General features: G+C 67.3%; 93 protein-coding genes, 2 tRNA genes, 3 rRNA genes and 2 pseudogenes (2 of these 100 cut by a window edge). 43 read left to right on the top strand and 57 right to left on the bottom strand.

Features of this window, described 5'->3' with window-relative positions; all coding sequences use genetic code 11:
- Nucleotides 1–768, top strand: partial view of an acyl-CoA synthetase gene (locus ABNX08_RS33105; RefSeq protein ID WP_022537408.1) — the end only. 777 nt of this gene lie to the left of the window's left edge; only the last 768 of its 1,545 coding nucleotides appear in the window; the start codon falls outside the window, past its left edge; it ends in the stop codon at nt 766–768.
- Between the two features lie 41 nt (nt 769–809).
- Here the strand turns inward: ABNX08_RS33105 and ABNX08_RS33100 are convergent, their stop codons facing one another.
- Entirely contained in the window at nt 810–1,526 is a 717-nt protein-coding gene (locus tag ABNX08_RS33100) for a glycine zipper 2TM domain-containing protein (protein WP_022537407.1), read from the bottom strand.
- A 134-nt stretch (nt 1,527–1,660) separates the two neighbouring features.
- The gene (locus tag ABNX08_RS33095; RefSeq protein ID WP_022537406.1) at nt 1,661–2,119 is read right to left on the bottom strand and encodes a MarR family winged helix-turn-helix transcriptional regulator; all 459 of its coding nucleotides are present in this window, start codon (nt 2,117–2,119) and stop codon (nt 1,661–1,663) included.
- Nucleotides 2,120–2,373: 254 nt separating this feature from the next.
- On the opposite strand from ABNX08_RS33095, the gene ABNX08_RS33090 reads away from it, so the two are divergent.
- The gene (locus tag ABNX08_RS33090) at nt 2,374–2,937 is read left to right on the top strand and encodes a YggT family protein (RefSeq protein ID WP_022537405.1); all 564 of its coding nucleotides are present in this window, start codon (nt 2,374–2,376) and stop codon (nt 2,935–2,937) included.
- 147 nt (nt 2,938–3,084) lie between these two features.
- The gene (locus ABNX08_RS33085) at nt 3,085–3,366 is read left to right on the top strand and encodes a hypothetical protein (RefSeq protein WP_022537404.1); all 282 of its coding nucleotides are present in this window, start codon (nt 3,085–3,087) and stop codon (nt 3,364–3,366) included.
- 68 nt (nt 3,367–3,434) lie between these two features.
- Here the strand turns inward: ABNX08_RS33085 and ABNX08_RS33080 are convergent, their stop codons facing one another.
- A complete protein-coding gene (locus ABNX08_RS33080) occupies nt 3,435–4,415 on the bottom strand; it encodes a LysR family transcriptional regulator (RefSeq protein ID WP_041681660.1) in 981 nt (326 codons plus the stop codon).
- Nucleotides 4,416–4,475: 60 nt separating this feature from the next.
- Between ABNX08_RS33080 and ABNX08_RS33075 the strand changes: the two genes are divergently transcribed.
- Complete coding sequence (locus tag ABNX08_RS33075) at nt 4,476–6,056, top strand: MFS transporter (RefSeq protein WP_022537402.1); 1,581 nt, start codon at nt 4,476–4,478, stop codon at nt 6,054–6,056.
- Nucleotides 6,057–6,183: 127 nt separating this feature from the next.
- Nucleotides 6,184–7,014, top strand: coding sequence for an IclR family transcriptional regulator (locus ABNX08_RS33070; protein ID WP_022537401.1), 831 nt, complete (start codon nt 6,184–6,186; stop codon nt 7,012–7,014).
- Nucleotides 7,015–7,028: 14 nt separating this feature from the next.
- On the opposite strand, the gene ABNX08_RS33065 is transcribed toward ABNX08_RS33070, so the two are convergent.
- Nucleotides 7,029–7,856 carry a phytanoyl-CoA dioxygenase family protein gene (locus tag ABNX08_RS33065; RefSeq protein ID WP_022537400.1) on the bottom strand — a complete coding sequence of 276 codons (828 nt, stop codon included), beginning with the start codon at nt 7,854–7,856 and terminating at the stop codon, nt 7,029–7,031.
- 280 nt (nt 7,857–8,136) lie between these two features.
- On the opposite strand from ABNX08_RS33065, the gene ABNX08_RS33060 reads away from it, so the two are divergent.
- From ABNX08_RS33060 to ABNX08_RS33040, 5 genes are all read left to right on the top strand, one after another.
- Entirely contained in the window at nt 8,137–9,063 is a 927-nt protein-coding gene (locus ABNX08_RS33060) for a MoxR family ATPase (RefSeq protein ID WP_022537399.1), read from the top strand.
- Nucleotides 9,064–9,068: 5 nt separating this feature from the next.
- On the top strand, nt 9,069–10,148 hold the full coding sequence (locus ABNX08_RS33055; protein ID WP_022537398.1) for a DUF58 domain-containing protein: 1,080 nt from the start codon (nt 9,069–9,071) through the stop codon (nt 10,146–10,148).
- Nucleotides 10,145–12,124 (top strand): DUF3488 and DUF4129 domain-containing transglutaminase family protein, encoded by a 1,980-nt coding sequence (locus tag ABNX08_RS33050; protein WP_041681900.1) that lies wholly within the window; start codon nt 10,145–10,147, stop codon nt 12,122–12,124. The genes ABNX08_RS33055 and ABNX08_RS33050 overlap by 4 nt, the downstream gene beginning before the upstream one ends.
- A gap of 135 nt (nt 12,125–12,259) precedes the next feature.
- Nucleotides 12,260–12,748, top strand: a complete 489-nt coding sequence (locus ABNX08_RS33045; protein ID WP_022537396.1) for a MarR family winged helix-turn-helix transcriptional regulator — start codon at nt 12,260–12,262, stop codon at nt 12,746–12,748.
- On the top strand, nt 12,745–14,334 hold the full coding sequence (locus ABNX08_RS33040; protein ID WP_022537395.1) for an MFS transporter: 1,590 nt from the start codon (nt 12,745–12,747) through the stop codon (nt 14,332–14,334). Before ABNX08_RS33045 ends, ABNX08_RS33040 begins: the two co-directional genes overlap by 4 nt.
- Before the next feature lie 187 nt (nt 14,335–14,521).
- On the opposite strand, the gene ABNX08_RS33035 is transcribed toward ABNX08_RS33040, so the two are convergent.
- Together ABNX08_RS33035 and ABNX08_RS33030 are read right to left on the bottom strand one after the other, a co-directional pair.
- Nucleotides 14,522–14,845, bottom strand: a complete 324-nt coding sequence (locus ABNX08_RS33035; protein WP_022537394.1) for a hypothetical protein — start codon at nt 14,843–14,845, stop codon at nt 14,522–14,524.
- Nucleotides 14,846–15,082: 237 nt separating this feature from the next.
- The gene (locus tag ABNX08_RS33030; RefSeq protein ID WP_022537393.1) at nt 15,083–16,549 is read right to left on the bottom strand and encodes a DegQ family serine endoprotease; all 1,467 of its coding nucleotides are present in this window, start codon (nt 16,547–16,549) and stop codon (nt 15,083–15,085) included.
- Nucleotides 16,550–16,720: 171 nt separating this feature from the next.
- Here ABNX08_RS33030 and ABNX08_RS33025 point away from each other — a divergent pair, with 171 nt between their 5' ends.
- Both ABNX08_RS33025 and ABNX08_RS33020 read left to right on the top strand, forming a co-directional pair.
- Entirely contained in the window at nt 16,721–17,197 is a 477-nt protein-coding gene (locus tag ABNX08_RS33025; RefSeq protein WP_022537392.1) for a MarR family winged helix-turn-helix transcriptional regulator, read from the top strand.
- A gap of 46 nt (nt 17,198–17,243) precedes the next feature.
- Nucleotides 17,244–17,666: an organic hydroperoxide resistance protein gene (locus tag ABNX08_RS33020; protein ID WP_022537391.1), complete on the top strand. Its 423-nt coding sequence runs from the start codon at nt 17,244–17,246 to the stop codon at nt 17,664–17,666.
- A gap of 75 nt (nt 17,667–17,741) precedes the next feature.
- Here ABNX08_RS33020 and ABNX08_RS33015 read toward each other — a convergent pair whose 3' ends face one another.
- From ABNX08_RS33015 to ABNX08_RS32990, 6 genes are all read right to left on the bottom strand, one after another.
- A complete protein-coding gene (locus tag ABNX08_RS33015; protein WP_022537390.1) occupies nt 17,742–18,020 on the bottom strand; it encodes a GIY-YIG nuclease family protein in 279 nt (92 codons plus the stop codon).
- A 152-nt stretch (nt 18,021–18,172) separates the two neighbouring features.
- A 5S ribosomal RNA gene (gene rrf, locus ABNX08_RS33010) occupies nt 18,173–18,286 on the bottom strand.
- Nucleotides 18,287–18,414: 128 nt separating this feature from the next.
- A 23S ribosomal RNA gene (locus tag ABNX08_RS33005) occupies nt 18,415–21,293 on the bottom strand.
- 286 nt (nt 21,294–21,579) lie between these two features.
- Nucleotides 21,580–21,655: transfer RNA gene (locus ABNX08_RS33000), tRNA-Ala, on the bottom strand.
- A 12-nt stretch (nt 21,656–21,667) separates the two neighbouring features.
- Nucleotides 21,668–21,744, bottom strand: a tRNA-Ile gene (locus ABNX08_RS32995).
- A 62-nt stretch (nt 21,745–21,806) separates the two neighbouring features.
- Nucleotides 21,807–23,338: ribosomal RNA gene (locus tag ABNX08_RS32990) — 16S ribosomal RNA — on the bottom strand.
- Together the 16S, 23S and 5S rRNA genes with 2 tRNA genes alongside form the textbook arrangement of a ribosomal RNA operon.
- A 574-nt stretch (nt 23,339–23,912) precedes the next feature.
- Between ABNX08_RS32990 and ABNX08_RS32985 the strand changes: the two genes are divergently transcribed.
- Together ABNX08_RS32985 and ABNX08_RS32980 are read left to right on the top strand one after the other, a co-directional pair.
- The gene (locus ABNX08_RS32985; RefSeq protein WP_022537389.1) at nt 23,913–24,302 is read left to right on the top strand and encodes an OsmC family protein; all 390 of its coding nucleotides are present in this window, start codon (nt 23,913–23,915) and stop codon (nt 24,300–24,302) included.
- A 402-nt stretch (nt 24,303–24,704) separates the two neighbouring features.
- Nucleotides 24,705–25,526, top strand: coding sequence for a hypothetical protein (locus ABNX08_RS32980; RefSeq protein ID WP_022537388.1), 822 nt, complete (start codon nt 24,705–24,707; stop codon nt 25,524–25,526).
- 154 nt (nt 25,527–25,680) lie between these two features.
- Here the strand turns inward: ABNX08_RS32980 and ABNX08_RS32975 are convergent, their stop codons facing one another.
- A complete protein-coding gene (locus ABNX08_RS32975) occupies nt 25,681–25,860 on the bottom strand; it encodes a hypothetical protein (protein ID WP_041681659.1) in 180 nt (59 codons plus the stop codon).
- Between the two features lie 144 nt (nt 25,861–26,004).
- Between ABNX08_RS32975 and ABNX08_RS32970 the strand changes: the two genes are divergently transcribed.
- Nucleotides 26,005–26,745, top strand: coding sequence for a DUF3047 domain-containing protein (locus tag ABNX08_RS32970; protein WP_022537386.1), 741 nt, complete (start codon nt 26,005–26,007; stop codon nt 26,743–26,745).
- On the opposite strand, the gene ABNX08_RS32965 is transcribed toward ABNX08_RS32970, so the two are convergent.
- From ABNX08_RS32965 to ABNX08_RS32920, 10 genes are all read right to left on the bottom strand, one after another.
- Nucleotides 26,742–27,503 carry a hypothetical protein gene (locus ABNX08_RS32965; protein WP_022537385.1) on the bottom strand — a complete coding sequence of 254 codons (762 nt, stop codon included), beginning with the start codon at nt 27,501–27,503 and terminating at the stop codon, nt 26,742–26,744. The two genes, ABNX08_RS32970 and ABNX08_RS32965, sit on opposite strands and share 4 nt — an antisense overlap.
- Nucleotides 27,504–27,544: 41 nt before the next feature.
- The gene (locus ABNX08_RS32960; protein WP_022537384.1) at nt 27,545–27,886 is read right to left on the bottom strand and encodes a carboxymuconolactone decarboxylase family protein; all 342 of its coding nucleotides are present in this window, start codon (nt 27,884–27,886) and stop codon (nt 27,545–27,547) included.
- Between the two features lie 61 nt (nt 27,887–27,947).
- Nucleotides 27,948–29,072: an acetoin dehydrogenase dihydrolipoyllysine-residue acetyltransferase subunit gene (locus ABNX08_RS32955; RefSeq protein ID WP_022537383.1), complete on the bottom strand. Its 1,125-nt coding sequence runs from the start codon at nt 29,070–29,072 to the stop codon at nt 27,948–27,950.
- Complete coding sequence (locus ABNX08_RS32950) at nt 29,072–30,088, bottom strand: alpha-ketoacid dehydrogenase subunit beta (RefSeq protein ID WP_022537382.1); 1,017 nt, start codon at nt 30,086–30,088, stop codon at nt 29,072–29,074. The genes ABNX08_RS32955 and ABNX08_RS32950 overlap by 1 nt, the downstream gene beginning before the upstream one ends.
- Before the next feature lie 36 nt (nt 30,089–30,124).
- Nucleotides 30,125–31,126 (bottom strand): thiamine pyrophosphate-dependent dehydrogenase E1 component subunit alpha, encoded by a 1,002-nt coding sequence (locus ABNX08_RS32945; RefSeq protein ID WP_022537381.1) that lies wholly within the window; start codon nt 31,124–31,126, stop codon nt 30,125–30,127.
- 75 nt (nt 31,127–31,201) lie between these two features.
- The gene (locus ABNX08_RS32940) at nt 31,202–32,269 is read right to left on the bottom strand and encodes an ATP-NAD kinase family protein (protein WP_022537380.1); all 1,068 of its coding nucleotides are present in this window, start codon (nt 32,267–32,269) and stop codon (nt 31,202–31,204) included.
- Nucleotides 32,270–32,457: 188 nt separating this feature from the next.
- A complete protein-coding gene (locus tag ABNX08_RS32935; RefSeq protein ID WP_022537379.1) occupies nt 32,458–34,449 on the bottom strand; it encodes a sigma-54-dependent Fis family transcriptional regulator in 1,992 nt (663 codons plus the stop codon).
- Between the two features lie 333 nt (nt 34,450–34,782).
- Nucleotides 34,783–35,823: an LLM class flavin-dependent oxidoreductase gene (locus ABNX08_RS32930; protein ID WP_022537378.1), complete on the bottom strand. Its 1,041-nt coding sequence runs from the start codon at nt 35,821–35,823 to the stop codon at nt 34,783–34,785.
- A 177-nt stretch (nt 35,824–36,000) separates the two neighbouring features.
- Entirely contained in the window at nt 36,001–38,820 is a 2,820-nt protein-coding gene (locus ABNX08_RS32925) for a hypothetical protein (protein ID WP_022537377.1), read from the bottom strand.
- 129 nt (nt 38,821–38,949) lie between these two features.
- The gene (locus tag ABNX08_RS32920; protein ID WP_022537376.1) at nt 38,950–39,927 is read right to left on the bottom strand and encodes a DedA family protein/thiosulfate sulfurtransferase GlpE; all 978 of its coding nucleotides are present in this window, start codon (nt 39,925–39,927) and stop codon (nt 38,950–38,952) included.
- Nucleotides 39,928–40,336: 409 nt separating this feature from the next.
- On the opposite strand from ABNX08_RS32920, the gene kdgD reads away from it, so the two are divergent.
- Both kdgD and ABNX08_RS32910 read left to right on the top strand, forming a co-directional pair.
- Nucleotides 40,337–41,251, top strand: coding sequence for a 5-dehydro-4-deoxyglucarate dehydratase (gene kdgD / locus ABNX08_RS32915; protein ID WP_022537375.1), 915 nt, complete (start codon nt 40,337–40,339; stop codon nt 41,249–41,251).
- A gap of 105 nt (nt 41,252–41,356) precedes the next feature.
- Complete coding sequence (locus ABNX08_RS32910; protein ID WP_022537374.1) at nt 41,357–42,883, top strand: aldehyde dehydrogenase (NADP(+)); 1,527 nt, start codon at nt 41,357–41,359, stop codon at nt 42,881–42,883.
- A gap of 133 nt (nt 42,884–43,016) precedes the next feature.
- On the opposite strand, the gene ABNX08_RS32905 is transcribed toward ABNX08_RS32910, so the two are convergent.
- From ABNX08_RS32905 to gudD, 3 genes are all read right to left on the bottom strand, one after another.
- Nucleotides 43,017–44,018 (bottom strand): tripartite tricarboxylate transporter substrate binding protein, encoded by a 1,002-nt coding sequence (locus tag ABNX08_RS32905; protein ID WP_022537373.1) that lies wholly within the window; start codon nt 44,016–44,018, stop codon nt 43,017–43,019.
- Between the two features lie 102 nt (nt 44,019–44,120).
- The gene (locus tag ABNX08_RS32900; RefSeq protein ID WP_022537372.1) at nt 44,121–45,137 is read right to left on the bottom strand and encodes a tripartite tricarboxylate transporter substrate binding protein; all 1,017 of its coding nucleotides are present in this window, start codon (nt 45,135–45,137) and stop codon (nt 44,121–44,123) included.
- A 104-nt stretch (nt 45,138–45,241) separates the two neighbouring features.
- Nucleotides 45,242–46,588 carry a glucarate dehydratase gene (gene gudD, locus ABNX08_RS32895; protein ID WP_022537371.1) on the bottom strand — a complete coding sequence of 449 codons (1,347 nt, stop codon included), beginning with the start codon at nt 46,586–46,588 and terminating at the stop codon, nt 45,242–45,244.
- 154 nt (nt 46,589–46,742) lie between these two features.
- Between gudD and ABNX08_RS32890 the strand changes: the two genes are divergently transcribed.
- Nucleotides 46,743–47,498, top strand: a complete 756-nt coding sequence (locus ABNX08_RS32890) for a FadR/GntR family transcriptional regulator (protein ID WP_022537370.1) — start codon at nt 46,743–46,745, stop codon at nt 47,496–47,498.
- A gap of 69 nt (nt 47,499–47,567) precedes the next feature.
- Here the strand turns inward: ABNX08_RS32890 and ABNX08_RS32885 are convergent.
- Nucleotides 47,568–48,198: pseudogene (locus ABNX08_RS32885) on the bottom strand (response regulator).
- 304 nt (nt 48,199–48,502) lie between these two features.
- On the opposite strand from ABNX08_RS32885, the gene fusA reads away from it, so the two are divergent.
- Nucleotides 48,503–50,608, top strand: a complete 2,106-nt coding sequence (gene fusA / locus ABNX08_RS32880; RefSeq protein ID WP_022537368.1) for an elongation factor G — start codon at nt 48,503–48,505, stop codon at nt 50,606–50,608.
- Between the two features lie 175 nt (nt 50,609–50,783).
- Here the strand turns inward: fusA and ABNX08_RS32875 are convergent.
- A pseudogene (locus ABNX08_RS32875) lies at nt 50,784–50,939 on the bottom strand (DUF1338 domain-containing protein); the annotation flags it as partial.
- 359 nt (nt 50,940–51,298) lie between these two features.
- On the opposite strand from ABNX08_RS32875, the gene ABNX08_RS32870 reads away from it, so the two are divergent.
- The gene (locus ABNX08_RS32870; RefSeq protein ID WP_022537366.1) at nt 51,299–52,384 is read left to right on the top strand and encodes a porin; all 1,086 of its coding nucleotides are present in this window, start codon (nt 51,299–51,301) and stop codon (nt 52,382–52,384) included.
- Here ABNX08_RS32870 and ABNX08_RS32865 read toward each other — a convergent pair.
- A complete protein-coding gene (locus ABNX08_RS32865) occupies nt 52,356–53,297 on the bottom strand; it encodes a haloalkane dehalogenase (protein ID WP_022537365.1) in 942 nt (313 codons plus the stop codon). The two genes, ABNX08_RS32870 and ABNX08_RS32865, sit on opposite strands and share 29 nt — an antisense overlap.
- An 84-nt stretch (nt 53,298–53,381) precedes the next feature.
- On the opposite strand from ABNX08_RS32865, the gene ABNX08_RS32860 reads away from it, so the two are divergent.
- The 3 genes from ABNX08_RS32860 to ABNX08_RS32850 all read left to right on the top strand — a co-directional run bounded on the left by ABNX08_RS32860 (nt 53,382) and on the right by ABNX08_RS32850 (nt 59,970).
- Nucleotides 53,382–54,875 carry a PLP-dependent aminotransferase family protein gene (locus tag ABNX08_RS32860; protein ID WP_349605197.1) on the top strand — a complete coding sequence of 498 codons (1,494 nt, stop codon included), beginning with the start codon at nt 53,382–53,384 and terminating at the stop codon, nt 54,873–54,875.
- 178 nt (nt 54,876–55,053) lie between these two features.
- The gene (locus ABNX08_RS32855; protein ID WP_022537363.1) at nt 55,054–55,479 is read left to right on the top strand and encodes a PRC-barrel domain-containing protein; all 426 of its coding nucleotides are present in this window, start codon (nt 55,054–55,056) and stop codon (nt 55,477–55,479) included.
- Nucleotides 55,480–55,545: 66 nt separating this feature from the next.
- Entirely contained in the window at nt 55,546–59,970 is a 4,425-nt protein-coding gene (locus tag ABNX08_RS32850) for a response regulator (RefSeq protein WP_022537362.1), read from the top strand.
- On the opposite strand, the gene ABNX08_RS32845 is transcribed toward ABNX08_RS32850, so the two are convergent.
- Together ABNX08_RS32845 and ABNX08_RS32840 are read right to left on the bottom strand one after the other, a co-directional pair.
- Nucleotides 59,942–60,262, bottom strand: a complete 321-nt coding sequence (locus tag ABNX08_RS32845) for a TonB-dependent receptor (protein ID WP_022537361.1) — start codon at nt 60,260–60,262, stop codon at nt 59,942–59,944. The two genes, ABNX08_RS32850 and ABNX08_RS32845, sit on opposite strands and share 29 nt — an antisense overlap.
- 104 nt (nt 60,263–60,366) lie before the next feature.
- Nucleotides 60,367–61,260, bottom strand: coding sequence for a helix-turn-helix domain-containing protein (locus tag ABNX08_RS32840; protein ID WP_041681896.1), 894 nt, complete (start codon nt 61,258–61,260; stop codon nt 60,367–60,369).
- Between the two features lie 127 nt (nt 61,261–61,387).
- Here ABNX08_RS32840 and pobA point away from each other — a divergent pair, with 127 nt between their 5' ends.
- Nucleotides 61,388–62,557: a 4-hydroxybenzoate 3-monooxygenase gene (gene pobA / locus ABNX08_RS32835; RefSeq protein ID WP_022537359.1), complete on the top strand. Its 1,170-nt coding sequence runs from the start codon at nt 61,388–61,390 to the stop codon at nt 62,555–62,557.
- 31 nt (nt 62,558–62,588) lie between these two features.
- Here pobA and scpA read toward each other — a convergent pair whose 3' ends face one another.
- From scpA to ABNX08_RS32790, 9 genes are read right to left on the bottom strand one after another with little or no spacing between them, the layout of a single operon-like run.
- Nucleotides 62,589–64,670, bottom strand: coding sequence for a methylmalonyl-CoA mutase (gene scpA, locus ABNX08_RS32830; RefSeq protein WP_022537358.1), 2,082 nt, complete (start codon nt 64,668–64,670; stop codon nt 62,589–62,591).
- The gene (locus tag ABNX08_RS32825) at nt 64,667–65,503 is read right to left on the bottom strand and encodes a Pnap_2097 family protein (RefSeq protein ID WP_022537357.1); all 837 of its coding nucleotides are present in this window, start codon (nt 65,501–65,503) and stop codon (nt 64,667–64,669) included. Before ABNX08_RS32825 ends, scpA begins: the two co-directional genes overlap by 4 nt.
- 1 nt (nt 65,504) lies before the next feature.
- Entirely contained in the window at nt 65,505–66,791 is a 1,287-nt protein-coding gene (locus tag ABNX08_RS32820) for an MSMEG_0569 family flavin-dependent oxidoreductase (RefSeq protein WP_022537356.1), read from the bottom strand.
- Between the two features lie 35 nt (nt 66,792–66,826).
- Nucleotides 66,827–67,114 (bottom strand): MSMEG_0570 family nitrogen starvation response protein, encoded by a 288-nt coding sequence (locus tag ABNX08_RS32815; RefSeq protein WP_022537355.1) that lies wholly within the window; start codon nt 67,112–67,114, stop codon nt 66,827–66,829.
- A gap of 8 nt (nt 67,115–67,122) precedes the next feature.
- Nucleotides 67,123–68,112, bottom strand: coding sequence for a sll0787 family AIR synthase-like protein (locus tag ABNX08_RS32810; RefSeq protein WP_022537354.1), 990 nt, complete (start codon nt 68,110–68,112; stop codon nt 67,123–67,125).
- Nucleotides 68,109–68,663 (bottom strand): MSMEG_0567/Sll0786 family nitrogen starvation N-acetyltransferase, encoded by a 555-nt coding sequence (locus ABNX08_RS32805; RefSeq protein WP_022537353.1) that lies wholly within the window; start codon nt 68,661–68,663, stop codon nt 68,109–68,111. The genes ABNX08_RS32810 and ABNX08_RS32805 overlap by 4 nt, the downstream gene beginning before the upstream one ends.
- Nucleotides 68,660–69,763, bottom strand: coding sequence for an MSMEG_0568 family radical SAM protein (locus tag ABNX08_RS32800; RefSeq protein WP_022537352.1), 1,104 nt, complete (start codon nt 69,761–69,763; stop codon nt 68,660–68,662). The genes ABNX08_RS32805 and ABNX08_RS32800 overlap by 4 nt, the downstream gene beginning before the upstream one ends.
- Nucleotides 69,756–70,772 (bottom strand): Nit6803 family nitrilase, encoded by a 1,017-nt coding sequence (locus ABNX08_RS32795; protein WP_022537351.1) that lies wholly within the window; start codon nt 70,770–70,772, stop codon nt 69,756–69,758. The genes ABNX08_RS32800 and ABNX08_RS32795 overlap by 8 nt, the downstream gene beginning before the upstream one ends.
- A gap of 20 nt (nt 70,773–70,792) precedes the next feature.
- Complete coding sequence (locus tag ABNX08_RS32790) at nt 70,793–71,275, bottom strand: MSMEG_0572/Sll0783 family nitrogen starvation response protein (protein WP_022537350.1); 483 nt, start codon at nt 71,273–71,275, stop codon at nt 70,793–70,795.
- A gap of 413 nt (nt 71,276–71,688) precedes the next feature.
- Here ABNX08_RS32790 and ABNX08_RS32785 point away from each other — a divergent pair, with 413 nt between their 5' ends.
- Nucleotides 71,689–73,080: a PLP-dependent aminotransferase family protein gene (locus tag ABNX08_RS32785; RefSeq protein WP_041681657.1), complete on the top strand. Its 1,392-nt coding sequence runs from the start codon at nt 71,689–71,691 to the stop codon at nt 73,078–73,080.
- A gap of 36 nt (nt 73,081–73,116) precedes the next feature.
- On the opposite strand, the gene ABNX08_RS32780 is transcribed toward ABNX08_RS32785, so the two are convergent.
- The 4 genes from ABNX08_RS32780 to ABNX08_RS32765 all read right to left on the bottom strand — a co-directional run bounded on the left by ABNX08_RS32780 (nt 73,117) and on the right by ABNX08_RS32765 (nt 77,957).
- Nucleotides 73,117–73,920, bottom strand: a complete 804-nt coding sequence (locus ABNX08_RS32780; RefSeq protein ID WP_022537348.1) for an IclR family transcriptional regulator — start codon at nt 73,918–73,920, stop codon at nt 73,117–73,119.
- A 112-nt stretch (nt 73,921–74,032) separates the two neighbouring features.
- Complete coding sequence (locus ABNX08_RS32775) at nt 74,033–76,126, bottom strand: acetate--CoA ligase family protein (RefSeq protein WP_022537347.1); 2,094 nt, start codon at nt 76,124–76,126, stop codon at nt 74,033–74,035.
- A 4-nt stretch (nt 76,127–76,130) separates the two neighbouring features.
- The gene (locus tag ABNX08_RS32770) at nt 76,131–76,925 is read right to left on the bottom strand and encodes an enoyl-CoA hydratase/isomerase family protein (RefSeq protein ID WP_022537346.1); all 795 of its coding nucleotides are present in this window, start codon (nt 76,923–76,925) and stop codon (nt 76,131–76,133) included.
- 36 nt (nt 76,926–76,961) lie between these two features.
- Nucleotides 76,962–77,957: a tripartite tricarboxylate transporter substrate binding protein gene (locus ABNX08_RS32765; RefSeq protein ID WP_022537345.1), complete on the bottom strand. Its 996-nt coding sequence runs from the start codon at nt 77,955–77,957 to the stop codon at nt 76,962–76,964.
- Between the two features lie 545 nt (nt 77,958–78,502).
- Here ABNX08_RS32765 and ABNX08_RS32760 point away from each other — a divergent pair.
- Complete coding sequence (locus ABNX08_RS32760; protein WP_022537344.1) at nt 78,503–79,804, top strand: HAMP domain-containing sensor histidine kinase; 1,302 nt, start codon at nt 78,503–78,505, stop codon at nt 79,802–79,804.
- Between the two features lie 239 nt (nt 79,805–80,043).
- On the opposite strand, the gene ABNX08_RS32755 is transcribed toward ABNX08_RS32760, so the two are convergent.
- The gene (locus tag ABNX08_RS32755; protein WP_051369934.1) at nt 80,044–81,303 is read right to left on the bottom strand and encodes an MFS transporter; all 1,260 of its coding nucleotides are present in this window, start codon (nt 81,301–81,303) and stop codon (nt 80,044–80,046) included.
- A 198-nt stretch (nt 81,304–81,501) separates the two neighbouring features.
- On the opposite strand from ABNX08_RS32755, the gene ABNX08_RS32750 reads away from it, so the two are divergent.
- The gene (locus ABNX08_RS32750; RefSeq protein ID WP_349605191.1) at nt 81,502–82,389 is read left to right on the top strand and encodes a LysR substrate-binding domain-containing protein; all 888 of its coding nucleotides are present in this window, start codon (nt 81,502–81,504) and stop codon (nt 82,387–82,389) included.
- Nucleotides 82,390–82,433: 44 nt separating this feature from the next.
- Here ABNX08_RS32750 and ABNX08_RS32745 read toward each other — a convergent pair whose 3' ends face one another.
- From ABNX08_RS32745 to ABNX08_RS32735, 3 genes are all read right to left on the bottom strand, one after another.
- Entirely contained in the window at nt 82,434–83,144 is a 711-nt protein-coding gene (locus tag ABNX08_RS32745) for an SDR family NAD(P)-dependent oxidoreductase (RefSeq protein WP_022537341.1), read from the bottom strand.
- A 261-nt stretch (nt 83,145–83,405) separates the two neighbouring features.
- On the bottom strand, nt 83,406–84,155 hold the full coding sequence (locus tag ABNX08_RS32740; protein ID WP_022537340.1) for a creatininase family protein: 750 nt from the start codon (nt 84,153–84,155) through the stop codon (nt 83,406–83,408).
- Between the two features lie 44 nt (nt 84,156–84,199).
- Entirely contained in the window at nt 84,200–85,486 is a 1,287-nt protein-coding gene (locus tag ABNX08_RS32735) for an MFS transporter (RefSeq protein WP_022537339.1), read from the bottom strand.
- A 187-nt stretch (nt 85,487–85,673) separates the two neighbouring features.
- Here ABNX08_RS32735 and ABNX08_RS32730 point away from each other — a divergent pair, with 187 nt between their 5' ends.
- The 3 genes from ABNX08_RS32730 to ABNX08_RS32720 all read left to right on the top strand — a co-directional run bounded on the left by ABNX08_RS32730 (nt 85,674) and on the right by ABNX08_RS32720 (nt 87,916).
- A complete protein-coding gene (locus ABNX08_RS32730) occupies nt 85,674–86,603 on the top strand; it encodes a LysR family transcriptional regulator (protein ID WP_022537338.1) in 930 nt (309 codons plus the stop codon).
- Nucleotides 86,604–87,091: 488 nt separating this feature from the next.
- On the top strand, nt 87,092–87,574 hold the full coding sequence (gene fur / locus ABNX08_RS32725; protein WP_041681656.1) for a ferric iron uptake transcriptional regulator: 483 nt from the start codon (nt 87,092–87,094) through the stop codon (nt 87,572–87,574).
- Nucleotides 87,575–87,637: 63 nt separating this feature from the next.
- Nucleotides 87,638–87,916, top strand: a complete 279-nt coding sequence (locus ABNX08_RS32720; RefSeq protein ID WP_022537336.1) for a hypothetical protein — start codon at nt 87,638–87,640, stop codon at nt 87,914–87,916.
- Nucleotides 87,917–87,974: 58 nt separating this feature from the next.
- On the opposite strand, the gene ABNX08_RS32715 is transcribed toward ABNX08_RS32720, so the two are convergent.
- Nucleotides 87,975–88,898 carry a DMT family transporter gene (locus ABNX08_RS32715; RefSeq protein WP_022537335.1) on the bottom strand — a complete coding sequence of 308 codons (924 nt, stop codon included), beginning with the start codon at nt 88,896–88,898 and terminating at the stop codon, nt 87,975–87,977.
- 539 nt (nt 88,899–89,437) lie between these two features.
- On the opposite strand from ABNX08_RS32715, the gene ABNX08_RS32710 reads away from it, so the two are divergent.
- Nucleotides 89,438–89,761, top strand: coding sequence for a PadR family transcriptional regulator (locus ABNX08_RS32710; RefSeq protein WP_022537334.1), 324 nt, complete (start codon nt 89,438–89,440; stop codon nt 89,759–89,761).
- A gap of 239 nt (nt 89,762–90,000) precedes the next feature.
- Here the strand turns inward: ABNX08_RS32710 and ABNX08_RS32705 are convergent, their stop codons facing one another.
- On the bottom strand, nt 90,001–93,234 hold the full coding sequence (locus ABNX08_RS32705; protein ID WP_349605189.1) for an EAL domain-containing protein: 3,234 nt from the start codon (nt 93,232–93,234) through the stop codon (nt 90,001–90,003).
- A gap of 466 nt (nt 93,235–93,700) precedes the next feature.
- On the opposite strand from ABNX08_RS32705, the gene ABNX08_RS32700 reads away from it, so the two are divergent.
- The gene (locus ABNX08_RS32700) at nt 93,701–95,692 is read left to right on the top strand and encodes a diguanylate cyclase domain-containing protein (RefSeq protein ID WP_022537332.1); all 1,992 of its coding nucleotides are present in this window, start codon (nt 93,701–93,703) and stop codon (nt 95,690–95,692) included.
- 19 nt (nt 95,693–95,711) lie between these two features.
- Here the strand turns inward: ABNX08_RS32700 and ABNX08_RS32695 are convergent, their stop codons facing one another.
- Nucleotides 95,712–96,098 carry a hypothetical protein gene (locus tag ABNX08_RS32695; protein ID WP_022537331.1) on the bottom strand — a complete coding sequence of 129 codons (387 nt, stop codon included), beginning with the start codon at nt 96,096–96,098 and terminating at the stop codon, nt 95,712–95,714.
- A 395-nt stretch (nt 96,099–96,493) separates the two neighbouring features.
- Here ABNX08_RS32695 and ABNX08_RS32690 point away from each other — a divergent pair, with 395 nt between their 5' ends.
- From ABNX08_RS32690 to ABNX08_RS32680, 3 genes are all read left to right on the top strand, one after another.
- Entirely contained in the window at nt 96,494–96,844 is a 351-nt protein-coding gene (locus ABNX08_RS32690) for a four-helix bundle copper-binding protein (protein ID WP_022537330.1), read from the top strand.
- Between the two features lie 258 nt (nt 96,845–97,102).
- Entirely contained in the window at nt 97,103–98,509 is a 1,407-nt protein-coding gene (gene fumC, locus ABNX08_RS32685; protein WP_022537329.1) for a class II fumarate hydratase, read from the top strand.
- Between the two features lie 123 nt (nt 98,510–98,632).
- Entirely contained in the window at nt 98,633–99,397 is a 765-nt protein-coding gene (locus tag ABNX08_RS32680) for an SDR family oxidoreductase (protein ID WP_022537328.1), read from the top strand.
- 15 nt (nt 99,398–99,412) lie between these two features.
- Here ABNX08_RS32680 and ABNX08_RS32675 read toward each other — a convergent pair whose 3' ends face one another.
- The gene (locus ABNX08_RS32675) at nt 99,413–99,829 is read right to left on the bottom strand and encodes a hypothetical protein (RefSeq protein ID WP_349605187.1); all 417 of its coding nucleotides are present in this window, start codon (nt 99,827–99,829) and stop codon (nt 99,413–99,415) included.
- A gap of 349 nt (nt 99,830–100,178) precedes the next feature.
- Between ABNX08_RS32675 and ABNX08_RS32670 the strand changes: the two genes are divergently transcribed.
- From ABNX08_RS32670 to ABNX08_RS32660, 3 genes are all read left to right on the top strand, one after another.
- A complete protein-coding gene (locus tag ABNX08_RS32670) occupies nt 100,179–101,492 on the top strand; it encodes an MFS family transporter (protein WP_022537326.1) in 1,314 nt (437 codons plus the stop codon).
- Between the two features lie 117 nt (nt 101,493–101,609).
- On the top strand, nt 101,610–102,545 hold the full coding sequence (locus tag ABNX08_RS32665; protein WP_041681892.1) for a LysR family transcriptional regulator: 936 nt from the start codon (nt 101,610–101,612) through the stop codon (nt 102,543–102,545).
- A gap of 101 nt (nt 102,546–102,646) precedes the next feature.
- Complete coding sequence (locus ABNX08_RS32660; protein WP_022537324.1) at nt 102,647–103,120, top strand: aminoacyl-tRNA deacylase; 474 nt, start codon at nt 102,647–102,649, stop codon at nt 103,118–103,120.
- Between the two features lie 109 nt (nt 103,121–103,229).
- Here the strand turns inward: ABNX08_RS32660 and csgH are convergent, their stop codons facing one another.
- The 3 genes from csgH to ABNX08_RS32645 are packed head-to-tail and all read right to left on the bottom strand — an operon-like array spanning nt 103,230 to nt 105,785.
- The gene (gene csgH, locus ABNX08_RS32655; RefSeq protein WP_022537323.1) at nt 103,230–103,544 is read right to left on the bottom strand and encodes a curli-like amyloid fiber formation chaperone CsgH; all 315 of its coding nucleotides are present in this window, start codon (nt 103,542–103,544) and stop codon (nt 103,230–103,232) included.
- A gap of 30 nt (nt 103,545–103,574) precedes the next feature.
- Nucleotides 103,575–104,354, bottom strand: a complete 780-nt coding sequence (gene eutC, locus ABNX08_RS32650) for an ethanolamine ammonia-lyase subunit EutC (RefSeq protein WP_041681891.1) — start codon at nt 104,352–104,354, stop codon at nt 103,575–103,577.
- Nucleotides 104,355–104,402: 48 nt separating this feature from the next.
- Entirely contained in the window at nt 104,403–105,785 is a 1,383-nt protein-coding gene (locus tag ABNX08_RS32645) for an ethanolamine ammonia-lyase subunit EutB (protein ID WP_022537321.1), read from the bottom strand.
- A gap of 403 nt (nt 105,786–106,188) precedes the next feature.
- Here ABNX08_RS32645 and ABNX08_RS32640 point away from each other — a divergent pair, with 403 nt between their 5' ends.
- Nucleotides 106,189–107,226, top strand: a complete 1,038-nt coding sequence (locus ABNX08_RS32640) for an AI-2E family transporter (protein ID WP_022537320.1) — start codon at nt 106,189–106,191, stop codon at nt 107,224–107,226.
- A 63-nt stretch (nt 107,227–107,289) separates the two neighbouring features.
- Here the strand turns inward: ABNX08_RS32640 and ABNX08_RS32635 are convergent, their stop codons facing one another.
- Nucleotides 107,290–107,964 carry an FCD domain-containing protein gene (locus ABNX08_RS32635; RefSeq protein ID WP_051369933.1) on the bottom strand — a complete coding sequence of 225 codons (675 nt, stop codon included), beginning with the start codon at nt 107,962–107,964 and terminating at the stop codon, nt 107,290–107,292.
- Between the two features lie 170 nt (nt 107,965–108,134).
- Between ABNX08_RS32635 and ABNX08_RS32630 the strand changes: the two genes are divergently transcribed.
- The 4 genes from ABNX08_RS32630 (at nt 108,135) to ABNX08_RS32615 (ending at nt 112,890) form a co-directional block, all read left to right on the top strand.
- Nucleotides 108,135–108,917 carry a (Fe-S)-binding protein gene (locus ABNX08_RS32630; RefSeq protein WP_022537318.1) on the top strand — a complete coding sequence of 261 codons (783 nt, stop codon included), beginning with the start codon at nt 108,135–108,137 and terminating at the stop codon, nt 108,915–108,917.
- The gene (locus tag ABNX08_RS32625) at nt 108,914–109,621 is read left to right on the top strand and encodes an LUD domain-containing protein (protein ID WP_022537317.1); all 708 of its coding nucleotides are present in this window, start codon (nt 108,914–108,916) and stop codon (nt 109,619–109,621) included. The genes ABNX08_RS32630 and ABNX08_RS32625 overlap by 4 nt, the downstream gene beginning before the upstream one ends.
- Entirely contained in the window at nt 109,618–111,063 is a 1,446-nt protein-coding gene (locus ABNX08_RS32620; RefSeq protein WP_022537316.1) for a LutB/LldF family L-lactate oxidation iron-sulfur protein, read from the top strand. The genes ABNX08_RS32625 and ABNX08_RS32620 overlap by 4 nt, the downstream gene beginning before the upstream one ends.
- 126 nt (nt 111,064–111,189) lie before the next feature.
- Nucleotides 111,190–112,890: a lactate permease LctP family transporter gene (locus ABNX08_RS32615; protein ID WP_022537315.1), complete on the top strand. Its 1,701-nt coding sequence runs from the start codon at nt 111,190–111,192 to the stop codon at nt 112,888–112,890.
- Nucleotides 112,891–112,969: 79 nt separating this feature from the next.
- Here ABNX08_RS32615 and ABNX08_RS32610 read toward each other — a convergent pair whose 3' ends face one another.
- On the bottom strand, nt 112,970–113,189 hold the final stretch of the coding sequence (locus tag ABNX08_RS32610; protein ID WP_022537314.1) for a CaiB/BaiF CoA-transferase family protein. Its footprint extends 902 nt past the window's final position; 220 of the gene's 1,122 nt are visible here — the last part of the coding sequence; its start codon lies off the right edge, out of view — the gene reads right to left on this strand; it ends in the stop codon at nt 112,970–112,972.

Here is a 113,189-nt window from a genome sequence, read left to right as displayed (position 1 = left end):
TGGATCGCGCTGCTGCGCCATGCGGACTTCGATCCGGCCAGGCTTGGCTCGCTGGTCAAGGCCTACTACGGCGCATCGATCATGCCGGTGCCGGTGCTGCTGGAGTTGCAGCAGAAGCTGCCCGCGCTGCGCTTCTACAACTGCTACGGGCAAAGCGAGATCGGGCCGCTGGCCACGGTGCTCGGGCCCGACGAGCATGCGGCGCGCCCCGCGTCCGCCGGCCGCCCGGTGCTCAACGTCGAGACCCGCATCGTCGACGAGACCATGCGGGATGTGCCGTCCGGCGAGCTGGGCGAGATCGTGCACCGCTCGGCGCAACTGCTGACTGAGTACTGGAACAAGCCGGAGCAGACCGCCGAAGCCTTTGCAGGGGGCTGGTTCCACTCGGGCGACCTCGGCTACATGGATGCCGAGGGCTACCTGTACGTGGTGGACCGGATCAAGGACGTGATCAATTCAGGCGGCGTGCTGGTGTCGAGCCGCGAGGTGGAAGAATGCCTGTACACCCACGGCGCGGTGGCCGAGGCGGCGGTGTTCGCGCTGCCTCATCCGAAGTGGGTCGAGGCAGTGACCGCCTGCGTGGTGCGCAAGCGCGGCCACGAGGCCAGCGAGGAGGAGCTGATCGCGCATGCGCGCGAGGCGCTGGCGCCGTTCAAGGTGCCCAAGCGCATCGTGTTCGTCGCGGACCTGCCGCGCAATACGGCCGGCAAGCTGCTCAAGCGGCAGCTGCGCGAGGACTATGCGCAGTTGTTCGGTGCTGATGCGTAACCCTCGGGGCGTCTGCCACAGACGCCCCTTGCGGACTCGCCTCAGTACGGCACCGCGACGCCGTTCTCGACCTTGACGCGGTCGCCGATGCGCATCTGGTAGGCGTTGGACTGCGTCAGCGTGAGGTAGGCGTTGTCGCTGGTGCGCACGCGCACGCGGTAGGCCGGGGCGCTGGAACCGGTGCGCTTCTCCACCTCGTTGCCGGCCACCGCGCCGGCAACGGCGCCGCCGATGGTGGCGACGGTATTGCCGCGGCCGCCGCCGACCTGGTGGCCGAGCAGCCCGCCGACGATGCCGCCGACCACGGCGCCCGCGCCGCTGGTCGAGGGCGGCTGGCCGGGCACCACTTCAATCGCTTCGACCCAGCCGTAGCGCACGCCGTAGGCCTCGTTGCCGTATTGGTCGCCATAGCTGCCGTCAGCGGGGTACGACTGCTGGGGGTAGCCCTGCTGGGGGTAGCCCTGCTGCGGGTAGCCCTGTTGTTGCGGGTAGCCCTGTTGTTGCGGATAGCCCTGCTGTGGATAGCCTTGTTGCGGATAACCCTGCGGGTAGCCCTGTTGCGCCGGATAGCCGCTGACCGTGGTGCCGTAGCCGGTGTTGTAGCCCGTGTTATAGCCGCCGTTGTAGCCAGTGTTGTAGCCACCGCTGCCTCCATACCCCGCGCCATAACCGGAGTCATAGCCATACGGCGTGGCACACCCGGCCAGCGCACCGGCGCCAAGCACCGCAAGCACAACCGAACGAAGGGGGATGGACATGTCTGGACTCCTGCGCGCTGCGCGTGTTTGTGGGAATGCGCGCGAGTCTAGGGCCGCCGGCGGGCAGTGGGTGTCACCGGAGCTTGTGATTGGTAACCACCTGTAACCGCTGGCGACGCCTGCCCGAAAATCGCTCAGCCGCGCTCGGCGCCGTCGTCGTTGAACTGCGTGATGCGCGCCACGCGGAAGGTGCCGCGCAGCGATTCGAGCTCGGTACGGTGCAGCATCGCCAGCCGGTTCAGGCAGCGTTCGCCCTTGGCCAGCAGGTGGACCTGCACCACGCGCCGGTCTTCGGGGTTGAGGCGGCGCTTGACCAGCCCGGCCGCCTCGCAGCGGTTGACCAGCGCGACCACCCCGTGCTGCTTGGCCTGCAGGCGCTCCGCCAGTTCGCCGATCGAGGCCCAGTCCTTGTCCGCGCTGCCGCGGATATGCAGCAGCAACAGGTATTGCTGCACGGTCACGCCTTCCTCGCGTGCGGCGTCTTCGGAGAATCGCAGGAAGCGCCGCAACTGGTAGCGGAAGTCGGACAGCGCCTCGAAGTCGGCCTTGTTAAGCGGGGTGTTGTTCCGTGACGGGGCGGACTTGCTGGGCATGGATGGCGAGAAAGCGGGGTTGCGAAGAAGCGCGAATCAACCAGAACGCGCCGGTACAACGCGCGGAACCGCCCGACTGCCGGCCGATCCCGCAACACGGGCGCACGCAATTATAGAGTCCGCGCACCGCGCTGCTGGTGCAAAGATGTCCGGCAGGCCACGCCGCCGCCACGCTGTTGCGCCGTGCCGCCGTCGGGCTATGGCAGAATCTGTGCGGTTGCAGACACCTTCACCCGTCACCGGATAACGCACCGATGTTCTCGGAAATCGCCCTCTTCCTGCTGGATACCGTCTTTACCCTGTTCGGCATGGCGCTGTTGCTTCGCGTCTGGATGCAGCTCACGCGCCTGCCCACGCGCAACCCGGTCTCTCAGGGCGTGTTCCAGATCACCGACTGGCTGGTCCGTCCGCTGCGACGGGTCATCCCGGGCGTGGGTGGCATCGACTGGGCCACGGTGGTCGCCGCCTGGCTGACCGCGGTGGTGTTCCTGCTGCTGGTCGCCATGATCAGCGGCGCGGACCTGCTCGCCTTCCTGCCGGCGGTGCTGCTCACCTCGCTGCTTTACGTATTGAAATGGGCCATCAGCCTGGTGATGTGGGTGACGCTGCTGATGGCGATCCTGTCGTGGGTCAACCCGCATTCGCCAGTCACCCCGGCCATCGACCACCTGACCGCGCCGGTCCTGCGCCCGATCCAGCGCGTGGTGCCGCGCCTGGGCGGCTTCGATGTGTCGCCGCTGGTGCTGTTCGTGATCGCGCAGATCCTGCTGATGGTGATCGCGCGGCTGGGCGCCAGCGTGTTCAACATGCATTTCTGAGGGGGCGGGCAGATTGGCGGCAGGCGATTGTCCGCGCGGCTGGACAGTCTGTCGACAATAGGCTCTTTTTCTGCCCAGTGTGAAGTCCTACATTACAGGCAACGTGGCGCTGCAGCCACGAACCCTGCCAAGAAGGACCACTCCACCATGAAGACCCTCGCACAACGCCCCACCCTGCTGCTCTCCCTGCTGTGCGCCGCCGGCCTCTCGTTCGCCGCGGCCACGGCCCACGCCTCTGAACCCGTTTCCGATATCGCCCGCCTGGACGGCAGCATCGGCCACGTCGGCAAGGCCGATCCGTTCCTGGACGGCGCCCGCGTCGGCAAGGCGGATCCGTACACGGACGGCGCCAAGATGGGCAAGTTCGACCCGTTCACCGACGGCGCCAGCACCATGGACCGCCGCGACGCATTTACCGACGGCGCCTGAGCGCCGCGGCCAGCCTCACCGCTTCCCTTGGCCACGGCCCCGGCCGTGGCGGCCCGACACCGGCGCGCTCAACCCGCCGGGCGGGCCTCTCCCTCCAGCGCTCCCTCTCCCTCGGCAAGCCCGGTCTCGGCGGCTTCCGTCCCAACGTCCGGCTCCAGCTCGGACACCATCATCGATTCGATCGCTTCCATGAAGGCCCGCACCTTGCGCGGCTGCAGGCGCCGGTCCGGCAGCAGCGCGAACACGCGCAGCGGCGGCAACGGGTAGTCAGGCAGCACGCGCACCAGGCGCCCTTGCGCGATCTCGGCCTCGCAGTAGTTCACCGACAGCCGGGCGATGCCCAGCCCGGCCAGCGCGCCCTGCAGGCGCAGCTCGGCGTTGTAGGTCTGCATGCGCGGACGGATCGGCACGGAAACGGTCTGGCCGTCGCGGGTGAATTCCCATACGGTGTCGCCGGGCGTGGTCAGCGTGGGCATGTTGGCCAGGTCTTCCGGGCGCAGCTGTGCCGGCAGGCTGGCCGCCAGCGCCGGCGCAGCGAACAGGCCGCGCTCGACGTGATAGATGCGCCGCGCCACGGTGCCGGAATCCGGCAGGTCGGCATCGACGATGACGAACGCCACGTCAAACCCGTCGCGGATCGGATCGACCAGGCCCTGCGTGATTTCCACGGCGACGTCGAGCGCCGGGTGCGCCGCCAGCGTGCGGCAGATCACGCCGCCGAGCTGCTGCGCGCCAAATTCATAAGGCGTGGCGATGCGCAGCACGCCCTGCACGCGTTCCTCGCGCGCCAGCGTTTCCTGGCGGATTTCGCGCAGCCGTGCGAACAGCGGGGCGACGTCGCGGTAGACCGCCTTGCCTGCATCGGTCAGGCGCATGCGGCGCGTGGTGCGCTCCAGCAGCTTGGCGCCGATGGCGGTTTCCAGCCGCGCCACCGCGGCCGAGACCCGCGACTTGGGGCAATCCAGCTGCTCCGCCGCGGCCGTGAACGTTCCCTGCTCGACCACACAGCAGAACGCCTCCCAATCATTCCATTGGATTGTTTCGTTCACCGGACAATGTTTCCCTGACAACCTGTAGTTCCCGACAGCAGGCGCCATTATGCTTGACCGATGCAACAAACGCCTGTCCCAGCCTGTCCGGACGCCTTAGCCCCCAACCCGGCCACCACGCCCCCACGCCCCCGCATGCAACTCGCCAGTCACCCGGAAATGGGTCACTGGCGACTTTCATTGTTCGGCCTGACGCTCGGGCTGGTGACCGGCATCGACTTCTCCTCCACGCTGATGATGGGCGTGGCCAGCCAGCACATCCAGGGCGGCGTCGGTGCCGCGCCGGAAGACTACCTGTACGCGATCTCCGCCTACGCGGCCACCGCGGTGCTGATGAACATGGTGCTCGACCAGGTCGCGCGCCGCACCACCTACAAGCGCTTCATCATGGGCTCGCTGGTGGTGTTTATCCTCGGCTCGCTGATCTGTGCCGAGTTCGCCAGCCCCGCCGGGCTGATCGGCGGCAAGGCGGTGCAGGGGCTCGGCGCGGGCGGCTTGTTCGCGGCTTCGCGCATCCTGGTGCAACTGGTGTCGACCCCCGCCGAGCGCGCGCCGCTGATGCTGCGCTTCGGCGGCGGCGCGTTCTCGATGCTGGCGATCACGCCGTGGCTGACCAGCATCTTCCTGGACGATATCGGCTGGCGCGCGGTGTTCCTGTTCCAGGCCGGCATTGCGTTGCCGGTGCTGCTGTCGGTGGCGCTGACCTATCCCACGCGCGCGCCGCGCGACCCGCATCCGCCGGTATCGACGCTGGACTGGCCGGCCGCGATCGCCGCGGCGCTGGGCGCGCTGGTGTTCCTGCACACGCTGCAGGAGATGCGCTACACGCGCTTTTTCAGCTCCCCGGAAATGCCGCTGGCGGCGCTGTGCGGCCTGGCGCTGTTCGCCTTCGCGGGCTGGCGGCTGTACCGCCACCCGGATCCGTGGATCGACTTCTCGCGGCTGGCCGGACGCCAGTACCTGTACGGGCTGGGCTTCTACACGCTGTATTACCTGATGTCGTCGGCGTGGGCCTTCCTGCTGCCGTCGCTGACCCAGACCGGTCTCGGGCTGACCTTCCGCACTACCTGCATGCTGCTGGCCACCAGCGGCACGGTGGCCACCATCGGCGCCATCATCATCACGCTGGGCATGGCGCTGGTGTTTCGCAAGCGGCGCGTGATCGCGATCGGCTTTGTCGTCTACGCCTGCGCGGCGATGCTGTTCTCTCACCAGCTGATGCCGGGCGCGCCGGACTATGCCCTGGTGCCGGTGGTGCTGCTCGAAGGGCTGACGCCGGTGCTGCTGATGGTACAGGTGGCATCGATGACCTACCTGGAGGTGCCGGTCGAGGACTTCTCGCACGCCTACCAGTTCAAGAACGTCTGCAAGCAGATCGCCTCGGCGATGGGCACGGGCCTGGCCAGCGTGTTCATGCAGGACGGGCTGGCGCAGCACCGCACGCACCTGGTAGAGCACGTCACGCGCTTCAACCCGGTGCTGCAAACCCCTGACGCGCTGTCCGCGTCCGGGCTGGCGAAGCTCTCGCTCGAAATCGACCGGCAGGCCACGCTGCTCGCCGGCATGGACATGCTGCACGGCTTTGCCGCGGTGTGCGTGGTGGCCGCGGTGTTCGTGCTGGTGCAGCGCAGCTTCCGCTAGCGCTCCGGCGGCGCGCCGCCGGCCATGCCAACCCTGGCAACGGGCCGGCACTGGCGCAAACACGGCATTTCCTCTACCCTTTCGGCCTTTCCGTGCCAATCCGGCGATCCACGCCGGTGCTCCACCGATGGCCAGTCCCGCCGATCCCCGTCCGCCCGCAGCCCAGACCGCAGACAGCGCCGCCACGCCCGAGAAGCCGAGCGACAGCTATGTGCAGTCCTTTGCACGCGGGCTATCGGTGATCCGCGCCTTCAATGCGCAGCACCCGGCCCAGACGCTGACGGAAATCGCCCAGGCCAGCGGCCTCACACGCGCCGGCGCGCGCCGCATCCTGCTGACGCTGGTGGGGCTGGGCTATGTGCGGGCCGACGGCCGGCTGTTCCGCCTGACGCCCAAGATCCTGGACCTGGGCTTTGCCTACCTGACTTCGATGCCGTTCTGGAATCTGGCCGAGCCGATCATGGAGACGCTGTCGCAGCAGGTGCATGAGAGCTGCTCGATCTCCGTGCTCGACGGTACCGAGATCGTCTACGTGCTGCGCGTGCCGGCGCGCAAGATCATGACCATCAACCTGTCGATCGGCAGCCGCCTGCCGGCGTATTGTTCGTCGATGGGGCGGGTGCTGCTGGCGGGCCTGTCCGAGCCGGAGCTCGACAGCGTGCTGCGCGCTACCGAGCTGCGCGCGCGCACGGACCGCACCGTGACCGATGTCGACGCGCTCAAGGCCATCATTGCCGATATCCGCAAACGCGGCTGGGCACTGAACGACCAGGAGCTGGAGGAAGGGCTGGTGTCATTGGCCGCGCCGATCCGCAACCGCGCCGGGCACACCATCGCCGCGATCAATATCAGCGGCCAGGCCAACCGTACCAGCGCGCAGGAGATGCTGGAGCGCTTCCTGCCGCAGCTGCTGGAAGCGTCGGAGAAGATCTCCGGGCTGGTCGGGCTGCGCACCTGAGCGCGGCCCCGGGATCAGCCGGCGGTAGGCAGTTCCACGCTGCCGAATTCGGCCGAGCGCGTGCCGTCCAGCGGCCGGTTGCTTGCGCCAAAGTATGCGAACGCCACTGACAGCTTGACCGCGTTGGACGCATTGCGGCCAGCGGCATGGAACAAGCGGCTGTCGAAGAACAGCACGTCGCCGCGGTGCAAGGCCAGCGGTTGCGCAGCCTGCAGCAAGGGCTGGCTGGCCGGGTGGGCCTCGATCAGGAATTCGGCCGGATCGAGCTGGCCCGGCTCCAGCTGCGCCTGGTGCGAGCCGGGGATGACGCGCAGCACACCGTTGCGCTCGTCCTCGTCGCCCAGCGCCAACCATACCGTCACCAGTTCCGGCTTGGCAAACGACCAGTAGCGCGTATCGCGGTGCCAGCCGGTCTGGCTGCCGTAGTGCGGGTGTTTGGTCATGACGCAGTTGTGGTGCGCCAGCGTGATGCACGCGGGCTCGCCCAGCAGCGCCTGCACCACCGACACCAGCTTCGGGTCGGTGGCCCAGCGGCGGAACACTTCATCACGCCCATAGGCCTGGCGCAACCGCCTGACGGTGCCGCCGCCGGCGGCATCGCGCGCGGCCGGGGCGCCGGGATAGCCGAGGTCGGCCTCGAACTCCACCGGGGGCACAGCCGCATCCAGGTGCCTGCGCGCCACCGTCTCCAGTTCCTCGCACGTCGGTTCGCCGGCAAAGCCGCGCAGGATCACGAAGCCATGGGCCCGGAAGGCCTGCGCCAGGCGCAGCAGTGCGCCGGAATCGGCAGACAGGATTTCAGAAGCAGGGAGGTCGGCGGGACAGTCCAGCGAGGCGGTCATTGCAGCAGGCGGCACGAAAGGCGGCAGAAAGAACGGACAGCGGAAAGCGATGGGTAGGGCACTGGTGGCCCAACGGCCCCATGATGCCAGAACCGGCGCATTCTGGCGCAGGCGGCATGCAGTCGGGATGCGACCTCCGGCACCGGCCGCGCACTGTCTCCGTACGGAAACAGACGGTGCCACGTGCCGCCCGCGCCGCTACAATGCGCTGATCCCCGCCCTGGTATCGCCTGCACCCTCTTTCTTCCACCCCATTTGCGCTCTCGCGCCGAGGTCCAACGTGACTGCTCGCCCACGCATCGTCGCTTCGCTGGCCGAGGCCCAGGCCCAGCTGGGCCGCATCGTTCTCGGCAAGCCGCAGCAGGTGCGGCTGGCGCTGGCCTGCATGCTGGCGCGCGGCCATTTGCTGCTGGAAGACGTGCCGGGCGTGGGCAAGACCACCCTGGCGCACGCGCTGGCGCGCACGCTGGGGCTGCAATACCAGCGCGTGCAGTTCACCAGCGACCTGCTGCCGGCGGACCTGATCGGCGTTTCCGTCTTTGTCCGCGATGCTGGCGAGTTCCGCTTCCATCGCGGCCCGGTGTTCGCGCAGGTGGTGCTCGCCGACGAGATCAACCGGGCCCCACCCAAGACCCAGAGCGCGCTGCTCGAGGCCATGGCCGAGCGGCAGGTCACGCATGACGGCACCACGCATGCGCTGCCGTCGCCGTTTTTCGTGATCGCCACGCAGAATCCACTGGAGCAGTTGGGCACGCACGCGCTGCCCGAGTCGCAGCTGGACCGCTTCACCATGCGGGTGTCGCTGGGCTATCCCGACCCGGCCTTCGAGCGCGTGCTGTACCTGGGCGGCGCCACCGCGCCGGACGCGGCCCCGGTGATGGACAGCAGCCAGGTGCTGGCACTGCAGGAGGCCGCGGAGCAGGTGTATGCCAGCCCCGCGCTGGTCGACTACGTGCTGGCGCTGGTGCAGGCCACGCGCAGCCATGGCGGCTTTGCCGCGGGGCTGTCGCCGCGCGCGGGACTGAGCCTGCTGGCTTGCGCACGCGCGTGGGCGTTGCTGGCGCAGCGCGAGATGGTGCTGCCGGAAGATGTGCAGGCCGTCTTTACCGCCGTCGCCGCGCACCGGCTGCTACCTGCCGGCGCGGCCGGGCCCGCTGCCGTCGCCGGCGAAGTGGCCGCGCTGCTGGCCGGCGTGGCCATTCCCTGACGGCCATGGCGCGCGATCCGCTGGCGGCCGCGCGCAAGGGCGGGCTCGATCGGGTGCCCAACCGGGGGATCGATCCCGGGCCGTTTGTTGCGGACAAGCGCATTGCCCCACGCCGCACGCGTGCGCGGCGTCCGGTCGGCGGCACGCTGCGGCTCGATCGGCGCCACCTCTACATCCTGCCCGCGCGTGGCGGCATCGGCTTCGCCGTGCTGCTGGGCGCGATGCTGCTGACCTCGCTCAACTACAACATCAGCCTGGGCTTTGCGCTGACCTTCCTGCTGGCCGGCATCGGCATGTCGTGCATGTGGCTGGCCTACCGCAACCTGCTCGAGCTGGCGGTGGCCGCGGGCACGGTGGCGCCGGCGCATGCCGGCCAGCCTGCGCTGTTCCACCTGCGCGTCGATAACCGCGATGCCGGCGCGCGCATCGGCATCGAGGCCCGCGTGCCGGCGCTGCCCGCCGTGGCGCCGGCCGTGCTGACGCTCGACGGCAATGCCAGCGGCACGCTTGCGCTGCATGTGCCAACGGTGCGCAGGGGGCGACTGACGCTGCCGCGCCTGGTGATCGCCAGCCGCTTCCCGTTCGGGCTGTTCCGGGTCTGGAGCTATGCCGACCTGGAGATGTCCACACTGGTCTATCCCGCCCCGGAACGCGACGCGCCGCCCGCGCCTGCCGTGTACCAGCCCGACGATGGCGATGCCCTGCACACTGCCGCGGGGAACGTCCGCGCCGACGACGGCATCGACCAGCTGCGCCGCTACCGCAGCGGCGACCCGCTGCACCGCATCGCCTGGAAGCACAGCGCGCGCACCGGACGGTGGCTGAGCCGCACCGGCGATCCACCGCAACGGCCGGCCCGCTGGCTCGACTGGCATGCGCTGCCCGCCGGCATGGAGGCCGAGGCGCGGTTGTCGCGGCTGTGCGCATGGCTGCTGGCCGCTGGCGACGATGCCGAAATCGGCCTGCGCCTGCCCGGCCTCGAACTGCCTCCGGCGCGCGGCGCGGGCCACCGGCGTGCCTGCCTGGAAGCGCTGGCGCTGTGGCCGCAGCGGCCCGCGCCAGTGCGCGCGGGAGGCCCGGCATGAAAGCCATCGCCCGGCCATTGCGCCATGATGACCATGGCCTGCTGCTCGGCCAGCTCGCGCTGGTGCTGGCGCCGCAGGCGCGCACGCTGCCGGTGGCGGTGAGCCTGTTGCTGGTCTTGCTGCTGGGCTGGCGCTGGCTGCTGTGGCGGCGGCGCGCGCCGCTGCCGTCGCGCTGGATGCTGGGCGTGACCGCGATGCTGGTGCTGCTGGTGGCAAGCGCGCTGGCGTGGCAGGCCGGCGGCGGCGTGGGGCGCGAGCTGGCGGTGGCACTGCTGGGCGCCTTCGTTATCCTGAAGCTGCTGGAGTGCCGCGCGCTGGCGGATGCGACGCTGGTCACGCAGCTGTCGTTCTACCTGCTGCTGACGCTGTACCTGTCGGACCAGCCGTTCTGGCTGGCGCTGTACAGCCTGGCTATCGGCGCCTGGGTGCTGCGCAACTGGCTGTTGCTGCATCACCCTGAGGCGCGCAGCAAGCTGGCGATCTGGCCGCTGCTGGGGCGCATGGCGCTGCTGGGGCTGCCCTGGGCGCTGGCGCTTTTCGTGCTGTTCCCGCGCCTGGAGCATCCGCTGTGGCAGCTGCCGCAGTCCGCGCCGCGCGGCACCACCGGCCTCAGCGATACCATGCGGCCCGGCAGCGTGGGGCAGCTGATCCGCTCGCCGGAGGTGGCGCTGCGCGCCGAGGTCGACGGCGCGCCGTTGCCGGCGTCGGCGCTGTACTGGCGTGCGCTGGTGCTATGGGACTACGACGGCACCACGTGGTATCCGTCGCGGCAGCGCCAGCAGCAGCTCGCGCCGGCGCCCTCGGCCGGCACTATGCCGGGCATCGACTACAGCATCACGCTCGAACCCAGCCAGCAACGGTGGCTGTTCGTGCTCGACCGCGGCCAGGCGCTGTCCGCCGGCGTGGAAGCGGCGGCCACGCCCGACGGGGAATTCCTGGCGCGCCAGCCGGTGGAGCAGCGCATTCGCTACCGTGCACAGTCGACGCTGACGCCCGCACCTGGTTGGCTGTCGCCCGCCACGCGCCGGCTCGCACTGAGCCTGCCGGCCGGCAATCCGCGCGCCCGCGCGCTGGCGGCCCAGTGGGCCGAGACCCATGCCGATCCCGGCGCACGCGTGCAGGCGGCGCTGCGGCTGTTTGCCGCCGCGCCGTTTGCCTACACGCTGCGCCCGCCTCCGCTGGGCCGCGAGCAGGTCGACAGTTTTGTGTTCGACACCCGGCGCGGCTTCTGTGAGCACTACGCTGGCAGCTTCGTGTTCCTGATGCGCGCTGCCGGCGTGCCGGCGCGCGTGGTCACGGGCTACCAGGGCGGCGAGTACAACCCCATCGGCCGGCACTACGTGGTGCGCCAGTCCGACGCGCATGCCTGGGCCGAAGTCTGGCTCGACGGCCGCGGCTGGGTCCGTGTCGACCCGACCAGCGCGGTGGCGCCTAGCCGCATCGAGCAGGGTCTGGATGCCGCCGTGGGCGATGAGGCGGCCGCCTGGCGGCCGTCGCAGCAGCCGGGGTGGCTACAGGACCTGCGCTGGGCCTATGAAGGCGTGGTCTACACCTGGCAGCGCTGGGTGTTGCAGTACGACCATGCGCAGCAGGCGCGGCTGCTCGACACGCTGGGCGCCGGCGCGGGACCCGGGCAGCTGCTGGCCGGCGCGCTCGGCGTGCTGTGCCTGCTGGCGCTGGTGCCGCTGTGGCGACGCCGCGCACCGGCCGATCCGCTCGATGCGGCGTATGCCAGCCTGTGCGGGCTGCTGGCCCGGCACGGCTGCGAGCGCGCACCGGCCGAGGGCCCGCAGGATTTCGCGGCCCGCGCCAGCGCCCGGCTGCCGCACGCGGCCGACGCCATCGCCGCGGTCACGGCGATCTATATCGGGCTGCGCTATGGCAACGTCGCGCCCTCGCGGCGCGCCGAGTCGGTGGTTGCGATGCGCGCCGGCATCCGGCAAATTGCCGCGGCGCTGCGCACCCGCAAGGCCTGAAAGCAGCGCCCCTGTTCCCGCTCCCACGATCGCACTGTGCTGACTGGCACAATTTGCTTCGCTTGATATAATTTCATTTGTAATTATCACGAATGTAACCGATCCACCGCTCTGGTGGATTGCACGCCAGCTTCCATGTCCTTCGAACAACGCATCGACCGCTTCTGCGCCAGCCATCCCGAAGCCCCGCGCGACCTGATCCTGGCCTCGCGGCTGCTCATGCGCACCGCGCGCCTGCTACGCAGCCACATCGACCAGGCGCTGGCGCCGTTCGACCTCGACATGAGCCAGTACCTGGTCCTCAGCATGCTGGCCGCCGACGAACACCAGCCCAGCATGCCGTCCGAACTCGGCACGACGCTGGACGCGACCCGCACGCAGATGACGCGTCTGCTCGACGGGCTGGAGGCGCGAAGCCTGCTGCGGCGGCAGGTGTCGGCGCACGACCGGCGCAGCCTGGAGTTGACCCTGACCCCGGCCGGCCGGCGTTTGCTGGAGCGCGCCGCCCCCGCGGTGCATGCGGCCTACGGACAGACGTGGGCGCCGCTGGGCGCGAGCGGCCTGGCCGGCGCCACGCGCGCACTGACGCAGCTCCACCAGACGCTGCAGGCGCTGCAGCCATGAAAGCGGGGACACCCTGGCAGCCGCTGTCGCGCCTTCGCGTCGGCATGCGTTGGCTGCGCTGGCTCAGCCACCGGCAACGGCAGACGCTGCTGATGATGCTGCTGGCGCTGGCGACCGGCGTGGAGTTCCTAGAGAACATCATGTTCGTGTTCGCGTCGAGCCATATCGTCGGCGGCATCGACGCCGACCCGCGCAGCTTTGCGCTGGTGCAGGCCGCCTATGCGGTGGGCAGCATGCTGATGATCCTCAAGCAGCAATGGCTGTCGCGCCGCTTCGGCTACCGCTGCTACCTGACCGGCGCGCTGCTGCTGTTCATGGCGGGCACGGTGGCGGCGGCCACCAGCCATTCGCTTGCGCAAATGGTGGCGGCGCGCTTTGTCCAGGGCGTGGGCGGCGGCGCGCTGTTCACCAGTTGCCGCATCCTGGTCAACGTGCTGTTCGGACCGAGCGAGCGCCCGCGCGCGACCCGCATCTTCATGATCGGCATCTTCGCGGCGTCGGCGCTGGGGCCGGCCTTCGCCGCCGAACTGATCGAGCACGGCGTGTGGCAGGACGTGTTCTACGGCGTGCTGCCGTTCGCCGCGCTGGCCACGCTGGGCGCCTGGCTGTTGCTGCCCGACGCCCAACCTGGCCAGCGTGCCGATGCCGGCGGCCCCGCGCTCGCGCCGCTGCTGCTGTTCGGCGCCGCGATCGTGACCCTCCAGGCCGCGCTGACCGAGGCGCGCTTCGACGTCTTCTCGCATCCGCTGCGGCTCACGCTGGTGGCCGCGGCCGGCCTCGCGCTGCTGGCGGCGTTCCTGTGGCACCAGTGGCATCACAGCGAACCGGTGCTGCATCTGCGCGCGCTGCGCCAGCCGGTGTATCTCACCGGCCTGGCGATGTACTTCGTGTACTACCTGATCAGCAACCTGAGCGGCTATCTGTTCCCGATCTATGCCGAGCAGGCGCTCAGGATCCCGCTGGCAACCACCGGCTGGCTCAACACCTTCGCCGCGCTGGTCAGCCTGGCGGGCATCTTCGTGTACCTGCGCGTGGCCCCGCAGCTGCCGCAGAAGAAGCCGCTGATGGTGGCCGGATTGCTGCTGATGGCCGCCGCGGCGTGGTGGTTCTCGCGCATGCCGCCCGATGCCGGCCCGCCGGCGCTTGCATGGGGGCTCGTCGGCAAGGGGCTGTTCGGGGTGCTGGTGATCATCCCCGTCGCCGGGCTGACCTTCCGCGTGCTGAGCGCTGATGCGTTTGCGCACGGCTACCGCAGCAAGAACCTGATGCGGCAGATCGCCAGCTCGTTTGCCTCGGCGCTGGGCGCGGTGCTGCTGCAGAATCGCCAGTTCGCCGTGCATGGCAGCCTGCTGCATGCGGTGGGCCAGCGGCCCGCCGAGTCCGGGCAGTGGATGGCGTCAGTGCAGGCGGCGCTGGCCGCGCGCGGCTTCGATACCGCGCAGGCGCACCAGGGCGCGCTGGTCCAGCTCAGCGGGCTGATCGAGCAGCAAGCCAGGCTGATTGCCTGCGAGGATATCTATCGGCTGATTGCCGTGCTGGCGCTGGGCGCGGCGGCGTACATGCTGCTGCAGCGGCGGCTGGCCTGATAGCCGGCGCAGGCGCTGCGCATGGCGTTACGCGAGACTACCGCACTACTGAGGGATGGCTTAGGGGCAACCGAGAGGCAACCGAGGGGCAACTGCGGAAAGCGAGGAGATGCGGGGTCGCCGCGCATATTGCGATGGCGCGGACGGGTCGCAGTGCCGGCGGACGCGGCACCGGCGGATTACCTGCTCAGAACAGCGACAGCTGGCGCATGCCGAAACCAATGGTCTCTTCGACGCGCGCACGCGCGTGGGCCAGCGAACCTTCTGCGCCAGAGTAATTGCCGGCGGCCCAGTGGTAGACCACGGGGATCTCGCCGCGCTCGGACAGGCGCACTTCGCCAAGCTTGTCGCCGCGTTCGTTGCGGTAAAAGTGCGAGCGGTAGCCGCGCTCCCAGTGCGGGGCGACGACTTTCTTGCGCCGCCGGGGCTTCGGCGCGGAGCCGGCGGTGGACGTCAGTCGCCGCGCTCTCTCGGTACCCGGCGTCGTGGCACGGGTGAAATCCAACTGCATAGACTTCCTCTTTGTCGATTCAGCAGAACCAGGGTCGGCGGGGGCTATCGCCGCATGCTTCGTGCATCGCAGTCGAGATGATACCTGTTGGCGCGGCTTCTGTAAGTAGTTCGTTGCGCGGAATGCCGCCTCCCGCAAGGCTTAGCGGGCCGTATACCCCTCCAGGTATACGGCCCGCGATGTCGTCGAAGCCTTGCCAGTTAACGGCTTGCGGGCAGTTGCGCGTGCCCGCGCCGATCAGCCCAGATCGAGCGGAATGAAGATACGGGCATCGTCGCGCTGCACCAGCAGTGCCACCTGCTTGCCCGATTTCGACACCAGCGACTTGAGCTGCTCGGCCGAACTGATCGGCGTGCCATTGAGCGACAGGATCACGTCGCCCGGCTGAATGCCGACGCGCGCGGCCGGACCGGTCACGTCCTCGACCACCAGGCCGCCGTCGATGCCGCTGCCGCGCTTCTCCGCCGGCGTGAGCGGACGCACCGCCAGGCCGAGCCGGCCGCTCGCCTCGTTGGCACCGCCCTTCTGCGCGACCGCCTGGTCCCTGGCCGTGCCGACCTTCACCGACAACGTCATCGGCTCACCCTTGCGGATAATCTTCAGCGTGGTCTGCGTGCCCGGCTTGATATCGGCCACATGCTCGGGCAGGTCGCCCGAATGATCGATCACGTCATTGTCCAGCTGCACGATCACGTCGCCGGGCTTCAGACCCGCGCGCGCGGCGGGGCTGTCAGGCTCGATCGAATTGACCAGCGCACCGGTCGGCTTGGGCAGTCCGAACGACTGCGCCAGTGCCTGGTTTACCTCCTGCACGCTGATGCCGAGGCGCCCGCGCGTGACCTTGCCATGCGCCACCAGCTGCTGCTGCACCTTGGTGGCCACGTCGATCGGGATCGCGAACGACAGCCCCTGGTAGCCGCCGGTCTGGCTGTAGATCTGCGAGTTGATACCGATCACCTCGCCGCGCTGGTTGAATAGCGGGCCGCCCGAGTTGCCCGGGTTGACTGCGACGTCGGTCTGGATAAACGGCACATAGGTATCGTCCGGCAGCGAGCGCGACTTGGCGCTGACGATACCGGCGGTCACGGTGTTCTCGAAGCCGTAGGGCGAGCCGATCGCCAGCACCGGCTCACCGACCCGGATGCGCGACGGATCGCCCAGGCGCACGGTCGGCAGGTCCTTGGCGTCGATGCGGATAACGGCGACGTCGGTCTGCGGATCCGAGCCCAGCACCCTGGCCTTGAACTCGCGGCGGTCGGTCAGCTTGACGGTGACCTCCTGCGCGCCGTCGACGACGTGGGCGTTGGTCATGATCAGGCCATCGGGGCTGACGATAAAGCCCGAGCCCTGCCCGCGCACCAGTTGCTGCTGGCCGCCTTGCGGGCCCTGGAACTGCGGGCCGAAGCGCTTGAAGAACTGGAACAGCGGATCGTCCGGGTCGACCCCCGGCGGCATCTGCGCCGCGGTGCGCTGCGCGCGTGCGGTCACGCTGATATTGACCACGGCGGGCCCGTACTGCGCCACGATGCCGGAGAAGTCCGTCGGCGCAGCAACGGCAGTTGCAGGCTCCGCGGCGACCGCAGCCTGCGTAGGTGCCGCGTATCCCGGCGTGATGACTTCCTTCTGCAGATAGGCATACCCGCCGCCAAGGGCGGCCAGGGCCGCAACACCGGCAGCCGTGCGGGCAATGGTCTGGCGCATCATGTAGTGGTCCTTTCTTTTGAGCATCCGGCGTCGGCACTGTGCGACGCTACGGGACCATGCTAGCGACCAAGACTTAAAACAGGCTTAAGGTTTGGGATGGGCGGATAGCGCACTTTCGAAAAAGTGTAAATTTAACTTGTGTACAATTTAATTGCGTCTAATATATCCGACATGGAACGCGACAAAGACTCCGCCGTTGACTGGCTGTTGCTTGACCGGCAACTGTGCTTCGCACTGTATTCCACATCGCTCGCGATGACCAAGCTGTATAAGCCATTGCTAAGTGAGCTTGGGCTTACTTACCCTCAGTATTTGGTGATGCTTGTGTTGTGGGAAGCTCAAACGCTGACGGTGTCCGAGCTTGGTGCTCGCCTGGCGTTGGATTCAGGCACCCTGACACCGCTGCTCAAGCGGCTGGAATCGGCGGAGTTGGTGACGCGGACACGCGACGCGGATGACGAGCGGCGCGTGCTCGTCAGCCTCACCGCAGCCGGCCGAGCGTTACGGCAAGCCGCGACGCGTATCCCTGAACAGATGTTGTGCGCCACGCAGTGCCCGGTCGAAGAGATCCAGGCCCTGACCCAGCGCCTGCATGCACTGCGTTCGACGCTGGAACAAGCGCGAACCGATACCCGCCTGCCGGACTGACGGCAAGCGTTGACGCCCCCTCGGGCAATCCAAACCGGAGCCTTAAATGCCACTCGAGAAAGTCTTTTATACCGCTCATGCCACTGCCACCGGCGGCCGCGACGGCCGTGCCGTCACCTCCGACGGCCGACTCGACGCCAAGCTGGCGGTGCCCAAGGAAATGGGCGGTGCCGGCGACGGCCTGAATCCGGAGCAGCTGTTCGCTGCCGGTTATGCGGCCTGCTTTATTGGCGCGATGCGCTTTGTTGCGGGCCAGCAGAAGATCACGGTTCCCGCCGATGCCTCGATCGAAAGCGCGGTGGGTATCGGCCCGATTCCGCAAGGCTTCGGCATCCAGGTGGAAATGAAGATCTCGCTGCCGGGCTTCGAGCGAGCGGCGGCGGAGAAGCTGGTCGAGGAAGCCCACCAGGTGTGCCCGTATTCGAACGCCACCCGTGGCAACATCGACGTGAAGCTGATCGTGGTCTGACGCCCCCGTCCGCTCAAGCAAAAACGGCCAGTACCGCTTTGCGGTATTGGCCGTTTTGTCTTGCCTGGCGTTCGGCTACGGTGCCGCCGCGGTCGCCCCCAGTTGCGCACAAAATGCGCGCTTCTGCGCCGAACTCATTCGCTTAATCTCGATTTCCGCCTTCAACGCCTCGGACTTCGTCTCGAAGCGCAACTGTGCCATGATGCGCAGCGGCTTGCGCGAACGCGTATATTTCGCGCCTTTTCCCGACACATGCTCGGCGAAGCGCCGTGCAACATCGGTGGTGATTCCGGTGTAAATGGAATCGCCGGTGCATTCGAGAAGGTAGAGATACCAGGCGCTGTCGTCCGGCATGGGTGGGCGTAGTGAGGAAATCAGCCGTGATGGTATTACGCCCGCGCCGTCAGGGCGAGCGTGGTGGTGCGGTGAGGATTCGGGCGAAGGGGTTTTCGTCTCCCCAAAGCAAAAACCCCAGCCTGTTAGGGCTGGGGTTCTGCGGTATAAGAGCCTGGCGATGACCTACTTTCACACGGGTAATCCGCACTATCATCGGCGCGGAGTCGTTTCACGGACCTGTTCGGGATGGGAAGGGGTGGTTCCAACTCGCTATGGTCACCAGGCATAAGGGGTTGCAACGCTGGGGTTGAGGCCAACGCTGCGAATAGGGATGTAGTTGGGGTTGTGCGTCTTGTGTCAACTGTTTCGGCACAGTCGCGATCACACATACCAGATAAAACACACTGGTTATAGGATCAAGCCTTACGGGCAATTAGTACTGGTTAGCTTAACGCATTACTGCGCTTCCACACCCAGCCTATCAACGTCCTGGTCTCGAACGACCCTTCAAGGAGGTCAAGCCTCCAGGGAATCCTCATCTTCAGGCGAGTTTCCCGCTTAGATGCTTTCAGCGGTTATCTCTTCCGTACATAGCTACCCTGCGATGCCTCTGGCGAGACAACAGGTACACCAGCGGTACGTCCACTCCGGTCCTCTCGTACTAGGAGCAGCCCCCGTCAAGATTCCAACGCCCACGGCAGATAGGGACCAAACTGTCTCACGACGTTTTAAACCCAGCTCACGTACCTCTTTAAATGGCGAACAGCCATACCCTTGGGACCGGCTACAGCCCCAGGATGAGATGAGCCGACATCGAGGTGCCAAACACCGCCGTCGATATGAACTCTTGGGCGGTATCAGCCTGTTATCCCCAGAGTACCTTTTATCCGTTGAGCGATGGCCCTTCCATTCAGAACCACCGGATCACTATGTCCTGCTTTCGCACCTGCTCGACTTGTCGGTCTCGCAGTTAAGCACGCTTTTGCCATTGCACTTTAGGTACGATGTCCGACCGTACCAAGCGTACCTTCGAACTCCTCCGTTACACTTTGGGAGGAGACCGCCCCAGTCAAACTGCCTACCATGCACTGTCCCCGACCCGGATTCACGGGCCAAGGTTAGAACCTCAAACAAACCAGGGTGGTATTTCAAGGACGGCTCCACGTGAACTAGCGTCCACGCTTCAAAGCCTCCCACCTATCCTACACAGATCGGTTCAAAGTCCAATGCAAAGCTACAGTAAAGGTTCATGGGGTCTTTCCGTCTAGCCGCGGGGAGATTGCATCATCACAAACACTTCAACTTCGCTGAGTCTCGGGAGGAGACAGTGTGGCCATCGTTACGCCATTCGTGCAGGTCGGAACTTACCCGACAAGGAATTTCGCTACCTTAGGACCGTTATAGTTACGGCCGCCGTTTACCGGGACTTCAATCAAGAGCTTGCACCCCATCATTTAATCTTCCGGCACCGGGCAGGCGTCACACCCTATACGTCCACTTTCGTGTTTGCAGAGTGCTGTGTTTTTATTAAACAGTCGCAGCCACCATTTTATTGCAACCCCGTCACCCTTCTGGCGCAGGCCAGTCAAGCTACCAGGGCGTACCTTATCCCGAAGTTACGGTACCAATTTGCCGAGTTCCTTCTCCCGAGTTCTCTCAAGCGCCTTAGAATACTCATCTCGCCCACCTGTGTCGGTTTGCGGTACGGTCTCGTATGACTGAAGCTTAGAGGCTTTTCTTGGAACCACTTCCAATTGCTTCGCAGCACTAGGCCGCTCGCCCCACATCCTTGAATTCCGCGCCCGGATTTGCCTGAGCGCCTTCTCCAATGCAGGGACCGGGACTTCCAACACCCGGACAACCTTCCGCGATCCGTCCCCCCATCGCATCATACGACGGTGCAGGAATATTAACCTGCTTCCCATCAGCTACGCATCTCTGCCTCGCCTTAGGGGCCGACTCACCCTACGCCGATGAACGTTGCGTAGGAAACCTTGGGCTTACGGCGAGGGGGCCTTTCACCCCCTTTATCGCTACTCATGTCAGCATTCGCACTTCTGATACCTCCAGCATCCTTTACAAGACACCTTCACAGGCTTACAGAACGCTCTCCTACCACGCACTTGCGTGCGTCCGCAGCTTCGGTGACTGGCTTAGCCCCGTTACATCTTCCGCGCAGGACGACTCGATCAGTGAGCTATTACGCTTTCTTTAAAGGGTGGCTGCTTCTAAGCCAACCTCCTGACTGTTTTAGCCTTCCCACTTCGTTTCCCACTTAGCCAATCTTGGGGACCTTAGCTGGCGGTCTGGGTTGTTTCCCTCTTGACACCGGACGTTAGCACCCGATGTCTGTCTCCCGTGATTGCACTCTTCGGTATTCGGAGTTTGCTATGGCGGGGTAATCAGCAATAGACCCCCCAACCATGACAGTGCTCTACCCCCGAAGGTGAGACACGAGGCACTACCTAAATAGTTTTCGGAGAGAACCAGCTATTTCCAGATTTGTTTAGCCTTTCACCCCTATCCACAGCTCATCCCCTAACTTTTCAACGTTAGTGGGTTCGGTCCTCCAGTACGTGTTACCGCACCTTCAACCTGGCCATGGATAGATCATCTGGTTTCGGGTCTACACCCAGCGACTCAACGCCCTGTTCGGACTCGCTTTCGCTACGCCTTCCCTAATCGGTTAAGCTTGCCACTGAATGTAAGTCGCTGACCCATTATACAAAAGGTACGCCGTCACCCGTTGCCAGGCTCCGACTGTTTGTATGCATGCGGTTTCAGGATCTATTTCACTCCCCTCCCGGGGTTCTTTTCGCCTTTCCCTCACGGTACTGGTTCACTATCGGTCGATCACGAGTATTTAGCCTTGGAGGATGGTCCCCCCATCTTCAGACAGGATTTCACGTGTCCCGCCCTACTTGTCGTACACCTAGTTCCACAACGCTGTTTTCGCATACAGGGCTATCACCTGCTAGGGCCGGGCTTTCCATCCCGTTCTGCTAACAATGCTGCTAAAGAGTACAAGGCTGTTCCCATTTCGTTCGCCACTACTCTGGGAATCTCGGTTGATTTCTGTTCCTGCAGCTACTTAGATGTTTCAGTTCGCCGCGTTCGCTTCCCACACCTATGAATTCAGTGTGGGATGACCCATACGGGCCGGGTTTCCCCATTCGGACATCTCCGGATCAAAGCTTGTTTGCCAGCTCCCCGAAGCTTTTCGCAGGCTACCGCGTCCTTCATCGCCTGTGATCGCCAAGGCATCCACCACATGCACTTGTTCGCTTGACCCTATAACGAGTGTGTCTCGATCGCTCGAAGACCTCGCTACAGGATGAGTTCTCGCATTTGTGCCGTATTCCAAGTCATCTTTCGATCACTTAAATACATTTTGGTTGATACAATCACAACCCGGTATCGCGTTGGTACTGCAGCGTCTCATCAACGCTCGCGCGACACCTTTACTACATCCCATATTGTTAAAGAACAGCCGATCGTTAGATCGCTTGGCAATGCCAAATGCAAACGCTCAATGCTAAGCGCTTGCATTTGACAACCAATCCAAGGTACCAGGTGATGGTGGAGGATGACGGGATCGAACCGACGACCCCCTGCTTGCAAAGCAGGTGCTCTCCCAGCTGAGCTAATCCCCCGCATGGATAACTTGGTGGGTCTGGTAGGACTTGAACCTACGACCCCCGCCTTATCAAGACGGTGCTCTAACCACCTGAGCTACAGACCCTTGGCTGTAACAGCAAACAAACCGATAAGTGTGAACGCTAGGCTTGAGACACAAGCCTCTGGAAAGGAGGTGATCCAGCCGCACCTTCCGATACGGCTACCTTGTTACGACTTCACCCCAGTCATGAACCCTGCCGTGGTAATCGCCCTCCTTGCGGTTAGGCTAACTACTTCTGGCAAAACCCACTCCCATGGTGTGACGGGCGGTGTGTACAAGACCCGGGAACGTATTCACCGCGGCATGCTGATCCGCGATTACTAGCGATTCCAGCTTCACGTAGTCGAGTTGCAGACTACGATCCGGACTACGATGCGTTTTCTGGGATTGGCTCCCCCTCGCGGGTTGGCAACCCTCTGTACGCACCATTGTATGACGTGTGAAGCCCTACCCATAAGGGCCATGAGGACTTGACGTCATCCCCACCTTCCTCCGGTTTGTCACCGGCAGTCTCTCTAGAGTGCTCTTGCGTAGCAACTAAAGACAAGGGTTGCGCTCGTTGCGGGACTTAACCCAACATCTCACGACACGAGCTGACGACAGCCATGCAGCACCTGTGTCCACTTTCCCTTTCGGGCACCTAATGCATCTCTGCTTCGTTAGTGGCATGTCAAGGGTAGGTAAGGTTTTTCGCGTTGCATCGAATTAATCCACATCATCCACCGCTTGTGCGGGTCCCCGTCAATTCCTTTGAGTTTTAATCTTGCGACCGTACTCCCCAGGCGGTCAACTTCACGCGTTAGCTACGTTACTGAAGAAATGAATCCCCAACAACTAGTTGACATCGTTTAGGGCGTGGACTACCAGGGTATCTAATCCTGTTTGCTCCCCACGCTTTCGTGCATGAGCGTCAGTGACGTCCCAGGGGGCTGCCTTCGCCATCGGTATTCCTCCACATCTCTACGCATTTCACTGCTACACGTGGAATTCTACCCCCCTCTGACATACTCTAGCCTTGCAGTCACAAGCGCCATTCCCAAGTTAAGCTCGGGGATTTCACGCCTGTCTTACAAAACCGCCTGCGCACGCTTTACGCCCAGTAATTCCGATTAACGCTCGCACCCTACGTATTACCGCGGCTGCTGGCACGTAGTTAGCCGGTGCTTATTCTTCCGGTACCGTCATCGACCCGGGGTATTATCCCAGGCCATTTCTTTCCGGACAAAAGTGCTTTACAACCCGAAGGCCTTCTTCACACACGCGGCATTGCTGGATCAGGGTTGCCCCCATTGTCCAAAATTCCCCACTGCTGCCTCCCGTAGGAGTCTGGGCCGTGTCTCAGTCCCAGTGTGGCTGATCGTCCTCTCAGACCAGCTACTGATCGTCGCCTTGGTAGGCTCTTACCCCACCAACTAGCTAATCAGACATCGGCCGCTCCTGTAGCGCGAGGCCTTGCGGTCCCCCGCTTTCACCCTCAGGTCGTATGCGGTATTAGCTAATCTTTCGACTAGTTATCCCCCACTACAGGGCACGTTCCGATGTATTACTCACCCGTTCGCCACTCGCCACCAGGCCGAAGCCCGTGCTGCCGTTCGACTTGCATGTGTAAGGCATGCCGCCAGCGTTCAATCTGAGCCAGGATCAAACTCTTCAGTTCAATCTCTGTGTGGACCCTCGCGGGTCCTCGCTCTTTCGAGCGGTCGCTCACTCTCAGAAAACTGACTGACCAGATCCGAAGATCCAGTCACGTTTTGCTGTGCGAGCACTGATAACTTTTGAAGCAACACTGTCCGAAGACAGCGGCGTCCGCTACCCAGCGCCCACACTTATCGGTTGTTTGGTTGTTAAAGAACCCGGTCTTTCGACCTCGCCTCCGGCTTTGCCGTTTGCGTCGCTGCGTCAGCAGCAGAGAAAGAGATTATGCAGAGCTTTCTTCGTTTCGTCAACCGTTTCAGCAATCTTTTTTTGCTGCGGTCAGCGCTGCAAACCTCGCTGCGCCAACCTCCCGGCCGACCCCGCAACCCTTGCTGCGCCTGCTTTGCAGCGCTGCGTTGTGTTGCGAGGGGGCGAATATTAAGGGAGCCATGCGGGCTTGGCAAGCACTTTTTCGGAAAGCAGCCGGAATCCTTTCCAAGTGGCACACGCGACGCTTCCGGCGATCGACATGGGCCTGTATAGAATGCCTGTTCCGGCCCACCGGGCCGCCTCTTAATTATAGATGAGGACGTTCGATGACTATCCAAGCGACATGGCAGCCGAGCCAGGGCAATACCATCTGCCACCTGACCAATGGCACCGCCAAATGGCAGGCCGACCTGGACGCCTCCGCAGGCGGCGGCATCCAATACCCGAACCCACATGACCTGCTGGATTCGGCGCTGGCGGCCTGCACCACGCTAACCCTGCAACTCTATGCCAAACGCAAGGGCTACGCCGTCAGCGGAATCCACGTCTGCGTCGGCCACGAAGAGGCGAACGGCACCTATACGATGAAGCGAGAGGTAAGGGTGACTGGCGAACTGTCTCCCGAAGTCCTGGACGACCTGCTGCGCGTGGCCAACCGATGCCCGGTCCACAAGACCCTGTCCGGACAACTCTCGATCCAGACCTCGATTGCCTGATCATTATCATTGCCTTTGCAAATGATAATCGTTGCCATTTAAGGACTCGGGATCAGACACGGCCTGAGTCAGCAAATGGGTTCGCCGGACACGTCTCGTGTCCGGTTTTTTCTTGCCGGCAGCGCCGCTCCCTCAAGCGTCTCCACGACGCCGGGGTCCCCGGCGCGATGTCATCGTCCTGACCCGAGCGCCGCGCTACCGTATCCGCCGATGCAACCAGCACAGGCGCACCCGTCGGGGGACAAGCCCATTCGGCTGTGTTGGCTGGCCCACCAAGGTTTCGTCGCTTTGCGTCCTAACCGACGCCGCGCGCTTTGTGTGCCATGCATCGCAGGCTTACCATGGACGACAAGCAGAACAATAAGAAAAGCGTCTACACATCGTAGTGAGCGGGGGGATTCCTTGACCAACTTCATCGAAGCATATTGCTCGCAGGTACGTCTTGCGGGTGCGGCCGGCGTGATCGCCAAACCGGTCGTGGTGGCGCAGGACAGTACGTACACCATGCACTACGTGCCCTGCGAATACCTGAATACCGAAGCACCGTTGGTGCTGGTCAGCACCACCCCCGGCCATGCCCATGTGCGGCTGGCCGCCTCCGTCACCGAGGAGTTGCTGCACTCCCATGCGCCCGGCCGCGTGATCCAGCGCGAGAACAAGCGGCGCGTGGAACTGGGCGGCAAGCTGGTGCGGCCCAACCTGATCCGCATGCTCGACCATTTCCGCGTGCCGGAGCTGGCCGGCTTGCCGCATGCGGCGGCACTGTGGAACGAGGGCTTCGAGCGCCTGCAGCCGCTGGCCTTGCTGCCGCATGCCACCACGCGGCGCGGCCTGGCGTTCGACGGGCCGCTGGAAGAACTGCTGGAGGTGCCGATGCTGCGCGATGTTTTCGAAGCGCGGTTCTTGGGCGCCATCCGGCAGATGCGCACGGATGCGCTCTACGTCGCGCTGGGCCGCACCGCCTGGGCGGGACTGCTGCATGCAGTAAGCCACCGCCTGCTGGCGCGGCCACAGTTGCTGGGGATGATGCCGGTGCCGGCCCGCGCCGGCAGCATGGTGCGCTATTTCCTGCGCGAGATCGCCGCCAGCGACCTGTCCGCCAAGGACCCGGTGCGCCATCGCGTCGCCTGGCTGGACGCCGCCCATGCGGAGTTGGAAGCCAACGTGCGCAAACTGCGCGCTGCGGCACAGCCCGACCCGCACTCCACCTACCTGATAGCGTAAGCGGTCGCTAGCCCCCATCGTTGTGATCGATGCGCCCCACCGAAGTGGGGTCTTGGCCCCGCCCTTTGCGCCGATAACGTTTCCTGAGGAAACTGACCTCCTCGCATTCCCGATTTGCGGCCCCGAGCGGGCCGCGATTTTTTTGGTGCCTGCCTCAGCGGCCCCACCACAGGAAGGCGACCACCACCGCAACCACCGCAACCACCCCGACCAGGGCGATCAGGTCCGCCTCGGACAGCCACTCGTTCACGTCGCGCGCCCGTTGCGGATAGCGGCCCAGCGTGACGACCCTGAGCACCGCCCAGCCGATCCCATGGAAGATGGCCTCGGCCATGCAGGCCGCGCAGCACCCACCCCACCACACTGGCAAACGTTTCGAAGCAAGTCTCCGGTACGATCGATGGCGCAAGGCTATCCGAAAACACCATGGGCACAAGCTTTGCATCACGCCAATGCCAAACCCTCCGTACCGACCATCATGACGACCACGCCCGCCCTGCGCATTGCCCTGTGTGCCACGCTCTTGCTGGCCGCGCTGCCTTCCCTCGCGCAGAGCGACAAGCCGGGGCTCTCCGTTTCCGCGCGCAAGCCGGGCAGTGCCCTGCCACCCGACTGGAAAAATTTACCGGTGGCCGAAGGCAAGGCCATCACCAGCTATCAATTGGTGGCCGACGGCCGCACCACGGTACTGCAGGCCGACGCCAGCCATTCCGCGTCGGCACTGATGCATGAAGGCGATATCGACCTGGCCCGTACGCCGGTCGTGGCATGGCGCTGGAAAGCCGAAGCCCCTATCCCCGGCGCAGACAGCAGCGATGGCGCGCATGAGGACGCGCCGGCGCGCCTGGTGTTCTTCTTCGAAGGCGACAAGAGCAAGCTCTCGCTCGGCGACCGCACCACCATGCAGCTCGCCAAGAGCCTGGGGGGCGAAGAACTGCCCTATGCCACGCTGATGTATGTCTGGTCGCCGAGCGCCGCGCCCGGCAGCGTCATCCCCAATCCGCATACTGGCCGGGTGCAGATGATCGTGGTGTCGGGCGAAGCGGGCGACGCGGGCAAATGGCAGAGCCTGCGCCGCAACGTGGTGAAGGACTATGAACGGGTATTCCACGAACCGCCGGGCCCGCTCAAGGCGTACGGCGTCATGACCGATACCGACAACACCAACACTACCGCGCGTGCCTGGTACGGCGACATCCGCTTCCTGCCAGGCGGTTAGGTCGGTGGCGGTGTCCGCGCGACGGTTTGCTGCAAGGCCGCCGATACCTGCGCCATCAGCGCAGCGTCATCGTCGACATCCAACCCCTGCGCCGAGCGCGCCTCGCGCACGCTGACGACCTTGCCTGCATCGTAGTGCCGCCCGCTGTCGATGGCCGCTTCGAACGCATTGGCGCGCGCGTTGATGGGCCTGGGATCGGCGGTCACCAGCAACACCGCGTGGGCGAGCACCAGGTGGCGCTGCCCGTCGGGCGATTGCATGGCGGCCGGTGCGCGCCGCCAGTACTGCGCCGTGCCGGCAATCTTGCGCGCCGCGTCTGACGGCCCCCATGCCAGGTTGTAGCGCCCGTCGCAGAACGAACCGGTCACCGCCTGCCAATGGGTATCCACCTCCAGCGACTGCAGCGCCTTGCCGATGACCTCGCACAGGTGCAGGTAGACGGCGTCGCTGAGCGCGCCCGGCGGCCGCCCCACGGCGTACGCCAGGCTCAGGTTCAGGATGCCGGGCCCTTGCGGCACCAGCCCGCCGCCCGACATGCGCAGGAACACGGGACAGCCCTGCCGTGCGAAGTCGGCGCGCGCTGTCTCCAGCGCTGCGTGGCGCAGGTAGGTGCGTGGCACGACCAGCGACAGCGGGGCTTCCCACAGCTGCGCCACCTGCCGGCCCTGCGCCGCGAGTTCGAGCAATGCCAGTTCGTCCTGCAGCGGATCGGCATCCGCCTGCGCAATACCGGCAGCATCGACGAATTCAAATGGCATGGCTCCTGCCCGGTGGCTGCAATGCGCCGAGTCTAGCAAGGCTAGGCGTTAAGTGCATCGAAATAAGCCAGCGCCTTCGAACCGTACATGGCGCCGGGCCCGCCGCCCATCTCGATATTGATGGCCAGCACTTCGGCGAGCTGCTCGCGCGTGGCGCCATGGCGCAGCGCCTGGCTGGTGTGGAACAGCACGCAGTCGTCGCAGCCCTTCTGCACGGCCAGCGCGACGGCGATCAGCTCCTTGATGGCAGCGGACAAACTGCCATCCTGGGTAGCGGACTTCATCAGCCCCTGGAAGGCGCTCATGGCGCCGGGCTGGGCCTTGCCAAGCGCGGCGAATTGCTGGTTGATCTGCGTCAGTCGCGTCTTCAGTTCTGTCGTCATTGGAACTCCTTTCGTGATCGCGCGGACGGCGGCATCGCTGCCCGCCGTCCGCGCGCCGGCATCAGCCCGCCAGGTGCTGCCTGAGCAGCGCATTGAACTCGTTCGCCTTTTCCATCTGGCTCATATGGCCCGCGTCGGCAAAGACCTTGACGGTCGCATCCGGCGGCGCGCTCTCGGCGTGCTCGGCCGGGATGATCCGGTCCTGCCCGCCCCACACCACCAGCACGCGCTTGCCGCTGCCGGCCAGCCGCTGGCCGGGCTGCTCGGTCTGGCGACCGCCGCCGAACAGGCCCTGCCCCAGCGCCGTCAACGCCTCGCTGACACCGTCCAGCCGCTTGTAGCGCAGCAGGTCGTCGAGCATCTGGCGGCTGACCAGCCCGGCGTCGGCAAACAGCAGTTCGACCACGGGCTTGAGGTCGCGGCGCGACTGCGCATTGACGAAGCCCTCGGTATAACTGCTGTTGACGGTATCGCCAAAACCCACCGGCGAGACCAGCGCCACCGACAGTACCCGCTGCGGCGCATCCACCGCCAGCTGCGCGGCAACGCCGCCGCCCATCGAATGACCGACCACGTGCGCTGCCTCGATGCCGGTCTCATCCATAAAGCGCGCTACAAAGCCGGCCATCTGCGCCAGCGTCGTGCCCGCGAGCCGCGGCGACGACTGCCCGTGTCCGGGCAGGTCCAGCGCCACGACGGTGTACGCGTCGGCGAGCGGGTCGAGGTTGAACAGCCAGTTGTCCAGGTCACCGCCAAAGCCATGGATGAAGAGCACGGTCTCGGCGCCGCTGCCCTTGCGGGCATAGCGGATGCGGATGCCGTCCACCTCGGCAAACTGGTAGGCAGAGGCGGCATCTTCCTCGCCGCCGTCGTCCTCCGGCGTTTCATAAGCCGCGACATACGCATCGATATCCGCATCGCTCACCTCCACAGGCGCAAGCACGCCCAGCAGCGCCTTGACCGGCAGCACGTCGCCGGCCTGCGCCACCTTGCGGCGCAGCGTGCCGGCATCGGGCGCCTCCACCGCATTGGCGATCTTGTCGGTTTCCACGTCGAGGATCGGCATGCCCACGGCAATCTCGGTGCCCTCGTCGACGAGCCAGGCATTGACCGTGCCTTCCTTCATCGACAGGCCCCACTTGGGCATCACGATCGGGGTAATAGTGGGAGTAAAAGCGGTTGCCATCAGTGCTTGCCTCCCTTGATGGTCTTGCGCGCGGCATCAGCGATCTGCGCGGCGCTGGGGATGTACAGGTCTTCCAGCGTGGGCGAGAACGGCACCGGCGTATGCGGCGGGCACACCATCTCGATGCCGGCCTTGAGCGCGCCGAAAGCCTGCTGGGCGACCTGCGCGGAGATATCGGTGGCGATATTGCAGCGCGGGCTGGCCTCGTCCACGACCACCAGGCGGCCGGTGTTCTCGACCGATTCCAGCACGGTGTCCATGTCCAGCGGCGAAAGCGTACGCAGGTCGATCACTTCCGCCTCGATGCCCTCCTTCGCCAGCGCGGCGGCCGCTTCCAGCGAGCGATGCACCATCAGCCCATAGGTGACGATCGACACGTCCTTGCCGTCGCGCACGATATTGGCCTCGCCGAACGGGATCGCATAGGCGCCTTCTGGCACCTCGCCCTCCAGCCCGTACAGGTTCTTGTGCTCGCAGAAGATCACCGGGTCGTTGTCGCGGATCGCCTGGATCAGCAGGCCCTTGGTGTCATACGGGGTAGACGGGCACACCACCTTCAGCCCGGGGATATGCGTGAACAGCGGCGTCAGCATCTGGCTGTGCTGCGCGGCTGCGCGAAAACCCGCGCCGACCATCGCGCGGATCACCACCGGCGTCTCGGCCTTGCCGCCGAACATGTAGCGGAACTTGGCGGCCTGGTTGAAGATCTGGTCGAAGCACACGCCCATGAAGTCGATAAACATCAGCTCGGCGATCGGGCGCATGCCGCAGGCCGCAGCGCCGATGGCCGCGCCGACATAGGCCGACTCCGACAGCGGCGTGTCCAGCAGCCGGTCGCCATGCTTGGCGTACAGGCCTTTGGTCACGCCCAGCACGCCGCCCCAGGCGTCCTTCTCGCCGTCCGCGCCGGCACCACCGACGATATCTTCGCCCAGCATGATGACGCTGGGGTCGCGGGTCATTTCCTGGTCGATCGCCTCGTTGATCGCCAGCTTGATGCTCAGTTTGCGAGCCATGGTTTGTCTCCTGATAGTTGGTTTGGCGTGGGCGGATCAGTAGCTGACGTAGACGTCGGTAAGCAGGTCTTCCGGCCCGGGCAGCGGCGCGGCCTTGGCTTCCTGCACAGCATGCTCGATCAGCGTGGCGACCTCGCGGTCGATGGTGTCGAGCTCCTCGCGCGCCACGACGCCGGCCTGCGTCACCGTGCGGGCGAACAGCTTCAGGCAATCCTTGTTGGCGCGGATATCGTCGAGCTCGCCCTCGGCGCGGTAGGTCTGCGCATCGCCCTCGAAATGGCCATAGAAGCGGACCATCTTGCATTCGAGCAGCGACGGGCCACCGCCTTCGCGCGCGCGGCGGATGACTTCGCCGGCCGCTTCATAAACCGCGAAGAAATCGGTGCCATCCACGGTCACGCCCGGGATGCCGAAGCCGGCGGCGCGATCGACGTAGCTGTCGACCGCGGTGCCGTAGTCGCGCGAGGTCGATTCGGCGTAGCCGTTGTTCTCGATCACGAAGATCACCGGCAGGTTCCACACCGCGGCCAGGTTCAGGCTTTCCAGGAAGGTGCCCTGGTTGGACGCGCCATCGCCACAGAAGGTGATGCCGACCTCGCCCTTGCCGCGGAACTTGGCCGCCAGCGCGGCGCCGCAGATCAGCGGCGCGCCCGCGCCGAGGATGCCGTTGGCGCCCATCATGCCCTTGGAGAGGTCGGCGATATGCATCGAGCCGCCCTTGCCGTTGCACGAGCCGCCCTTCTTGCCGTAGATCTCCTTCATCATCGCCACCGGATCCACGCCCTTGGCAATGCAGTGGCCATGGCCGCGGTGCGTGCTGGCGATGCGGTCGCCGTCGTTCAGGTGGTGCAGAATGCCGACACCCGCGGCTTCCTCACCCGCATACAGGTGGACGAAGCCCGGGATATCGCCACGCCCGAAATCCACATGCAGGCGTTCCTCGAAATCGCGGATGGTGCGCATCTTCCGGTACACCGTCAGCAGCGTCTCCTTGTCGAGCGGCAGCGCGGCGGGATTTTGTGAAGCTCTGGCTGTCATGTCTGTCTCCTTCGTTTTCAGGTGTTGCACTTCAATAAAGGCAGGGAAAAAATCGGGCGGTGCGCCCGCGCTTCATCAAACGGCCGCTTGTTGCGGCAGGCTGCGCATCAGGTGGTGGCGCGCGGCATAGCGCATGCAGGCCGCCACGTCGATGCTGCGGAAAGCGTGTTCATGCAGAGTGACGGTGACCTCGTCGCCGGGGCCGAAGGCCAGTTCGCGCTCGCCGTCGAGGGCGACAATGCCGCTGCGCTGGCGCACGCGGTGCGGGCGGCCATGTTCGAGCCGCTCCCAGCCTGCCACCGGCACGGTGCACAGCAGGCCCGGCGCAATCGGCGCGCGCAGGTCAAATTCGCCTTCACCAGGTGCGGCCAGTTCGATCGCCAGCCCGCCGGGCTCGCGCCGGCCCACCGGCTCCAGCAGCCCGGCGATGGCCGACAGGCCGATGGCCTGCGGATCGGCAAAGGACACGTAGACGGCGGCGAGCGTGTCGGTCTTCCACAGCGCGCGCGCACCGATGAAGTGTTCATGCGAGATCACCGCATCGACCAGCGCGATATCGCGGCGAAAGCCGCCGTCGCCGTTGCGGATGACGATGTCGAGACGCTTGTTCGATGCCAGCGCGTCCCTGGCCGGCACGCGGCCGGTGGCGTAGAGCCCGGCGGCGAGTCCGGTGATGGTGGGCTCGCGCATTTCGGGGTAGGCGTTGTTGGTTCCGGTCGACAGCCCGGCGATCGGCACCGCGCCGCATTCGCGCACCACGGCGCGGTGGGTGCCGTCGCCGCCCAGCACGATGATCGCGGCGACGCCCGCATCGGCCATGCAGCGCGCGGCATGCAGCGTATCGTCGACGCGCGCGGTGACCGGCATGTCGAGGTATTCGACGGCGGGCAGGTTCGAATCCGGTCCTTGCCGGCGTGCCAGGTGCCGCGCCAGCATGACGCGCAGTCCTTCGCGGTCCGGCATCATCAGCACGCGCCCGACACCGCATGACGCCAGCGCGGCCAGCAGCCGCAGCACGATATTGACGCGATCGGCCAGTTGCAGGCTGTTGGCGTTGGCGATCACGCGGCGGATATCGCGCGCGGAAATCGGATTGGCGATGATGCCGACCACTGGCGCCCCGGCGCCCGTTGCGTGCTCCATTGCCTGTCTCCTGTTGTCGTTGTCTTGACAGGCGTATTCGCAATGGATGTGCCAGCGCGCGCGGGCCCGGCAGGCGCGAAAAACCGAGGGATTACCCGCAGGAAAAGGACAAACAGCGACGCTGCGCTGTGACAGGTGTCACAGCGCAGGTGTACAGGACATGGACAACCGTATCGCGGCCGTGCGGCCTACTTGTCGGACGGCTCCGCAGCACCGTCGCGCCGGTTCGGCGACTGGATGCCGTAGCGCTCCATGCGGCGGTACAGCGTCATGCGGCTGATGCCGATCTGCCGCGCGACCGCGCTCAGGTTCCAGCCCGATGCGCGCAGGTACTGCATCAGCAGCATGCCTTCGGGCGGCAGTTGATGCGGATCGAACGGTGCGGTGGAGGGGGACTGTGTTTTGGCCGACTCCGGCAGCGCGGCGGAAACGGCAGGTGCAGCCAGGCCGTCCGGCAGGTCATGCGCCTCGATATAGCCGCCGGTGCAGACCGCGCGCGCGTACTCCAGCACGTTGCGCAGTTCGCGCAGGTTGCCTGGCCAGCGATAGGCGTGCAGCCGCTCGCGCGCCGCCGGCGACAGCGTGGCAGCATCGCCCGTGCCCTCCTGCAACAGCTTGCGGATCAGCCAGTCGAGGTCGGTGCGCGCGCGCAGCGGCGGCAGCTCGAAGCGCGCGCCATTGAGCCGGTAATAGAGGTCTTCACGGAAGCGCCCTTCGCCCACCAGCTGCTCCAGGCCGTGGTGCGTGGCCGAGATGACCCGCAAGCGCACCGGCACCGGCCGCGCGGCGCCGACCGGCAGCACCTCGCCCTCTGCCAGCACGCGCAGCAGCCGCGACTGCAGCTCGCGCGGCATGTCGCCGATCTCGTCAAGAAACAGCGTGCCGCCGTCGGCCTCCTGGATCAGGCCGCGCTTGCCGCGCGGGCCCGCGCCGGAAAAGCTGTTGGGCAGGTGGCCGAACAGCTCGCTTTCGATCAGCGATTCCGGGATCGCCGCGCAGTTCACCGCGACGAAGGGCCCGTCGCGGCGCGCGCTGGCCTGGTGCAGCGCCTTGGCGAAGAACTCCTTGCCACTGCCGGTCTCGCCGTGGATCAGCAGGTTGATCGGCGAATCGACCAGGCGCGCGGCGCGCTGCAGTTGCTGTTGCAGCGCGGCATCGCCGCCGGTCAGCGCGGCCAGCGCGGCAGGCATCGCTACCGGTGTTTCGGCTGCCGGTGCCTGCCAGCGCAGCGCGGGTGGCATCACGCTCAGGTAGAGCAGGCCGCTGCTGCGGTTGAGCGCCACCAGCCGCTGCTCGCTCGGGCGCGAATAGACATAGCGGCCCAGGTCTTCCAGCCGGGCGTCGAACAGCTTCTCGAATGGCTGGGCCAGTACCGTGGCGCCGTCCAGCTCACCCTCCAGCATCATCCGGGCCCGATGGTTATGGCCGACGATGCGCCCGGCATCGTCCAGCGCCAGCAGGTATTCGGGATTGACGTCGACGAACTCGGGCGCCACGTTCAGCTTCAGGATCCAGTCGCGCCGGTGCGCGCGCAGGAAGTTGGCGTTCTCGATATGCGCGGCGTAGATGCGCACCAGTTGCAGCGCCAGCCCCTGGCTGTCCTTGGCCTGCGGCGAGGTCAGTGCGGAGATGTCGAGGATGGCGTGCAGGTTGCCGTGCGTGTCGAACAGCGGCGCGGCGGTGCAGGTCAGCGGGATATGCGTGGCGTCGAAATGGTCGGCCTGGTGCACGGTGAGCGCCTGGCCCGTGACCAGCGCGGTGCCGACCGCGCAGGTGCCGGCGCCGCTCTCGCTCCATTCCGCGCCCAGGTAGAGGCCTGCATGACGCAGCGCGGCATCGCTGCGGGCGTCGCCGATATAGTCGACGGTCACGCCCTGCGCATCGGTCAGCAGCACCACGTAGCCAAGCCCGCCCACCTGGCCGTACAGACTCTGCAGCCCGTGGCGCGCGATGCGCGCGAAGTCGTCGATGCGTTCCTGGTGCTCGCGCAGCCGCGGCTGCGGCAGGATGCGCGCCTCCTGCATGCGCGAGGGATCGAGCCCGTACTGGTGCACGCAGCGCCGCCATGAATTCTGGATGATGGCGTCGTGCGCGATCCGGTCCGCCAGCACGGCGGGCGGGGCAATGTATGTGGTGGCCTGGACCACTGTTTCGATGTGCTCGCGTTGCCGCAGGTCCATCGCTGTCTCCTGGTCGTCGCTGCCGTCGGCCCTGGGAGTGGTCCCTGTGGGCGGTGGATCGGGCGGACTGTCGGGGCGCGGGCTGCGTGGCTGCGCCTTTCTGGTATCTCCGGGCCTTCTAATGTATCCGAGCGCGTCGGCCGCACGCAAACGAGAATCCCTGGGGCCTGCGCCGCCGGCCTTGCAAGTGGCGCCCACGGCATCCCGCCCTCAGCCGGCCCGGCGGCCGCTCAAGGGACGAAAACGCGGCCGCCGCCGCGCAGGTTCTGGCCGAGCAAGCGCAGTCGATGATGCGCGCAATGTCGGCATCCCGGGCTGGCGGCCTGACGTCGTTCAGACGCCTGCCGCGGTCTTCAGGCTGCGCGCTGCCTCGGCCGCGATGGCGAACGAGCGCAGCCGCGCCTGGTGGTCGTAGATCTGGCCGGTCAGCATCAGCTCGTCCGGGCGCAGGTCGTCGACGAAGCGCTGCATGCCGGCGCGCACCGTTTCCGCATCGCCAACCACCGAGCAGGCCAGCGAGCGGCGGATATGGTCGGCCTCGCTCTCGGTCCACAGCGACTCTATATCGTCCACCGGCGGGCGCAATTGCCCGGGCGTGCCGCGCACCAGCGCCAGGAACTGCTGCTGCAGCGAGCTGAACAACCGGCGCGCGTGGTCGCCGCTCTCGGCCGCGAACACATTGAGGCCGAGCATCACATAGGGCCGGTCCAGCGTTTCCGACGGCCGGAACGTGCGGCGGTACAGGTCCACCGCCTGGCGCATGAAGCCCGGCGCAAAGTGCGAGGCAAAGGCGAACGGCAATCCCATCGCCGCAGCCAGCTGCGCGCTGAACAAGCTCGATCCCAGCAGCCAGATCGGCACCTTCAGCCCCGCGCCCGGTACCGCGCGCAGGCGCTGGCCGGGACGCACGTCATCGAAGTAGGCCTGCAGTTCTTCCACATCCTGCGGGAAGGTATCCGCGCTGTCGGCCGACAGGTGCCGGCGCAACGCGCGCGCGGTGGCCTGGTCGGTGCCGGGCGCGCGGCCCAGACCCAGGTCAATGCGGCCCGGGTACAGCGAGGCCAGCGTGCCGAACTGCTCGGCGATCACCAGCGGCGAATGGTTGGGCAGCATCACGCCGCCCGAGCCCACGCGGATGCTCTGCGTGCCGTTGGCGACATAGCCGATCAGCACCGCGGTGGCGGCGCTGGCGATGCCGGGCATGTTGTGATGCTCGGCCAGCCAGAAGCGGTGATAGCCCAGTTGCTCGGCGTGGCGGGCGAGGTCCAGCGAATTGCGCATGGCCTGGCCAGCGTCGCTGCCTTCAGGGATGGGGGCGAGGTCTAGCACGGACCAGGCGACGCCTGCTTCGGTGGGGATTTGTTCGCGATGCATGATGGTCGATGGCAGGCGGCGTACGCAACACGTTGCGCCGCCGCGGCAATGCGGATGGATCGCTATCTTAGAGAGGCCGGGCCAATCGTGCTGGCGGCCGGATCGCGGCCCTTCGGGCGGCGTGGGTATCGGCGACGGCCCGGCGCGCCGTTGCCTCTTGTTGTGCCTCTAGTTGCCTCAGGCCAGCAGCGCGCGCCCCACGACGCCACCCAGCACGCGCTGGCCGATCGCATGGCCCAGCGCGCGATAGCTTTCCCATTGCGCCTCATCGAAGAACTGGTCGGCGGTGGCTTGCTGCGGAAAGGTGGGATGCGCCGCGCCGTACTGGCGCACGTCCGCCAGCGCCCATGACACCAGCCGCGGCTTGAGCAGCACGATGCGGCAGACCCGCGCGCGCGGCGCCGCGCATCCCGGCTCGGTGCGATAGACGTTGAGCAGCACCGCACATTTGTCTGGCCGCTTGTCGTCACCCTCCGCGCCCGGCAGGAAATCCTCCGGCACGCCGAAGACGCGGCTCAGCACCGGATGCGTGGTGGCCGCCTCGGTATCGACCACGATCTCGAGCCCGTAATCGATGCGCGCCAGCCGGATCAGGTTGGCCAGGTCGCCGAAGCGGTAGTCGGGATCGCCGCCGCAATCGCACAGCACGATCAGCGAGACGTCACGCCCGGGACGCAGCAGTTCATAGACACCGGTGTTGTCGAAGTGGCCGCCGTCGGACAGGTATTGCCAGCCGCGCCGCGTGCCATGGAAGCGCGCGGCCAGCTCGCAGCCGAGGTAATACTGCGTGCGAAACAGCGCCATGCCGGCGGCGAGCCACGGATGCGAGGCGCGTTCGGGCTGGCGCCGCGCCCGGCCCCGGCGGCCGCCCTCGCGCGCATGGCTGGCCGGGTACGACGGCCACCACGTGCCCAGCCGCAGGTTGGCCAGGCCAAGCAGCAGCGAGGTGCCAAGCGTGGTCGCGCGCCCCAGCCCGGTCGATACCACCGCGCCCGAGATCGCGATCCAGTCGCCCACGGTGCGCGATTGGGCCAGCTTGCCGGACGAAGGCCATGACACATCGGGGCAGCAGGCCCAGCCATCGATGGTGAAGCGCGCGTACGCATCCGGCGCGAGGGTGGCCGCCGCGCCCGGCTGCGCCACGCAGGCGCCGGGCGCCAGGCACAGCGGCTTGCCCTTGCGGTCGCGCTGCACCAGCTGTTCGGCCGGGTCGACGGTCAGGTTCAGCGTGACGTTGATCAGGTGCAGCGGCGCCAGCACGCGCGGATCGTAATAGGTGTTCAGGCTGAGCTGGTCGCCCGCCACCGGCTCGGCCACGCTGAAGCGTTCGCGCTGGCGGCCGTCCGGGTCCGCGCCCGGATCGGGCGCGGCAAAGCGTTCGCCGTTGGACGCGCCCAGGAACGCGCGCGTCAGCCGCGCCGCGTAGAACGGCTGCAGCGTGGACAGGTTCAGGAAGCCGGCAAATTGCCCCGCCACCAACGCCAGCACCAGCGCCACCACGGTCAGCGTGAATAGGGCCGGACCGGTATAGGCGGTGCCGTACACCAGCCAGTCGACCGGCTCGCGCCCGTCCCAGCGCACCCACAGCACCAGCCACGACCACAGCACGAACAGCAGCAGCGCCAGCACCGCCGCCGCCGCGCCGGCCAGCAGCGACACCGGCAGCCTGGCACCCAGCGCACGCCACGGCGTAGCGGCGCTGCCCTTGCGGCCTTCGTCGAGCCAGCGCGAGCCGTAGCGCACCAGCCAGACCAGCACGCCGAGCACGCCCGCCGGCAGCGCCGCGCCCCACGGATGGCGCACTGCGTGGGCATAGAGGTAGGCGGTACGCGCGGCGGTATCGGCAAGGCCCAGCGCCGCCAGCCACAGCGTCAGCGTAAAGGCGCCGCGCAGCGCGCGCGTGGCGCGCACGCGGTAGGCGGCCACGGTGGGCGGCTCGCCCCGCAGCAGCAGCAGGCAACACAGCACGCCCAGCAGTGTCAGCACGCCGAGCGTGGCGAACAGCCCGCCAGTGACCAGCCCGCGGCCGAGCCATTCCGACCAGCGCGCCGCGCCCAGCAGCATGAGTGCGAGCAGCGTGGCCACCAGCGGCGCCGGGGCAAGAAAGCGCGCCGCCGCCTGCGGATCGTTGGCGCGCGGATAGACCAGCCAGTACGCCAGCCCGGGCGGCACCGCGCCGACCACGGCCGTGACCAGCGGCAGCCACAGCAGCGTGCTCCACCAGATTGCGTAGCGCCCTTCGTTGAAGGCCTGCCGCGCGTCGTGCAGCAGGTCCATCTCATAGCGGCCGAGCCCATAGGACACACCGACCGCGACGTGCTGGCCGAGCGCCAGCACGGCCAGCAACACCAGCAGCGCGCTGCCGATCACGTAATGCATGGCGAGCCAGTTGCGCACCACCAGCGCGGCGGCATAGAGGTTGTCGCCGGCGCCGGTGGGCGACAGGTAGCGGCCGTTCTCGCGCAGCCACGCCACCGCGCCGCGCCCGGGATCGGCGGCGTAGGACACCGAGGTGTGGATGCGCCCAGGCGGCTCGCATTGCAGCGTGTGGTAGGCGTCGGCCGCGGCCTGGACCGGGCTGGTGCCCCGGCGCAGGCGGCCGGGCACGAACAGGCTGACGAAGAAGGCGCCGAGATAGCCGCCGCCGCTGACGGTGGACAGGTAGTCGAACTGCGCCAGCAGTGAGGCCAGGCCCGGCACGGCCTGCGCCGCTGCCGCGGTCGCAGCGGCCGGCGTGACCGGGTGCTGCGCCGGGGCTTCCGGGGCGGGCGCCGGCTGCACGGCTTCGGCGGGCAGCTCAGTGCCCGACAGCGCCTGCATCACGCCAAGGCAGAAGGTGGCGCTGCGGATGCCACCGCCCGACAGCGCCAGCGCCCAGTTGCGCTGGCCTTCGCTCACGCGCGGCGCGATGCCGAGCTGGCGGCGTCGGTGCGCGATGCGGGTCGCCTCATCGCCTGTTCCGCCAGTTCCCCCGGATCCGTGCTCTTCCGCGGTCATGCGGGCCTCCCGGTTGCAGTCGGTCTGCGCCAAGTATAGGCGGCGGCGCATGGCGAAGCGGCTGGCCTGGCGCGGTGATATCCGCCAAGCGCGGCAGGCGTCCTGGCGCCAGGCGCCCGGTGTCAGCCGTCAACCCGCCGCGGCGTGGCCCGGATCGGTGTGCGTCGCGGCCGGCGCAGCGTCGCCGTGGCGCCGCTTCCATTCGTCGAAGCCGCCGGCCAGTGCCCAGGTCCTGGCATAGCCGGCGGTGCGCAGGTGCTCGGCCAGCAGCGCGGCGGACAGCTCATGGGGGCAGGCGCAATAGACCACGATGTCTGCCTTCTCGGGTGGCACGCCGAGCGCGTCGAGGCTGTCCAGCGCCCCCTGCAGGTCCAGCACCACCGAGCCGGGGATGCGCTCCATCGGCACATCGCCATGCGCGCGCACGTCGATCACCACGGGCAGGCTGCCGGCCTGCCGGCGCGCTTCCAGTTCATCCACCGACATGCGCGGCACGCGCCGGGTGCGGCGCAGCAGGCGCAAGCGGCGCCACCAGCGCCACGCCAGGAACAGCGCAAATGCCGCCACCACCGCCACCACCGCCATGTGACCGTAGGTGCTGAAGCCCTCCAGGATGGCATCGATAAAATCGCTGAACACCACGCCCACCAGCAAGCCGCTGCCAGCCCACACCAGCGAGCCGATCGCGTCGTAGAACAGGAACACCGACAGCGGCGTGCCGGTCATGCCGGCCATCGCGGTGGACAGCGCACCGGCGCCCGGCAGCAGCTTGGCAAACACCAGCGAACGCGGGCCCACGCGCAGGTACAGCGACTGGGTCTGGCGGATGCAGGAATCAGGCGAGATCGAGACCTTGCAGATGGTGCGCAGCATCGGCTGCCCGAGCCGGCGCCCGGCAAAGTACCAGCCGGTATCGGCGATCAGGCAGGCGATGATCACGGCGGCCAGCACCGCGCCGATCGACGGCCCGGTCTCCTGCATGCCCAGCGCGCCGGCCACGAACAACATCGGATACGCCGGAATCGGCAGGCCCGCCTGCTCGACCAGCACGTTCAGGAACACCAGCATCAGCCCGTGGTTTTCCAGCAAGGCCTGTAACTCTCCCACCGCTCTCTCCCCGTCAGTCCAGGATGCCAGTGTGCCAGTCGCGAAGGCCCAATGCACCGGGCGCGTTTGCATGGGTGTTTCAAATTTACTGAGCGCGCGAGGCGGCTTGATATGTCGGCTGAGGCACGATGCTGAATTACGTTGTCCTACAACAGCGCCATCGCGGCAAGCCCTCGGCGGGGCATCGGGAAAGCGCCTCAACGCACGCTTGCCCTCCCCGCTCAGTCCTACTGCCGGCGCGCCTTCCCGCCGAAACACCGCGTTCCTCCCTGTAAACCCCGACGGTCCCTTCACCCTATTGCCTTTACCCGGTCATTGTCGTACGATGACTGATAACTCGAATGTCCCGCAGGACCGGGTTGACCGACAACCGCCACCCTGGGCCCCCGGCCCGATCAGGAATTCGCCAATGCTCGCACCCAACGAACTCAAGAAAATCGTCTCGGAAGGCCTGCTCTCCTTCCCCGTCACCGACTTCGACCGCGCAGGCAACTTTGCGCCCAAGCCCTACGCCGACCGCCTGGAATGGCTGGCTCCGTACGGCGCCACCGCACTGTTCGCCGCCGGCGGCACCGGCGAGTTCTTCTCGCTGACTCCGGCCGACTACACCGCCGTGGTCGACACCGCGGTCCGCACCTGCGCCGGCAAGGTGCCCATCCTGGCCGGCGCCGGCGGCCCGACCCGCACCGCCATCGCCTACGCGCAGGAAGCCCAGCGCCTGGGCGCGGCCGGCGTGCTGCTGCTGCCGCACTACCTGACCGAAGCCAGCCAGGACGGCATCGCCGCCCACGTGGAAGAGGTGTGCAAGTCGGTGGATATCGGCGTGATCGTCTACAACCGCGCCAACTCCAGGCTGGATGCCACACAACTGGCCCGCCTGGCCGACCGTTGCCCCAACCTGATCGGCTTCAAGGACGGCGTGGGCGATATCGAGGCGATGGTCAGCATCCGCCGCAAGCTGGGCGACCGCTTCTCCTACCTGGGCGGCCTGCCCACCGCCGAGGTCTATGCCGCAGCCTACAAGGCGCTGGGCGTGCCGGTGTATTCGTCGGCGGTGTTCAACTTCATCCCCAAGACCGCGATGGACTTCTACCGCGCCATCGCCGCGGATGACCACGACACCGTGGGCCGCCTGATCGACAACTTCTTCCTGCCGTACCTGGTCATCCGCAACCGCAAGGCCGGCTATGCCGTCAGCATCGTCAAGGCAGGTGCCCGCCTGGTCGGCCGCGATGCCGGCCCGGTGCGCGCGCCGCTGACCGACCTGACCGACGAAGAGATGGAAATGCTGGGCACGCTGATCAACAAGCTCGGCCCGCAGTAATCCGTCCTGCATTGCATATCGACAGGCCGGCCGCGGGGCACATTGCCCTCCGGCCGGCTTGTTCCGCTTGTTCTCACACAAATTACGCTGACAAGGAAACCTTCCATGCACATCACCGGCGACATGCTGATCGGCGCGCAAGCCGTGCGCGGCTCCGAATCCCTGCTGCAGGCCATCAACCCGGCCACGGGCGAAGCCCTTGGCCCTGACTTCCACGGTGGCGGCCAGGCCGACGTCGAGCGCGCCTGCGCACTGGCCGAAGCTGCCTTCGACACCTATCGCAACACCACGCCCGAGCAGCGCGCGGCCTTTCTCGAGGCGATCGCCGCGGGCATCGAGGCACTGGGCGACACGCTAATCGAGCGCGCCAACCTGGAAAGCGGCCTGCCCATTGCACGCCTGCAGGGCGAGCGCGGCCGCACCGCCGGCCAACTGCGCCTGTTCGCCACCGTGCTGCGCGAAGGCCGCTGGCAACAGGCCACCTTCGACGCCGCGCTGCCCGAGCGCAATCCGCCGCGCCCCGACCTGCGCATGCAACGCATCGCCATCGGCCCGGTGGCGGTGTTCGGCGCCAGCAACTTCCCGCTGGCGTTTTCCGTGGCCGGCGGCGACACCGCTTCGGCACTGGCCGCTGGCTGCCCGGTGGTGGTCAAGGCGCACTCGGCGCACCTGGGCACGTCCGAGCTGGTCGGGCGCGTGATCCAGAAGGCGGTGCGTGATGCCGGCCTGCCGGAAGGCGTGTTCTCGCTGCTGGTCGGCGCGGGCAATGTGGTCGGCACGGCGCTGGTGTCGCATCCGGCGATCCAGGCGGTCGGCTTCACCGGCTCGCGTTCGGGCGGCATGGCGCTGATGCAGGCGGCCAACGCACGCCCGCAGCCGATCCCCGTCTACGCCGAGATGAGCAGCATCAACCCGGTGTTCCTGATGCCCGCCGCGCTGCAAGCGCGCGGCGCCGAAATCGGCCGCCAGCTGGTGGATTCGCTGGTGCTGGGCGTCGGTCAGTTCTGTACCAACCCCGGGCTGGTGATCGGCATCGAAGGCCCGGCGCTCGACCAGTTCCGCGCCGCGGCGCTGGACGCGCTGGCGGGCAAGCCGGCGGCGACGATGCTGACGCCGGGCATCCATGCGGCCTACGAGAAGGGGGTGGCGCAGCTGTCGTCGCTCGACGGGCTGCAGCGCATCGGTAATGGCGTGGCAGCCACCGGCACCAACCAGGCCCGCCCGGTGATGTTCGAAACCACCGCGGCGCAGTTCCTGGCCGATCATCGCATGCAGGCCGAGGTCTTCGGCCCGTCGACGGTGCTGGTGGTCTGCCGCGACCTGGAGGAAATGCTCGCACTGGCACGCCAGCTCGAAGGCCAGCTCACCGCCACCATGCAGCTTGACGACGCCGACCACGACGCCGCGCGCCGCCTGCTGCCGGTGCTCGAGCGCAAGGCCGGCCGCGTGCTGTGCAACGGCTACCCCACCGGCGTGGAAGTGGCCTACGCGATGGTGCATGGCGGGCCGTTCCCGGCGACTTCGGATGTGCGCTCGACTTCTGTCGGCACCACCGCGATCGATCGCTTCCTGCGTCCGGTCTGCTACCAGAACCTGCCGCAGGCATTGCTGCCGGAAGCAGTGAAGGGTTGATCGCCCAGGCCCCGCCGCGCGCGGGGCCGCTTCTTTTAAGTAGTAGCGTCCAACAAAAAACGCCCGCGAAGGGCGTTTCTTGTTGGAGCTGCTATTGAATTGCCGCCGGCATTGCCGGCCGCAAGCTTGCGCTTCAGGCGTCCAGCTTGATGCCGGCCTGCTTGACGACACCGGCCCAGCGCGCCTGCTCGGTGGAGAAGAACTTGCCGGTTTCAGCCGGCGTCATCGTCACCACTTCAGCCCCCTGCGCCACCAGTTGCGAGCGCAGTTCCGGCGCACGGATGATCTTGATCAGCTCGGCGCTGAGGCGCGCCACCAGCGCATCCGGCATGCTCGCCGGCGCCATCACGCCCTGCCACGTGCCCGACTCGAAATTCGGCACGCCCTGCTCGGCGATGGTCGGCACGTTCTGCAGCAGCGGCATGCGCGTGCGCTTGGACTGGGCGATCACCTTGAGCTTGCCCGACTGCACATGCGGCAGCGTGGCCAGCATGCCGTTCATCAGCACCTGCGCGCTGCCGCCGACGGTATCGGCGATCGCCTGCGAGCCGCCCTTGTACGGCACGTACTGCCACTTGGCGCCGGTGGCCTGTTCCACCGCCACGCCCGCCAGGTGCGGCGCGCTGCCGATCGCGGTCACGGCGAAGTTCAGCTGGCTGCGCTTGGACAGCTCGACCAGTTCCTTCAGGTTGCTGACCTGCACCGACGGATGCACCACCAGCAGGTGCGGCGAGTAGGCCAGCATCGTCACCGGCTTGAGGTCCTTGGCGATATTGAAGCTCAGCTTGGTGTACACCGACGGGCTGATCGCCAGCGCGCCGATATCGCACAGCATCAGCGTGTGGTTGTCGGTGGCCTGCGCGACCATCGCCGCGCCGACGTTGCCGTTGGCGCCCGGCTTGTTGTCCACCACCACGGACTGGCCCAGCGCCTCGCCCAGCTGCTTGCTGATCAGGCGCGCGATGATGTCGGACGAGCCGCCGGCGGTGTACGGCACCACCAGGCGGATGGGGCGGGTCGGCCAGGCCTGCTGCGCGGCGTGCGCGCCGGTGGCCAGGCCGGCGAGCGGGCCGGCGGCGATGCCCGCGGCCAGCGCGGAAGTCTGCTTGAGGAAGATGCGGCGTCCCTGGGTCATGTTGTGTCTCCGTTGTCGTTGCAATGCGCCGGCGCGGCACGGTTGACGTGCGGCGGCCGGCGCGGTCGAGTCTTTAATTGGGTGTGGTCGGGGTCCGTGCGCTCAATCCAGCACGATGCGGCCCTTCTCGATCACGGTCTTCCAGCGCTCCAGCTCCTGGGCCTCGAACTGGTTGAACTGCTCCGGCGTATTGGCGACCACCTCGAAGCCGCTCTCGGCCAGCTTCTGGCGCATCTTGGGATCGTTCAGCGCGCCCACCAACGCGCCGTGCAGGCGCGTCTTCACGTCGGCGGGCAGGCCACGCGGCGCGGCCACGCCTTGCCACGAGTAGACCTCGACGTCCTTCACGCCCGCTTCGGCCATGGTGGGCACGTTAGGCAGCACTGCCGAGCGCTTGTCGGAAGTCACCGCCAGCGCCTTGAGCTTGCCGGTGCGGATGTGCTGCAGCACAGCGTTGACGTTCTGGAACGACACATCGACCTGGCCGGCGAGCAGGTCCGAGATCGCCGGTGCGCCGCCCTTGTAGGGCACGTGCAGGCCGTCGGTGCCGGTCCTCTGCCAGAACAGCGCGGCGGTCAGGTGGTCGGAAGAGCCCGCGCCGGACGAGGCAAAGCTCACCTTGCCCGGGTTCTTCTTCATATGGGCCACCAGTTCTTGCAGGTTGTTGGCCGGGAACTTCGGGTTGGCTACCAGCACGTTGGGCGCGCGCACCGCCACCGTCAGCAGGTCGAAATCCTTGGCCGGGTCATAGCCCAGGTTTTTCTGCAGGAACGGGTTGACGGCATAGACGCCGATCGAGGCCACCATCATGGTGTAGCCGTCCGCGGGCGCGCGCTTGACGAAGGTCGCACCGATCGCGCCGGTCGCGCCAGGCTTGTTGTCGACCACGAACGGCTGGCCGAGCTTGTCATTGAGCGGCTGCGTCAGCATGCGCGCGATGGTGTCGCTGGAGCCGCCCGCGGGGAACGGCACCACCACCGACACGGGGCGTTGCGGCCATTCCTGCGCCGCGTCCGCCGTGCCGGCGCTCAGCGCCGCCACCGCGAGGACCGAACCGAAAGCCATGGCGCGCAGCCAGTCTTGCAGGCGCAGCGCGCCAGTGCGTTGGAAGGGATACATCGTCTGTCTCCTGCTGTGTCTTGTACTGGGACTGGCCCGCCGTCGTGGCGACGGCGGCCGTGGATGTTGCTGGATGGGATTGTCGGGGCTGCCTTAGTGCACCTTCAGCGCACCATGCAGGGCGCCTTGTTGTTGAACTTCCAGTTCGGGATCAGGAACTGCATGGCGATGGCATCGTCGCGCGCGCCCAGGCCCTTGCTCTGGTACAGCGCATGGGCACGGCCCAACGCATCCATGTCGAGTTCCACGCCCAGGCCCGGCGTCCTGGGCACCTGCACCAGCCCGCCTTCGATCTTCAGCGGCGCCTTGGTCAGCGGTTCGCCGTCCTGCCAGATCCAGTGCGTGTCGATGGCGGTGACGCGACCCGGCGCGGCCGCGGCCACGTGGGTGAACATCGCCAGCGAGATATCGAAGTGGTTGTTCGAATGCGAGCCCCAGGTCAGGCCCCACTCGGCGCACATCTGCGCCACGCGCACCGAACCCTGCATGGTCCAGAAGTGCGGGTCGGCCAGCGGGATGTCGACCGACTGCAGGCGCACCGCATGGCCCATCTGGCGCCAGTCGGTGGCGATCATGTTGGTGGCGGTGGGCAGGCCGGTGGCGGTGCGGAACTCGGCCATGATCTCGCGGCCGGAATAGCCGTCCTCGGCGCCGCACGGGTCTTCGGCGTAGGCGAGCACGCCGCGCTTGTCGCGGCACAGGCGCACGGCCTCGGCCAGCGACCAGGCGCCGTTGGGGTCCAGCGTGATGCGCGCCTTTGGGAAGCGCTCGGCCAGTGCGAGAATCGCTTCCATCTCTTCTTCGCCGCGCAGCACGCCGCCCTTGAGCTTGAAGTCGTTGAAACCGTAGCGGTCGTAGGCGGCCTCGGCCAGGCGCACCACGGCCTCGGGCGTCATCGCCACTTCATTGCGCAGGCGGAACCAATCGTTTTCGGCGTTGGGCTCGGTGCGGTAGTCCAGCGTAGTGCGCTGGCGGTCGCCGATATAGAACAGGTAGCCGAGCATCTCCACGGCGTCGCGCTGCTGGCCTTCGCCCAGCAGTGCCGCCACCGGCACCTCCAGGTGCTGGCCGAGCAGGTCGAGCAGCGCCGACTCCAGCGCGGTCACGGCGTGGATGGTGATGCGCAGGTCGAAGGTCTGCAGGCCGCGGCCGCCGGCGTCGCGGCTGGCAAAGGTGGCGCGCACGCGGTTCAGGATGGCCTGGTACTGGCCGATGGGCTGGCCGACCAGCAGCGGACGCGCATCTTCCAGCGTCTGGCGGATGCCCTCGCCGCCCGGCACTTCGCCCACGCCGGTATGGCCGGCGCTGTCGCGCAGGATCACGATATTGCGCGTGAAGTACGGGCCATGGGCGCCTGACAGGTTCATCAGCATGCTGTCATGCCCGGCCACGGGGACTACGGTGAGTTCGGTGACGACCGGGGTATGGGCGGCGGCGGCGGATTGGGTCATTTCTGGGGTGTCTCCGGCATTTCCGAGTCGAGCGTAGTATCGTCCACCCGACACATCGTGTTGCGTATGTTATCTGTCATCGTATGACTGATAACCCAGTATAATGAGGCCATCTCGAACCGGTCAAGTCCGGGAAACCCCACCCGTATCCGCCATGCCTAACTCTACTTCCGCCCAGTCCGCCCCGCCCGTCACTCCTGCGCCGCTGCGCCGCCGCGGCCGCACGCTTGCCGAGGAAGTGGTGCAAACCCTCGGCGAAGAGATCAGCCAGGGCCGGCTCAAGCCTGGCGACAAGCTGCCAACCGAGTCGGAGATCATGGCGTCGATGGGGGTGAGCCGCACGGTCGTGCGCGAAGCGCTGTCGCGGCTGCAGGCCAGCGGGCTGGTGGAGACGCGCCACGGCATCGGCACCTTCGTGCTGGCGCGCGCGGCGGAGGCGCCCTCGCCTTTCCGCATCGGGCCGGATGCGCTCGGCACCGCCATGGACGTGATGGCCATGCTGGAATTCCGCGTCAGCCTGGAGGCCGAGGCGGCGGGCTTGGCCGCCACGCGCCGCACCGACGCGCAGCTGGCGGCGATGCGCCAGGCGCTGGACGAAATCAAGCGCAACGCCGGCGCCGGCAATGACGCCGTGGACAGCGATTTCGCCTTCCATCTGGCGATCGCGCGCGCCACCGGCAACCGCTATTTCACCGACATCATGGGCCACCTGGGCACCATGGTGATCCCGCGCAGCCGCCTGCAGGTCAGCACGCCCGAGCGCGAGCAGTACCTGGAGCGCGTCAATATCGAGCACGAGAACATCTACGACGCGATCGAGCGGCGCGACCCCGATGGCGCCAAGGCGGCCATGCGCATGCACCTGACCAACAGCCGGGAACGGCTGCGCAAGGCCTCCGGCCCGGCCTGACGGCCCGCCGCGCGCAGGCGCGGCTTGCGGCCTAAGTCATACGATGTCTAATGAGAAGGAAGGGGTCACTTACGGCGTCAGCCGGCACCGGCGCGCAAAAGCCCACCAGTTCCACCAGCGACGACACCTGCAGCTTGGCCATGATCCGGGCCTTGTAGCTGCTGACGGTCTTGTTGCTGATAAAGAGGCTGGTGCTGATGGCCTTGTACGACATGCCGCGCGCCAGCATCTGCAGCACCACCAGTTCCTTGTCGGACAGCCGCCGCAGCATCTCCTCGTCCGCCGACATGGCCTGGCGCGTCGCGCCGTCGCGGCCCATGGCCGGGAACACGGTGTAGCCGGCCAGCACCGCTTCGACCGCGCGCAGGATTTCCTTGAGGTCCTGGGTCTTGCTGACAAAGCCCTGCGCGCCCGCCTGCCATGAGCGGCTGACGAACACCGCCGGGTCCAGCGCCGTCACCACCAGGATGCGTATCTGGGGATGGATCGCGCGCAGGCGCGGGGCGACATCCAGCCCGCTCGAGCGCGGGATGTCCAGGTCCAGCAACACAAGCTCGGGCGTGCGCAGGCGCACCAGCTCGATCGCGCACTGTCCGTTGTCAGCCTCGATCACTTCGTCCACGCCGAGCAGTTGCAGCAGGTGGTTCTTGAGCACCAGCCGCATCGCCGGATGGTCGTCAACGATCAGGATGGTTGTCATGCGTGGGTCCGTAGTCCGTGGGAGGCATCGGCTGAAGGAACAGCTCCGGCGGCGCATCCCCTAAAGGGGGCAGGGTGGGATGACAGGGCGGCAAACAGGCCGCTGCGCGATGCAGCGCCAGCATAGGGAGACGCGAAGGCGTGCAGGATGGGAGGAATCCGCAACGTATAGCAGCAGAACCTTAGGTCGGCCTCAGACGCTGAGGTACGGTGTCTCTGCCGCGTCCCCCTGCACACCGCAGGGGCAACGGCAAACGGCCAGTGGTGCTACTCTATTCCAGCGTGTTTCACCCATGGAGAACACCGTGCCCCGCAAGACCCCCATCGAGCGCTACCGCAACATCGGCATCAGCGCGCATATCGACGCCGGCAAGACCACGACGACCGAGCGCATCCTGTTTTATACGGGCGTCAACCACAAGCTGGGCGAAGTGCACGATGGCGCTGCCACCATGGACTGGATGGAGCAGGAACAGGAGCGCGGCATCACCATCACCTCGGCTGCCACCACGGCCTTCTGGAAAGGCATGGCCGGCAACTACCCCGAACACCGCATCAACATCATCGATACGCCGGGACACGTCGACTTCACCATCGAAGTCGAGCGCTCCATGCGCGTGCTCGACGGCGCCTGCATGGTCTACGACGCGGTGGGCGGCGTGCAGCCGCAATCGGAAACCGTCTGGCGCCAGGCCAACAAGTACGCGGTACCGCGCATCGCCTTCGTCAACAAGATGGACCGCGTCGGCGCCGACTTCTTCCGCGTGCAGACGCAGATCGCCGATCGCCTCAAGGGCCGCGCCGTGCCGATCCAGATCCCGCTCGGCGCCGAGGACCACTTCCTGGGCGTGATCGACCTGGTCAAGATGAAGGCCATCGTCTGGGACGATGCCAGCCAGGGCGTGCGCTTTGAATACCAGGACGTTCCGGCCGAACTGCTCGCCACCGCGCAGGAATGGCGCGACAAGATGGTCGAGGCCGCCGCCGAGGCCGACGAGGCGCTGCTTAACCAATACCTGGCGGGCGAGCCACTGACCGAAGAGCAGATCAAGCGTGGCCTGCGCAAGCGCACCATCGCCAACGAGATCGTGCCGATGCTGTGCGGCAGCGCTTTCAAGAACAAGGGCGTGCAAAGCATGCTCGACGCCGTGGTCGACTACCTGCCCTCGCCCGCCGACGTGCCCGCCATCATGGGCCATACCGAGGACGACCGCCACGCCGAGCGCCACCCGACCGACGACGAGCCGTTCTCCGCGCTCGCGTTCAAGATCATGACCGACCCGTTTGTCGGCCAGCTGATCTTCTTCCGCGTGTATTCCGGCGTGGTCAATTCCGGCGACAGCGTCTACAACCCGCTCAAGGGCAAGCGCGAGCGCCTGGGCCGCATCCTGCAGATGCATGCCAACGTGCGCCACGAGATCAAGGAAGTGCGCGCCGGCGATATCGCGGCGGCGGTCGGCCTGAAGGAAGCCACCACCGGCGACACGCTGTGCGACCCCGACAAGGTCATCATCCTGGAACGGATGAGTTTCCCCGAGCCGGTGATCTCGCAGGCGGTGGAGCCAAGGACCAAGGCCGACCAGGAAAAGATGGGCATCGCGCTGAACCGCCTGGCGCAGGAGGACCCGTCCTTCCGCGTGGCCACCGACGAGGAATCCGGCCAGACCATCATCTCCGGCATGGGCGAGCTGCACCTGGAAATCCTGGTGGACCGCATGCGGCGCGAGTTCGGCGTGGAAGCGTCGGTCGGCAAGCCGCAGGTGGCCTACCGTGAGACCATCCGCCACGCGGTCAAGGACGTGGAAGGCAAGTTCATCAAGCAGTCCGGCGGGCGCGGCCAGTACGGCCACGTGGTGCTCAACCTCGACCCGCTGCCGCATGGCGGCGGCTATGAATTCGTCGACGCGATCAAGGGCGGCGTGGTGCCGCGCGAGTTCATCCCGGCGGTGGACAAGGGCATCAAGGAGACCATGCAGTCAGGCGTGCTGGCCGGCTACCCGGTGGTCGACATCAAGGCCACGCTGGTGTTCGGCTCGTATCACGACGTCGATTCCAATGAAAACGCCTTCCGCATGGCCGGCTCGATCGCCTTCAAGGAAGGCATGCGCCGGGCCAAGCCCACGCTGCTCGAGCCGATGATGTCGGTCGAGGTGGAAACGCCCGAGGAATTCACCGGCAACGTGATGGGCGACCTGTCCTCGCGCCGCGGCATGGTCCACGGCATGGAAGACATCGCGGGCGGCGGCGGCAAGATCGTGCGCGCCGAGGTGCCGCTGGCGACGATGTTCGGCTACTCGACCACGCTGCGCTCGCTGACGCAGGGGCGTGCGACTTTCACGATGGAGTTCAAGCACTATGCCGAGGCGCCGGCCAATGTGGCAGAGGCGGTGATTTCGGCGAAGAAGGGATAAAGACCAGCGGCAGACGCTGGTTTTCTCCCCTCTCCCGCCTGCGGGGGAGAGGGCAGGCGCATCAAAGCCCTCCCCCTTATCACTTCAACACACCGCCGCCGTCCTCGACCCCGGCACCTCCCGCTCCACCGCCTCGCCCCGCGCGCCGACAAAGATGCGGCGCACCGTATAAGTCCTCGCTGAAGCGTTCCGGATGGAATTCGCTGAGGAAGAACTGGGCGATCTCTTCCGGCGCATCGGCATGCGCGTATGAGCGGCCGGTCATGCCGATGCATAGCCCCTCTGAGCCCCATTCGTCACTTTCAAGGGGTGCGCGCGCAATGCGGGTAAACTACCGCCTGTTCGCCGCGCCGGGGACCGCCCCGGTCACGCCTTTTACGTCACACCGGCAATAGCCGGAACGACCTCCGAAGTGGGCGCCGGCGAACCCACCCCAGGCCTTCGGGCCGCTCCCCGTGGCGCCGCAAGCCGGCGCCGCACAAGGCTTGCCCGGCATCATTGCCGGCATTCGCCGCCACCAAGGCACCACGCCCACTTCGACCCTCGCCCGGGCCGCGCGCACCGTTGCGTCCGCCCGATGACGACCCGCGTGCCCCCGCGCGGGACTGGAACCAGCAGGCCATCGGCCTGAAGGATTCGCCCCGGCGCGCGAGCCAAGCGCCCGACGAGTCCGACTTCCGGAGTAAATCCATGAAGAAGACAGCCAGCCACTGGCTGCTGGCGGCCGGGCTTTTGCCCGTCGCCGCCCACAACGCCCACGCCGCGCCCGGCGTGACCCTTTACGGCATCGTCAGCTCCGCGGTGCGCTACACCTCGAACCTGGACGGCCATCACAACGACCAGGCCGCGCTGGTGTCCGGCGGACTGGTCGGCAGCCGCTTCGGCCTGAAGGGCGATGAGGACCTGGGCGGCGGCAACCACGCCATCTTTCAGCTCGAGGCCGGCATCGGCAGCGACGACGGCCGCACCAGCTACAACGCGCTGTTCGGGCGCCAGGCCTATGCGGGCCTCTCCGGCAACTGGGGCAGCCTGACCTTCGGGCGCCAGTACAACGCGCTGAACAATATTGGCTGGGCCTTCAACCCGCTCGGCCAGGGCTGGGGCAATTTCTGGTCCGATCCGATCTATCTCGGCGGCGACATCTTTTTCCAGGATTACCGCATCAACAACAGCGTGGTCTACAAGCGCAGCTTCGGCCCGCTGACGCTGCAGCTGGACTACGGCGCCGGCGAGCAGCGCGGCAGCCTGGCACGCGGCACCACGCTGGGCGGCGGCCTGATGTACCAGCAGGGCGCGCTGGCGCTGGGCGCGGCCTATGACCAGCGCAAGAGCGACGATGGCGGCAACACCGTGCGCAACTATTCGGTGGGCGGCTCGTACGCGTTCGGCAAGGCCACCGCCTACCTCGGCCATATGGGCCGGCGCGAATCCGCAGGCGACGCGCGCTTCAATATCGCCTTCGCCGGCGTGGGCTACCAGCTCACGCCGGCGCTGCACCTGTCGGGCGCCTACTACCGCTACTGGCAAGGTGGCAACGTGACCACGCAGTTCCAGGATGTGCCGGCGATGCTGGGCAGCGGCAACGCCGACAGCATCGCCGTGGTGGCGGACTATGCGCTGTCCAAGCGCACCAGCCTGTACCTGGAAGCGGATGCCGTGCGCGCACGCGGCGGCGCGGTCGGCCGCGAGACCGAGTACTGGGCCGGCACGCCCGCCACCGACGTGGACAGCAGCACGCGCGTGGGTGTCATGCTGGGCATGCGGCATCAGTTCTGAGCGCCGCATCGCCCTCCACGCACAGTCCGAGCAGGAAGGCGCGCAGCGCGACGCCGATGTCGTGCGGCGCGTCCTCCTGGAGGTAGTGGATGCCGCTGACTGCAATCTCCTGCTGGTTGGGCCAGCCGCGGCAGTACGCCAGCGCCCGGCCGGTCAGCAGCACGCCGGGTTCTGCGCGCACCAGCAGCTTGGGCACGTTGCTGGCGGCCAGCCACTCGCCATAGGCGGCGACCGCTTCGGCCACGTCCGCGGGTTCGCCATCGATCGGCAGCTCGCGGGCCCACACCAGGGTCTGCCTGCGGGCGTCGGGCTGCGCGAACGGTGCGCGATAGACCGCCATCTCGGCGTCCGTCAACGGGCGCAGCACGCTGCGCGGCAGCACCGTTTCCACGAAGAAGTTGTCCTCCATCACCAGCCGCTCGCCGTCCGCGCCGCGCAGCGCGCGGAAAATCTGCTCGCGCGCGGGCGGGAAATCGCTCCAGCAGCGCGGCTGCACCAGCGCTTCCATATAGGCGATGGCGCGCACGCGGTGTGGATGGCGCCGGGCCCAGTCGAAGCCCAGCGCCGAGCCCCAGTCGTGCAGCACCAGCGTGACTTGTCCTTGCGGCACCACGGCGTCGAACCAGGCATCGAGATAGCGGGCATGATCGGCAAAGCGGCAGGCGCCGTCCGGGACCGGGCCGGACTGGCCCATGCCTGCGAGATCCGGCGCCAGGCAACGGCCGATGTCTTCGACGTGCGGGATGACGTTGCGCCACAGGTATGAGGAGGTTGGATTGCCGTGCAGGAACACGACCGGGTCGCCGTGCGCCGGGCCGGTATCGACATGCCGGATCACGGTGCCAGCCACCGCGACGTCGCGCCGCGGATGGGGATCGGCGGCGCTGATGGAAGAAAAGGCCTGGGTCTGCATGGCAGTGTCTCCTGCGTTGGTGGCGAATGACCCGATGCTAGAATCCCCGCCGGCTCAGTAACAGGACCAGATTCTCAAAAGATTATGGAACCAGTGAAGCGTGCTGATCCGGGCGCCAGCGCTGCCGGCCCTGCATTAGGCCTGGAACTCGCGATGCCGCCGCGCGGTTCGCGCCAGCGGCTGCAGGCGCTGCACCGGCAGCTGCGTACGGCCATCGTCGACGGCCGCCTTGCCGCGGGGCTGCAATTGCCGTCGAGCCGCGAGCTGGCCGCGACGCTTGGCATCGCGCGCAATACGGTGCTCGCCGCGTACGATCTGTTGCTGAGCGAGGGCTACATCGACACGCGGCCCGGGGGCGGCACGTTCGTGGCCGCGGTGGCACGCGCGCCGGTACGCCCGGAAGCCACGCCGCAGCCGGGTGCTGACCGGCGCACGCAGCTGAACCCGCTGTGGCGCGATCCGGCGGTGATCCGCATGACGCCGGGCACACGCTTTACCTACGACTTCGTCCTCGGGCTTCCCGACAAGACCGCGTTTCCGTTCGACGTCTGGCGGCGGTTGTCGGCGCGCGCCTTGCGCGGGCTGTCGCGGGCCCCGGCCGGCTATGCCGAGCCGGAAGGCCGGCCACTGCTGCGCGAAGCGATTGCCAGCCACGTCTCGTTCGCGCGCGCGGTGGCCTGCGGCGCTGACGACGTAGTCGTGACCTCCGGCGCGCAGCAGGCCTTCGACCTGATCGCGCGCGTGCTGGTCACGCCGGGCAAGACCGTGGTGGCCGTGGAAGACCCCGGCTATCCGCCGCTGCGCCATGCCTTTGCCGCGGCCGGGGCCCGGCTGGTGCCAGTGCCGGTGGACGACGAGGGCATGCAGGTAGACCATCTCCCCGCCGGCGCGCGCGTGATCTGCGTCACCCCCTCGCACCAGTTTCCGCTGGGCGCGACCCTGTCGCTGGCGCGGCGCCGCGCGCTGCTTGCCTTTGCGCGCCGCCACGGCGCGGTGGTGGTCGAGGACGACTACGATGGCGAATTCCACCACGGCGGCCGTCCGCTCGACGCCTTGCAGACGCTGGACCAGGACCAGCTGGTCTGGTACGTCGGCACGTTTTCCAAGAGCCTGTTCCCCGGCCTGCGGCTGGGCTACGCGGTGGTGCCGCCGTGGGCGCGCGATGCCGTGGTGGCTGCCCGGCAATACACCGACTGGCACAGCGCGTTGCTGGCGCAGGACACGCTGGCCGCTTTCATGGCCGAGGGGCACCTTGCCCGACACATTCGCAAGATGCGCGCGACCTACACCGGCCGGCACGACGCGGTGCTGGCCGCGCTGGCGCGCCACTGCGCCGGGCGCCTCGCCCCCCTGCCCGCCGACGCCGGCCTGCACCTTGCTGCGCGGTTGCACCCCCAGGCGGGCGATGCCCGCGCGCTGGCGCAAGCGGCAGCGGCCGCCGGCATCCGCGTGCTGCCGCTGGGCGAGCTGGCGCTCACGCCGGGCCGCGGCGCCGATGCGCTGGGCTTCGGCTTCGGCATGATCCGCGCCGAGCGTGTCGATGCCGCGATCCGGCGGCTGGCCACCCTGCTGCGCTGAAGCGCGCGCGCATCCCGCACGCGTCCTCCTACCGCCTTTTTTGCAAGCCGCGCGAAAGAATTACCTTGCGGCAGCCCGCCGACCGCAGGCCGGCCGCGCCCCGGCGCCGCCCGCGGTGCAGGCATGGTCATTGCGCACGCCCAATGTTCCGAACGTTCATTACGAAAAGGAGCACAACATGCAAACCCAAACTCCCAGCAGTCAAGGCGCGGCCATCGTCGGTTCCGGCGTAGGCGAAGGTCCCGGCCCGGAAGTGATGGCAGCATCCAGCCTGGACGGAACCAAGGCGTACTCGTCCGACGGCGAACACGTGGGCAAGATCTCCGAGATCATGCTTGACGTGCCGCACGGCCGCATCGCCTACGCGGTGCTGACCACCGGCGGCTTCCTCGGCATCGGCGATACGCTGCACGCCATCCCGTGGAGCGCGCTGGTCATGGACACCGACGAAAAGTGCTTCCGGATCGCCGTGACGGCGGCCCGGATCAAGTCGGCGCCCGGTTTCAACAAGGACAGCTGGCCGACCATGGCCGACCCGCAGTGGGGCACGACCGTGCACGAGTACTACGGCCGCGATCCGTACTGGGTCAGCCCGCCGCTGTAAGACAGCAGCTATCGCCCGCCGCCCGCTTGCGGGCGGCGCCATGCCGGCGCGGCTCGGGAGACAATCATGAGAACACCCGACGGCAGCGTGACGCCTTCGCCACACCCAGCCCGTGGCAGCGCATCGGCCGAGATGCCGGGCTTTCTCGCAGGCGGCGGCGAGATGGGCGCCCTGATCCGCGCATACGACTGGGCCACCACGCCACTGGGCCCGCCGCAAGTCTGGCCCCACAGCCTCAAGACCGCCATCCGCATCATGCTCACTTCGCGCCAGCCAATCTGGATCGGCTGGGGCGACGCGCTGCACTTCTTCTACAACGACGCCTACAAGTCGATCATTGGCGGCAAGCATCCCGCCGCGCTGGGCCAGCCGACTTCCCTGGTCTGGCGCGAAATCTGGCCCGAGATCGCCCCGCTGCTCGCCACCGCGATGACCGGTACCGAAGGCACCTTCGTCGAGCAGAAGCTGCTGATCATGGAGCGCAACGGCTACCCGGAGGAGACCTACTACACCTTCTCCTACAGCCCCGTACCGAACGACCACGGCGGCACCGGCGGCATCATCTGCGCCAACAGCGACGACACCGAACGCGTGCTGGCCGAGCGGCAGCTGAACGTGTTGCGCGACGTGGCCGCCTCCGCCACCGATGCGCGCTCGTGGCGCGAGGCCTGCGAGCGCACCATGCGCGCGCTGTCGTCGGACCCGCGCGACATTGTGTTTGCGCTGCTGTACATCGCCGAGCCCGGCGCGCGCGCGCTGCAGCGCGTGGCGGTCGCCGGCATCGGCCCGGACCACCCCGCCGCACCGCCCACGCTGGCGCTGGAAGCACTCACACCCTGGCCGGTGGCCGATGTGCTGCAGCACCAGCGCCCCGGCCTGGTCAACGGCCTGGGCACGCGCTTTGCCACGCCGCTGCCGACGGGCGCCTGGGGCGTGCCGCCCGGGTCGGCCGCGGTGATCGCGGTGGCGCCTTCGGGCAGCGCGTCGCATCGCGGCGTGCTGGTAATCGGGCTCAATCCGTTCCGGCTCTTCGATGACCGCTACCGCAGCTTCCTGAGCCTGGTCGCGGGCCAGATCGGCGCCGCCATGAACTCGGCCCAGGCGTATGAGGAAGCGCGCAAGCGTGCCGAGGCGCTAGCCGAGCTCGACCGCGCCAAGACCGCCTTCTTCTCCAATATCAGCCATGAGTTCCGCACCCCGCTGACGCTGATGATGGGCCCGCTGGAAGAACTGCTGCGGCGCGCGGATGCCAGGCAGAACGATGGAGACCGCGCGCTGCTGGAGATGGCCCAGCGCAGCGGCGTGCGCCTGCTGAAGCTGGTCAACGCGCTGCTGGACTTTTCGCGCATCGAGTCGGGGCGGGTGAAGATGCGCCGCCAGACCACCGACCTCGCGGCCTTCACCGCGGATCTCGCCTCGCTGTTCCGCGCCAGCGTGGAAGGCGCCGGCATGGCCCTGCGGGTCGAGTGCCCGCCGCTGGCGCGCGCCGTGGCGGTGGACCGCGACATGTGGGAGACCATCGTGCTGAACCTGGTCTCCAATGCCTTCAAGTTCACCTTTACCGGCAGCATCGCCGTCAGCGTGGGCACGCGCGGCGGCGCCGACGCTGACGGTGCGGTGGTGTTCAGCGTGCGCGACACCGGCATCGGCATCCCGCCCGCCGAACTGCCGCGCATCTTCGAGCGCTTCCATCGGGTCGAGGGCGCCCAGGGCCGCTCGATCGAAGGCAGCGGCATCGGGCTGGCGCTGGTGCAGGAACTGGTGCGGCTGCACGGCGGCACGATCGGGGCCGAGAGCGTGCAAGGCAAGGGCACCTGCTTCACCGTCACGCTGCCTGCCACGACAACCGCGGCCGCGGATACCACGACGCCAACGCAGGCAGATACCACCGTCACCGCCGCACCCGCGGCCAGCAGCGCGCAGGCGCGCGCCTATGTCGACGCGACGCTGCGCTGGCCGCAGGCGGAAGCATCGGCCATGACGCTGGCAGCAGAGGACGTCGCCGTACAGGCGCAGGCTGGTGCCGTGGCCACCGGCGCCACGGTGCTGGTGGTGGACGACAACGAGGACTTGCGCGACTACATGCGGCGCCTGCTGAACGCGGCCGGGCATCACGTCGCGGTGGCCGCCGACGGCGAGGCGGCGCTGGCGCTGGCGCGCGCTCAGCCGCCGTCGCTGATCGTGTCAGACGTGATGATGCCGCGCCTGGACGGCCTGGGCCTGGTGCGCGCGCTGCGCGCCGATGCCGCGTTGCGCGACACGCCGGTGCTGCTGCTGTCCGCGCGCGCGGGCGAAGAAGCGAGCGTCAGCGGGCTCGGCTCGGGTGCCGACGACTACCTGGTCAAACCCTTCTCCGCACGCGAACTGCTGGCGCGCGTGGCCAGCAACCTGCGCCTGTCCGCGCTGCGCCGCGCCACCGAGCGCCGCCTGCAGGAACTCAACGCCACGCTGGAGCGGCGCGTCGCGCAGGCCGTGGCCGACCACGACCGGCTGTGGGAGCTGAGCGAAGACCTGCTGATGGTGGCGGGCTTCGACGGCAGCCTGCAGCGCGTGAGCCCCGCCTGGACCCGCACGCTGGGCCATCCCCCACACGAGGCGCTGGGGCGGCCCTACCTGTCGTTCATCTATCCGGACGACCTGATGCCGGTGACCGCGCAACTGGCCGCGCTGCGCCACGACGGCAACCCGGTGCGCTTCGAATGCCGCCAACCGCGCGCCGACGGCACGCTGCGCTGGCTGGCCTGGACGCTGACGGTGGACCCCGCCAACGGCCATATCCACGGCGTGGGCCGCGACGTCACCGGCGACCGTGAAGCCCAGGCCGCGCTGCGCCACGCCGACGCGGCCTTGCGCACGGCGCAGAAGATGGAAGCCATCGGCAAGCTCACCGGCGGCGTCGCGCATGACTTCAACAACCTGCTGCAGGTGATCGGCGGCAACCTGCAGCTGCTGGCGCGCGACCTGGCCGACGATCCGGGCGCGGGGCTGCGCCTGCGTAGTGCGCTGGCCGGCGTGGGGCGCGGCGCCAAGCTGGCGTCGCAGCTGCTGGCCTTCGGCCGGCGGCAGCCGCTGGCGCCCAAGGTGGTGAACCTGGGCCGGCTGGTGCGCATGCTGGACGACATGCTGCGCCGCGCGCTGGGCGACGGCATCGAGATCGATACCGTGGTCGCCGACGGCCTGGGGAATACGCTGGTCGATCCGTTCCAGGTCGAGAATGCGCTGCTGAACCTGGCGATCAACGCGCGCGACGCCATGCACGGACACGGGCGACTGACCATCGAAGCGCGTAACGCGACGCTGGACGAGGACCCGGACCCTGCGCTGGAAGAAGCGCCCGCCGTACCCGTTGCGCGCCGCCCCCCCGGCAAGGCGCAGTACGTGATGCTTGCCGTCACCGATACCGGCGTGGGCATTCCGCCGGAGGTGCGGGAACATGTGTTCGAGCCGTTCTTCACCACCAAGCCCGAAGGCCAGGGTACGGGCCTCGGGCTGAGCATGGTGTATGGCTTTATCCGCCAGTCTGGTGGGCACGTAAAGATCCTCAGCGAGCCCGGCTGCGGCACCACCGTCAGGCTGTACCTGCCGCGCGTGGAGCAGGCCGAGGATCCCGACCTGGAACTCGACACCGGCCACGCGCGCGGCGGCGCCGAAACCGTGCTGGTGGTCGAGGACGACGAGGCGGTGCGCGCCACCGTGGTCGACATGCTGGCCAGCCTCGGCTACCAGGTGCTGCGCGCGCGCGACGCGCAGGCGGCGCTGGCCATCGTCGAGCGCGACGAGCCGGTGGACCTGCTGTTCAGCGACGTGGTCATGCCCGGGCCGCTGCGCAGCACCGAGCTGGCGCGCAAGGTGCGCGAGCGCCTGCCGGGCGTCGGCGTGCTGTTCACCTCCGGCTATACCGACAGCGTGATCGTCCATGACGGTCGGCTCGACGCCGGCATCGAACTGCTCAGCAAGCCCTATACGCGTGAGGCGCTGGCGCGCAAGGTGCGGCATGTGCTCGCCAACCGCAGGCAGCGCGCCGCGCGCATCGACGAGATGCCGGCGCCGGGCGGGCCGGAGCCGCGGGCCGCCGGCATGCGCGTGCTGTTTGTCGACGACGATGCGCTGGTGCGCGCCGGCACCGCCGAGCTGTTGCGCAGCTGCGGTGCCGAGGTGCAGGAAGCGGAAAGCGATATCGAGGCGCTGGCGCTGCTCGCCCGCGGCGGGATCGACGTGCTGCTGACCGATGTGTCGCTGCACGGCGGCTCCGGCGGTTCCGGCGTCGAGCTGGCGCTTACCGCGCGCGAGCGCCATCCAGGCCTGCGCGTGGTGTTCGCCACCGGCCATGCGCTGGCGCTGACGCCGGCGCAGCGTGACGCGCTCGGCGGCGTTGCGGTGCTGCGCAAGCCCTATGCACCGCAGGCGCTGCTCGATGCACTGCACGGCGCCGACGTTGCCGTCGACAGCCCTGTGCGCAGCATCAGAAGTCCACCGTCATCGACAGCGTGAACGTGCGCGGCGCGCCCTGCACCAGGTAGCCGCCGCAGGCCGATGCCCGGTACGCCTTGTTGGCGACGTTCTCCACCGCGGCGCGCAGCGTGTTGCGCTGCTGCGCCGCCTTGAAGCTGCCGTTGACGGTCGCGCCGCCGTAGTTGCCGAACTCGTTGGCATGGTGCGCGCCCAGGCCTACGTAGGTGGTCCAGGCCGGCGCGATATCGTACTCGGCGCGAATGGTGCCGTAGGTCTCACGGCGGGCCGCTCTGCGAAGCAGGAACCCGCTGAGGCGATCTGAGACAGGCATCATCGCCTCATATGCGGAAAGGAATCTCCTGCCTTTTTAGGCAGGGAAGGGTGTCAAGAGAATCCCGCCACGGTCCCGTCGACGGCGTCAAAGCGCTTTACGCTTTACATCTGCCGCATCGCAAACGCAGGCAGCCGCGCCCGGCCCGATTGCCGGAACTCCGTCGGCGCCTGCCCCACCAGCCGCGCAAAGAAACGGGAGAAGTAGGCGGCTTCGGAGAAGCCAAGCGACAGCGCGATGTGCTTGATTTCCAGGTCGCTGAAGAGCAGGTCGCGCTGTGCTTCGGCAAGCAAGCGGGCGTGAATCATTTGCAGGGCGGACTGCCCGCAAGTCTGGCGACACACGCGGTTCAGTTGCGTGGGCGTGATGCCGAGGGCACCGGCGTAGTAGCCAATCTCCTTCTGCTCGCGGTAGTCCGACTCGAGCAACTGCTGGAAATGCTGGAAATGCCGTGCGGGCCGGCTGCTGCTGCGTGCCGCTGCCGGTGCCGAGGCGTTCGCCAGCCGCGCAATGCCGATCAGCACCAGCGTCAGCAATGACGACAGCGACGCCCCGCGCCATGCCGATACCGCCTCCATCTCCCCGCGAAAGAGCCCCAGCGCATCCGCCAGCGCATGGCCGCGCCGCACGCGGTCGTGACGCGGGCGCTCGAACAGCGGCAACGCATCCGGCACCCCCGCCAGCAGCGTGCGCAGGTGGCTGTCGGTCATGGTCACCACCATGCCGTCGGTGTCCGGCGTAAAGACGAAGCCGTGGATGTGCCGTGGCGGCATCGTCACCAGCGAGCCGCTGCGCAGCGGCTCGCGGCGTTCTTCCAGCAGGGCTTCGCCGCCGCCCGCATGGATGTACAGAATTTGCAGGAAGCGCTCATGCCGGTGCGGCTTGATCTCCCACCCGTACAGATGGCTGCGCGCGGCGATGGACTCGAAATGCAGCTGGTCCGACAGCGGTTCTGTGGAATTCACGCCATACAGCGAGTAGGTCGGGACGGGTCTCACGGCGGCTTCGGTGTTTACCAGCAATGTTCCGATTGTCCTGTCATTGGTTCGCTCTGTCCATTCCTGCGCGCGCCCTCAGCGACTATCTTTAGCGCTCAGAAGATCGATATGCACAAGGAGACGAGACATGCGCACCCAGGTTGCCATCATCGGCGCCGGCCCCGCCGGCCTGCTGCTCGGCCAGTTGCTCGCCACGGCGGGGATCGACAACATCATCGTCGAGCAGCGTAGCCCCGACTATGTATTGGGCCGCATTCGCGCCGGCATCCTGGAAAGCGTGACCGTCGACGCGCTGGAGCGCGCCGGCGTGGCCGCGCGCCTGCATGAAGAGGGGCTGGTGCACGATGGCATCGAGCTCGCCTTCGACGGTCGCCGGCATCGCATCGACCTGCACGCGCTGGTCGGGCGCAGCGTCACCGTCTACGGGCAGACCGAGGTCACGCGCGACCTGATGGCGGCGCGGCAGGCTGCGGGCATTACCACGATCTACGAGGCGCAGGATGTCAGCCTGCGTGATTTCGGCAGCGCCCGGCCGGTGGTCCGTTATCGCAAGGATGGCGTGGCCCATGAGATCCATTGCGACTACATTGCCGGTTGCGACGGCTTTCACGGCGTCAGCCGGCAGAGCGTGCCGCAGACCGCGACGCGGATCTTTGAACGCGTCTATCCGTTCGGCTGGCTTGGCATCCTCTCTGATACCCCGCCGGTCGCCGACGAACTGATCTACGCCAGCCACGAGCGCGGCTTTGCGCTATGCAGCATGCGCTCGCGCACGCGCAGCCGCTACTACGTCCAGGTGCCGTCCAGCGAGCGTGTGGAAGACTGGTCAGATGAGCGCTTCTGGGATGAGCTGCGCCGTCGGCTCGACCCGCAGTCCGCGCAGTCGCTGGTGACGGGGCCGAGCATCGAGAAGAGCATCGCGCCGCTGCGCAGCTTTGTCTGCGAGCCGATGCGCTTCGGCAACCTGTTCCTGGCCGGCGATGCCGCGCATATCGTGCCGCCCACCGGGGCCAAGGGACTGAACCTGGCCGCCAGCGATGTGCTGACGCTGGCCGACGGGCTGACCGCCGTCTACCGGCACGACGACAGGCGCGAGCTGGACGCCTATTCCGAGCGTTGCCTGCGCCGTATCTGGAAGGCGGAACGATTCTCCTGGTGGATGACGTCGCTGATGCACCGCTTCCCCGATGCGGATGATTTCGCGCGCCGTATGCAGCGGGCCGAACTGGACTACCTGATCGGCTCCGGGGCGGCGTGCAAGTCGCTGGCGGAGAACTATGTGGGCCTGCCGTACTGATCGGGCGCCGGGAGGCGCCTCAACGAGATCGTCAAGACCACGCAGGCACTCTCCGTGCCTGCAGCGCAGCCACGATGGCGCTGACAATGCTCTCCATCGGCGTGCCCGGTCCGAAGATCTCCTGCACGCCGCACTGGCGCAGCAAGCACCTGTGGTCTGCCGGTACAATGCCGCCGACCAAGACCGGCACATCGAGCGCGCGCTGCCGCAAGGCGTTTAGCAGCGCCGGCAGCAGATCCAGATGCGCGCCGCCAAGCGTGGAGATGCCGATGGCATCGAAGTCGCCATCGCAGGCGGCAGACGCAACCGCCTCGGCGGACTGGAACAGCGGCGTCAGTTCGACGACGAACCCGGCATCGGCAAGCCCGGCCGCCACCGCTTTCGCACCGCGGTCGTGCCCGTCCTGGCCCAGCTTGGCCACGAGTATCCGGGGCGCGCGGCCGAGCCGCTCGCGCAGCTCACTGACGCGCTCGCAGGCCGCCAGCCATTCCGTGTTGCCGGCGCGAGCCGTGCCATACAGCGCAGCGTCGTAGGACGCCCGGACCGTATGGCGCGGCCAGACCTGGAGCAGCGCCCGGGTACATTCCCCGAGCGTCGCACGGCAACGCATGGCGTCGATCGCACAGGCGAGCAGGTTGGGGCCGCCGCGCCTGGCCGCCTCAGTCAGCGCCGCCAGCGCATGCCTGACCGCAGCATCATCGCGGCGGGTGCGCAACACGAGGAGGCGCCGCGCCTGTTGCGCGCGGACCTGGGTACCGTCGATCTCCAGGCACTCCTGGCCGTCGTCGTCAGGTTCGCGGTAGCGGTTGACGCCCACCACCACTTCCTCCCAGGCATCAAGCCGCGCCTGTGTCCGCAGTGCACTCTGGTGGATACGCCGCTGCACCCAGCCGGATTCGAAGGCTGCCAGGATGCCACCCTGGGCATCGATGTGCGCCAGCACCGCGCGAACCTCCGTCACCATGCGGCCGGTCAGCGACTCGATCAGGTAGGAGCCCGCCCACGGATCCGCCACCTCGCATAGTCCGAATTCATGCTGGAGGATCAACTGGGTATCGCGAGCCAGCCGCGAGGCCTGCGCGCCCGGCAATGCCAATGCCTCGTCAAAGCCGTTGGTATGCAGCGACTGCGTACCGCCAAAGATCGCAGCCATCGCCTCGACCGTGGTGCGCGAGATATTGTTGAGCGGCTGCTGCGCGGCGAGCGTCCAGCCCGAAGTCTGGCAATGCATGCGCATCGCCGTGGCGCGAGCGCTGGTGCCGCCCAGCTTGCACACGATGTCGTGCCACAGGAGCCGCGCGGCGCGCAGCTTGGCGATCTCGATGAAGAATTGCTTGCCGACGCCGAAGAAGAAGCTCAATCCGCCGCAGAACGCGTCGACATCAAGGCCGCGCTCGCGCAGCAGGCCGACATAGGTCCTGGCATTCGCCAGTGTCAGCGCCAGTTCCAGCACCGGATCGGCGCCCGCTTCCTGGAAGTGATAGCCCGAGATCGACATGCCGTTGAATTTCGGCGCATGCGCGGCCAGCCATTCGACCACGTCGGTGGCGATGCGCAGCGACGGCTGGGGCGCATGGATCCAGGTGTTCCGGACCATGAACTCCTTGAGGATGTCGTTCTGGATCGTGCCGCGCAGTTGTTCGAATGGGACGCCCGATTCCTCGGCCGCGACAAGGAACGCTGCCAGTACCGGGAGCACCGCACCACTCATGGTCATCGATACCGACACACGGTCCAGCGCAATACCTTCGAACAAGCGCCGCATATCGTCGACCGAGTCGATGGCCACGCCGGCCATGCCGACATCGGCCTGCGCCTGAGGGTCGTCGGAATCGTAGCCGCGATGGGTCGGCAGATCGAAGGCCACCGACAAGCCCTGCGCGCCCTGCTTCAAGGCCTCGCGATAGGCGAGGTTCGACGTTGCGGCGTCGCCGTATCCCCCGTACTGGCGGATGGTCCATGGCCTGCCGCGGTACATGGTGGGATAGGGGCCACGAACGAACGGGGCCTCGCCGGGCATGCCGCCCAGGTGGCCAAGGCCGGCCAGATCGTCGGGCCCGTAAACCGCGTTCAGGCCCAGGCCGCCCGCCGGGTCGTCCCGTTTCGCCTTCATCGTTGCCTCCAGCGTTTCTGCGTGACCACATCCGCGATCTTCTCGCCGTCGCGGCTGCGCCGGATCTCGCACCAGTGCGTCAATCCCTCCTCGTCCTCACGCAGCGCGGAAAAGGTCAGCTCCAGCGACTCGCCGACATTGACGTTGCCATGGAAGAACAGATCCCGCGCGAACACCGTGGGAGGATCCGCGTCGCGGCGCCATTGCCATTCCGCGCGATCGACCATGGCCTGGAAGCTGGCGAAGTACAGCAGGTCGGCGCCGTTGAAGTCGTTGTAGGGGCACGGCAGGTACTCGGCGACGTGGCAGACGCGATGCCGGGCCTGGTCGAGCCCGAGATGCGTGCCCCAATCCTCGCTGCGAAAACCCCGCGCCAGCAGCGACAGTTCCGCCGCCTGCGCGGACGGCCCGGCGCCGGCCCACTGGGTAGCCACGGTCGGCATGGTGCGCACGACCGAGCGATTGTCACGCTCACGCGTGCGGCGGATGAAGGTGGACAGCATCGTCACGCTGGCGCGGCGGTCCCCCTGCATGTCGACGGCATGTTCGCTGAGATGCTTCACGCCACCCGCTGGCACGATGCGCGAGCCGATGTCGAACTCGCTGTGCTCGCCGATGGTTTGCGCCGCGGTGTCGCGCACGCGGATCGCGGTGAACGCCGCATACACCGGATTGCCCTCGGCATCCCGGAAGTCCGGCACCGCCAGACCGGCGCCGGCGGCCAGCAGGCGCCAGTGCAGGTCGCCGCAGGTCTTCAGCAGCCAGTTCTCTGACAGGCCGGTGTATGCCAACTGGGGCATGCCGGCAACATGGCGCGAGACGACCGCTTCCATGTCAGGCGGCCAACTCAGTGTCGCCCTGGCCTGCGGCGATCAGGCCAGCCAGGTACTCGGCGTCGCGTGCGATGCCGGAGAATCGCCCCGAGCCCCACGTGTGCAGCCAGGGCAGGCCAAGGAAGTACAGGCCGGCGTGCGCGGTCACGCCACGTTCGTGGCCCGGATAACCGCGGCCGTTGAACACCGGCACTTCGAGCCAGCTGAAATCCGGTCGGAAGCCGATACACCAGATGATTGAACCAATGCCGGCTGCCTGGGGATCGAGTTCGGTGCGCTCGGCCGGTGGCGTCCATACGGGCGCATAGGCGCTCGGCGGCGGCGCCTCAATGCCTCGCTCCGCGATGAACTTGTCGATGCTCGCGTTGATGCGGTTGTAAGTCGCATCGGCATCGTCCAGGTTGCGACGCAGGTCCGGCGCAAAACGCAGTTGGCCGTCGAGGTAGTCGTCGAGCACGCCGTAGAGCTCCATGCCCTCAATGGCAAACCTGCGCAGGTCGATATCGCGCCCGCCGTCCCGTCCGGTGACATAGTGATTGGTGTTGTCGCGCACGCCCTCGCGCAGCGGGTGCTCGGTGACCGGCAGGTCGTAGTACTTCATGTCCGCGAGCCAGTCCACAACGTCCCGGCCGCGATAGAAGCGCGCGCAACGCGGCGCCTCGCCGACGGCGAGATACACCTTGCGCCCGGCCAGATGCAGGTCTTCGGCAATCTGCGCGCCCGACTGGCCCGAACCGACCACGAGCACCGCACCGTCGGGCAGCGACTCGGGATTCCTGTATTCGGACGATTGCAGTTGCCGGATCGACGCCGGCAAACGCTCGGCCATGCGCGGCACGATCGGCGTGTGATAACCGCCCGAGGCCACCACCACCTGGTCCGTAGTGAATACGCCCTGGCTCGTCGCCACGGAGAATCCCTCCTGCGCGCGCGACTTCACATGCCGCACCTCGGTATGCTCAAGTATCGGGGCGTCGACCGTCCGGATAAAGCCATCGAGATAGGCGGTGATCTCATCCTTCTTCATGAAGCCATGCGGATCGTCGCCCTGGTAAGGGTAGCCCGGCAGCGCGCATTGCCAGTTGGGCGTCACCAGGCAGAACGCATCCCAGCGTTGCGTGCGCCAGGTATGCGTGACGGCGTGCTTCTCGATGACGAGATGATCGATGCCGGCCTGCTTCAGGAAGTAGCTCATCGATAGTCCGGCCTGGCCGCCGCCGACAATGATGACGCCGTAGTGCCTGGCCTCTGCGGCCTGGCCCGGCTTGGTGTTGATGACGTGGGACATGTTGGATCCTTTGAGGCGAGGAATTTGAAGAACGGCTAGCTGCCAAAGCCGAGAAACTGGACGGTGGCGCCGTCCTGGCCCCGGAACCGCTGCGCGGCGATTTCCAGGATGCTGAGCTGGTCCATCGCAGACGAACACGCGTAGCCATACCTGGCCCGCACCCGCTCGGATGCGGCGCCCAGCGCGATACGCGCGCGCTCAACAAATTCGTCCAGCGAGTACGCCGCCCCTTCGACAAAGTGCTCCGTGACGATGGAGGATGGGGAATAGCAGGCCATCTCGGTCTGGTCAGGCCAGCGGATGCGGAAGTGGGTAACCGGCATGGCAGTTCTCAGGTTGAAGAATCGATCGGCGTGGCCAGGCGCGTCGCCAGGATGAACCCCGCCTCGCGGAAGTCCCACAGCGTGGCCAGTTCGCCGGCGTGCGTGAGCGTGGCGACACGGGAATCATCGATGGCGCCGATCTGGGCGCAGGCGATGCCGCGATCGAGGAAGCGGCGTTCGACCGCCTGCGCATCGTCGTCATCGACAGCCAGCAGGAAGCCATAGCTGGGGAACGCCGTCAGCCATCGCTCCAGCGGCACGCCATCGGGCCGGGGAATGCGCTCCAGCGCGATGCTGGCGCCCACCCCGGAGCATTCGAGCAGCATCAGCGCGGTGCCGAGCGCACCCGCCATGCTGATGTCCTTGGCTGCGGCGCAAAGGCCGTCTTCGGCCAGCACAGGCAAGAGTTCGAGATCCGCGCGCAGCCGTTCGCCTGGTGCGCCCGTGGAGGCGTTCCAGAACGGATATGGCTCCGCGAATGCGCCGCGCAGGTCCACCGCCATCAACAGGCGCTGGCCGGGACGCGCGGCGAAACTCGACAGCAGCTTGCGCGCACGGCCGAGGATGGCCACGGCAAGCTGGCCTTGCTCGCTGCGCGCATTGCTGTGGCCGCCGACGACCGGCACGCCATAGGCGGCAGACGCCGCAGCCATGCCCTTGAGCACCTCGGCGGCGTCGGCGGCGCCATGGCTCCATAGCGCATCGACCACGGCCGTCGGCCTGCCGCCCATCGCATAGATATCGCTGACGTTCACCATGACCGCGCTGTAGCCGGCGAACCACGGCATCGTGCGGATAAAATCGCTGACCAGTCCTTCGATGGCGAACAGCAAGTAGCCGTCGCCATCCCGCAATGCCGCGCAGTCGTCGCCGACATCGACGGCCATGGCCGCGTTGCGCCCGGCGGCGCCAAGCGGCGACAACATGGCCGGGATATCGGTCTTATGCGCAAAGCCGCGGCTGCCGCGCAGGGTGTGTACGAGATCGTCGAGGCTCATCGCACGGCCCTGGCTTCGGCAATCAGGCCCGCGTGCGGGGTATAGCAAGGCGGGTAATGGTTCAGGTCTGCCTGCATCAGGTGGTGAGGCCGCCCGAGCAGCGTCTCCTCGGCCAGGACGTTCCAATGCAAGCGCCTGAACAAGGGCACGTTCTGGCTCTGCACGTGCGCAAGGAAGCGCCGGCAGCCGATCGCGTGGGCGCTGCTCACCGCCAGGCGGATCAGCGTCGCGCCTATCTTGCCCTGGCTTCGGTATGCCGCATCCACCGCCAGGCGCGAGCCGAACCACACGCCCGGCTCGCTTTCGTGGATGCGCACGGTGCCGACCACGGTGCCGGGACGGCCCGGCAACTCCGGCTCGAAGCGCACCGCCACCAGCAGTTGCGCCACATCGTCCACCGCGTCCCGGTCGTCGCCATCGAAGATGCCCTGCTCCACGCAGAACACGGCTTGGCGCAGGCGGTGGGCCTGCTCCGCCTCCCAGGCGTGCTCCGCCCAGCGGATGCGGAACATCGGGATGTCCGGCACCTCGACGCAGAGATCGCTTTTCATGATGTCGCTCCCTCGGCCGCCAGTGCCGCCTCGCGCTCGTAGGTGGCCAGCGACGAGCACGCGCCGCACTTGCCGCAACCTGCCTTGATATCGGACGAGCGCATGCCGGCGGCGCTCAACATGGCGCCGAGCGGCTGCAGGATCGACTGCATGAAGGCCGGCGAGGGAGCCGGGTGGTCCTCCAGCGGCGTGCCGGAGATCGGCACGAAAGGCACCACGAACGGATACACCCCGAGTTCGATCAACTCGCGCGAGATCGACAGGACGGCTTCTGCCGTGTCGCCGAGTCCCGCGAGGATGTACGTGCTGACCTGACCCCTGCCGAACACGGCAACGGCGGCCTTGAAGGCTTCCATGTAGCGGCTCAACGGCACCGACGCCTTGCCTGGCATGATGCGCTCGCGCACCGCCGGCGTGACGACCTCGAGGTGCATGCCGAGCGTGTCGACGCCGGCGGCCTTCATGCGTTCGAACCAGCGGTCGTCGTCGGGCGGCTCGCATTGCGCCTGGATCGGCAGGTCGACCGCGGCCTTGATGGCGAAGGCGCTCTCGCAAAGAACAGCCGCGCCCCGGTCCGGCGTGGGCGGCGTGCCGGTGGTCAGCACCATGTGCCTGACGCCATCAAGCAGCACCGCGGCGCGCGCCACTTCGGCCAGTTGCTCCGGCGTCTTGCGCGCGATCGTGCGGCCCGCCACCAGCGACTGGCCGATCGAGCAGAACTTGCAGGTCTTCTTGCGGCTCTCGTAGCGGATGCAAGTCTGCAGGACGGTCGTGGCCAGCACATCGGCGCCATGCAGCGTGGCGATATGCGAGTATGGGATGCCCTCCAGCGTCTGCAGCGCATAGAAACGCGGCGCCTTCGGAAAGCTGATGCTGGCAATCGGGATGGTTCCGCGCATCAGCGCGCTGCGCCCCGTTTCGTCGGGCGCCTGCGCCACGAACGGCGAGTGCCACGCGGTGCTGGTATGCACCGGCACCATGATGGTCACGCCGTCGATGGTGACCGCCTTGTGGTCGGACGGACCCGCCCCGCCGCGCCGGCTGGCCGCACCGGCATTCGGGTCTTCCAGGCGCAGCCCGACGGACTGCAACTCAGTCATCAATTGCCGGCTCGAAGCCGGCACGGTCGCGCTGGATGTCATCGCGGATGCTCCCATGGAAGTTGGAGAAAGCGCCTGCCATCGGCACCGCCGTCACCGCCGGCCGCTCGTTGATGGCCAGGCTTAGCAGTTCCGGGCGCGCGTAGTGGCCGACCGAATCCATCATTCGCTTGCGCTTGGTGATCAGCGACATGTCGAGGTCGGCGATCACCATGCCCTCGCCCTCGCGCAACGGTGGTGCCAGGTGCTGGCCCTCCGGCGAGATGATTGCGGTGTTGCAGCCGCCACGCAGCGCCTTCTGCAGAACGGGATCGGTGGTTACGGAGGCAATCTGATCTTCGGTCAGCCAGCCGGTGGCGTTAACGACGAAGCAGCCGGATTCCAGCGCGTGGTGCCGGATAGTGACTTCGATCTGCTCGGCAAAGATCGGCCCGACCAGCGAGCCCGGGAACTGGCTGCAGTGGATTTCCTCGTGCTGGGTCATCAGCGCGTAGCGGGCCAGCGGGTTGTAGTGCTCCCAGCACGCCAGCGCGCCGACGCGGCCGATCGCGGTGTCCGCGACCTTCAGGCCGGCCGCATCGCCCTGCCCCCAGATCATGCGTTCGTGGAAAGTGGGCGTGATCTTGCGGCGCTTGACCGCGAGGTTGCCCTCGGTGTCGAAGATAAGCTGCGTGTTGTACAGGCTGCCGTGGTCGCGCTCGTTCACGCCGAGCACCACGACCATGCCGTGCCGGCGTGCGCGCCCGGCGACGGCATCGGTGACCGGGCCGGGCACCACCACGGCCTGCTCGTACAGCCGCATGTGGTCGCTGCCGGAGTGCACCGGCGGCCGTACGAAGGAGAAGTATGGGTAGTACGGCACGAAGGTCTCCGGGAAGACGATCAGTTGCACGCCTTTCCCGGCGGCCTCGTCGATCGCCTCGCAGACCTTGGCCAGCGTGCCTTCGCCGTTCTCGAGGTCGGGCGCGATCTGGACCGCGGCCGCGCGCACAATGCGATTCTGTGACATGGTGGTACCTGCCCTTTTGCTCAGACGGTCCAGGTGTCGATAATCAGCGCGTTCTCCTTGCGATGCAGCAGCTTGAGGTCGAGCACATCGAGCGGATTGATCGGGCGGATGCCTTCGATCAGCGAGGCTTCGCCGTGGCCGTACAGGGCCTGCAGGGCGAAACGGCAGGCGTAGACCTTGCCGCCCTCTTCCATGAACTTGGTGAGCTGCTTGTTGAAGTTCATGTGGCCGGGAAACGCCTCATCGCCAAGCGTCGGAAAGCCGCGCTGAACGCCAAGGTTGACGCCGGGGCCGTACAGCAGGATCGAGGTCTCGAATCCTTTGCGCAGCAGGCGCGTAGCCTGCAGCATGTTGACGAAGCCGATCGAGCCTTCGAAGGCGACGGTGTGGAAGGTCACCAGCGCCTTCTCGCCGGCTTCGGCCTTTACGTCCTCGAATACCTTCTCTTCATAGTCCACCAGGAAATCGCCCTTCTTGTGGGCCGGTTTGCTGACAGCAGGCATGCTTCTCTCCGTTGCGTTGATGGGGCAGTGCGGTCGATCGATCCCATGCCGATCGACCGTTCGGCGTCAGGCCGACGTGCCGATATCAGCAACCGATATGCCACTCAATGCGTGGAGTCATGCGATCAATCGCCAATCAAGTCGACGGCGATAGAATGATCGTCCCAATGATCGCAACGGCTTTCCCCTTGCGTGCCACCTGAGGCGCCCAGCGGTCGCCATGCCGGCCTCGTCACAATGCACTTTGTTGGGCAGGAAGCAGGCGGGCGAGTGCGCGCGCATGGTGCATGAGCACTGATATCGCACCATCATTGAGAACTTCGGATGCAATCGCTTGCGCGGCTTGGTTAGCGATCATTCGGGTGCTACCCTCAGGCACTGAATTCCATCGCATCGCGCAGCGGGAGACCACGGTGTCCAACCTGACCAGTCATTGGGTAAAACGTATCGCCGGCAGTGCCAAGCCTGCCTATCTGCTGATTCCGGACCTGATCGAGGAGGCACTGGCCGACGGCCAGCTACGCGTGCGCGACCGGCTGCCACCGCTGCGCGACCTGGCTGAAGCGCTGCAACTGAATTACACCACCGTGGCGCGCGGCTACAGTGAGGCGAGGAAGCGGGGATTGATCGACACCAAGGCAGGAAGCGGGACTTACGTGCGCGGACGTGCGCCCGCGATGCAGCTGCGCGGCGGCACGGGTGCCGAGATGACCATGAACATGCCGCCGGAGCCGCCCGCGATGACGGCGCGGCTTCGTGCCGCCATGGCGCAGCTGCTGGAGGCTGCCGATCCCTACACGCTGCTGCGCTACCAGGACTTCGGCGGAACCCCGGCCGATCGCTCCGTTGCCGCGAAATGGCTGCGCCGCTGGGTGCCGGCATGCAGCGCGGACACCGTGCTCGTCACGCCCGGCATCCACAGCGCGCTGGTCGCACTGCTGTCGCAGCTCGCACGCCCGGCCCAGACCATCTGTGCCGACGCGCTGGCCTACCCCGGCATCAAGGCCATCGCCGCGCAGCTCAATATCCAGCTACAGGCGCTGCCGGGCGACGAGGATGGCCCGTTCGCCCACGCCTTCGAAGCCATGTGCAAGGCACGGAAGCCAGCGGCGCTCTATTGCAACCCGACCATCCAGAACCCGAGCACGCGCACCATGCCGCAGGCACGCCGCGAGCAGCTCGCCGAAGTCGCGCTGCGCTACAGTGTGCCGATCATCGAGGACGATGCCTACGGCATGCTGCCGCTGCGGGCACCGCAGACGTTTGCCGCGCTCGCCCCGGAAGTCACGTATTACGTCACCGGCTTGTCCAAGTGCCTCGGCGCCGGACTGCGGATCGCATTCCTGAACGCCCCCACTGCCCGGCAGGCACAGCGCCTGGCTGGCACCCTGCGGGCAACGACTGTGATGGCGAGCCCCATCAACACACTGCTCGCGACATCCTGGATCAAGGACGGAACCGTAGACGACATGCTCAAGGCCATCCGGGCCGAAAGCGCGGCGCGGCAGCTGATTGGGCGCCATGTGCTTGAGGGCCTGGCCTATGAGGCGGACCCGGAAGGCTTTCACCTGTGGCTGCCGATCCCGGCGGCTTCAGCATGGAGCCCGTCGGAACTGGCGCTGCACCTGCGCTCGCGCGGCATCGGTGCGGTGTCGGCCGCCGCCTTCTCGACCGACGGCAACCCGCCCGATGCGATCCGTGTCTGCCTGGGCGGCCCGGGCGAGCGTGATGAGATCGAGGAGTCGCTGCGGATCATCGCGGAGACGCTCGACAATCCGCATCACTTGCATTCCGCGATGCTGTAGTCGATCACACCGGCGGCCACAAGGTATCGAAGCCCCTCACTCCAGACTCCGCACCCCCTCCCGGATCGCCTCGGCCAACTCCATCAGCGGCCTGGCCAGCGCAGCCTCGACGGTCTGCGCGTCTTGTTGCGTCGACACGCTGACGTTCAGCACATGGACGCCATAGCCATCGAAGCGCATCGGCGTTGCCATCGCCACGACCTGCGGCTGCCAGCAGGCGACGCAATACCCTTTGTCGTGCACTGACAGGACTGCCGCCTCGATTTCCTTGTGCAGGCCATGCCAGGCCCCTCGCTGGCTCTTGCTTGCAAAGGCGACCAGCATCCGGCTGAGTTCCTCGGGCGCAAGCGTGGCAAGGTACGCGCGTCCCAGCGACGTCAGCGCCATCGGGATGCGCTGCCCGCTCACCACTGTTCGCAGCGACTGCCGCCGGTTGTAGCGGAATGACTCAAGGTAGACCATCTCGTCGCCGTCGGCCACCGCCAGCCCGACATTGATCTTGTGCCGCATCGCCAGCTCGACCATCAGCGGCGTGGCGACCTTCAGCACCTGCGAACTGTCGCGCATGGCGTGCGCCATGCTGAGCACCGGCACGCCCAACCGGTAGGTGCGGAACTGGGGGATGTATTCGAGCATGCCGGTCTCGATCAGCGACTGCGTCAGGCGGCTGACGGTCGAACGCGACAGGCCGGTGCGCTCGGCGATCTCGCTGTTGCCAAGCATCGCGGAGCCGGCACGGAACGCGCGCAGCACGGCGATGCCGCGCTCCAGCGAGCGGTTGGGCGTTGCCTTGCCTTGTCCTGGCTTGATCCGGTCGGTCTTGGGAATGCTGGTCGGCATGACGGGGAATCGCTGCGTGGCGGATGCTTGTGCTGTCGCAGGGAATGCTACGCGATGCGAATGGCCCTGTCAGACCTCGGCCGTCACGGCCCTGCCATGACGGCGCCTCGTGCTAGTGTGCCGCGAGGATCGCCACACCGTCGGCCGCCACCACCCCCTGCCCCGCAGGCAACACGAAGACAGGATTGATCTCGGCCTCCACTAGCGTGTCGCCGAGCGCGGCGACCATCCGCGAAAACGCCACGATGGTGTCGGCCAGCGCATCCACATCGGCTTTGGGGCGGCCACGGAAGCCGGTCAGCAGCGGCGCCGTCTTCAGCGCGCCGATCATCTGCAGCGCGGCCTCGCGCGTCAGGCCGCCATTGGGAGGCAGCAGGCGCAGCGTCGTGTCCTCGAACAGTTCGGCCGTGATACCGCCCATGCCGAGCAGGATCGCCGTGCCCAGCGCGTCGCGGTGCATGCCGAGAATCACTTCCACCCCACCCCTGACCATCTCCTGCACGAGATAGCGGCTCGGCGCGATGCCCGTGGCGGACTGCACGTCCGATGCCATCTTCGCCAGCCTGGCTGCAACCTCCGATGGCGCGACGCTGACCGCGACGCCGCCGACATCGCTCTTGTGCGTGATCTCGGCGGACAGGATCTTCAGTACCACGTTGCTGCCGAACTGCTGCGCGGCGGCCGTCGCCTCTTCGGCATTGCCGACCACGACTTCCCGCGCAACCGGTATGCCGAAGCCGCCAAACAGCGTCTTGGCCGCGGCCTCATCGAGCGAGCCGGTACCAAACCCGCTGAGGTCGGGGACGGGCAGCGGCGGCATGCCTGCGTCATCGTCAATGCCGGCCCTGGCCGCGCGCAGCATCACGTCAAAGGCTACCGTGCACGCCTCCGGCGCAGAGAACGCCGGGACGCCGCGGCGATTAAGCAGCGATGCCACCTCCGGCGCATGCGGGCTGACATAGGCGACCACCGGCTTGTCGCTGCCAGGCAGGCAGTCACGGATCGCATTGGCCATCAGGTCGGGCATGGCCAGGCCCGACGAACCGACGATCACTGCCACGGCGTCATAGCTCGGGCTGTCGAGCAGGATGCGGATCGCAGAGCGCAGCAGGTCGGGTTGCAGGCCGGCGAGGGTGACGTCGATCGGGTTGCGGTCCAGCGCCGCATGGTCGCCCTTCTGGAGCGCGCGCAGTTTTTCTGCGGTCGCGTCGTCCGGCGCGGGTGTTTCGAAGCCGGCCACGCCAAGGCTGTCGGAGACGAGCGTGCCAGCCCCGCCGGTCGAGGTCAGGATCGCGATGCGGTTGCCGCGCAGCGTGCGCCCGGTGGCCAGTGCGGCCGACATGTCGAGCAGGTCTGAGAAGGACTGCGCTCGGATCACGCCGATCTGCTCGAACAGGGCGTCATACATGCGGTCGGCACCGGCGAGCGCGCCGGTATGCGAAACCGCGGCACGCGCCCCGCTCTCCGAGCGGCCGATCTTGAAGGCGACGACCGGCTTGCCCGCCCGCGCGGCCTTGAGCGCCGCGCGGCGGAAGGTCTCGGGGTTGCGCACGCTTTCGACGTAGAGCGCGATCACGCGAGTGGCCTCGTCGTCGGCCAGGTAGTCGATAAAGTCGGCCAGGTCCAGGTCGACTTCATTGCTGGTAGAGATCAGCTTGGACAAGCCGATGCCACGCGCCGCGGCGCGCGACAGCAAGGCACCGAGAATGCCGCCGCTCTGCGACACGACCCCGATATTGCCGGCCGGAAACTCGTCCATCTCCAGCGCGCCGCTGGCCGACAGCGGGATGTTGTCGGTCAGGTTCACAAGGCCGATGGTGTTTGGGCCCAGCAGGCGCATGCTGCCTGCCGCCTCGATCAGCTCCGCCTGGCGCCGCGCTCCTTCGGCACCCGTCTCGGTGTAGCCGCTGGCCAGCACAATGGCCGCGCCCGCGCCGCGGGCGGCAAGGTCGCGCACGGCAAGATGCGCGCGCTCGGCACCGAGCAGCACGATGCCGACGTCCGGCACTTCAGGCAACGAGGCAATGTCGGGATAGCAGCGCAGCCCGTCGATCGAGTCGACCTTCGGGTTGACGGGATAGATGGCACCGCTGAAGCCATGCTTGCGCAGGTACGAGACCGGACGGCCGGCGGTCTTGGCGGGATCGGCGGAGGCACCGATCACGGCGACGCTGCGCGGCGCGACTAGACGTTGGATGGCGTTCATGATCTCAGCCCTTGCTGGCGGTCTTGTTCAGGAAGGCCAGCACGGATTCGCGATGCTCGGTGCTGGTGTAGCAGATGCCCTGGGCCTGGCTGCCCTGCGCGAACACCTGGTCGGCGGGCAGCTCGAAAGACTGGTTCATGATGCTCTTGCCCAGCGCGATCGCGGTGGCCGAGCCCTGGCTCAGTTCGGCGGCCCAGGACAGCGCGTCGTCGATCAGGGCTTCGGGCTGGCTCAGGCGATCGGCGATGCCAAGCACCCTGGCTTCCTGCGCCTCCACCTTGCGGCCGGTGAAGACGAGTTCCTTTGCGGCCGACAAGCCCACGCGGCGCGGCAGGAAATACATGCCTCCGCCGTCAGGGATCAGGCCCCGGTTGATGTAGGACCAGGAGAACGACGCCGATTCGGAGGCGATCACGAAGTCGCAGCACAGCGCGGTATCGGCACCGAGCCCGGCCGCTGCGCCGTTGACCGCGGCGATGGTGGGCTTGGGCATGGTGTGGAGCAGCTTCACGGTATGGTGGACCCGCTGCTGGCGGCTCCACCCATTGAAGCCCACTTGGCCCGGGGGTGCCTCCATGCGGCGCTGCATGCCGGCCACGTCGCCGCCCGCGCAGAAGCCCTTGCCGTTGCCGGTGATCACCAGCGCGCGGATGGCCTTGTCGGCAGCTACATGTTCCAGCGCGTGGATAAACTCCGAACGCATGTCGTCGCTCATCGCGTTGCGCTTGTCGGGGCGGTTGAAGGCGAGCAGCGCGATGCCCGAGACGACGTTCAGTTCAATCAGTGAATAGCTGTTCATGGTTCGTATCCAGTCTGTCTGTTGCGGTGGCCGCGCTTAGTCGGCGGTGATGTTGGCTTCCTTGATGACCTTGCTCCAGCGCTGGCTTTCGGCCTTGACGTAGCGGCCGAACTCATCCGGCGAGCCGGCGCTCACGGCCAGCCCTTCTTGCTCCGCGCGCTTGCGGAAGGCATCGGTCTGCACGGCCTTCTTCGCCGCGGCGTTCAGGCGCGCGATCACGGGTGCAGGGGTGCCGGCGGGTACGAACAGGCCGTACCAGCTGTCGGCGGCGTAGCTCGGCACGCCGCTCTCGGCGATGGTCGGAACCTTGCTCAGGGCGGGTGCCTGCGAGCGCTGCGCGGTCGTGACCGCGACGGCACGCAACTTGCCGCTCTCCAGGTGCGGTGCCACCGCGGCGGCCGTCGCAAACATCATGTCGACCTGCCCGCCGAGCAGGTCGGTGATGGCCGGGCCGGCGCCGCGATAGGGGATGTGGTTGAGCTCGACCTTGGCCATCTTCTTGAACAACTCGCCCGCCAGGTGTGCCGAGGTGCCGGCACCTTGCGAGGCGTAGTTGAGCTTGCCCGGTTTGGCCTTGGCCGTGGCGATCAGGTCCTGCACGGTCTTGATGGGGCTGTCCGGGCGCACCACCAGCACGTTGGGCGAGCGGCCGACCAGCATGACCGGCGCGAATGCCTTGTCCGTGTCGAAGGGCAGTTTCTTGTGCAGGCTCGGATTGACGGCGTGGGCCATCGTCGCCATCACCAGCGTGTAGCCGTCTGGCGCGCTCTTGGCGACTGTGTCGGTGCCGATGATGGTGCTGCCGCCGGGCTTGTTGTCGACGATGACCGGCTGGCCGAGGTCCTCGCCCATGGTGATGCCCATGGCGCGCGAGAGGAGGTCGGTGCCGCCGCCTGGGGCGAAGGGCACGACCAGGCGGATCGGCTTTTCCGGGAAGGCTGCCAGGGCGGTCAGCGGTGCCGTGGCGGCGAGAACGAAGGGGATGGTCGCCTTCGCCAGGCGGCGAAGAAATCTGGTGCGGATCCGGTGCATGTTGTTGTCTCCAGTAACGACTCTGTGCGCTGCGGTTATCAGGCTGCCTGTTCCGGGCGCGTTTGATTGTTGAAGACAGATTAGTGCTTGCATGGGGATTCCACAGCCCCTCAATTCCACTGTATGGAATTATGGAAGGGGGGGCAGGCTTGATGAACATGTTGTTGTTCGACGGCTCTCGAGGCTGGTGACATGTTGGCCCAGCAGAGTTTGCGCGCTCTGCCTAGCAATTTTTTCCATTCCACGCGACAGCACTCCCACCGGTCTTGCGTTCGCTCGGGGTTCCGGAAGTGCAGGCGTGAGCGGCTACACCGCAGCCCCCGCATTCACCTTCATCTTTGTACCACCATGTATGCCCAGCACATCCAGATACACGGCAATACAAGACCCCACCCTAGCCCGCTGCTCCAGATACAAAACCGCCAGCCAGCGACACATCCCCCCTCCCACCGCCTCCTAGAATCCCTCTCACCTACCCAGGCAGCGCGGACTGCATCGGCGTATTTGCGCCGGTACTGCTCAGTCAAATGCAAAGAGAGCGACGAATGAATAAGCACGGATGGCGCTGGTCCCGCACCATGGGGGCACGCCTGTTCCTGATCCTGCTTGCCGGCCTGACCATCGCACATGGCCTGTCGTTCGGCGTGCTGTTTTCCGAACGCTACGAGAGCGCGAACCGGGTGATGCTGGGCACGCTGGAAACCGACGTGGCCACGTCGATTGCCATCCTGGACCGCCTGCCGGCTGCTGAACGCCCGCAGTGGCTGCCGCGCCTGAACCGCAGCAACTACCAGTACCTCCTCGGTCCCGGCGCACCTGGCGTGCCAGAGATGCATGAGCACGGCCAGGACATCGCCGCGCGCATCGCCGAGGCGAGCGGTGGCCGCTTTCCGGTCAGGGTGGAGTCGATTCCCGGCGACAGCAAGCGGCTGCAGGCGCATCTGACGCTGAGCGACGGCAACCCGCTGACCATCGACGTGCATCCGCGCATGACGCCGATCGCGCAATGGTTGCCGTATGTGCTGGTGACCCAGTTGCTGCTGCTGATCCTGTGCTGCTGGTTCGCGGTCAGGCTGTCAATCCGCCCGCTGGTGGCGCTGGCCGACGCGGCCGATGCGCTCGACCCGAACGCAAAGACTCCGCCGCTCGACGAGAAAGGCCCCACCGAGCTCGCCCGTGCCGCGCACGCGTTCAATGCCATGCAGCAACGCATCGCCCGCTTCGTCGAAGAGCGCGTCCAGATCCTGGCGGCCATCTCCCACGATTTGCAGACGCCGATCACACGCATGAAGCTGCGTGCCGAGATGGCCGAGGACTCGGAGGAAAAGCGCAAGCTGGCGCATGACCTCGGCGAGATCGAACGGCTGGTGCACGAAGGCCTGGCGTATGCGCGCAGCGCGCATGGCGGCGGCGAGAAGCCATCGCGCATCGATCTCGGTTCGTTCGTAGAGAGCCTCGCCTACGACTACCAGGACACCGACAGGACGGTCAGCATCCTCGAGAACATCGGCGGGGCCATCGAGACTCGCCCGCACGCGCTGCGCCGGATCCTGACCAATCTGATCGACAACGCCATCAAGTTCGGCGGCGCGGCGGAACTGAAACTGCGCCGCGAGCGTGGCGCCGTGCTGATCGAAGTCCTCGATCGCGGTAGCGGCATTCCTGACGCGATGCTCGATGCCGTGCTGGAGCCGTTCGTGCGCCTGGAACACTCCCGCAGCCGCGAGACCGGCGGTACGGGCCTGGGCCTGGCGATTGCCAACCAGCTAGCGATGGCCATCGGCGGCTCGCTCAAGCTGCGCAACCGCGAAGGCGGCGGGCTGGTGGCCTGCGTCACGCTTGGTTAAGCCCACACGTCACGGGCCGGGTGTGGCGGTGCCTGGCGCGCGAGTCCCTCATGCACCGCCCGCCACTGTTGAGGTTGTTCCATGAAACGCATCCTGATTGTCGCCGGCATGCTCATTGCCGGCATCGCCGGAGAACTCCGCGCCGCCACCGTGTGCCGCTGGGTCCCGTCATCGTCTTGCCGGGTGGAGCCGCGACGCGAACCTCCGTCGCACGGGGACCGTTGAAACGGTCTGGAGCTTCAGCGCCCCTTGGCCCATCGGTCCAGCGCGGCACAGCCCAGCAACAGGGCGCTGGTCACGAAAAACACCGAACGAATGCCCACATGCACGCCAATCTGCCCGCCGATCAGCGGCCCGGCCACCTGCCCGGCGTACTGCGCGGACTGCAGGTAGCCCAGCATCCTGCCCGACTCATGCTCGGCCACGGCCTGGCGCACGAGCTTGGCGATGGCGGGCAGCAAGCCGGCGAGCGTCATGCCCATCAGGCCGCGCAGAATGGCCAGCGTCCACCAGTTGGTAACGAAAGCCTGCGGAATCATCACCAGCGCGGTGGCAACCAGGCAGCCGATAATCACTTGCCATGCGCCGATCCGGTCGGCCAGCGCGCCCAGGCGCGCAGCCGTCAGCATGCTGCCGAAGGCCGAACAGGCCATGACGATGCCGGCAACCGTCGCCAGGCGCTCGTGTGGCACGCCGAGCTGCGCGATGTACACGGTGATGATCGGTTCGATCGACATATTGGCCAGCAGCACCATGGTGGCCGTCACCAGCAGGGCCGCGATGGCCACGCGCGGCATCTTGCGATGGGTGCCGGCCGCGCCGGGCTTCGGGCTCGCCAGGGGTTGCCTGGCCAGGCCAGAGAAGTCTTCCCGGACGAAGGCGATGGTCAGGATGGCCGCAACGGCGATCATCCCGGCGGCTGCCGCGAAGGCGCCGCGGATGCCGATCAGGTTGGGCAGCAGGCCGCCGACGAGCGGGCCGATCAGGTTGCCGGCCAGGGCCCCGGTGGAGAGTACGCCGAGTGCCCAGCCCGATCGCTCTGGCGGCGCCTGGGTGCCGATCATCACGATCGAGGCCGAGGCATAGCCACCGATCAGCCCGGCGGCGAAACGTAGTGCTACCAGCTCGTAGACGTTGTGGGCCATGCCGATCATCGACATCACCACGGCCATGCCGATGGCGGCGCGGATCAGCATCGGCTTGCGGCCGAAGCGGTCGGCCATGCGGCCCCACAGCGGCGCGGTCAATGCGGTGCCAAGGAAGGTCACGCCAAAGGCCACGCCGGACCATTGCACGATCTCGTTGGAAGACGTGACGCCAAGCTGCTCGACGTAGAGCGGCAGGAACGGCAGCAACATGCTCAGGCTTACCAGCGTGGTGAATGAACCGAACACGCAGATGACGAGATTGCGACGCCAGTACGAGGCATTGCGGACCGCATAACTGTCGTCCGTAGCGGGCGACGACGGCATCGGGAGAACGGCTGGGCACTTGCTCATGGCATACCACTCGGGGACAACAGACGGGTTGATCGGAATGCTAGCAACGCAGGCGGCGACGCATACGCGGTTTATCGAGATAGCGGTATCACCGCAGCAGATTGCTGCCTGTTTTCGCGTGTGCCGGGCGTGTGCAGGGCATGCGGCCGTGGCGTACACTCCGTGCAGGCGAACAGAGCGGCAGGCAAGGAGCCGGACATGGATGTAGCGGACCTGAAGTTCTTTGAAGCCGTCGCGCGCCTGGGCAGCATGAACAAGGCGGCGACGTCACTGCATACGGTGCAGTCCAATGTGACGGCGCGCATCCGGGCGCTCGAGCAGGAGATCGGCGTGCCGCTGTTCCAGCGCCATGCGCGCGGGGTCAGCCTGACCCCGGCCGGGGAACGCATGCTGCCCTATGCGGCACGCATCGCCAAGCTGGTGTCAGACGCGCGCCAGGCCGCGCTCGATGACGGCCCGCCGTGCGGCCCGGTGGTGCTGGGCACGCTGGAAACCACGGCCGCCATGCGCCTGGCACCGCTGCTCAGCGGCTTTGCCCGCCAGTATCCGCAAGTCCGGTTGTCGCTGGTCACGGGGACCAGTTGCAGCCTGACTGCCGATGTGGTCGAAGGACGGCTCGATGCGGCGTTCGTGGCCGGTCCGCTCGATCACCCGGATCTCGATGCCGAGGCGATCTTCCATGAAGAGCTGGTGCTGGTGACGCCGCGGACCATGCGCTCGCTTGGCGCGCTGAAGTCGGCCGAGTACCTGAAGACCATCGTGTTCCGCCTGGGCTGCTCGTCCCGGCAGCGCCTGGAGACGCTGCTGGGCGAGATGGGCATACGGACTGCCACACCGCTTGAGTTCGGCTCGCTCGACACCATCATTGCGTGCGTGGCCGGCGGCATCGGCATTACGCTGCTGCCACGCAGCGTGGTAGCAGCCGCGGCACAGCAGGGCATGGTTTCGATCCATGAGATCGCGCCGGAGCAGGCGCATGTCGAGACGCTGTTCATCCGGCGCCGCGACGCTTACCTGTCGAGCGCCATGCTGGCGTTCGTGACCGCGGCGCGGGCCCGCTTCGGCGCGCTGATGGAGGCTGCCTGAGGCGGCGCACGGAGTACGCCGCCCCATCTCTCGCTTCCCGCCGCTTAGTGGCCGGCGCTCTGGCCGCCGTCCACGTGCAGGATTTCCCCGGTCACGAACGATGCCGATTCCAGGTACAGCACCGCGTCGGCGATGTCGCGCATTTCGCCCATATGGCCCACAGGATGCAGGGCGCCGAGCGCGGCATGGGTCTCGGGCGGATGCATCGGCGACTTGATTACGCCGGGCGAGACGGCGTTCACGCGGATACCGGTCTTGGCGTACTCGATGGCCAGCGACTTGGTCGCGGCGTTCAGGCCGCCCTTGGTCAGCGAGGCCAGCACCGACGGCACGCCGCTGATCGCATGGTCGACCAGGCTGGTGGTGATGCTGACCACATGGCCGCTGCGCTGCTTTTCCATCTCGGCGATGGCGAGCTGCGTGATGAAGTAGAAGCCCGACAGGTTCACGCCCGTGACCGCGGCGTAGTCCGCCGCCGTATAGGTGGTAAAGGGCTTGGCGACGAAGATGCCGGCGTTGTTGACCAGCGTATCGATGCGGCCGAAATTTTCCAGCGCCGCGCTGATCACGCGCTGCGCGGTTTCCGGCTCGGCGATGTCGCCCTGCACCGTCACGATATCGCGATCATCGGACGGCTTGACGTTGCGGGCCGTGGCCACGACGCGGTAGCCGCGTTCGCGATAGGCCTTGACCAGTTCTGCACCGATGCCTTGGGATGCGCCGGTAATCACGGCGACTTTCTGGGAAGCACTCATTTCACACCTCTAGGTAGTTTGTTGGATCTGGCTTGTTGGCCAATCGGATCGACGGGACCGATGGATCCAAATCTAGGGCATGCGCCCGTGCTGAAAAATATGGGTCGCGCACAAACACTTGTACGCGCGGGGAACAAGTCGAAATGGCTCGGCACAGCCAGCGTACGAGGGTGGAACAAGAGTTATTACATCAAGGTAAAAGGGGGCCGGATGCCGCGCGACGCCCCCGTCGCATCGACATCCGGCGCGACAGTGGCGAACTCAGTCGGGCTGCGGCTCGCTGCCGAATGCCTCCAGTTCGTGCACCAGGCTTTGCGCGGCCAGTTCCACCAGCGCGCGGCCTTTTTCAGGTGTGGCCAGGCCCGGATTCGAGCCGATGCGTCCGTCCGGATAGCGCGCGCGGAAGTCGAGCGCTTCGCGGATCGGGCCGCTAGGTGCGATTGGCGGCGCGTAGTCGGCCGACTTGATGGCGTCCGGAAACGCCCACTGCGTGATCGCGATCTCCGACGGCGTGGCGTGCGCGCCGTGGCCGGTGGGGAACTGGTCGCGCGCCAGTTCGCCCACGCCTTCCAGGTCCCACCAGTTGCAGAGCTTGAGCGCGACGCCGGCCCGGCGCGCGGCGAAGCTCGATTCGGCGTAGATCTCGGAGAACGCCGCCTCGATCGACGCGACATTGCCGCCATGGCCGTTGAGGAACAGGATCTTCTCGAAGCCGTGCCCGGCCAGCGAACGGACCCAGTCGGAGATGGCGGCGATAAACGTCGACGGACGCAGCGAGATGGTGCCGGCAAAGGCCAGGTGATGCTGGGCCATGCCGATATTGAAGGTCGGCGCGACCAGGATGTCCGCGCTCTTCTCCGCCTCGCGGGCGATGATCTCCGGACACAGCCAGTCGGTGCCGAGCAAACCCGTGGGCCCGTGCTGCTCGTTGGAGCCGATCGGCACGACGATGACGCGGCTGCGTTGCAGGAACTGTTCGACTTCAGCCCAGGTGGACAGGTGTAAAAGCATGAGGGACTCCTTTGCTCGGTTTGGCTTGCAGGCTGGCGGCGCAACTAGCGGCGTGCTGGCAGCTTGTTGGTGAGAATGATCAGCGCGGCGATCAGCGGCAATGCGGCCAGGACCAGCATGCCGGCATGCAAGGTACCCGTGGCTGTCTTGGCCCAGCCGATGATGGCGGGCCCCCAGAAGCCACCGGACAGGCCGATGGTGTTGATCAGCGCAATGCCGCCGGCGGCGGCCGGGCCCTTGATGTACTCGGCGGGCATGGCCCAGAACACCGTGTAGGTCATCCACAGCGACGTCGTGCCGAGCGTGAGCAGCACCAGCGTCAGCCCCAGGTGGCCATCGGCAAGGGTCGAGCCGGCCAGCAACAGGGCGCCGCACAGCGCGGGCACCGAGGCGTGGTAGCGGCGCTCGCCCTTGCGGTCCGAGCGGCGGCCCATGTAGTACATGCCGAAGGCGGCGCCGATATAGGGCACGGCGGCGTACCAGCCGAGCTGCACGGTGTCGGTGACGCCTTGCGCCTTGATCAGGCTCGGCAGCCAGAAGCTGATGGCGTAGATGGCGGCGATGACGCAGAAGTAGGCTAGCGCCAGCACATAAACCTTGGGATCCTTGGCCACGGCCTTGAACGAGTGCTTGTGCGCCGCGCCGACGCCGAGTTCGGCTTCGAGCATGCGCCGCTCCTGGTCCGTCAGCCACTTCGCATCGGCCGGGCGGTCCGGCACCAGCGACAGCGCGAGGACGCCGAGCAGCACGCAGGGCAGCCCTTCGACCAGGAACATCCATTGCCAGCCGGCCATGCCGGCGGTGCCGGCCAGTTGCGTCATCAGCCACGCCGACGCAGGAGCGCCGACGATGCCGCCGATCGGGCCCGCCAGAAAGACAATGGCGATGGCGCGCGCCATGCGCTGCGGCCCGTACCAGCACGACAGGTAGTAGATCATGCCCGGCGCGAAGCCCGCCTCGAAGATGCCGAGCAGGAAGCGCATGGCGTAGAAGGTCGGCACATCGCGCACGAACAGCATGCAGGCCGACGTGATGCCCCACAGCACCATGATGCGGCTGAAGGTCTTGCGCGCGCCGACGCGCGGCAGCATCAGGTTGCTCGGAATCTCGAACAGCACATAGCCGATAAAGAAGATCCCCGCGCCGACGCCGTAGGCCGCGTCGGAGAAGCCGAGGTCGCTTTGCATCTGCAGCTTGGCAAAGCCGATATTGACCCGGTCCAGGTAGGCAAAGAGGTAGCAGACCAGGAGGAACGGCAGCAGCCGCAGGTTGATCTTGTTGTAAAGGGCCGAAGTGTCGTCGACGGCGCCTGCATTCGAAATCACTAACATGCCTGTCTCCAAAAGCGTTGTGTGATCTTTTTTTCAGCGAGCTGGAGGGATTATTGGCAGTGCAGGGCTTGCGACCAACAGCAACTAAATTCACACTTCGTTGTTCCGTGAGCAACACAACTGCGGCCGTGCCGGTCGGGGTACGGTTGCGCTCTCTTCCACACAGCGGTTCAGGCAGATTCCAGGCATGCGTGAGATCAATCAGCAGCGGTTGCGTTACTTCCGTGAGGTGATGGCGCACGGGACCATCCGCGGGGCGGCGGAGAGCCTCAATACCTCGCCTTCGGTGATCACCCGGCAGATCAGGCTGCTGGAGGAAGAGCTGGGCACGACGCTGTTCGAACGCCAGGCGCGCGGCGTCAGGCCGACCGAAGCGGCCGGGCACCTGCTGGAGTTCTGGCGCGGCTACCGGTCGCACCAGGAAAAGCTCGAAGACCAGTTGCACGCGCTCAAGGGATTGCAGCAAGGCAACGTCCGGCTGGTCCTGAGCGAGGGGTATGTCGATGCGCTGGTCAACGAGGTCATCGCGCCGTTCTGCACGCAGTTCCCGCTGGTCGATATCCGGCTCGAGATCCTGCCGGTCGACGATGTGCTCAATGAAGTGGCGGAAAGCCGCGCCCATATCGGCCTGGCGTTCAACCCGCCGCTGCACCCGCGCATCGAATACCGGGCCAGTTCCCCGCAGCCGATCGTGCTGCTGGCGCGGCACGATCATCCGCTGGCATTGCGCGGCGGCGAGGCCGGCATCGAAGACCTGCTCGCCTATCCGCTCGCGCTGATGCCGGAGTCCTATGGCATCGGCCATGCAGCCAAGATGCTGGAATTCGCCGAGAACATCACGATCCGGCCCACGCTGGTCACCAACTCGCTGTCGGCGCTGAAGCAGCTGGTCGCCTACGACAACTTCATCACGCTGGTCGGCGAATTCGCGGCGTACCGCGAGATCAGCGCCGGCAGCCTGGTGGCCGTGCCGATCCGGCACCCGCTGTTCCGGGGCACCCAGGCGCGCTTGCTGGTGAAGGCGGGACGGCCGTTGCCTGCGGCGGCGCTGGAGGTGCTTGAACATATCTCGCAGCGCATGTCGATGTTCGCCGCGTCGCCTCGACAATCAACGTGACGGTTCTAGTAGAAAATTTCTCTTGTAATGAGATCGATTCCCATTTACCATTCGATCACTGCCTGACGCACGGTGCTTCACCAGCCAGCCAGGCAGTCCGGCCAGATCCATGGCCGCCGCGGTACGCGGCACCGCCGGGGCGCTGGCAGGGACAAGAGAATTTCCGGATGCCGCAGCGCGGCGTTCGACACCGACTTTTGTGGGGACCGCTCCGTCACGCGGAGCGTTTGGCAGTAGCCAGTCTTCGGAAGATCGGGAAAGCAACCAGACCCCGCTTTCCCGATCGCGTCTTCCGCAGGCAAGCCAAGCCGCCTTTTTATTCCGCGCGCCGTGCAGGCACGGCGCGCCGCCAGGGACGACGAGCGCAACTGCTTTGCCGGCCCTGGCGCTTCCAGCCTGAAATCCCGCCAAGCCACAGACGCCGTCCCGCGCGCGGCGCCAGGCAGGGCGCCGCCCTGCCCCGGCGGGGCAACAGCCGCAGCAAGCCCATGTCATCCGCCATGCCATTCGAGAGGCCCGACCCGATCCACCTGAAGCGCGCCGGCCTGAAGGCCACCTCGCCGCGCATGCGGATCCTTGAAGTGTTTCGCACCAGCGCCCGGCGCCACCTGAGCGCGGAAGACGTCTATCGCATCCTGCTGACGCAGGACGAGGACGCGGGGCTGTCGACGGTGTACCGCGTGCTCAACCAACTGGTGCAGGCCGACATCCTGCTGCGCCACAGCTTCGAGTCCGACCACGCCGTATTCGAACTCAACGAAGGCGGCCACCATGACCACCTGATCTGCGTCGCCTGCGGCCGCGTGGAAGAATTCCGCGACGAAAGCATCGAGCAGCGCCAGCGCCAGGTGGCGGCCGACAACGCCTTTGTCTTGCGCGAGCACATGCTGGTGCTTTACGGCATTTGCCCTGCATGCCGTGCCAGTGCCACCGAAGACGAACGCATGCCGGCCTTGCCAGCCGGGGCCTGAGCGCCCTGCGCAAGCGCTCCGGCGAGACCGCCGCCGCATACCGCGCACCTGACGGAGCCATCCATGGCGCGCCTGACCAAGCCGCTGTCCGAACTCAAACGCCTGCTCAGCCTGTGCCTGCGGCAGGAACCCGGCTGCCACGACTGCCAGCTGCGCGCCGTATGCGTGCACCGGCCGGACCATACCGGCTGCAACTGGAGCGCCGAAGTCGATTTCCCCGAACGCACGGAGGCCGATGCCGTGCGTCACCTGCGCCAGGCGCGGCGTGTGGTGATGATGGTGCGCGAGCAGTACAACGTGGCCGCCGGGGCGGCGGTGGGATCGCGGGCGGCGCACACATAGACATCCTGGCGACGCCTTGCGGCGAGAAACGGAAAATCAGTATGGGCAGTTCAGTGCATCAACGACCAGGCACCGCCTGTCCCTGCGCCGTCGCCTTAGCCCCCGCCACCGGCCGCAACACCAGCCACACTGCCACCCCGATCAGCACACCGCCCACCGCATACGCCCACGACAGCGCCTCGCCCAGGAACAGCGCGCCCCAGACGATGCCGAATGGCGGGATCAGGAAGGTGACGGTCAGCGAGCGCACCGGGCCGAGATCGGCAATCAGCCGGTAGTAGAGGATGTAGGCGAGCGCCGTGCACACGACGCCCAGCCCGAGCATGGCCGCCCACACGCCGGCGCCGGCTGCGGGCAGCGTGTTATGGCGCCAGAGCGCCGCAACGCAGAACGGCAGCAGGAACAGCGTCGCACCCACCATGCTGCCGGCGGCCACCAGGCGGCTGTCGAGCCCGCCGCGCTCGGTGATCCAGCGCCGGGCCAGGAAGCCGGCCAGGCCGTAGCAGGCGGTGGCCACCAGGCACGCCAGCGCGCCCAGCAGCACGTCCAGCGAGAATGCCACCGGCCCGGTGCGCGTCAGCACCGCTACCCCGGCCACGCCCAGCAGCACGCCCAGCGCCTTGGCGCGCGTGAGCCGTTCGGAGAAGGCCACCGCGCCGATCAACACGCCCATCAGCGGTGTCATGGCGTTGAACACCGCCGAATAGCCCGCCGGCAGCCACAGCGCCGCGATCGCGTACATCACGAACGGGATGCCGGAATTGACCACCCCCAGCACCAGCACCGCGCGCCATTTGCCGCGCATGTCCCAGCGCAGCCGCAGCAGCGGCAGGCAGGCGGCCAGCGTGACGGCGCCGATCAGGACCCGTACGAAGGCCGTCGGCATCGGTCCCAGCACCGGCGCGCCGATGCGGATAAACAGGAAACTGGCGCCCCAGATGGCAGCCAGGGCAAGCAGTCGGGCGAGATCGGCGAGTTTCATGGCGGTGAAAGTAGCGCTGGACAGGCCAGGGCGGTGAGGGGGTTGGCGCGATTTGACCCCTGTCCGGGGCGTGCCGCAAGCTGGTTTCGGACCTGTGCCTCGGCCGGTTATTGCACCGGCATCGCCAGCTGAGCAGGTTTTTTTATTCGCCGTTGACTGATCTACAACGGTGTTAGGCGACGTTTTCAGCACAATGTCACACAAAAACAACTCGATTTCTACAAAGTGCCTGCACTCATACCCCCCGCAGGAGGGGGAGTTGATACGGATACGTGACAAGCCGCATTCGATTAAATTAAACTCTGGTCTGCGCCAGAGTTAATTGACCCCTCCGACGCATTCCCGACAAGCCGCCAGGACTCTGGCGGCTTCTTTTTTTGTACGGCCGGTAAAATGCGTACCTTCCGGCGCCGCCCGTTACCGCTGCGCCGTGGCGAACCTTCCGCCCACGTGCTCCCAGTCGCACAACGTCTGCAATCCCAAACATCCGAAACGCCACCCGCGTCAACCATCGCCGCGGCTGCCGCGTTGCCAGCCACATGAAACGACAGTTCCTTGGCCTGCTAGCCCGCGTCTACGTCCTCCAATTCGCCCTCGAAGTCCCGGCCACAGTGGCGATGCTCGCCGACATGCTGCTGGAGTACGGCTTCCAGGTCGATATCGGCACCGTGCGCCCGTTGCTGCGCGCGCTGCAGATGGAAGGCTACCTGGAAAGCGTGCTCCGCGACGGCATCGGCCGCGTCTACCAGCTGACCGAGCGCGGCCGAGAAGAACTGCAGTCCAGCCGCCAGCGCATCGACGACCTGTACCGCCGCCTGCACGCCGACGGGCCGGACACAGCCGAAGCGCCGCGCGAGGTCTGAACCCGACCAGGGCGACAAGGACAACGGCAATGACAGCACGCAACCGTACCCGTTTCTGCGGAGCCCGCCCGCGCCATCCGTTGCGCGGATTCGCCCCGCTGACCCCTCCTCAGCCCTCCCTTCGTAGCACTTGCGCCGTTCGGCCGGAATGCGGTCGCGGTTGGCGCTGGCCGAGTCAAAGTCGTTCCTGATCGGGCCCTTCCAGTAGCCGGCAAGTTGCTGGCAGATCGCCCGGGGGCTTACGGCTCGCGCAACTCGGCGCCGTTCACCGGCACCGGCACCGGGATCCGCTCGTCAAACCCGGCTTCCAGCAGTTCCCTCAGCGCCTGCGGTGGCACCGCCTGGCAGAACAGGAACCCCTGCGCCCCATCGCACCCCTGCTCCCGCAGGAAGGCAAACTGCGCCGCGGTTTCCACGCCTTCGGCGATCACCTTGAGGTGCAGCTGGTGGCCCAGCGCGATGATCGCCGCTGCCACCGCCTGGTCGTGGCCGGGCGCGTCGACGTCGTCGACAAAGGACTTGTCGATCTTCAGCCGGCTGATCGGCAGCCGCGTCAGGTAGTTCAGCCCGGAGTAGCCGGTGCCGAAGTCGTCGATCGACAGCCCCACGCCCAGCTCGCGCAGGCGGCGGAAGGTCTCGATGGTGGTCTCGCCGCCGTCGACCAGGATGCCTTCGGTGACCTCGATCACCAGCCCCTGCGGCGGCAGGCCGGCCTCCCGCAGGCAGCGCGCCACGGTGTCGGGGAAGTTGGCCTGGCGCAGCTGCAGCGGCGAGATATTGACCGCCACCTCGATGTCGCGGCCGAGCGCCTGGCGCAGGGCCTGGATCTCGCGGCAGGCAGTGGCCAGGGTCCATTCGCCAAGCGGCGCGACCAGGCCGCTCTGCTCCGCGATGGGGATGAACTCTGACGGCTGCATCGGGCCCCGTTCCGGGGTGTCCCAGGCAATCAGCGCTTCCACGCCCGTGATCGCAAGCGTGGCGGTATCGACGATGGGCTGGTAGCGCAGGCGGAACTCATTGCCGGCCAGCGCGCGGCGCAGCAGCCCTTCGATGGTGAAGCGCGCCAGCGAGGCCTCGGCCATTTCGCTGGCAAAGCGGCGCAGCTGCGCGCGCCCGCCCTGCTTGGCGGCGTAGACGGCCGCATCGGCGCACTTGAGCAGCTCGGTCAGGGTATCGCCGTCGTCCGGGAACACCGCCATGCCGATCGACGCCGTCCCGCGCAAGCGCTGGCCGCCGGCCTGCAGTTCTTCATTGATGCGCGCCTGGATCTTGGCGGCGATCAGCTCGGCTTCGCTGTCATGGCGCAGGCCGCCCAGCACCACGCCGAATTCATCGCCGCCCATGCGCGCCACCAGGTCGCCCTGGCGCACCGCACCCTTGAGGCGGTCGGCCATGGTGCGCAGCACGTCGTCGCCGACCGGATGCCCCAGCGAATCGTTGATGTGCTTGAAGTGGTCCAGGTCGAGCAGCAGCAGCGCCACGCGCTCGCCGTGGCGGCGCGCGTGCAGCAGCAGCGGCTGTGCGCGCTCGTTCAGTTCTGCGCGATTGGGCAGGCCGGTGAGGGGGTCGTGCAGCGCGAGATGGCGGATGTATTCGTCCACGCGGCGGCGTTCGGTCAGGTCGTAGGCGATGGCCTGGTAGCCCGCCGACGGCGCGGGCGGCACGGTCGCGTCCTCCGTGGGCAACGCGGCCGGATCCGCAGGCGCCGGCAACGCGGCCACCGTCATCTGCACCGGCATGCGCGAGCCGCCCTTGCGCACCCAGGTCCACTCGCGTTCGTCGCGCAGGCCCAGCCGCGCCTTGGCCACCAGCGCGGGCAGGCCGCCGGGGACCGGCTCGCCCAGTTCGTGCGCGAGGGCTCGCGCATGGGCTGCCAGTTCGTCGGCTACGTGTAGCCCGGTCATGCGCATGCGGCCCACCAGCTCGGCCGCGGTGTACCAGAGCATGCGCTCGCCCGCGGGGTTGATGCCGGTGATCAGGCCGTCTTCGTCGAACGTGATTACGCAGAACGCGGCATGCTCGAGCAGCCCGGTGTAGCGCGCTGCCTGCAACGCGCGGTCTTGCTGTGCCTGGCGCTCGGGCTGCAGGTCCGTGACCGCCCACAGCCGGTGCGCGGCGCCGCCTTCGGCGCCCGGCAGCCGGGCCGCGCCGGCGCGCAGCGCGAAGCGGCCGCCGTCGTCGCGCACGCCGGTCAGTTCGCGGTGCGCGGCGGGCAACGCCGCCGCGCCACTGGGGACCACGCCGGCGGCGCCGGGTACGAGGGTGTCGAGGCTGCGCCCGGCAAGCGCGCCGGGAGCGGTGCCGAACAGTTGCCCGGCGCGCTCGCTGGCACGCACCACCACGCCCTGCGCATCGGTCAGGATAAAACCGTCCGCGGCTTGCGCCATGCAGGCCTGCAGCATCGCGCTGTCGTCCTCCCAGGCATGGACGGCCTGCGCTTCGCGTTGCCGCGCGGTGCGGCGCTGGCGGGCCAGCGCGTAAGTGAGCCAGGCCAGCAGCACGGTGACCAACGAGCCCGCAGCCAGCGTCAGGCGGGCCTGCCGCTGGCCGTACCCGGCTTCGAAGGCGGGGCGGGTGGCGCCGCGCAGCGTCCAGGTGCCGCCGCCGTACTGGATCAAGCGTTCGCCGCGCAGCCACGGGGCGCTGCCGTCGTCGCGGCGCTCGCCCTCGGTCGGTTCGCCGGACAGCAGCGCACCGGGCACGCCGGGGCTGCCTTCATGCAGCGACAGCTCCAGTTCGGCAGCCGCCGGCCCACTGACCGCGCGCATCAGGTCGCCCAGGCGCAGCGACACGTAGACATAGCCCACCACCGCCTGGCGCCGCTGCGCCACCGTGCTGACCGCCACGCCGCCGCCATAGACCGGCAGGAATACCAGGGCGCCGTGCTGCTGTACCGAGGCTTCGGATTCGCGGATCAGTTCGAGCCGGCGCGTGAGCCGCGGTTCGCCGCTGTCGCGGGCGGCCTCCAGCGCGGCGCGCCGGGTCGGCTCGGAAAGCATGTCGAAGCCCACGGCGCGGGCGTTCCTGCCCGCCAGCGGTTCGATATAGAGGATCGGCGCATACAGGTCGCGCGGACCGGGGGGATGGATCTCGTAGCTGGCCAGTCCGTCGGCGCGCGCGGCCTGCACCAGCCGCACGGAATGCTGCGGCGTCGTCAGCGGGGCGTAGCCGATCGCCTGGGTGCCGGTGGGCAGTTCGTCGAGCTGGGCGGTATAGAGGTAGTTGCGCCACTGCGCACGCGAGGTGGCGGGATTGGCCGTGATCAGGCCGGCCACGCCGCGCAGCAGGCGTTCGTTGTCCAGCATGCGCTCGCGCAGCGCGCTGCCGGCCTGCCCCAGCAGCACGTCGAAACGCTGCTGCGCCAGCTGGTGCTCCAGCTGCTGCGCCTGGCGCCATGCTCCCGCCGTCAGCAACGCACCGCCGGCCGCGACCAGCAGCGACAGCAAGGCAGGGGAAAGCGCAGTCAGTCTCATGGTCGATCGGTTACGGCGTGCGCGGAGGTCGCGCCTGCCGCGAGTTTGCACGCGGGCCTGGGGCTCGATAGTGCGGGCCGGGTAGTGCGCGCCGCCGCGCGCATGCCTGAGCCGCGCATCACCACGTGCCTGCGCCGCATGCCCCGTATTCACGCGGCACTATACCGTGGCCCGCCTTGCCAGCACACCCCCCACCCGGCTAGCTGGACACCGGCCGCCTTGCACGCCCTTGACACCGCTCGGGGGATCACAACACCAGGGGGCTACTGTCAAACCCGCCTTGTCAAACCCGGTTTGCCCGCCTGCCCCGTCGCGGCGCGGTATGGTAGGGTTGCATCGGAGGCGCCCCCCCGAGACGCGCGTCTGCAGTCACCGACTGGCCGCTGCATCGCACCGCCCCCCACCGCGCCCGCCCGGGCCACGCCATACCGGTTTGCGCTCAACCTGCGCCCACCCTCGCGCCCACATGCCTGTCTACACGCCCACGCTGAAAGCGCGCATTGCGATCATTACCACCGTGCTCGCCGCGGTGTTCGGCACCGGCATTATCCTGGCCGCCCTGTACGATGCGCACCGCGACCTGCATGCTGCACTGCAGGACCAGCAGGATTCCGTCGTCAAGCTGACCGCCGACCAGCTCGACACCGCCATGCACGACCGCATCATGCTGTTGTCGCACCAGGCCGACCAGCTCGGCGGTATCCTCGCGCAAGCGCACGGGACCCAGGCCGCCGCGGTACGGCAGCGCGCCCTGGATACGCTGGCGGCGGCGATCCCCGTGCCTGCCGCGTTCAACGCGCTGCTGGTCGCCGACACGCAAGGCAACATCGTCAGCAGCACTGGCCCGCCCACGGAGGTGAGCGACCGCGGCTACTTCCGCGAGGCCGCGCGCACGCTGGCGCCGGTGGTCTCAGCGCCGATCCGCTCGCGCACCACCGGCCAGCTCGGGGTGATTGTGACCGTGCCGGTGCTGTCGCCGCAGAAGACCTTCACCGGCCTGGTGGGCGGGTGGCTGGACATGTCCAGCAGCAATTTCCTGGTCGAGATCCTGCACAACCGGCTGGGCACCACCGGCTACTACTGCCTGGTGTCAGCCGGGCGCGAGCCGGTCTATATCCGCCACCCAGACCCGGCGCAGGCGCGCCAGCCGGCGCTGCCCGTGAACGACACCTGCGGCGAGGACGACAGCCCCGCGCCGCTGGAATTCCTCACGCCGGCGCGGCCGGTGATCGCGCGCTACCTGATGTCGACCACGGGCTGGGAACTGGTGGCGCTGCTGCCCGCGCGCGAAGCCTACGCGCCGCTGCACCAGATGCAGCAGCGCTTCCTCGGCCTGGCCGGGCTGGCCATGGCCGCGGTGGCCGTGCTGATCTGGCTGGCGATACGCCGCCAGCTGGCACCGCTCACGCGGCTGCACAAGGTGGTACTGGCCAGCGCCAACGACCTGTCGGCGTTCGAGCGGCTGCCCACGCGCCAGCAGCGCGACGAGATCGGCGACCTGTCGCGCGCCTTCATCAAGCTGATGCGCGACGTACGCGACCGCCGCCAGGCGCTGGACCGCAGCGAGAGGCGCCTGCGCGCGGTGACCGACACGCTGCCGTCGCTGCTGGCCTTTATCGATACCGAGGAGCGCTATGTCTTCAACAACGTGGCCTACGAGCATGTCTTTGGCCTGAAGCTCGAGGAGCTGCGCGGCAAGCCGATGCGCGAGGTGCTGGGCGAGGTCCGCTACGCGCGCGCGCAGCCGTTCCTGGAACGCGCGCTGGCGGGCGCGGCCGTGATCTTCGAGTCCGAGGACAACGATCCCGAATACCACTGCATGGAAACCAGCTTCCGGCCGGAATGGAGCGCGGACGGCAGCGAGGTGGTGGGCGTGCACATCCACGTGCAGGACATCACCCAGCGCAAACTGGAGACGCAGCGCCTGGCGCGCATGTCCCGCACCGATCACCTGACGCAGCTGATGAACCGCAGCGCGTTCGAAGGCCAGCTGCAGGCGGCCATGGCGCGCAGCCGCGAGCACGGCACGCTGATGGCGCTGCTGTACCTCGACATGGACCGCTTCAAGGCCGTCAACGACATCCACGGGCATGCCGCGGGCGACCTGCTGCTGCAGGCGTTTGCGCAACGTGTGCGCGCCTGCGTGCGCGAGGCCGACTCCGTCGCCCGGTTGGGGGGCGACGAGTTCGCAGTGGTGCTGGAGGCGATCGTGCAGCCCGGCGTGGCCCGCCGCGTGGCCGAGGCCATCCTGCAGACGATGGACGAGCCATTCCACTTCGACGGTGCGACAGCCGACGTCGACGTGAGCATTGGCGTGGCCCTCTACAACGGCGGGCCGGTGCAGGACCGCGAACTGATGCGCCTGGCGGACGTGCTGCTGTACCGCGCCAAGGGCGCGGGCCGCGGCCGCTTCGAGATCGGCCCGCCGGAACTGGCCGGCGAGCTCAACCCGCACTAAGCAGTGCCCCAGTTAGCCCTCAGTGGATGGTGCCACCCGGCTTGCCCGGCGCCGGGCCTGAACCTGCCTCGCCCGCCCCTTCCGGCTCGAACGGCACGTGGCGTCCGTCGCTGGACTGGTAGCCGAGCTGCGCATCCGCGCCCAGCATCTTCTCCCACGCGATCATGGCCTGGGCCACCGCGTCGGGCGCGCCCTTGAACACCACCACGTCGTTGCCGCAGTTGGGGCATTCGCCGCCGAACACGGCATCGATGCCGGGCAAGCCCGGCACGTCGAGCGCGTCGAAGGTGCCGAACGCGGTCTTGCAATGCCCGCAGACCAGCTGCGCGGGGCGCAAGGCCTCGATCTTTGCGCGTGCCTGTGCCGCACGCTCCTCGGGAGTACCCCGTCGTTTCGCCTCGCCCATGATTGCCTTCCCTCCCCGTTGCTGCCGGTGTCTGTGTATGCGTCGGCCCGGCCAGTGCGGCCGTGCCGAGCGGATGCCTGTTAGATGCGATGGCAGGGGTGGTGGTGCCCGGCCATTGCGTTGGGTGACGTCCGCGCGGCACGCGGCCCGCCTTCCCGAACGCTTCGCGCTGGCCGCATTGTAACCAGCGCGGCGCTGCAATTACCGGGCCGACAGGATCCTTTCTCGCCTGCTATTGTGGATAACGATGCCCCGAGCGGGCGCGGATGCGCCGCGCCCGGCACCGCGGGCATGCCAGGCCGCACCGCCCGTGCCTGCGCCGTCCCGGCGCGGGCATGCCGCCGCCGGTGCCGGTTTTCACGGTTCCAGCCACCTACCCCCAAGGAGGACGCTTCATGATCCGACCCACCGTGCAGGAAAACGCCGCCCGCTACGCCGACTGCATCGCCGCCTGCAATGCCGCCGCCGCCGCCGCGCTCAAGTGCGCGGCCGCCTGCCTGGAAGAACAGGACGTGCGCAAGATGGCGCGCTGCATCGCGCTGGACATGGATTGCGCCGGCATCGCCCAGCTGGCCGCGTCCTACATGCTGCGCAACAGCGAGTTCGCGCCGCTGGTCTGCGAGGATTGCGCAGAGGTCTGCAAGTGGTGCAAGGAGGAATGCGAGCGCCATGACGCCGAGCATTGCCAGGATTGCGCGCGCGCCTGCGCGGTCTGCATGGAGCAGTGCCTGAAGGCGACCGCGTAGCGCCGCCGCTCAGGCCGGGGCCTGCGCTGCGGGCCCAGCCTGCGCATCCGGCGCGCGTCTGCGCCAGCATCGCTTCGGAGGCGATGCGCATGCGGCCGGAAGGTGATTCGAAGGCAAGGCGGAGGATCCGGCCGGTGCCCGCGCACTGGCCGCGGTGAAGCAGTATCCTAATAGACTGCCCGCACGACCCGGCCCTGGCGCCGGTTCCTGCATCGACGTCGCACAAGCCGCCGCGCTTCCTTGCCAAGGAGTCTGTCCATGTCCGACCCGTCCCCCTCCAACACCCGCATCGAGAAAGACAGCCTTGGCGATGTGCCGGTGCCCGCCGACCACCTGTGGGGCGCGCAGACCGAGCGCTCGCGCCAGAACTTCCGCATCGGCGATGAAAAGATGCCGCCGGCGCTGATCGAGGCCTTTGCCATCCTCAAGCTGTGTGCGGCGCGCGCCAACCGCGAGCTGGGCGTGCTCAAGCCCGAGCTGGCGCAGGCGATCGAACAGGCCGCCGCCGAGGTCATCGAAGGCCGCTGGCCGCAGGAGTTCCCGCTGTCGGTCTGGCAGACGGGCTCCGGCACGCAGACCAACATGAACCTGAACGAGGTCATCGCGAATCGCGCCATTCAATTGCTGGGCGGCGAGGTCGGCAGCAAGAAGCCGGTGCATCCCAACGACCACGTCAACGCCAGCCAGTCCTCCAACGACAGCTTCCCGACCGCGATGCACATCGCCGCCGCGCGCGCGATCCAGCAACAGCTGCTGCCGGCGCTGGAACAGCTGCAGCAGACCTTCGCGCGCAAGGTGGAAGCCTTTGCCGATATCGTCAAGGTCGGCCGCACCCACCTGCAGGACGCGGTGCCGCTGACGCTGGGGCAGGAATTCTCGGGCTACATGACGCAGGTGGCCGATGCGCAGTCGCGCCTGCAGCAGGCCATGTTGCGCGCGATGCCGGTGGCACAGGGCGGCACCGCGGTCGGCACCGGCCTGAACGCGCCGCACGGCTTTGCCGCGGCGTTTGCGCGCGCGCTGGCCGACTACACCGGGCTGCCGTTCGAGCCCGCGCCCAACCGCTATGCCCTGCAGGCTTCGCACGACGCGCTGGCCGACCTGTCGGGAGCGCTCAACACCACGGCCTCGTCGTTCCTGAAGATCGCACGCGACTTCATGCTGCTGGGATCCGGCCCGCGCGCGGGCTTTGCCGAGCTGGTGCTGCCCGCCAACGAGCCGGGCTCGTCGATCATGCCGGGCAAGGTCAACCCGACCCAGGCCGAGGCGCTGGCGATGGTGTGCTGCCGTGTGATCGGCAACCACACCACGGTGACGCTCGCCAACGGGCTGGGCACGCTGGAACTGAATGCCTACAAGCCGGTGATCATCTACAGCCTGCTGCAGTCGGTGTCACTGCTGGCGGGCGCAGCCTCGAGCTTTGCCGAGCATATGGTGGAAGGCGTGGAGGCCGACCGCGAGCGTATCGCCGAGCTGCTGGAGCGCTCGCTGATGCCGGTGACCGCGCTCAATCCGCATATCGGCTACGACAAGGCCGCGGAGATCGCCAAGCTGGCGGTCAAGCGCAACCTGTCGCTGCGCGAGGCGGCGATCGCCTCGGGGCATGTGACCGAGGAACAGTTCGAGCAGTGGATCGACCTGAAGGGGATGACACGGGAAGTGTAGGTTGCGGCATGCGCGGGCGGCGATTGTTAATGAATACTGTCTAATCCGTTCAAACGCCGCCCATTTATCCAAGGGCAACCACCGTCCATGATAGTGGCCATACCTTCTGACAAGGAGCCTGACATGGCCGCTACCCAATCCCACGCAAAAGCTTCCACCCAACGCCGCGCCGCCCTGGTGACCGGCGCCTCCCGCGGCATCGGCCGCGCCATCGCGCTGCGGCTGGCCGCCGACGGCTTCGACGTCGCCATCGGCTATGCCGGCAGCGCCGCGCGGGCCGAAGAGACCGTGGCCGCGGCGCGCGCGGCCGGCGTCAATGCCATCGCCGTCCAGGGCGACGTGGCGCAGGCGCCAGACGTGGCGCGCCTGTTCGACGCCGCGCAGCAGGCCTTCGGCCGGCTCGACGTGGTGGTCAACAGTGCCGGCATCATGCCGCTGGCCCCGGTCGCGCCCGGCAGCCTCGAAGCCTTCGACCAGACTATCGCCACCAACCTGCGCGGCGCCTTCCTGGTGCTGGGTGAAGCCGCGGCGCGCCTGGGCGAAGGCGGGCGCATCGTCGCGCTGTCGACCAGCGTGATCGCGCGCTCGTTCCCGGGCTACGGGGCGTATATCGCCGCCAAGGCGGGCGTGGAAGGACTGGTGCGGGTACTGGCCAACGAGCTGCGCGGGCGCGGCATCACCGTCAACGCGGTGGCTCCGGGGCCGGTGGCCACCGAGCTGTTCCTCGAGGGCAAGTCGGAAGAGCAGGTGGCGCAGCTTTCGAAGGTGGCGCCGCTGGAGCGGCTGGGCACGCCCGAGGACATTGCCGCGGCAGTGTCGTTCCTGGCTGGTCCGGACGGTGGCTGGGTCAATGCGCAGGTACTGCGCGCCAATGGCGGCTTTGCCTGAGATCGCGAGGTCAGCCTAGCCCGGGGGCGGGCTTGAAAAGTCGCAGCGCTGGCGCGCCAGCGACTCCCTCGAATACCCATGGCGCACCCGAAGCTGGTGCTCCACGGCGTCGGCCTGGTCCAGGCAGGCGAATACCAGGTCGTCCTTCACGCGCTGCGACACGCCCTTCAGGCGCGGGGCCTCGTACGCGACCTGGCGCGCGCGGCAGCGCAGGAACAGCAGCGTTTCCTGCGTGGCGGCGACCAGTTGGTCGTGTTCGATCCGCTTGCATTCGACCAGGTCCTGGGCAAGGGCGCTGGCGCCGGCAAAGAGCAATGGCAGGCACGGCCATCGGCGCAACAAGCGGTGCATGGCAAACGGGGGCGCGGTAGGCCAGTTGAGGGTACGGATCGCATCATTGCCCAGACCCGCGCACAGTGCAAGCCACAGCACGCGCAATGACCTGTTGCATCACTCGTTGCATCCCCCGTTACAGCCCCGGCTCGGCCCGGCGCGCGGGCCGCAGGCCGGATACAGTTTCCAGCCAGATGGACAATCGCCCGCCAGCCCTGATGCCACCGTGGCACCGGTCCGGGCTTGCTGCCGCAGTGCGCGCCAGTTCACGCCCCAGACCGACGGGCTCCCCGCTCGGCCTTCCCCGTGTTCCCCTTGCCGCCCCACCGCTCAGGTGGCCATGCGGCGGCCTGTCCAATGGCCATCCTTCCGGCGTGCGCCGCCAGCTACTGCGAAGCGGGACCTGACCCGCGGTTGCCCCGCACCGCCCTGACTGCAAGACAACAACATGACCGATCTCACCGCTAACCCCGCCCAGACGGCCGGCCCGAGCCCCGATGAAGTGCGCAAGCGCGTCTACGCCATCGTCGCCGCCTCCTCGGGCAACCTGGTCGAATGGTTCGACTTCTACGTCTATGCCTTCTGCGCGATCTATTTCGCGCCGTCGTTCTTCCCCAAGTCCGATCCCACCGCGCAGCTGCTGAACACCGCGGGCGTGTTTGCAGCCGGCTTCCTGATGCGGCCCATCGGCGGCTGGCTGTTCGGCACCATCGCCGACCGCCACGGGCGCAAGAACTCGATGCTGATCTCGGTGATCATGATGTGCGCGGGCTCGCTGCTGATCGCCTGCCTGCCCACCTATCACAGCATTGGCAACTGGGCGCCGGCGCTGCTGCTGCTCGCGCGCCTGATCCAGGGCTTGTCGGTCGGCGGTGAATACGGCACCACCGCCACTTATATGAGCGAGGTGGCGCTGCGCGGCCGGCGCGGCTTCTTCTCGTCGTTCCAGTATGTGACGCTGATCGGCGGCCAGTTGCTGGCGGTGCTGGTGGTGGTGATCCTGCAGCAGCTGCTGGACGAGTCCGAACTCAAGACGTGGGGCTGGCGCATCCCGTTCGTGGTCGGCGCGATCACCGCGGTAGTGGCGCTGTTCCTGCGCCGCACGCTGCATGAGACCTCGTCGGCGGCCAGCCGTGGCAGCAAGGAGGCCGGCAGCGTGGCCGAGCTGTTCCGCAACCACAAGGCGGCCTTCTTCACGGTGCTGGGCTATACCGCGGGTGGTTCGCTGATTTTCTACACCTTCACCACGTACATGCAGAAGTACCTGGTCAACACCGCCGGCATGTCGATCAAAACCGCCAGCTATGTGATGACGGCGTGCCTGTTCCTGTACATGTGCATGCAGCCGGTGTTCGGTGCACTGTCCGATCGTATCGGCCGGCGCAACAACATGCTGATGTTCGGCGCGCTGGGCACGCTTTGCACGGTGCCGATCCTGACCGCGCTGGGCACGGTCAGCAGCCCGGAACTGGCCTTCGTGCTGATCGCCGTGGCGCTGGCCATCGTCAGCTTCTACACCTCGATCAGCGGCATCGTGAAGGCGGAGATGTTCCCGCCCGAGGTGCGCGCGCTGGGCGTGGGCCTGGCCTACGCGATCGCCAACGCGATCTTCGGCGGCTCGGCCGAGTATGTGGCGCTGGGCATGAAGACGCTCGGCCACGAGACCGCGTTCTACTGGTACGTGACCGCGATGATGGTGATCGCCTTCTTCGTCAGCCTGCGCCTGCCGCGCCAGGCGAAGTACCTGCACCACGAGCACTGAGCCAGGTGCGGCGCAATGCTGCGCAACGCCGGCGCCGGACCCTCACGCCGGCATGGCAATATACGGGGCGGCAACCGCCAGGCGGCGCCGCCCGCCCTGTATCCCATCACCCAAGCCATGGATCTCAACGCCCTGCGCCTGTTCGTCGATATCGTCGACGCGGGCAACCTGAGCGCGGCCGCGCGCAAGCTCAAGATGACGCGCGCCAATGTCAGCTACCGGCTGAAGGCGCTCGAAGAAGAGCTTGGCGTGCAGCTGCTGCGGCGGACCACCCGCCATGTCGAGCCGACCCCGATCGGCGCCGGGCTGTACGAGCACGGCCGCAATATCCTGGGTGAAGTGGCGGCGGCCAATGCGCTGATCAGCAATATGGGCAAGAGCCTGCAGGGCCATGTGAGGCTCTCGGTGCCCACAGGGCTGGGGCATACGCTGCTGTCGCCGCTGCTGGTGCTGTTCAAGCAGCGCTATCCCGACATCACGCTTGACGTCATGTTCGACAACCGCGTGCACAACCTGGTGTCCGAGGATGTAGACGTGGCGCTGCGCATTATCTCCACACCGCCCGATTCGGTGATCGCCACGGAAATTGGCGAAGTCGACTGGATCGTGTGCGCGTCGCCGGGGTATCTCGCCGCGCATCCCGCGCCGAAGGCACTCACCGGGCTGCAAGGACATGCGATCGTCTGCGCGTCGCCGGAGGGCCAGAAGCTCAAGGCATCGGGCACGCGGCTGGATGGCGATGAAGGCCATGACGCGAAAGAAGCCCGCGAGCAGGTAGTGCTCGAACCGACGCTCACCTCGGAAAACTTTGCCTTCCTGAAGGAATCGGTGCTGGCAGACCTGGGGATCGGCATTCTCCCGATCTATGCGATCGGCGCCGAACTGGAAAGTGGCGCACTGGTGTCGCTGCTGTCCGACTACCGCATCAGCGTGTTCGGCAGCCGGCTCTATATGCTGACCATGCCCAACCGCTACCAGACGCTGGCCACGCGCTACCTGCTCAACTTCCTCAAGACCGAGCTGCAGGCGGTGTGGCCGCGGCTGCACCGGTAGCCAGGGCGTTGCCGTGTCGCCACGTTGGGCGTGCTGACAGGCACTATATTAAGAGCACAAGGATAATCGTAGACGCATCCGACTGAATCTGAGGAGCTACCATGGCCCTGGCTAGCACGCTCGCAAACTGCCTGAGCAGCAAGAATACCCAGTACGACATCATTCGCCATCCCTACACCCTCAGCAGCATGGCCACTGCCGAGGCTGCGCACGTTCCCGGAGACCGACTGGCCAAGACGCTGTTGCTCGAGGATGACCGCGGCTATGTCGCCGCCGTGATCCCGTCGAGCCACCACCTGCAGATGGCCGCCATCTGCGAACAGACCGGACGCAACCTGGTACTGGCACACGAGGACGAGATCCGCGAGATCTTCAAGGACTGCGACCTCGGCGCGATCCCGCCGGTGGCAATGGCCTACGGCATGCAGACCTATGTGGACGACAGCCTGATGAAGCAGCCCGAAGTCTATTTCGAGGGCGGCGACCACCAGGAACTGGTCCACATGAGCGGGGAGCAATTCTCGCAGCTGATGTCGGATGCCAGTCACGGGCAGTTCTCGCGCCGCATGATGTAGCGATAGCGGCGCACTGTCGCCACGGACCACTGTCCGCGTGCGGCACGCGGCCACCATGGCGGGCTGAGCGCCCGCGTGGTGGCCGTTTTTCATTCTGCCGACAGGCTTGCTATTTGCGCCCGCTGCAGTCGAGCTTGTACCGGCCCAGCACGGCCATGCCCTGCCGCAGCACCAGTCCGACTTCACACTCGCTGCCGGGCGGTTGCGAGACCGTCAGCGACGACACGCGCGTGGGCTGCCCGGGCACCACGTGCAGCGTGCCGGCCTGCGCCAGCGATGACGCCGCATTGCCGCTGCGCGCGCGCAGCTTGAGCTCGTACTGCAGGTCCGCCTCCTGCGCCGAAGCGACATAAGGCACGACCTGCGCCATGCCGTTGGCCGACTGGATATCCAGCCATACCTGCAAATTCATGTCGGCTTGCATGGTTGCTCCCTTGGCAGAGGCGTTGCCCCGTCAGCGGTCCGGCAGCGCCGGCGCGCTGTCGTCCTTCAGATCCACGCCCGAACGCCCCAGCGCCGCCGCGCCGCGCAGCAGGAAGGCGAGCCGGTCGGCCGCCTGCGCGTACGCGAGGCCTTCCGGCCGCACATTGGAAATGCAGTTGCGCTCGGCATCGGTGCGGCCCACGCGCGGCGCATAGGTCAGGTAGATGCCGAGACTGTCCGGCGAACTCAGCCCCGGCCGTTCGCCGATCAGCATCACCACCTGGCGCGCGCCGAGCAATTCGCCGATCTCGTCGCCCAGTGCCACGCGCGACTGCTCGGCAACCACCACCGGTCCGATGCGCCACGAAGGCGGCAGGCGCTGGCGCGTGGCGTCGAGCAGCGGCAGCGCGTGTGTCTGCGTGGCAAGTGCGGAGAGGCCGTCGGCGATGACGAAGACTACGTCAGGGGCTTCGGCCGCCTGCAACGCGGCCAGCCTGTCGCGGCTGGCATCGTCAAGGCGCCGGCCCAGGTCCGGGCGCCGCAGGTAGTGCGTGCGGTCCGGCGCCGCGCTGTGCACGGCGACATGCTGCAGCCTGGTGGTGTCCAGCGCCGCGGTGACCGCGCCCACGTCCAGCGGCAGGTGCACCGCATCGCGCGCCTGCGCATGCGCCAGGCCGAAGGCCAGCACGGCATCGGTGGTCTGGCTGTGGCCGGTGCGGCCCAGCGCGACGCGCGCGCGCGTGAACTGGCGCAGGCGCTGCCATGGGTCGGTATCCGAGGTGGCGGTGGTGGCGGGCGTGTGCCCGGACATGGCGTCGCGGGAAGGAGGATGGCGTTTGGCCGGCATGGCGCTGGATATTCAGAGACTGTGCGCCATCTGCAGCAGCGGCTGGCGGGCGGCGGGCTCGAGCAGCCGGCCGCTGGCATCGGCAATGCCCATGCGCTGCAGCCACACCTCGAACTCCGGTGCGGGGCGCAGCCCCAGCACCTCGCGCAGGTACAGCGCATCGTGGAACGAGGTGCTCTGGTAGTTCAGCATGATGTCGTCCGCACCTGGCACCCCCATGATGAAGTTGATGCCGGCCACGCCGAACAGCGTCAGCAGCGTATCCATATCGTCCTGGTCGGCCTCGGCATGGTTGGTGTAGCAGACGTCGCAGCCCATCGGCACGCCCATCAGCTTGCCGCAGAAGTGGTCCTCCAGTCCGGCGCGGATGATCTGCTTGCCGTCGTACAGGTACTCAGGCCCGATAAAGCCGACCACCGTATTGACCAGCAGCGGCGAGAACGCGCGCGCCACCGCGTAGGCGCGCGCCTCCATGGTCTGCTGGTCGACGCCATGGTGCGCGTTGGCCGACAGGGCGCTGCCCTGGCCGGTTTCGAAGTACATCAGGTTGTCGCCCACGGTGCCACGCGCCAGCGCCTGCGCGGCATCGTGCGCCTGCGCCAGCAGCGACAGGCTGATGCCGAAGGCCGCATTGGCACGCTCGCTGCCGGCCACCGACTGGAACACCAGGTCCACCGGCGCGCCCTGGTCCAGCGCGCGCAGCGTGTTGGTGACATGGGTCAGCACGCAGGACTGCGTGGGGATGTCATAGCGGCTGCGCAGCTCGTCGATCATGCGCAGCAGCGAGACGATGGCGCCGAGGTTGTCCGAGGCCGGATTGACGCCGATGGTGGCATCGCCGCAGCCATACAGCAGCCCGTCGATGATCGACGCGGCGATGCCCTTGGGATCGTCGGTCGGGTGGTTGGGCTGCAGCCGCACCGACAATCGGCCAGGCAACCCGACGGTGCTGCGAAAGCGCGTCACCACCTGGCACTTGCGCGCCACCGCCACCAGGTCCTGGTTGCGCATCAGCTTGCTGACCGCCGCGGCCATCTCCGGGGTGATGCCCGGCGCCACGCGCGCCAGCGTTGCGCTGTCGGTCTCGTGCAGCAGCAGCCAGTTGCGCAGGTCGCCCACGGTGCTGGCGCCGATCGCCGCAAAGGCCGTGGCATCGTGGCGGTCCATGATCAGCCGCGTGATCTCGTCGTCCTCGTACGGCACCAGCGCCTCATTGAGGAACTGCGCGAGCGGCACCTCGGCCAGCGCCAAGCGGGCGGCCATCCGCTCCTGTTCGCTCTCGGCGGCGATGCCGGCCAGCGCGTCGCCGGAACGCGCCGGGCTGGCCTTGGCCAGCAGCGTGCGCAGGTCGGCAAAGACATGGCGATGGGTGCCGATGGTGTGGGTGTAGGCCATGCGTCGGGTTCCGTGCTGGGACTGCGACTTGAAGGGCTTGGTGGGGCCGGGCCTTGCGGGTGCCGGTCTTCCAAATATAGTCACTCTTTGCGCACGTGGCCCGCTTGGGGTCGGCGGCGCGCCGGTGGCGACGCTTGACGGTCAGCAAATCCCGTGCCTGTGGCGCAAGACAGACGGCGTCGAGCGAACAGCGGTCGCATTTCTATGCTATGTCGTGCAGCGGGCATCGCTGATGTTGCTTCTGTTCGAAGCACTTCAATGATGGCCACTTCCAGCGATAAGCTCCCCACCGGCAATGGAGCGCCTGACAGCCCTCATAATAAGCGTCGGGTTCAACCATAGCCCGCCAGCCATAACCGCCACACGCGGCGAAGCGACTTAAACACCCAGCCGGAGACCTTAAATGAAAGACCCCGACCCGCCCACCGTCCCGCGCCTGCTGCCAGCCGCGTGGTACAGCGTCGGCGCCGTCGCCTACCTGCTGACCGCCCTGGCGCTCTGGACCGTGCTCCAGGCCAACCTGGTGGCCGCGCTGCTCTCCGGCCTGCTGCTGTATTCGTTGGTCGACGTCCTCGCACCGCGGCTGATGCGGTTGCACCAGCGGCACGACGCGCTCGCGGTGTTGATATTGTCGGCGTTGATCCTGCTCGGGCTGTCGCTGGCGGGCTGGCTCCTGGTGCGCTTTGTCAGCGGTGAGGGCAATACGCTGGACGGGCTGCTGAACCATGTGGCGGATATCATCGACCAGTCGCGCGGTCGCTTGCCGCCCTGGGTGAGCGATGCGCTGCCCAATGGCGTGGACGAGCTGGCCAACACGCTGATCGAGACGCTGCGTGCGCATGCCGCCATGGCCCAGAAGCTCGGGGCCGAGGTACTGCGCACCTTGGTGCATATCCTGATCGGACTGGTGATCGGTGCAATGGTGGCGCTGTACCGAGCGGTGGCGCGTCCCAACCGCCGGCCGCTGGCGACGGCGCTGGTGGCGCGGGCACGTACGCTGCAGCAGGCGTTCTCTCAGTTTATCTTTGCGCAGATCCAGATCTCGACGATCAACACGGTGCTGACCTCGATCTACCTGCTGCTGGTGCTGCCGCTGTTTGACGTGCACCTGCCGCTGACGAAGACGCTGGTGGTGATCACCTTTATTGCCGGCCTGCTGCCGGTGCTGGGGAACCTGATCTCGAATACCGCCATCGTGGTGGCGTCGCTGTCGGTGTCGCTGCCGATCGCGGTGGGATCGCTGGTGTTCCTGGTGGTGATCCACAAGCTGGAGTACTTCCTGAACGCGCGCATCATCGGCGCGCGCATCCAGGCGGCAGCGTGGGAGCTGTTGATAGTGATGCTGCTGATGGAGACGCTGTTCGGCATCCCGGGCGTGATTGCCGGGCCGATTTTCTATGCCTACCTGAAGCGGGAACTGGCGGGCGCCGGATTGGTGTAAATGCCGCGCCCGGCACTCCAGGCTCGTGGTTGGACCACTATCGGCTCGGAACTCTCTGGCGACCTAGGCGCCGTCGTCCTGCTCGACCCGGCTGCGTACGAAATCGATGTGCGTCTGCATCGCCGTGCGCGCCTCTTCCGGCCGGCGCGCGCAGATGGCGTCGCACAGGGTGCGGTGCTGCAATAGCAGCAGGTCCGAAGCGCTGTCGTCCTGTTCGCGCAGGCCGGTGCCGTTGATGGTGATGTGTTCGCGCAGCATGCCGATCACGCTGGTATGCAGGTGCAGGAACATGGTGTTGTGCGACGCCAGCGCGATGGCGTCGTGCAGGCGGGCGTCGGCATTGGCTTCGGCCTCTTTGTGGTCGGCGGCGCGCGCGCGTTCGAGCTCGGCCATCAGCGCGCGGATGCGCTTGACGTCGGCCGCGTCGGCGCGCAGCGCGGCGAAGTAGGCGGTGGCACCTTCCAGCACCCGGCGGAATTCCAGGATGTCATCGCGCAGCGCAGGGTGGTCGGCCACCAGTTGCCCCCAGGGCGAGGCAATCCCGGCACGCAGCTGGTCGGTGGCGTAGACGCCGGCGCCGCGCCGGCTCTGCAGCAGGCCCCGCGCGGCCAGGCGCTGGATGGCCTCGCGCACGGTGTTGCGGGCCACGTCGTATTGCCCGGCGAGCACGCGCTCCGCCGGCAGCCGCGTGCCGGGCGGCCAGGTGCCATCAAGCAGCGCGGTTTCCATCTGGCGCATGACCGACTCCACGCGCCCGCGCGTTGCGCCGTGCCTCTGTGCCGCTGCCGTCATGCCGTCGCCCCTCGCTCCCGTGCCTTCCCGCGGACTGGTCCAACCAATTTGAACTGCCGCCCGGAAGCGGGAATTATGCGCCGAAACGTGCGACCCCAGCACGTCCGGAGCGAGACATGAAGGATCGTCAGTACCCCACCGGCCCTGCGCCCACGCAGTGCTACCTGTTTGCCACTTGCCTGGTCGACCTGTTCGTCCCCCAGGCCGGGCTCGACGCCGTGCGGCTGCTCGAGCGCGAAGGCCTCACCGTTCACTTCCCGCGCGCGCAGAGTTGTTGCGGCCAGCCGGCCTACAGCAGCGGTAATCCCGAGGCGGCCCGTGCCGTGGCGCGCGCGCAGCTCGACCTGTTCAGCCAGCCATGGCCGGTGATCGTGCCGTCCGGCTCGTGCGCGGGGATGATGCGGCACCACTGGCCGCAACTGTTCGCCGATGATCCGGTGGCCGGGCCCAAGGCGCGCGCGCTGGCCGAGCGCATCTACGAGCTCAGCGAGTTCCTGCTGCACGTGCTGAAGGTGGACTTCGGCGACGCACTGCCCGCGGGCCAGGCGCAGGAGCGCATTGTGCTGCATACCTCGTGCGGCGCCCGTCGAGAAATGGGTACGCGCGGGCACGGCGTGGCGTTGGTCGATGCACTGCCGGGCGTGACGCGCGTGGAGCATGAACGCGAGTCGGAGTGCTGCGGCTTTGGCGGCACTTTCTCGCTCAAGCACGCCGATATCTCCGGCGCCATGGTGCGCGACAAGGTCGCCTCCGCCTGCGCCACCGGCTGCGATTGGCTGGTGTCGGCGGACTGCGGCTGCCTGCTCAATATCGGCCACACCGCGGCGCATGACGGCGCGCCGCTGCAGGTGGAACACCTGGCGAGCTTCCTGTGGCGCCGTACCGGAGGTGAAGCATGAACCCGCTCAGTGCCCGCGAGCGCATGCTCGGCCGGCTGCGCGCCGCCGCGCCCGCCCCGTCGCCCTCCACCGCTGAACTCGACAGCCGTATCGACAGCCATTTCGAGGCGCGCCGCCGGGGCCCCGCGGATATCGATGCCCGGGTGACCGCGATGCGCCTGGCGCTCGAAGCCTCGCACGCAGAAGTCTGGTGCGCGGGGGAGGATGCATGGCCGGCGCTGCTGGCTGCTGCGCTTTCCGACGCAGGCGTCCGGCGCCTGCTGCTCGATCCATCCAGCCGCGCCGGCGCGGCGCTGGCAGGCGCGTTGCCGGCGCAAATCGAGGCCATTGGTTACGACCGCCCCATCGAGCAGTGGAAGGCCGAGTTGTTCGACACCGTCGACGCCGGCTTTACCGTGGCCCGTTCCGGCATCGCCGCAACCGGCACGCTGATCGTCGCGCCGGATGCGGGTTCGCCGCGCACGGTGTCGCTGGTGCCGCCGCTGCATATCGCGCTGGTGCGGGCTTCCACGCTGCATGAAGACCTGCACATGGCCGCGCGCGCCGAACGCTGGCGCGACGGCATGCCGACCAACCTGGTGATGATCTCGGGCCCGTCCAAGACCTCGGACATCCAGCAGACGCTGGCCTACGGCGCGCACGGGCCGCGCCGTCTGTGGGTCGTCATCGTGATGGACACCGAAGCGACGGAGGGCCGGGCATGAGCCAGAGCACACTGCATTTCATTCCCGCGCAGGACTTCAAGGCGCGCGCGCGCGAGGCGCTGGACGATCCCAAGCTGCGCCAGAGCTTTCGCGGGGCGATGGATTTCCTGCAGGGCAAGCGCCTGGCGCAATTCCCCGATGCCGACGAACTGGAACGCCTGCGCGACCTTGGCGAAGCGGTGCGCCAGCACGCGCTGGCCAACCTGCCCGACCTGCTGACGCAGCTCGAGGCCAGGCTCATGGCCGCCGGCGTGCAGGTGCACTGGGCCGAGACCGCCGACGAAGCGAACCGGATCATCCACGGCATCGCCGCCGCGAAGCAGGCGAAGCGCGTGATCAAGGGCAAGTCGATGGCCAGCGAGGAGATCGAGCTGAACCATTACCTGGCCGAGCGCGGCGTGGACTGCATCGAATCCGATATGGGCGAGTACATCGTGCAGCTCGCGGGCGAAAAGCCTTCGCATATCGTGATGCCGGCGATCCACAAGACCAAGGGCGATATCGCCACCTTGTTCGAGCAGCACATCCCCGACACGCCCTATACGGAGGACGTCGACACGCTGATCCAGACCGGCCGGCGCGCGTTGCGGCAAGCCTTTGTCGAAGCCGACATCGGCCTGTCCGGCGTGAACTTCGCAGCGGCGGATACCGGCACGCTGTGGCTGGTGGAGAACGAAGGCAACGGCCGCCTCTCCACCACCGTGCCTGACGTGCATATCGCCATCATGGGCATGGAAAAGGTGGTGGCCAAGCTCGAGCACATCGTGCCGCTGTCCAGCCTGCTGACGCGCTCCGCCACCGGGCAGGCCATCACCACCTACTTCAACCTGATCTCTGGCCCGCGTCGCGAGGGCGAGCGCGACGGCCCGCGCGAGGTGCACCTGGTGCTGCTCGATAACGGCCGCACCCAGGCCTATGCCGACGCGCAGCTGCGCGCGACGCTGCAATGCATCCGCTGCGGCGCGTGCATGAACCACTGCCCGGTCTATACGCGCATTGGCGGGCACGCCTATGGCACGACTTATCCGGGCCCGATCGGCAAGATCATCTCGCCGCACCTGCTGGGGCTGGAGGCCACCGCCGACCTGCCGACCGCGTCGAGCCTGTGCGGCGCCTGCGGCGAGGTGTGCCCGGTGCGCATCCCGATCCCGCAATTGCTGGTGCGACTGCGCACGGAATCCAATCGCGATCCGGAAGAGCAGGTTGCCAATCCGCTGCGCGGACAAGGCGCGAAGTACAGCCGCGGCGAACACCTGGTGTGGCGCTTCTGGAGCGGGGCGTATTCGCATCCCACCACCTACCGTTTGTTCCGCTGGGCGGCTACGCGGCTGCGTGCGCTGGCGCCGGCCAAGCAGATGGGGTGGACGCAGCACCGGACGCCGCTGCAACCGGCGGCGCGAAGTCTGGCGGATCTGCTGAAGGAACGAGGACAGCCGGAGTAGGCGGCGGTTTTCTCCCTCTCCCGCTCGCGGGAGAGGGCAGCCAACCATCGGGCAGCGAAAAGCCCGATGCGTCGGCCACGACAACAAAACATCCCCTGAAACACCACTGAAGTAGGAGACTGAGCAGTGCAACCCTGGACCCAACTCTATACGCCGCTGGGCAGCCTGTGGCTGTCGGCGCTGGCGGCGGCCATCCCTATCCTGTTCTTCTTCATGGCGCTGGCGGTCTGGCGCATGAAAGGCCATATGGCCGCGGCGCTGACACTGCTGCTGGCGCTTGGCGTGGCGATCTTCGCCTATGGCATGCCGGCGCAGCAGGCGTTCGCTGCGGCGGGTTTCGGCTTTGCCTACGGGCTGTGGCCGATCGCCTGGATCATCGTGACCGCGGTGTTCCTATACAAGATCGTGGTCAAGACCGGCCAGTTCGACGTTATCCGCGCCTCGGTGCTGTCCATCACCGACGACCAGCGCCTGCAGATGCTGTTGATCGGCTTTGCCTTCGGCGCTTTCCTGGAAGGCGCGGCGGGCTTTGGCGCCCCAGTGGCGATCACCGCGGCGCTGCTGGTCGGTCTGGGCTTCAACCCGCTGTATGCCGCGGGCCTGTGCCTGATCGCCAATACCGCGCCGGTTGCGTTCGGCGCGATGGGCATCCCCATCATCGTGGCCGGACAGGTCACTGGGCTGGACCCCTTCCATATCGGTGCCATGGCCGGCCGCCAGCTGCCGCTGCTGTCGCTGCTGGTGCCGTTCTGGCTGGTGTTCATGATGGACGGCGCCAAGGGCGTGCGCGAGACGTGGCCGGCGGCGCTGGTCTGCGGCGGCAGCTTTGCCGTGACGCAGTACTTCACGTCAAACCATATCGGGCCCGAGCTGCCGGATATCACCTCGGCGCTGGTCAGCCTGGTGTCGCTGGCCGCGTTCCTGAAGGTGTGGCAGCCGCGCAGCGCGTCGCAACGCGCGGGCGGCGCCGTCGGGGGCGGCACCATGGCGCTGTCGGGCTTCGGCGGCGGCTTTGGCGGTGCGCCGGTGAGCCGCAAGGCCTCGCCCTACACCATGGCGCAAACACTGCGTGCGTGGGCGCCGTTCGGCATCCTGACCGCGATTGTCACGGTGTGGAGCCTGCAACCGTTCAAGGCGCTGTTTGCCGCCAATGGCGCGCTGGCCGGCACGGTGCTGAAGTTCAAGGTCCCGGGCCTGGACCAGATGGTGATCAAGGCTGCGCCGATCGTCGCCACGCCCAAGGCGTATGACGCGGTGCTGAAGCTCGACCTGCTGTCCGCCGTGGGCACTGCGATCCTGCTGACCGCGCTGATTTCGGCGGTGCTGCTGCGCATGAAGCCGCGCGATCTGGTGGCGACGTTCGGCCAGACGCTGGTGGAACTGGCGCGCCCGGTGCTGTCGATCGGCCTGGTGCTGGGCTTTGCCTTTGTTGCCAACTACTCGGGGATGTCGTCGACGCTGGCGCTGCTGCTCGCCGGCACGGGTGCGGCGTTCCCGTTCTTCTCACCATTCCTGGGCTGGCTGGGCGTGTTCCTGACCGGTTCGGATACGTCGTCCAATGCGCTGTTCTGCTCGCTGCAGAACACTACTGCGCACCAGATCGGCGTGTCCGATACGCTGATGGTGGCGGCCAACACCACCGGCGGCGTGACCGCCAAGATGATCTCGCCGCAATCGATCGCGGTGGCCTGCGCGGCGACCGGGCTGGTGGGCAAGGAATCGGAGTTGTTCCGATTTACCGTGAAGCACAGCCTGCTGTTTGCAGTGATCATCGGCATCATCACGATGGTGCAGGCGTATCTGTTGCCGGGGATGATTCCCGGTTGATGGGGCGGTGCCCTGATGGCAAGAAAGGCGGCCAGTGGGCCACCTTTCTGCATTTGGACAGGACCGAGGGCGCTGGTGCCTAGTCGAGGAACTCGTTCCCTTCGCTCAGCGGCGCGTGCCGATATGTTGCCGGCGTCCGGCTCAGCTTGACCGGCGCCCCCAGCCCCTTGTAGCCGCCCGGCATCTCCACCACCATCTCGCGGTGCATCGTATGCGGATGCTGCAGGGCGTCGGCCACGGACAACACCGGCGCACAAGGCACCCCTGCCGCCACCAGCGTGTCGGCCAGCACCTTGCCA

Origin of the sequence: Cupriavidus sp. DF5525, from assembly GCF_040149425.2 — a bacterium.
GTDB classification, from domain to species: domain Bacteria; phylum Pseudomonadota; class Gammaproteobacteria; order Burkholderiales; family Burkholderiaceae; genus Cupriavidus; species Cupriavidus pickettii_A.
This window is presented reverse-complemented; position numbering and strand designations above follow the sequence as displayed.

Bases quoted from the DNA above. Each gene is read 5' to 3' on its own strand.
- ABNX08_RS33100 (WP_022537407.1), bottom strand. From the start codon at position 1,526: ATGTCCATCCCCCTTCGTTCGGTTGTGCTTGCGGTGCTTGGCGCCGGT.
- ABNX08_RS33095 (WP_022537406.1), bottom strand. From the start codon at position 2,119: ATGCCCAGCAAGTCCGCCCCGTCACGGAACAACACCCCGCTTAACAAG.
- ABNX08_RS33090 (WP_022537405.1), top strand. From the start codon at position 2,374: ATGTTCTCGGAAATCGCCCTCTTCCTGCTGGATACCGTCTTTACCCTG.
- ABNX08_RS33085 (WP_022537404.1), top strand. From the start codon at position 3,085: ATGAAGACCCTCGCACAACGCCCCACCCTGCTGCTCTCCCTGCTGTGC.
- ABNX08_RS33075 (WP_022537402.1), top strand. From the start codon at position 4,476: ATGCAACAAACGCCTGTCCCAGCCTGTCCGGACGCCTTAGCCCCCAAC.
- ABNX08_RS33070 (WP_022537401.1), top strand. From the start codon at position 6,184: ATGGCCAGTCCCGCCGATCCCCGTCCGCCCGCAGCCCAGACCGCAGAC.
- ABNX08_RS33065 (WP_022537400.1), bottom strand. From the start codon at position 7,856: ATGACCGCCTCGCTGGACTGTCCCGCCGACCTCCCTGCTTCTGAAATC.
- ABNX08_RS33055 (WP_022537398.1), top strand. From the start codon at position 9,069: ATGGCGCGCGATCCGCTGGCGGCCGCGCGCAAGGGCGGGCTCGATCGG.
- ABNX08_RS33050 (WP_041681900.1), top strand. From the start codon at position 10,145: ATGAAAGCCATCGCCCGGCCATTGCGCCATGATGACCATGGCCTGCTG.
- ABNX08_RS33045 (WP_022537396.1), top strand. From the start codon at position 12,260: ATGTCCTTCGAACAACGCATCGACCGCTTCTGCGCCAGCCATCCCGAA.
- ABNX08_RS33040 (WP_022537395.1), top strand. From the start codon at position 12,745: ATGAAAGCGGGGACACCCTGGCAGCCGCTGTCGCGCCTTCGCGTCGGC.
- ABNX08_RS33035 (WP_022537394.1), bottom strand. From the start codon at position 14,845: ATGCAGTTGGATTTCACCCGTGCCACGACGCCGGGTACCGAGAGAGCG.
- ABNX08_RS33030 (WP_022537393.1), bottom strand. From the start codon at position 16,549: ATGATGCGCCAGACCATTGCCCGCACGGCTGCCGGTGTTGCGGCCCTG.
- ABNX08_RS33025 (WP_022537392.1), top strand. From the start codon at position 16,721: ATGGAACGCGACAAAGACTCCGCCGTTGACTGGCTGTTGCTTGACCGG.
- ABNX08_RS33020 (WP_022537391.1), top strand. From the start codon at position 17,244: ATGCCACTCGAGAAAGTCTTTTATACCGCTCATGCCACTGCCACCGGC.
- ABNX08_RS33015 (WP_022537390.1), bottom strand. From the start codon at position 18,020: ATGCCGGACGACAGCGCCTGGTATCTCTACCTTCTCGAATGCACCGGC.
- ABNX08_RS32985 (WP_022537389.1), top strand. From the start codon at position 23,913: ATGACTATCCAAGCGACATGGCAGCCGAGCCAGGGCAATACCATCTGC.
- ABNX08_RS32975 (WP_041681659.1), bottom strand. From the start codon at position 25,860: ATGGCCGAGGCCATCTTCCATGGGATCGGCTGGGCGGTGCTCAGGGTC.
- ABNX08_RS32970 (WP_022537386.1), top strand. From the start codon at position 26,005: ATGACGACCACGCCCGCCCTGCGCATTGCCCTGTGTGCCACGCTCTTG.
- ABNX08_RS32965 (WP_022537385.1), bottom strand. From the start codon at position 27,503: ATGCCATTTGAATTCGTCGATGCTGCCGGTATTGCGCAGGCGGATGCC.
- ABNX08_RS32960 (WP_022537384.1), bottom strand. From the start codon at position 27,886: ATGACGACAGAACTGAAGACGCGACTGACGCAGATCAACCAGCAATTC.
- ABNX08_RS32955 (WP_022537383.1), bottom strand. From the start codon at position 29,072: ATGGCAACCGCTTTTACTCCCACTATTACCCCGATCGTGATGCCCAAG.
- ABNX08_RS32950 (WP_022537382.1), bottom strand. From the start codon at position 30,088: ATGGCTCGCAAACTGAGCATCAAGCTGGCGATCAACGAGGCGATCGAC.
- ABNX08_RS32945 (WP_022537381.1), bottom strand. From the start codon at position 31,126: ATGACAGCCAGAGCTTCACAAAATCCCGCCGCGCTGCCGCTCGACAAG.
- ABNX08_RS32940 (WP_022537380.1), bottom strand. From the start codon at position 32,269: ATGGAGCACGCAACGGGCGCCGGGGCGCCAGTGGTCGGCATCATCGCC.
- ABNX08_RS32935 (WP_022537379.1), bottom strand. From the start codon at position 34,449: ATGGACCTGCGGCAACGCGAGCACATCGAAACAGTGGTCCAGGCCACC.
- ABNX08_RS32930 (WP_022537378.1), bottom strand. From the start codon at position 35,823: ATGCATCGCGAACAAATCCCCACCGAAGCAGGCGTCGCCTGGTCCGTG.
- ABNX08_RS32925 (WP_022537377.1), bottom strand. From the start codon at position 38,820: ATGACCGCGGAAGAGCACGGATCCGGGGGAACTGGCGGAACAGGCGAT.
- kdgD (WP_022537375.1), top strand. From the start codon at position 40,337: ATGCTCGCACCCAACGAACTCAAGAAAATCGTCTCGGAAGGCCTGCTC.
- ABNX08_RS32910 (WP_022537374.1), top strand. From the start codon at position 41,357: ATGCACATCACCGGCGACATGCTGATCGGCGCGCAAGCCGTGCGCGGC.
- ABNX08_RS32905 (WP_022537373.1), bottom strand. From the start codon at position 44,018: ATGACCCAGGGACGCCGCATCTTCCTCAAGCAGACTTCCGCGCTGGCC.
- ABNX08_RS32900 (WP_022537372.1), bottom strand. From the start codon at position 45,137: ATGTATCCCTTCCAACGCACTGGCGCGCTGCGCCTGCAAGACTGGCTG.
- gudD (WP_022537371.1), bottom strand. From the start codon at position 46,588: ATGACCCAATCCGCCGCCGCCGCCCATACCCCGGTCGTCACCGAACTC.
- ABNX08_RS32890 (WP_022537370.1), top strand. From the start codon at position 46,743: ATGCCTAACTCTACTTCCGCCCAGTCCGCCCCGCCCGTCACTCCTGCG.
- ABNX08_RS32870 (WP_022537366.1), top strand. From the start codon at position 51,299: ATGAAGAAGACAGCCAGCCACTGGCTGCTGGCGGCCGGGCTTTTGCCC.
- ABNX08_RS32865 (WP_022537365.1), bottom strand. From the start codon at position 53,297: ATGCAGACCCAGGCCTTTTCTTCCATCAGCGCCGCCGATCCCCATCCG.
- ABNX08_RS32860 (WP_349605197.1), top strand. From the start codon at position 53,382: ATGGAACCAGTGAAGCGTGCTGATCCGGGCGCCAGCGCTGCCGGCCCT.
- ABNX08_RS32855 (WP_022537363.1), top strand. From the start codon at position 55,054: ATGCAAACCCAAACTCCCAGCAGTCAAGGCGCGGCCATCGTCGGTTCC.
- ABNX08_RS32850 (WP_022537362.1), top strand. From the start codon at position 55,546: ATGAGAACACCCGACGGCAGCGTGACGCCTTCGCCACACCCAGCCCGT.
- ABNX08_RS32845 (WP_022537361.1), bottom strand. From the start codon at position 60,262: ATGCCTGTCTCAGATCGCCTCAGCGGGTTCCTGCTTCGCAGAGCGGCC.
- pobA (WP_022537359.1), top strand. From the start codon at position 61,388: ATGCGCACCCAGGTTGCCATCATCGGCGCCGGCCCCGCCGGCCTGCTG.
- scpA (WP_022537358.1), bottom strand. From the start codon at position 64,670: ATGAAGGCGAAACGGGACGACCCGGCGGGCGGCCTGGGCCTGAACGCG.
- ABNX08_RS32825 (WP_022537357.1), bottom strand. From the start codon at position 65,503: ATGGAAGCGGTCGTCTCGCGCCATGTTGCCGGCATGCCCCAGTTGGCA.
- ABNX08_RS32820 (WP_022537356.1), bottom strand. From the start codon at position 66,791: ATGTCCCACGTCATCAACACCAAGCCGGGCCAGGCCGCAGAGGCCAGG.
- ABNX08_RS32815 (WP_022537355.1), bottom strand. From the start codon at position 67,114: ATGCCGGTTACCCACTTCCGCATCCGCTGGCCTGACCAGACCGAGATG.
- ABNX08_RS32810 (WP_022537354.1), bottom strand. From the start codon at position 68,112: ATGAGCCTCGACGATCTCGTACACACCCTGCGCGGCAGCCGCGGCTTT.
- ABNX08_RS32805 (WP_022537353.1), bottom strand. From the start codon at position 68,663: ATGAAAAGCGATCTCTGCGTCGAGGTGCCGGACATCCCGATGTTCCGC.
- ABNX08_RS32800 (WP_022537352.1), bottom strand. From the start codon at position 69,763: ATGACTGAGTTGCAGTCCGTCGGGCTGCGCCTGGAAGACCCGAATGCC.
- ABNX08_RS32795 (WP_022537351.1), bottom strand. From the start codon at position 70,772: ATGTCACAGAATCGCATTGTGCGCGCGGCCGCGGTCCAGATCGCGCCC.
- ABNX08_RS32790 (WP_022537350.1), bottom strand. From the start codon at position 71,275: ATGCCTGCTGTCAGCAAACCGGCCCACAAGAAGGGCGATTTCCTGGTG.
- ABNX08_RS32780 (WP_022537348.1), bottom strand. From the start codon at position 73,920: ATGCCGACCAGCATTCCCAAGACCGACCGGATCAAGCCAGGACAAGGC.
- ABNX08_RS32775 (WP_022537347.1), bottom strand. From the start codon at position 76,126: ATGAACGCCATCCAACGTCTAGTCGCGCCGCGCAGCGTCGCCGTGATC.
- ABNX08_RS32770 (WP_022537346.1), bottom strand. From the start codon at position 76,925: ATGAACAGCTATTCACTGATTGAACTGAACGTCGTCTCGGGCATCGCG.
- ABNX08_RS32765 (WP_022537345.1), bottom strand. From the start codon at position 77,957: ATGCACCGGATCCGCACCAGATTTCTTCGCCGCCTGGCGAAGGCGACC.
- ABNX08_RS32760 (WP_022537344.1), top strand. From the start codon at position 78,503: ATGAATAAGCACGGATGGCGCTGGTCCCGCACCATGGGGGCACGCCTG.
- ABNX08_RS32755 (WP_051369934.1), bottom strand. From the start codon at position 81,303: ATGAGCAAGTGCCCAGCCGTTCTCCCGATGCCGTCGTCGCCCGCTACG.
- ABNX08_RS32750 (WP_349605191.1), top strand. From the start codon at position 81,502: ATGGATGTAGCGGACCTGAAGTTCTTTGAAGCCGTCGCGCGCCTGGGC.
- ABNX08_RS32745 (WP_022537341.1), bottom strand. From the start codon at position 83,144: ATGAGTGCTTCCCAGAAAGTCGCCGTGATTACCGGCGCATCCCAAGGC.
- ABNX08_RS32740 (WP_022537340.1), bottom strand. From the start codon at position 84,155: ATGCTTTTACACCTGTCCACCTGGGCTGAAGTCGAACAGTTCCTGCAA.
- ABNX08_RS32735 (WP_022537339.1), bottom strand. From the start codon at position 85,486: ATGTTAGTGATTTCGAATGCAGGCGCCGTCGACGACACTTCGGCCCTT.
- ABNX08_RS32730 (WP_022537338.1), top strand. From the start codon at position 85,674: ATGCGTGAGATCAATCAGCAGCGGTTGCGTTACTTCCGTGAGGTGATG.
- fur (WP_041681656.1), top strand. From the start codon at position 87,092: ATGTCATCCGCCATGCCATTCGAGAGGCCCGACCCGATCCACCTGAAG.
- ABNX08_RS32720 (WP_022537336.1), top strand. From the start codon at position 87,638: ATGGCGCGCCTGACCAAGCCGCTGTCCGAACTCAAACGCCTGCTCAGC.
- ABNX08_RS32715 (WP_022537335.1), bottom strand. From the start codon at position 88,898: ATGAAACTCGCCGATCTCGCCCGACTGCTTGCCCTGGCTGCCATCTGG.
- ABNX08_RS32710 (WP_022537334.1), top strand. From the start codon at position 89,438: ATGAAACGACAGTTCCTTGGCCTGCTAGCCCGCGTCTACGTCCTCCAA.
- ABNX08_RS32705 (WP_349605189.1), bottom strand. From the start codon at position 93,234: ATGAGACTGACTGCGCTTTCCCCTGCCTTGCTGTCGCTGCTGGTCGCG.
- ABNX08_RS32700 (WP_022537332.1), top strand. From the start codon at position 93,701: ATGCCTGTCTACACGCCCACGCTGAAAGCGCGCATTGCGATCATTACC.
- ABNX08_RS32695 (WP_022537331.1), bottom strand. From the start codon at position 96,098: ATGGGCGAGGCGAAACGACGGGGTACTCCCGAGGAGCGTGCGGCACAG.
- ABNX08_RS32690 (WP_022537330.1), top strand. From the start codon at position 96,494: ATGATCCGACCCACCGTGCAGGAAAACGCCGCCCGCTACGCCGACTGC.
- fumC (WP_022537329.1), top strand. From the start codon at position 97,103: ATGTCCGACCCGTCCCCCTCCAACACCCGCATCGAGAAAGACAGCCTT.
- ABNX08_RS32680 (WP_022537328.1), top strand. From the start codon at position 98,633: ATGGCCGCTACCCAATCCCACGCAAAAGCTTCCACCCAACGCCGCGCC.
- ABNX08_RS32670 (WP_022537326.1), top strand. From the start codon at position 100,179: ATGACCGATCTCACCGCTAACCCCGCCCAGACGGCCGGCCCGAGCCCC.
- ABNX08_RS32665 (WP_041681892.1), top strand. From the start codon at position 101,610: ATGGATCTCAACGCCCTGCGCCTGTTCGTCGATATCGTCGACGCGGGC.
- ABNX08_RS32660 (WP_022537324.1), top strand. From the start codon at position 102,647: ATGGCCCTGGCTAGCACGCTCGCAAACTGCCTGAGCAGCAAGAATACC.
- csgH (WP_022537323.1), bottom strand. From the start codon at position 103,544: ATGCAAGCCGACATGAATTTGCAGGTATGGCTGGATATCCAGTCGGCC.
- eutC (WP_041681891.1), bottom strand. From the start codon at position 104,354: ATGTCCGGGCACACGCCCGCCACCACCGCCACCTCGGATACCGACCCA.
- ABNX08_RS32645 (WP_022537321.1), bottom strand. From the start codon at position 105,785: ATGGCCTACACCCACACCATCGGCACCCATCGCCATGTCTTTGCCGAC.
- ABNX08_RS32640 (WP_022537320.1), top strand. From the start codon at position 106,189: ATGAAAGACCCCGACCCGCCCACCGTCCCGCGCCTGCTGCCAGCCGCG.
- ABNX08_RS32635 (WP_051369933.1), bottom strand. From the start codon at position 107,964: ATGCGCCAGATGGAAACCGCGCTGCTTGATGGCACCTGGCCGCCCGGC.
- ABNX08_RS32630 (WP_022537318.1), top strand. From the start codon at position 108,135: ATGAAGGATCGTCAGTACCCCACCGGCCCTGCGCCCACGCAGTGCTAC.
- ABNX08_RS32625 (WP_022537317.1), top strand. From the start codon at position 108,914: ATGAACCCGCTCAGTGCCCGCGAGCGCATGCTCGGCCGGCTGCGCGCC.
- ABNX08_RS32620 (WP_022537316.1), top strand. From the start codon at position 109,618: ATGAGCCAGAGCACACTGCATTTCATTCCCGCGCAGGACTTCAAGGCG.